100 protein-coding genes, 2 tRNA genes and 1 riboswitch (2 of these 103 cut by a window edge) are annotated in these 115,343 nt (G+C 61.2%); of the genes, 28 read left to right on the forward strand and 74 right to left on the reverse strand.

Features of this window, described 5'->3' with window-relative positions; all coding sequences use genetic code 11:
• Nucleotides 1–501 carry the start of a fused isobutyryl-CoA mutase/GTPase IcmF gene (gene icmF / locus AADV58_RS00280; protein WP_341743746.1) on the reverse strand. The gene continues 2,763 nt to the left of window position 1, outside the view, so only the first 501 of its 3,264 coding nucleotides appear in the window; its start codon is at nucleotides 499–501; the stop codon falls past the left edge of the window.
• 195 nt (nucleotides 502–696) lie between these two features.
• Here icmF and AADV58_RS00285 point away from each other — a divergent pair, with 195 nt between their 5' ends.
• The 3 genes from AADV58_RS00285 to AADV58_RS00295 all read left to right on the forward strand — a co-directional run bounded on the left by AADV58_RS00285 (nucleotide 697) and on the right by AADV58_RS00295 (nucleotide 5,339).
• Entirely contained in the window at nucleotides 697–1,713 is a 1,017-nt protein-coding gene (locus AADV58_RS00285) for an AraC family transcriptional regulator (protein ID WP_088177945.1), read from the forward strand.
• A gap of 90 nt (nucleotides 1,714–1,803) precedes the next feature.
• Complete coding sequence (locus AADV58_RS00290) at nucleotides 1,804–2,649, forward strand: phosphate/phosphite/phosphonate ABC transporter substrate-binding protein (protein ID WP_081700084.1); 846 nt, start codon at nucleotides 1,804–1,806, stop codon at nucleotides 2,647–2,649.
• Between the two features lie 5 nt (nucleotides 2,650–2,654).
• Complete coding sequence (locus tag AADV58_RS00295) at nucleotides 2,655–5,339, forward strand: response regulator (RefSeq protein ID WP_281981370.1); 2,685 nt, start codon at nucleotides 2,655–2,657, stop codon at nucleotides 5,337–5,339.
• Between the two features lie 55 nt (nucleotides 5,340–5,394).
• Here the strand turns inward: AADV58_RS00295 and AADV58_RS00300 are convergent, their stop codons facing one another.
• From AADV58_RS00300 to gpmI, 6 genes are all read right to left on the reverse strand, one after another.
• Complete coding sequence (locus tag AADV58_RS00300; RefSeq protein WP_341743747.1) at nucleotides 5,395–8,139, reverse strand: hybrid sensor histidine kinase/response regulator; 2,745 nt, start codon at nucleotides 8,137–8,139, stop codon at nucleotides 5,395–5,397.
• Between the two features lie 46 nt (nucleotides 8,140–8,185).
• Nucleotides 8,186–8,848: a hypothetical protein gene (locus AADV58_RS00305; protein ID WP_341743748.1), complete on the reverse strand. Its 663-nt coding sequence runs from the start codon at nucleotides 8,846–8,848 to the stop codon at nucleotides 8,186–8,188.
• Nucleotides 8,849–8,859: 11 nt separating this feature from the next.
• On the reverse strand, nucleotides 8,860–10,488 hold the full coding sequence (locus tag AADV58_RS00310; protein ID WP_341743749.1) for a methyl-accepting chemotaxis protein: 1,629 nt from the start codon (nucleotides 10,486–10,488) through the stop codon (nucleotides 8,860–8,862).
• 106 nt (nucleotides 10,489–10,594) lie between these two features.
• A complete protein-coding gene (locus AADV58_RS00315) occupies nucleotides 10,595–11,218 on the reverse strand; it encodes a response regulator (protein WP_028994131.1) in 624 nt (207 codons plus the stop codon).
• Nucleotides 11,218–12,690 carry a PAS domain-containing sensor histidine kinase gene (locus AADV58_RS00320; RefSeq protein ID WP_051295252.1) on the reverse strand — a complete coding sequence of 491 codons (1,473 nt, stop codon included), beginning with the start codon at nucleotides 12,688–12,690 and terminating at the stop codon, nucleotides 11,218–11,220. Before AADV58_RS00320 ends, AADV58_RS00315 begins: the two co-directional genes overlap by 1 nt.
• Before the next feature lie 18 nt (nucleotides 12,691–12,708).
• Nucleotides 12,709–14,349, reverse strand: a complete 1,641-nt coding sequence (gene gpmI / locus AADV58_RS00325) for a 2,3-bisphosphoglycerate-independent phosphoglycerate mutase (protein WP_341743750.1) — start codon at nucleotides 14,347–14,349, stop codon at nucleotides 12,709–12,711.
• Nucleotides 14,350–14,505: 156 nt separating this feature from the next.
• On the opposite strand from gpmI, the gene AADV58_RS00330 reads away from it, so the two are divergent.
• The 5 genes from AADV58_RS00330 to AADV58_RS00350 are packed head-to-tail and all read left to right on the forward strand — an operon-like array spanning nucleotide 14,506 to nucleotide 23,521.
• Nucleotides 14,506–17,463 carry an EAL domain-containing protein gene (locus tag AADV58_RS00330; RefSeq protein WP_424243821.1) on the forward strand — a complete coding sequence of 986 codons (2,958 nt, stop codon included), beginning with the start codon at nucleotides 14,506–14,508 and terminating at the stop codon, nucleotides 17,461–17,463.
• Nucleotides 17,460–19,658, forward strand: coding sequence for a PAS domain-containing protein (locus AADV58_RS00335; protein ID WP_341743752.1), 2,199 nt, complete (start codon nucleotides 17,460–17,462; stop codon nucleotides 19,656–19,658). The genes AADV58_RS00330 and AADV58_RS00335 overlap by 4 nt, the downstream gene beginning before the upstream one ends.
• Entirely contained in the window at nucleotides 19,655–20,971 is a 1,317-nt protein-coding gene (locus AADV58_RS00340) for an HD domain-containing phosphohydrolase (protein ID WP_341743753.1), read from the forward strand. The genes AADV58_RS00335 and AADV58_RS00340 overlap by 4 nt, the downstream gene beginning before the upstream one ends.
• Nucleotides 20,968–21,522, forward strand: coding sequence for a response regulator (locus AADV58_RS00345; protein WP_028994128.1), 555 nt, complete (start codon nucleotides 20,968–20,970; stop codon nucleotides 21,520–21,522). Before AADV58_RS00340 ends, AADV58_RS00345 begins: the two co-directional genes overlap by 4 nt.
• 25 nt (nucleotides 21,523–21,547) lie before the next feature.
• Complete coding sequence (locus tag AADV58_RS00350; RefSeq protein WP_341743754.1) at nucleotides 21,548–23,521, forward strand: bacteriohemerythrin; 1,974 nt, start codon at nucleotides 21,548–21,550, stop codon at nucleotides 23,519–23,521.
• On the opposite strand, the gene AADV58_RS00355 is transcribed toward AADV58_RS00350, so the two are convergent.
• The 4 genes from AADV58_RS00355 to AADV58_RS00370 all read right to left on the reverse strand — a co-directional run bounded on the left by AADV58_RS00355 (nucleotide 23,518) and on the right by AADV58_RS00370 (nucleotide 29,602).
• Entirely contained in the window at nucleotides 23,518–24,594 is a 1,077-nt protein-coding gene (locus tag AADV58_RS00355) for a sensor domain-containing diguanylate cyclase (RefSeq protein ID WP_341743755.1), read from the reverse strand. The genes AADV58_RS00350 and AADV58_RS00355 overlap by 4 nt on opposite strands.
• A 120-nt stretch (nucleotides 24,595–24,714) precedes the next feature.
• Nucleotides 24,715–26,130 (reverse strand): xanthine/uracil/vitamin C permease, encoded by a 1,416-nt coding sequence (locus tag AADV58_RS00360; protein WP_341743756.1) that lies wholly within the window; start codon nucleotides 26,128–26,130, stop codon nucleotides 24,715–24,717.
• A 47-nt stretch (nucleotides 26,131–26,177) separates the two neighbouring features.
• Nucleotides 26,178–27,815 (reverse strand): electron transfer flavoprotein-ubiquinone oxidoreductase, encoded by a 1,638-nt coding sequence (locus tag AADV58_RS00365; RefSeq protein WP_341743757.1) that lies wholly within the window; start codon nucleotides 27,813–27,815, stop codon nucleotides 26,178–26,180.
• 8 nt (nucleotides 27,816–27,823) lie between these two features.
• Nucleotides 27,824–29,602 carry an acyl-CoA dehydrogenase C-terminal domain-containing protein gene (locus tag AADV58_RS00370; protein WP_341743758.1) on the reverse strand — a complete coding sequence of 593 codons (1,779 nt, stop codon included), beginning with the start codon at nucleotides 29,600–29,602 and terminating at the stop codon, nucleotides 27,824–27,826.
• A gap of 279 nt (nucleotides 29,603–29,881) precedes the next feature.
• Here AADV58_RS00370 and AADV58_RS00375 point away from each other — a divergent pair, with 279 nt between their 5' ends.
• Nucleotides 29,882–31,903: a PAS-domain containing protein gene (locus AADV58_RS00375; RefSeq protein WP_341743759.1), complete on the forward strand. Its 2,022-nt coding sequence runs from the start codon at nucleotides 29,882–29,884 to the stop codon at nucleotides 31,901–31,903.
• Nucleotides 31,900–32,643, forward strand: coding sequence for a response regulator transcription factor (locus AADV58_RS00380; protein WP_341743760.1), 744 nt, complete (start codon nucleotides 31,900–31,902; stop codon nucleotides 32,641–32,643). The genes AADV58_RS00375 and AADV58_RS00380 overlap by 4 nt, the downstream gene beginning before the upstream one ends.
• A gap of 4 nt (nucleotides 32,644–32,647) precedes the next feature.
• Here AADV58_RS00380 and fusA read toward each other — a convergent pair whose 3' ends face one another.
• The 13 genes from fusA to AADV58_RS00445 form a co-directional block, all read right to left on the reverse strand.
• A complete protein-coding gene (gene fusA, locus AADV58_RS00385; protein WP_341743761.1) occupies nucleotides 32,648–34,699 on the reverse strand; it encodes an elongation factor G in 2,052 nt (683 codons plus the stop codon).
• Nucleotides 34,700–34,733: 34 nt separating this feature from the next.
• Nucleotides 34,734–35,060 (reverse strand): hypothetical protein, encoded by a 327-nt coding sequence (locus AADV58_RS00390; protein WP_028994122.1) that lies wholly within the window; start codon nucleotides 35,058–35,060, stop codon nucleotides 34,734–34,736.
• On the reverse strand, nucleotides 35,060–36,418 hold the full coding sequence (gene glmU, locus AADV58_RS00395) for a bifunctional UDP-N-acetylglucosamine diphosphorylase/glucosamine-1-phosphate N-acetyltransferase GlmU (RefSeq protein ID WP_341743762.1): 1,359 nt from the start codon (nucleotides 36,416–36,418) through the stop codon (nucleotides 35,060–35,062). Before glmU ends, AADV58_RS00390 begins: the two co-directional genes overlap by 1 nt.
• A 28-nt stretch (nucleotides 36,419–36,446) precedes the next feature.
• Entirely contained in the window at nucleotides 36,447–37,181 is a 735-nt protein-coding gene (locus AADV58_RS00400) for a YEATS-associated helix-containing protein (protein WP_341743763.1), read from the reverse strand.
• 93 nt (nucleotides 37,182–37,274) lie between these two features.
• Complete coding sequence (locus AADV58_RS00405) at nucleotides 37,275–38,744, reverse strand: glutamate synthase subunit beta (RefSeq protein WP_341743764.1); 1,470 nt, start codon at nucleotides 38,742–38,744, stop codon at nucleotides 37,275–37,277.
• A complete protein-coding gene (gene gltB / locus AADV58_RS00410; protein WP_341743765.1) occupies nucleotides 38,744–43,381 on the reverse strand; it encodes a glutamate synthase large subunit in 4,638 nt (1,545 codons plus the stop codon). Before gltB ends, AADV58_RS00405 begins: the two co-directional genes overlap by 1 nt.
• A gap of 183 nt (nucleotides 43,382–43,564) precedes the next feature.
• The gene (gene aroB / locus AADV58_RS00415; protein WP_341744562.1) at nucleotides 43,565–44,647 is read right to left on the reverse strand and encodes a 3-dehydroquinate synthase; all 1,083 of its coding nucleotides are present in this window, start codon (nucleotides 44,645–44,647) and stop codon (nucleotides 43,565–43,567) included.
• A complete protein-coding gene (locus AADV58_RS00420; RefSeq protein WP_028994116.1) occupies nucleotides 44,647–45,177 on the reverse strand; it encodes a shikimate kinase in 531 nt (176 codons plus the stop codon). Before AADV58_RS00420 ends, aroB begins: the two co-directional genes overlap by 1 nt.
• A gap of 79 nt (nucleotides 45,178–45,256) precedes the next feature.
• Nucleotides 45,257–47,419: a type IV pilus secretin PilQ gene (gene pilQ, locus AADV58_RS00425; protein WP_341743766.1), complete on the reverse strand. Its 2,163-nt coding sequence runs from the start codon at nucleotides 47,417–47,419 to the stop codon at nucleotides 45,257–45,259.
• Nucleotides 47,416–47,928 (reverse strand): pilus assembly protein PilP, encoded by a 513-nt coding sequence (locus AADV58_RS00430; RefSeq protein WP_081700081.1) that lies wholly within the window; start codon nucleotides 47,926–47,928, stop codon nucleotides 47,416–47,418. Before AADV58_RS00430 ends, pilQ begins: the two co-directional genes overlap by 4 nt.
• Before the next feature lie 29 nt (nucleotides 47,929–47,957).
• A complete protein-coding gene (locus tag AADV58_RS00435) occupies nucleotides 47,958–48,632 on the reverse strand; it encodes a type 4a pilus biogenesis protein PilO (RefSeq protein ID WP_043420661.1) in 675 nt (224 codons plus the stop codon).
• Nucleotides 48,629–49,192: a PilN domain-containing protein gene (locus tag AADV58_RS00440; protein ID WP_028994112.1), complete on the reverse strand. Its 564-nt coding sequence runs from the start codon at nucleotides 49,190–49,192 to the stop codon at nucleotides 48,629–48,631. Before AADV58_RS00440 ends, AADV58_RS00435 begins: the two co-directional genes overlap by 4 nt.
• Nucleotides 49,189–50,274, reverse strand: coding sequence for a pilus assembly protein PilM (locus tag AADV58_RS00445; RefSeq protein WP_081700080.1), 1,086 nt, complete (start codon nucleotides 50,272–50,274; stop codon nucleotides 49,189–49,191). Before AADV58_RS00445 ends, AADV58_RS00440 begins: the two co-directional genes overlap by 4 nt.
• Before the next feature lie 159 nt (nucleotides 50,275–50,433).
• On the opposite strand from AADV58_RS00445, the gene AADV58_RS00450 reads away from it, so the two are divergent.
• Nucleotides 50,434–52,770, forward strand: a complete 2,337-nt coding sequence (locus tag AADV58_RS00450; RefSeq protein ID WP_341743767.1) for a penicillin-binding protein 1A — start codon at nucleotides 50,434–50,436, stop codon at nucleotides 52,768–52,770.
• On the opposite strand, the gene cyaY is transcribed toward AADV58_RS00450, so the two are convergent.
• The gene (cyaY, locus tag AADV58_RS00455; RefSeq protein WP_341743768.1) at nucleotides 52,771–53,088 is read right to left on the reverse strand and encodes an iron donor protein CyaY; all 318 of its coding nucleotides are present in this window, start codon (nucleotides 53,086–53,088) and stop codon (nucleotides 52,771–52,773) included.
• A gap of 41 nt (nucleotides 53,089–53,129) precedes the next feature.
• Here cyaY and lptM point away from each other — a divergent pair, with 41 nt between their 5' ends.
• From lptM to AADV58_RS00470, 3 genes are all read left to right on the forward strand, one after another.
• Nucleotides 53,130–53,258 carry an LPS translocon maturation chaperone LptM gene (gene lptM, locus AADV58_RS00460; protein ID WP_081700079.1) on the forward strand — a complete coding sequence of 43 codons (129 nt, stop codon included), beginning with the start codon at nucleotides 53,130–53,132 and terminating at the stop codon, nucleotides 53,256–53,258.
• Entirely contained in the window at nucleotides 53,255–54,514 is a 1,260-nt protein-coding gene (gene lysA, locus AADV58_RS00465) for a diaminopimelate decarboxylase (RefSeq protein WP_341743769.1), read from the forward strand. The genes lptM and lysA overlap by 4 nt, the downstream gene beginning before the upstream one ends.
• A 162-nt stretch (nucleotides 54,515–54,676) precedes the next feature.
• Nucleotides 54,677–55,048 (forward strand): RNA-binding S4 domain-containing protein, encoded by a 372-nt coding sequence (locus tag AADV58_RS00470; RefSeq protein WP_341743770.1) that lies wholly within the window; start codon nucleotides 54,677–54,679, stop codon nucleotides 55,046–55,048.
• On the opposite strand, the gene AADV58_RS00475 is transcribed toward AADV58_RS00470, so the two are convergent.
• The 11 genes from AADV58_RS00475 to AADV58_RS00525 form a co-directional block, all read right to left on the reverse strand.
• A complete protein-coding gene (locus AADV58_RS00475; RefSeq protein WP_424243855.1) occupies nucleotides 55,045–55,917 on the reverse strand; it encodes an AEC family transporter in 873 nt (290 codons plus the stop codon). The genes AADV58_RS00470 and AADV58_RS00475 overlap by 4 nt on opposite strands.
• Before the next feature lie 87 nt (nucleotides 55,918–56,004).
• Entirely contained in the window at nucleotides 56,005–57,333 is a 1,329-nt protein-coding gene (gene hslU / locus AADV58_RS00480; RefSeq protein ID WP_341744563.1) for an ATP-dependent protease ATPase subunit HslU, read from the reverse strand.
• A gap of 11 nt (nucleotides 57,334–57,344) precedes the next feature.
• Nucleotides 57,345–57,881, reverse strand: a complete 537-nt coding sequence (hslV, locus tag AADV58_RS00485) for an ATP-dependent protease subunit HslV (protein ID WP_028994104.1) — start codon at nucleotides 57,879–57,881, stop codon at nucleotides 57,345–57,347.
• An 11-nt stretch (nucleotides 57,882–57,892) separates the two neighbouring features.
• On the reverse strand, nucleotides 57,893–59,167 hold the full coding sequence (locus AADV58_RS00490; RefSeq protein WP_051295248.1) for an STAS domain-containing protein: 1,275 nt from the start codon (nucleotides 59,165–59,167) through the stop codon (nucleotides 57,893–57,895).
• A gap of 85 nt (nucleotides 59,168–59,252) precedes the next feature.
• Complete coding sequence (locus tag AADV58_RS00495; RefSeq protein WP_028994103.1) at nucleotides 59,253–60,446, reverse strand: class I SAM-dependent rRNA methyltransferase; 1,194 nt, start codon at nucleotides 60,444–60,446, stop codon at nucleotides 59,253–59,255.
• A 76-nt stretch (nucleotides 60,447–60,522) separates the two neighbouring features.
• A complete protein-coding gene (locus tag AADV58_RS00500) occupies nucleotides 60,523–60,675 on the reverse strand; it encodes a hypothetical protein (protein WP_169720478.1) in 153 nt (50 codons plus the stop codon).
• A 114-nt stretch (nucleotides 60,676–60,789) separates the two neighbouring features.
• Nucleotides 60,790–61,683 (reverse strand): tyrosine recombinase XerC, encoded by an 894-nt coding sequence (xerC, locus tag AADV58_RS00505; RefSeq protein WP_028994102.1) that lies wholly within the window; start codon nucleotides 61,681–61,683, stop codon nucleotides 60,790–60,792.
• Complete coding sequence (locus tag AADV58_RS00510) at nucleotides 61,680–62,351, reverse strand: DUF484 family protein (RefSeq protein WP_281983227.1); 672 nt, start codon at nucleotides 62,349–62,351, stop codon at nucleotides 61,680–61,682. The genes xerC and AADV58_RS00510 overlap by 4 nt, the downstream gene beginning before the upstream one ends.
• A complete protein-coding gene (dapF, locus tag AADV58_RS00515; RefSeq protein WP_341743772.1) occupies nucleotides 62,348–63,178 on the reverse strand; it encodes a diaminopimelate epimerase in 831 nt (276 codons plus the stop codon). Before dapF ends, AADV58_RS00510 begins: the two co-directional genes overlap by 4 nt.
• A gap of 60 nt (nucleotides 63,179–63,238) precedes the next feature.
• Complete coding sequence (locus tag AADV58_RS00520; protein ID WP_028994099.1) at nucleotides 63,239–63,742, reverse strand: GNAT family N-acetyltransferase; 504 nt, start codon at nucleotides 63,740–63,742, stop codon at nucleotides 63,239–63,241.
• 85 nt (nucleotides 63,743–63,827) lie between these two features.
• Nucleotides 63,828–64,667: a lysophospholipid acyltransferase family protein gene (locus tag AADV58_RS00525; RefSeq protein ID WP_341743773.1), complete on the reverse strand. Its 840-nt coding sequence runs from the start codon at nucleotides 64,665–64,667 to the stop codon at nucleotides 63,828–63,830.
• A gap of 159 nt (nucleotides 64,668–64,826) precedes the next feature.
• Here AADV58_RS00525 and metK point away from each other — a divergent pair, with 159 nt between their 5' ends.
• The 8 genes from metK (at nucleotide 64,827) to AADV58_RS00565 (ending at nucleotide 71,611) form a co-directional block, all read left to right on the forward strand.
• A complete protein-coding gene (metK, locus tag AADV58_RS00530; protein WP_341743774.1) occupies nucleotides 64,827–65,990 on the forward strand; it encodes a methionine adenosyltransferase in 1,164 nt (387 codons plus the stop codon).
• Between the two features lie 63 nt (nucleotides 65,991–66,053).
• The gene (locus AADV58_RS00535; RefSeq protein ID WP_341743775.1) at nucleotides 66,054–67,259 is read left to right on the forward strand and encodes an HD-GYP domain-containing protein; all 1,206 of its coding nucleotides are present in this window, start codon (nucleotides 66,054–66,056) and stop codon (nucleotides 67,257–67,259) included.
• Between the two features lie 20 nt (nucleotides 67,260–67,279).
• A riboswitch (S-adenosyl-L-homocysteine riboswitch) is annotated at nucleotides 67,280–67,344 on the forward strand.
• Nucleotides 67,345–67,417: 73 nt separating this feature from the next.
• The gene (ahcY, locus tag AADV58_RS00540) at nucleotides 67,418–68,818 is read left to right on the forward strand and encodes an adenosylhomocysteinase (protein WP_341743776.1); all 1,401 of its coding nucleotides are present in this window, start codon (nucleotides 67,418–67,420) and stop codon (nucleotides 68,816–68,818) included.
• Between the two features lie 30 nt (nucleotides 68,819–68,848).
• On the forward strand, nucleotides 68,849–69,676 hold the full coding sequence (locus AADV58_RS00545; RefSeq protein WP_341743777.1) for a TlyA family RNA methyltransferase: 828 nt from the start codon (nucleotides 68,849–68,851) through the stop codon (nucleotides 69,674–69,676).
• Nucleotides 69,673–70,497 carry a methylenetetrahydrofolate reductase [NAD(P)H] gene (metF, locus tag AADV58_RS00550; RefSeq protein WP_341743778.1) on the forward strand — a complete coding sequence of 275 codons (825 nt, stop codon included), beginning with the start codon at nucleotides 69,673–69,675 and terminating at the stop codon, nucleotides 70,495–70,497. Before AADV58_RS00545 ends, metF begins: the two co-directional genes overlap by 4 nt.
• A gap of 39 nt (nucleotides 70,498–70,536) precedes the next feature.
• On the forward strand, nucleotides 70,537–71,373 hold the full coding sequence (locus tag AADV58_RS00555; protein WP_341743779.1) for an HDOD domain-containing protein: 837 nt from the start codon (nucleotides 70,537–70,539) through the stop codon (nucleotides 71,371–71,373).
• 71 nt (nucleotides 71,374–71,444) lie between these two features.
• Nucleotides 71,445–71,520: transfer RNA gene (locus AADV58_RS00560), tRNA-Lys, on the forward strand.
• Between the two features lie 15 nt (nucleotides 71,521–71,535).
• A tRNA-Lys gene (locus tag AADV58_RS00565) sits at nucleotides 71,536–71,611 on the forward strand.
• A gap of 93 nt (nucleotides 71,612–71,704) precedes the next feature.
• Here AADV58_RS00565 and AADV58_RS00570 read toward each other — a convergent pair.
• The 3 genes from AADV58_RS00570 to rng form a co-directional block, all read right to left on the reverse strand.
• The gene (locus tag AADV58_RS00570; RefSeq protein WP_341743780.1) at nucleotides 71,705–72,133 is read right to left on the reverse strand and encodes a ProQ/FINO family protein; all 429 of its coding nucleotides are present in this window, start codon (nucleotides 72,131–72,133) and stop codon (nucleotides 71,705–71,707) included.
• Nucleotides 72,134–72,203: 70 nt separating this feature from the next.
• Nucleotides 72,204–73,079: a dienelactone hydrolase family protein gene (locus tag AADV58_RS00575; RefSeq protein ID WP_028994090.1), complete on the reverse strand. Its 876-nt coding sequence runs from the start codon at nucleotides 73,077–73,079 to the stop codon at nucleotides 72,204–72,206.
• Nucleotides 73,080–73,100: 21 nt separating this feature from the next.
• The gene (rng, locus tag AADV58_RS00580) at nucleotides 73,101–74,552 is read right to left on the reverse strand and encodes a ribonuclease G (protein WP_028994089.1); all 1,452 of its coding nucleotides are present in this window, start codon (nucleotides 74,550–74,552) and stop codon (nucleotides 73,101–73,103) included.
• Nucleotides 74,553–74,588: 36 nt separating this feature from the next.
• Here rng and yegQ point away from each other — a divergent pair, with 36 nt between their 5' ends.
• Both yegQ and AADV58_RS00590 read left to right on the forward strand, forming a co-directional pair.
• Nucleotides 74,589–75,881 (forward strand): tRNA 5-hydroxyuridine modification protein YegQ, encoded by a 1,293-nt coding sequence (yegQ, locus tag AADV58_RS00585; RefSeq protein WP_028994088.1) that lies wholly within the window; start codon nucleotides 74,589–74,591, stop codon nucleotides 75,879–75,881.
• A 41-nt stretch (nucleotides 75,882–75,922) separates the two neighbouring features.
• Nucleotides 75,923–76,996 carry an acyltransferase family protein gene (locus tag AADV58_RS00590; RefSeq protein WP_051295247.1) on the forward strand — a complete coding sequence of 358 codons (1,074 nt, stop codon included), beginning with the start codon at nucleotides 75,923–75,925 and terminating at the stop codon, nucleotides 76,994–76,996.
• Here the strand turns inward: AADV58_RS00590 and AADV58_RS00595 are convergent.
• A complete protein-coding gene (locus tag AADV58_RS00595; RefSeq protein WP_028994087.1) occupies nucleotides 76,944–78,902 on the reverse strand; it encodes an acetoacetate--CoA ligase in 1,959 nt (652 codons plus the stop codon). The genes AADV58_RS00590 and AADV58_RS00595 overlap by 53 nt on opposite strands.
• A gap of 221 nt (nucleotides 78,903–79,123) precedes the next feature.
• Here AADV58_RS00595 and AADV58_RS00600 point away from each other — a divergent pair, with 221 nt between their 5' ends.
• Entirely contained in the window at nucleotides 79,124–80,746 is a 1,623-nt protein-coding gene (locus AADV58_RS00600) for a methyl-accepting chemotaxis protein (protein ID WP_028994086.1), read from the forward strand.
• Nucleotides 80,747–80,872: 126 nt separating this feature from the next.
• Complete coding sequence (locus AADV58_RS00605; protein ID WP_028994085.1) at nucleotides 80,873–81,646, forward strand: enoyl-CoA hydratase; 774 nt, start codon at nucleotides 80,873–80,875, stop codon at nucleotides 81,644–81,646.
• Nucleotides 81,647–81,655: 9 nt separating this feature from the next.
• On the opposite strand, the gene AADV58_RS00610 is transcribed toward AADV58_RS00605, so the two are convergent.
• Genes AADV58_RS00610 through AADV58_RS00650 form a run of 9 tightly spaced genes read right to left on the reverse strand, consistent with a single transcriptional unit; the run spans nucleotide 81,656 to nucleotide 87,270 of the window.
• Entirely contained in the window at nucleotides 81,656–82,240 is a 585-nt protein-coding gene (locus tag AADV58_RS00610; protein WP_028994084.1) for a Maf family protein, read from the reverse strand.
• Nucleotides 82,240–82,710, reverse strand: a complete 471-nt coding sequence (gene rlmH / locus AADV58_RS00615) for a 23S rRNA (pseudouridine(1915)-N(3))-methyltransferase RlmH (protein ID WP_028994083.1) — start codon at nucleotides 82,708–82,710, stop codon at nucleotides 82,240–82,242. Before rlmH ends, AADV58_RS00610 begins: the two co-directional genes overlap by 1 nt.
• Nucleotides 82,707–83,072: a ribosome silencing factor gene (gene rsfS / locus AADV58_RS00620; protein WP_028994082.1), complete on the reverse strand. Its 366-nt coding sequence runs from the start codon at nucleotides 83,070–83,072 to the stop codon at nucleotides 82,707–82,709. The genes rlmH and rsfS overlap by 4 nt, the downstream gene beginning before the upstream one ends.
• Nucleotides 83,072–83,725 carry a nicotinate-nucleotide adenylyltransferase gene (nadD, locus tag AADV58_RS00625; RefSeq protein ID WP_341743781.1) on the reverse strand — a complete coding sequence of 218 codons (654 nt, stop codon included), beginning with the start codon at nucleotides 83,723–83,725 and terminating at the stop codon, nucleotides 83,072–83,074. The genes rsfS and nadD overlap by 1 nt, the downstream gene beginning before the upstream one ends.
• Complete coding sequence (locus tag AADV58_RS00630; RefSeq protein ID WP_281984959.1) at nucleotides 83,718–84,491, reverse strand: BPSS1780 family membrane protein; 774 nt, start codon at nucleotides 84,489–84,491, stop codon at nucleotides 83,718–83,720. Before AADV58_RS00630 ends, nadD begins: the two co-directional genes overlap by 8 nt.
• 3 nt (nucleotides 84,492–84,494) lie before the next feature.
• The gene (locus tag AADV58_RS00635) at nucleotides 84,495–85,241 is read right to left on the reverse strand and encodes a BPSS1780 family membrane protein (RefSeq protein ID WP_341743782.1); all 747 of its coding nucleotides are present in this window, start codon (nucleotides 85,239–85,241) and stop codon (nucleotides 84,495–84,497) included.
• A gap of 9 nt (nucleotides 85,242–85,250) precedes the next feature.
• On the reverse strand, nucleotides 85,251–86,177 hold the full coding sequence (locus tag AADV58_RS00640; protein WP_341743783.1) for a homoserine kinase: 927 nt from the start codon (nucleotides 86,175–86,177) through the stop codon (nucleotides 85,251–85,253).
• A 3-nt stretch (nucleotides 86,178–86,180) separates the two neighbouring features.
• Entirely contained in the window at nucleotides 86,181–86,510 is a 330-nt protein-coding gene (locus tag AADV58_RS00645) for a DUF2782 domain-containing protein (protein WP_281984965.1), read from the reverse strand.
• A 31-nt stretch (nucleotides 86,511–86,541) separates the two neighbouring features.
• Nucleotides 86,542–87,270 carry a TIGR00730 family Rossman fold protein gene (locus tag AADV58_RS00650; RefSeq protein ID WP_424243856.1) on the reverse strand — a complete coding sequence of 243 codons (729 nt, stop codon included), beginning with the start codon at nucleotides 87,268–87,270 and terminating at the stop codon, nucleotides 86,542–86,544.
• Nucleotides 87,271–87,274: 4 nt separating this feature from the next.
• Here AADV58_RS00650 and polA point away from each other — a divergent pair, with 4 nt between their 5' ends.
• The gene (gene polA / locus AADV58_RS00655; RefSeq protein ID WP_341743784.1) at nucleotides 87,275–89,974 is read left to right on the forward strand and encodes a DNA polymerase I; all 2,700 of its coding nucleotides are present in this window, start codon (nucleotides 87,275–87,277) and stop codon (nucleotides 89,972–89,974) included.
• 252 nt (nucleotides 89,975–90,226) lie between these two features.
• Nucleotides 90,227–92,119 carry an acyltransferase family protein gene (locus AADV58_RS00660; RefSeq protein ID WP_341743785.1) on the forward strand — a complete coding sequence of 631 codons (1,893 nt, stop codon included), beginning with the start codon at nucleotides 90,227–90,229 and terminating at the stop codon, nucleotides 92,117–92,119.
• A gap of 4 nt (nucleotides 92,120–92,123) precedes the next feature.
• Here AADV58_RS00660 and AADV58_RS00665 read toward each other — a convergent pair whose 3' ends face one another.
• From AADV58_RS00665 to AADV58_RS00785, 25 genes are all read right to left on the reverse strand, one after another.
• Nucleotides 92,124–92,726 carry a class I SAM-dependent methyltransferase gene (locus AADV58_RS00665; protein WP_341743786.1) on the reverse strand — a complete coding sequence of 201 codons (603 nt, stop codon included), beginning with the start codon at nucleotides 92,724–92,726 and terminating at the stop codon, nucleotides 92,124–92,126.
• Nucleotides 92,727–92,817: 91 nt separating this feature from the next.
• Nucleotides 92,818–94,158, reverse strand: a complete 1,341-nt coding sequence (locus AADV58_RS00670; RefSeq protein WP_341743787.1) for a hypothetical protein — start codon at nucleotides 94,156–94,158, stop codon at nucleotides 92,818–92,820.
• Nucleotides 94,159–94,499: 341 nt separating this feature from the next.
• A complete protein-coding gene (rffA, locus tag AADV58_RS00675; protein ID WP_341743788.1) occupies nucleotides 94,500–95,636 on the reverse strand; it encodes a dTDP-4-amino-4,6-dideoxygalactose transaminase in 1,137 nt (378 codons plus the stop codon).
• Nucleotides 95,636–96,520, reverse strand: coding sequence for a glucose-1-phosphate thymidylyltransferase RfbA (gene rfbA / locus AADV58_RS00680; protein WP_424243822.1), 885 nt, complete (start codon nucleotides 96,518–96,520; stop codon nucleotides 95,636–95,638). The genes rffA and rfbA overlap by 1 nt, the downstream gene beginning before the upstream one ends.
• Before the next feature lie 5 nt (nucleotides 96,521–96,525).
• On the reverse strand, nucleotides 96,526–97,356 hold the full coding sequence (locus AADV58_RS00685) for a class I SAM-dependent methyltransferase (protein WP_341743790.1): 831 nt from the start codon (nucleotides 97,354–97,356) through the stop codon (nucleotides 96,526–96,528).
• 48 nt (nucleotides 97,357–97,404) lie between these two features.
• Nucleotides 97,405–97,812: a GtrA family protein gene (locus AADV58_RS00690; RefSeq protein WP_341743791.1), complete on the reverse strand. Its 408-nt coding sequence runs from the start codon at nucleotides 97,810–97,812 to the stop codon at nucleotides 97,405–97,407.
• A 4-nt stretch (nucleotides 97,813–97,816) separates the two neighbouring features.
• Complete coding sequence (locus tag AADV58_RS00695) at nucleotides 97,817–99,373, reverse strand: AMP-binding protein (protein WP_341743792.1); 1,557 nt, start codon at nucleotides 99,371–99,373, stop codon at nucleotides 97,817–97,819.
• A gap of 14 nt (nucleotides 99,374–99,387) precedes the next feature.
• Nucleotides 99,388–100,173 carry a GNAT family N-acetyltransferase gene (locus AADV58_RS00700; protein ID WP_341743793.1) on the reverse strand — a complete coding sequence of 262 codons (786 nt, stop codon included), beginning with the start codon at nucleotides 100,171–100,173 and terminating at the stop codon, nucleotides 99,388–99,390.
• 1 nt (nucleotide 100,174) lies between these two features.
• Nucleotides 100,175–100,915: an SDR family NAD(P)-dependent oxidoreductase gene (locus tag AADV58_RS00705; protein WP_341743794.1), complete on the reverse strand. Its 741-nt coding sequence runs from the start codon at nucleotides 100,913–100,915 to the stop codon at nucleotides 100,175–100,177.
• A complete protein-coding gene (locus AADV58_RS00710; protein WP_341743795.1) occupies nucleotides 100,905–101,144 on the reverse strand; it encodes an acyl carrier protein in 240 nt (79 codons plus the stop codon). The genes AADV58_RS00705 and AADV58_RS00710 overlap by 11 nt, the downstream gene beginning before the upstream one ends.
• Nucleotide 101,145: 1 nt before the next feature.
• Nucleotides 101,146–101,817, reverse strand: a complete 672-nt coding sequence (locus AADV58_RS00715) for an acetyltransferase (RefSeq protein WP_341743796.1) — start codon at nucleotides 101,815–101,817, stop codon at nucleotides 101,146–101,148.
• A complete protein-coding gene (locus AADV58_RS00720; protein WP_341743797.1) occupies nucleotides 101,814–102,770 on the reverse strand; it encodes a hypothetical protein in 957 nt (318 codons plus the stop codon). Before AADV58_RS00720 ends, AADV58_RS00715 begins: the two co-directional genes overlap by 4 nt.
• Before the next feature lie 7 nt (nucleotides 102,771–102,777).
• Nucleotides 102,778–103,755 (reverse strand): methyltransferase domain-containing protein, encoded by a 978-nt coding sequence (locus tag AADV58_RS00725; protein ID WP_341743798.1) that lies wholly within the window; start codon nucleotides 103,753–103,755, stop codon nucleotides 102,778–102,780.
• Nucleotides 103,752–104,456: a class I SAM-dependent methyltransferase gene (locus AADV58_RS00730; protein WP_341743799.1), complete on the reverse strand. Its 705-nt coding sequence runs from the start codon at nucleotides 104,454–104,456 to the stop codon at nucleotides 103,752–103,754. Before AADV58_RS00730 ends, AADV58_RS00725 begins: the two co-directional genes overlap by 4 nt.
• A complete protein-coding gene (locus AADV58_RS00735; RefSeq protein WP_341743800.1) occupies nucleotides 104,431–105,366 on the reverse strand; it encodes a glycosyltransferase family 2 protein in 936 nt (311 codons plus the stop codon). Before AADV58_RS00735 ends, AADV58_RS00730 begins: the two co-directional genes overlap by 26 nt.
• Nucleotides 105,363–106,055 carry a WbqC family protein gene (locus AADV58_RS00740; RefSeq protein ID WP_341743801.1) on the reverse strand — a complete coding sequence of 231 codons (693 nt, stop codon included), beginning with the start codon at nucleotides 106,053–106,055 and terminating at the stop codon, nucleotides 105,363–105,365. Before AADV58_RS00740 ends, AADV58_RS00735 begins: the two co-directional genes overlap by 4 nt.
• Nucleotides 106,052–106,648 carry a hypothetical protein gene (locus AADV58_RS00745; protein WP_341743802.1) on the reverse strand — a complete coding sequence of 199 codons (597 nt, stop codon included), beginning with the start codon at nucleotides 106,646–106,648 and terminating at the stop codon, nucleotides 106,052–106,054. Before AADV58_RS00745 ends, AADV58_RS00740 begins: the two co-directional genes overlap by 4 nt.
• Before the next feature lie 125 nt (nucleotides 106,649–106,773).
• On the reverse strand, nucleotides 106,774–107,766 hold the full coding sequence (locus AADV58_RS00750; protein ID WP_341743803.1) for a glycosyltransferase family 9 protein: 993 nt from the start codon (nucleotides 107,764–107,766) through the stop codon (nucleotides 106,774–106,776).
• A 15-nt stretch (nucleotides 107,767–107,781) separates the two neighbouring features.
• Nucleotides 107,782–108,738, reverse strand: a complete 957-nt coding sequence (locus AADV58_RS00755; protein WP_341743804.1) for a glycosyltransferase family protein — start codon at nucleotides 108,736–108,738, stop codon at nucleotides 107,782–107,784.
• Entirely contained in the window at nucleotides 108,735–109,889 is a 1,155-nt protein-coding gene (locus AADV58_RS00760) for a glycosyltransferase family 4 protein (RefSeq protein ID WP_281982450.1), read from the reverse strand. Before AADV58_RS00760 ends, AADV58_RS00755 begins: the two co-directional genes overlap by 4 nt.
• A complete protein-coding gene (locus AADV58_RS00765) occupies nucleotides 109,886–110,854 on the reverse strand; it encodes a glycosyltransferase (protein WP_028994066.1) in 969 nt (322 codons plus the stop codon). Before AADV58_RS00765 ends, AADV58_RS00760 begins: the two co-directional genes overlap by 4 nt.
• A complete protein-coding gene (locus AADV58_RS00770) occupies nucleotides 110,855–111,496 on the reverse strand; it encodes an FkbM family methyltransferase (RefSeq protein WP_051295242.1) in 642 nt (213 codons plus the stop codon).
• A gap of 109 nt (nucleotides 111,497–111,605) precedes the next feature.
• Nucleotides 111,606–113,444 (reverse strand): asparagine synthase (glutamine-hydrolyzing), encoded by a 1,839-nt coding sequence (gene asnB / locus AADV58_RS00775; protein WP_028994065.1) that lies wholly within the window; start codon nucleotides 113,442–113,444, stop codon nucleotides 111,606–111,608.
• The gene (locus AADV58_RS00780) at nucleotides 113,444–114,520 is read right to left on the reverse strand and encodes a glycosyltransferase (RefSeq protein WP_341743805.1); all 1,077 of its coding nucleotides are present in this window, start codon (nucleotides 114,518–114,520) and stop codon (nucleotides 113,444–113,446) included. The genes asnB and AADV58_RS00780 overlap by 1 nt, the downstream gene beginning before the upstream one ends.
• A 1-nt stretch (nucleotide 114,521) precedes the next feature.
• Nucleotides 114,522–115,343: the 3' portion of a glycosyltransferase family 9 protein gene (locus AADV58_RS00785; RefSeq protein WP_051295240.1), read on the reverse strand. It continues 207 nt past the right edge of the window; 822 of the gene's 1,029 nt are visible here — the last part of the coding sequence; the start codon falls outside the window, past its right edge; it ends in the stop codon at nucleotides 114,522–114,524.

Raw genomic sequence — 115,343 nt, forward strand, 5'->3', positions numbered from 1 at the left:
CCCGGCCAGCACCTGTTCGGCGCCCGGCACGCCCTGCTCGGCGACATCGTAGTCGGATTGTTCGACAACTTCGTTGATCATCCCCTGCAGGCCCATCTGCACACCGTCTTCCGGCGCGTAGATGCGGGTCACGCCGTAGGCGTGCAGTTCCTTGATCTCGGACGGCACGATGACGCCGCCGCCACCGCCGAAGACCTTGATGTGCTCGCCACCGTTGGCCTTGAGCAGGTCGATCATGTACTTGAAGAACTCGACGTGGCCACCCTGGTAAGAGGTGATGCAGATGCCCTGCGCGTCTTCCTGCAGCGCCGCATTGACGATCTCCTGCACCGAGCGGTTGTGGCCGAGGTGGATGACTTCGGAGCCGGTCGACTGCAGGATGCGGCGCATGATGTTGATCGACGCGTCGTGACCGTCGAACAGCGAGGCGGCGGTGACGAAACGGACCTTGTTCTTCGGCTTGTAGGGGACGAGCTTCTTGGCGACGGATAGATCGGTCATGACATCAACCTCGACAGTGCAGATGGAAAGGCGTCCATCTTAGGCCGCTTTGGCCATCGCACCATTGTGGGGATTGACGTCTATCGTGCAAATTCCGCCAAGATGTTAGTCTATGTTTCAGACCACTCGAAATCGGCCACGATGCTGCATCGCAACAATCCCACCCCCACCAATCGCAGACAAGCCTCTGTTGCAATGGGCTTTGTTACCGGCATGCTGGCTGGCCTGGCGCGACGCGGCATCGACCCTACTCCGCTCCTGCTCGCCACAGACATCGATATTGCAGACACCGCCAGCCGCATTCCGGTCGAGCGCTACGCCGCCCTGTACAACCGGATCAATCACGAATTCGACGACGAAGGCTTCGGCCTCTTTTCCCAGCCAATGCGTTGCGGCAGTTTTGAATTCCTCTGCCGCGCCTGCCTGACTGCACCAACGCTGGCCGACGCGCTGCAACGGGCCAGCCGCTTCCTGCACATCGTCCTGCCCGATCTCGCCGTGTCCGTACGACGCACGCACGGCCAGGCCGAACTGGTCATCGCCGAGACGCGACGGCTGGCCGAGGCCGGCGACGACCCCGGCCGGGTCTTCGCCTTCGAGTGGCTGCTGCGCCTGCTGCACGGCCTGGCATGCTGGCTGGCCGGGCGCGGCCTGGCGCTCGACCACGTGATCTTCCCTTATCGCCGGCCGACGCACGCCGCCGACTACGCGCTGATCTTCACCGAGGACTCGCGCTTTGCACCGACCCTGCCGGGCGGCAAGGGTAGCCTGATCGCCAGCTTCAACGCCAATCTGCTGGAGCTGCCATTACGTCGCGACGAGGCGGCGCTCAACGCCTTCCTCGACGGCGCGCCGGGCAAGATCACCACGCTCTACCGGCGCGACCGGGAAATGGTCATCCGCGTGCGCGACCTGCTGCGTGCCGCCATGCCGACGCCGCTGGCACTCGATGATGTCGCCGCCCGGCTGCACCTGTCGCCGCGAACGGTGCACCGCCGCCTGGAGGAAGAAGGTTCAAGTTTCCGCAGCATCAAGGACGCGCTGCGGCGCGACATGGCGCTGGCCCGGCTGGTCAAGACCCGCGACCCGGTCGCCCGCATCGCTGCTGATCTCGGCTATAACGACACATCGGCTTTCTATCGCGCCTGTGTTGAATGGACCGGCATGGCACCGGCACATTACCGGCGACGCTGGGCAAGCCGCCAGGACTAAGCAGCAACACTGTCTCGGGAAGTTGCCGCCACCGGCCTTCTGGGCGACAATTCAAGCGCTGCATTCCCGCAGCCGCTTCAGGGATATTCCATGACCCTCCCGTCTCGACTTGCCGGCCTCCTGCGCATTGCCGTTCTGTCTTGCCTGGGTATGATCAACGCCGTCAACGCTGGCGAATTGCCCCCGCTGAAACTGGGCATCATGCCCTTCAACAGCCCGCTGGCCCTGATCAAGACGCACCAGCCGCTGACCGCTCACCTCGAACGCAGCCTTGGCCGCAAGGTCGTCGTATTCACCTCAACGGACTATTTCACGCACATCAACCAATTGCTGGCTGGCGACTTCGATCTGGCGATCACCGGCCCGCACTTCGGCGCCATGGCGGCCAATCGTGACATGCAGTTGCTGTTCCGCTACGCGATCGAGCTGCAACCGGTTTTCGTGGTTCGCGGCGATGGCCCGATCATCAGTGCAGAAGCGCTGCGCGGCAAGACCATCGCCTTGTCGAGCCGGCTGTCGATCTCTTCAATCGGCGGCATCAAGTGGCTGCAGGACAAGGGTTTCGTCCTCAACCGCGACTTCCGGATTGTCGAGTTCAGTTCTCACGGCGCCGCCGTCGCCGCCGTCATCGCCGGCACGGCCGACGCGGCAATCACCACGCACACCCCGCTGCGCCAGATTCCGGAGGACCTCCGGGCGCGTACCCGGCTGCTGGATACCGACATCCACGTCCCGCACGTCATGACCCTGGCGCACCGACGCCTGGGCAGCGCCAACCTTGAGCGCGTCCGGCGCGCCTTCGCTACTTTTCCCGAAACGCCCGAAGGCAAGGCCTTCTTCATCGAAACCGGCTACAAGGCATACATCCCGGTCTCGCAAAGCGATCTCGACAGTTTGCAGGAATTCATCGAACCGACCCGGCAGATGATGAGGTAACCCGCTTGCAGCTTCCAGCCTTCACCCGCAGTTTGCGTTTCCGCTTGCTCCTGGCCGCGCTCGCCATCGAGTTGCTGGTACTCGGCGTCTTGATCGCCAACGGCCTGCGCCTGATCGACGAGCGCCTCAATACGCAGACGCTTCGCCATCAGGAAGCCATTCAGCAGGCCTACCGCGTCGCGGTGGTCGTCCCGCTGGCCAGCCGCGATTACGCGACGCTGCGCGACATTCTCGACGGCTGGCAGCAGAACGAAGACATCGACTATCTGGTGTTGACCGACCCTGAAGGACACCGCCTGGCCAGCAGCCGCTGGCCGGAAAGCGAAGCCTTGCCAACGCCTGGGCGACAGGGCAGCGACCTGATTCACGCCCGCTTCCCCATCGAAATCTATGGCCAGCATTACGGCGACCTGCAATACGGGCTGTCATTGAAATTCCTCAACGAGGCCCGTCGCGAACTCGTCTGGCAAGGCACGCTGATCGCCATCGTCGGCATCCTGCTGACGACGATGGTGCTGGCCGCGGCCGGCTACTGGCTGACCCGTCACCTGTCCATGCTGGCTGCCGCCAGCAGCCGCATCGCCGCCGGTGACTACCGGGCGCCACTGCCGACCACGGTCACCGACGAAATCGGCGAACTGAGTCAGAACTTCGCAGTCATGGCCAGTGCCGTCGAAACCCGGATCGAGGAACTGGCCGCCCATCTGACCCGCCAGCAATCGATACTCGAAGCTCTGGGCGAAGGCGTTTTCGGGCTCGACGAGGCGCATCGCTGCATCTTCGTCAATCCGGCGGCCTGCGAACTGCTCGGCTACAGCGCCGAGGAAATCCTCAACGCCGACACCCACGCGCTGTTCCACCATCACCACGCCGACGGCAGCGTCTATCCGGCCCACGACTGCCCGGTGCACAAGACCGTCACCGACGGCTTGCTGCGCAGCGGCAACGACTGGTTCTGGCGCAAGGATGGCAGCGGTTTTCCGGTCATCCTGACGGTCAACCCCTTGTGGCGCGACGGCCGCCATTGCGGCTCGGTGGTTGCCTTCCGCGACATCACCGACATCGACAACGCCCACGCCGCGCTGCGTGACAGCAACGCCCGCCTGGCCAGCTTCATCGATGCCCTGCCCGATGTCGTCGTGATCAAGGACGGCAACAACCGCTGGCAGCAGATCAACCATGCCGCCGAGGATCTCCTGGCCCTGCACGGCTTCCCCTGGCTGGGCAAAACCAACCGCGAACTGGCGCACGAACGTCCGGCCTTCCGCAAATTCCATGAGCAGGCGGCGAATACCGACGAGGAAGCCTGGGGCGCCGGCGACATTTCCTGCAGCATCGAATACCTGAATGCGGACAATCAACCGCAGCGCATCTGCGAAGTCCGCAAGTTCCCGCTCATGGCCAGGGATGGCAGCCGCCTGGCGCTGATGGTCATCGCCCGCGACATTACCGAAAGCCGGCGCACCGAAGCCGAACTGGCGCACTACCGGCAGCACCTGGAAGAACTGGTGGCGCGCCGTACCGAAGAACTGGAAATCGCCAAGGAAGCCGCGGAGAGTGCGAATGTCGCGAAAAGCGTGTTCCTGGCCAACATGAGCCACGAAATCCGCACTCCGCTCAACGCCATCACCGGCATGGCCCATCTCATCCGTCGCGCCGGCCTGACCGACGAGCAACGGGAACGTCTCGACAAACTGGAGTCGGCCAGCACCCACCTGCTCAACATCATCAACGCCGTACTCGACCTGTCCAAGATCGAGGCCGGAAAATTCACCCTGGAGAGTACCTCGGTGAATGTCGCCGCCCTGTTCGGCAACATTGTCTCGATGCTGCAACCGAAGGCAGAAGGCAAGGACATCCGCCTGATCGTCAATGTGCCGGCACTGCCTGATACCTTGATCGGCGACCCGATCCGTCTGCAGCAGGCGCTGCTCAACTACGGTGCCAACGCCCTGAAATTTACCGAGCATGGCCGCATCAAGCTGTCGGCTGAGGTCCTCGAGGACACCGGTGATTCCCTCTTGTTGCGCTTCACCGTGGAAGACAGTGGCATCGGCATCGAGCCCGAAGCCCTGGCGCGCCTGTTCTCGGCCTTCGAACAAGCCGACAATTCGACCACCCGCAAATACGGCGGCACCGGCCTCGGTCTGGCGATCACCCGCAAACTGGCCGAGCTGATGGGCGGCCAGGTTGGCGCCGACAGCATCCCCGGCCAGGGCAGCACTTTCTGGTTCACTGCCCGCCTGAAACGCGGCCAGGCCGCCGGTGAAGAGCGCTTGCACGAACTCACGGCAATACCCCCGCAATATCTACGCAACCGGAACATCCGCCTGTTGCTGGCCGAGGACGAACCGATCAACCGGGAAATCACGCAGATGCTGCTCGACGAAATCGGCCTGCAGGTCGACTGCGCCGAAGACGGCCAGAAGGCACTGCAAATGGCGTCAGCAACCGCCTACGACCTGATCCTGATGGACATGCAGATGCCGCACATGGACGGCCTGGAAGCCACCCGCCGCATTCGCGAACTCCCGGACTACGCCGACACCCCCATCCTGGCCATGACCGCCAATGCCTTCGTCGAGGACAAAGCCCGCTGCTTCGAGGCCGGCATGAACGACTTCATCGCCAAGCCGGTCAAGCCGGAAGTGCTGTTCGCCATGCTCGACAAGTGGTTAGCCCGGGAATAACCAGCACCGGGAGAAATCCAAGGCAATCAACCGCCCCCGTTTCCGGATAATCGGATTACCTGAGAGCCGCTCTCAGTGCATCTATCAGTCGAGTCAGACGCTCGGCCAGTAGCGCCAGATCAATTTCGGCCCGTGCCCGATCACCTTGCTTGAGACTGGTATCCAGCAGGGTCGCCAACAGGAAAATCGGTACGGCCCCGACATTCCCTGCCGCGCCCTTGAGCCGGTGGGCCACTCTTTCGGCAGCATCGAGCTGCTTCTGGCCGATCAAGCGCGTCAGTTCTTGCGCATCGTTGCAATGCGCCTCGACAAAGACCTCCAGCAGACGCCGATAGAAAGCCACCTTGCCGCGAGCCAGCCTGAGACCCGCAGCCAGTTCGAGATCGGGTATCTCTGCCAGACGGGTCGTCAGTGCTTCCTCCTCGCCGGATACCTGAACCTCGCCCCGGCCATCCCCTGTTTCGCTTTTCTGAACGACCGGCAACCACTTGCACAGCTTGGCGTATAGCTGCTCCGGATCGACCGGCTTCGCAATGTGATCGTTCATGCCCGCCAGGACAGTTGCCTGCCGATCCTCTTCAAAGGCATTGGCCGTCATGGCAACGATCGGAATATCCTGCCACCCCGGCAAAGCGCGAATGGCACGGCAGGCATCCAGGCCATCCATATTGGGCATCTGGATATCCATCAAGACCAGGTGATAGTGCTGCCGACGCGCGAATTCAAGCGCTTCGGCACCGTCGCCGACGACATCAACCGACAGCTTGACCGCACGCAGCAATTCAAAGGCGATTTCCTGATTCACCGGATGATCTTCTGCCAGCAGCACCCGGGCCTGTTCGCCACGGGCTCGCAATTGATGCGCCGCATCGTCCGCGCCATCGATCTGCGCCAGGATCGCTTGTCCGCGCTTCAGGCGGGCGGTAAACCAGAAGGTGCTGCCCTGGCCGGGGATGCTGTCGGCGCCGGCCTCGCCCCCCATCATCTCGGCCAGCCGTCGGGTAATCGCCAAGCCCAGGCCGGTACCGCCGTACTGCCTGGTGGTCGAGTTGTCAGCCTGGGAAAACGGCTGGAACAATCCGGCGAGCTTCTCTGCGGCAATACCGGGTCCGCTATCGGTGACCGAGAAGCGAACCAGCAGATCATCCTCGCGCTCTTCAAGCAGTTTGGCGGCCAGGGTGATATGACCTCGTTCGGTAAACTTCAGAGCGTTGCCGGCGAAGTTGAGCAAGCACTGGCGAAGACGCATGACGTCCCCACACAACCAGAGCGGTACGGCATCCGGATCGACATGAAACGCCAGTCCTTTCGCGCGAGCCGCATCCGAGAGCATGGAATGGACGTGGTCGAGCACTGCGGAAAGCGGAAAATTTCCTTGCTCGAGTTGCAATTTTCCGGCCTCGATTTTCGAGATGTCCAGAATGCTGTTGATGATCGACAGGAGGTGCTTGCCGGCAATGCTGACCTTGTCGAGCCGCTCGATCTGCACTGGCGACGCCTCTCCACGCAGCAGGTGAACGAGCCCCAGGATGACGTTCAGCGGCGTCCGGATTTCATGTGACATGTTGGCCAGAAAAGCCCCCTTTGAGCGACTCGCGGCCTCTGCCGTGGCCCTGGCTTCGACAAGTTCGGCAGTTCGGCTTTCAACGACCGCTTCGAGTTGATCGCGGTGGCTTGCGATCTCGGTGTTGGACTGGCGCAGTTGCGCCCTGGCCTCCTCAACCTGGCTGATCAGGCTGTTGAAGGTGGCGGTCAATTTCTGGACTTCATAGCTGCTGCCTGCTTCCGGGAAATCGATGTAGGTCAGCTGGCTGGGCTCCAGCGTGGCAATTCGCTCGGTCAGCCGGGTCAGGCCGTTGGTAATGCTTCGCCCCAGCCACCAGATGCCGCCGATGCCAAGCAGCAACGCCAACCCCATCCCCAGCAGATAGAAAAGCCTGAACCGGCTCACCGGTTCGTAAGCCTCGGCTGCCGGCAGGTTGGCACCGACGATCCAGTCATTGACTGTCAAGCGCTGGAACGACGAGATGGCGTGCAGGCCCCTGCTGGTGACGGTCTCACCGCTTCCTTCCCAACCCTCCAGGGCTTGGTCGTACAAGCGGTTGGCGCCGGGCGGTACATCCTGCTTCATGATCCTGGACGAGTCAGGATGAAGAATCATGGTCCTGTCCTGGGCATACAGGAAGAAGTAGCCGGTATGCCCATACCTGGCTCGAACCAGGTCCATGAAGAGGCTCCCATCGGCCAGCAGGTCGATCGCGCCCCCCAGGATCGCCACCAAGCGTTGACGTTCGTCGAATATCGGCGCCGTCAGCATGACCGTCGGGTGACCATGCTTGCTCGAGGCGTACGGCTTGGAAATATAGGGTTTGCCGGTTTCCAGCGTCCGCAGGTAATACTCACGGAAAGATGCATCGAAACCGCGACGCCCCGGCAAATGCGGATTTTCCACCAGCAAGCGGCCGTCGGGCCTGAAGATGAACAAGCCGTTATTGAAGAAACTGCTCACGCCGGCACGGTTGTCCAGCCATACCTGGGCGGCATCCGGATCACGCAGCACCTTATGGGGCAAGACCTGAGCCACGCTAATCAGGGCGCGGTGGGCAGAGAGCAGTTTGTCATCCAGCGCGCGGGCCACGTGGGTCAGGCTGGTAAACTGCTGAGCCATGGCCTGTTCACGAATCTGCTGCTTGAAGTAGATATAGGTGACCGTGGCGGTGATGGCCAGAACCAGCAGCAGAAACAGGGCAACGCCCACAATCAGGCGTTGCTTGATCGAGTTCGGATTGTGCCTAAGCATGCGCCAGCCTTGGTCTCGACGTAGCGACGCTATTTTCCGCAAAAGCTCAACGGGCGCAAAGCATGGCTTTGAATTGACCTTCCAACGAGATCGCTCGCCCGGAAAGCACCCGTTGGCGCTCTCGATAGCGGCTCATGATCTCCTGCCGGGTAAGCAAAGGCGGTTTCACGGCGTTTGCGCCCGGCCCCGCGCTGTAAAGCGGAGTCTGCCCGCCCTTGCGATTGCGCCGCCAGGCCGAAATATGAACGCGCCCCTGCTTCATCAGCACATCCATGTAGCCACCGTTCTTGATGGTATTGGTCGACAGGCCGGCCAGCTCGGCAATATCCCGGTAACCAAGGTTGGCCGAGCCTTCAAGTGCGGCAACGATTCTTGCCATCCCCACCGAATCGCGATCCCTGGTTTGAAATTTTGGCCGCGGACAATCCGGACCAGCCCCCAGTGCGTAGATCGGCGTGGTGAATCCATTGTGGTTCTTTGCCCACCCCTCTACCCGAATCAAGCCCATGGCCTTCATTTTTTTCAGATACCCCCCACCCTCCAGGGTTTTCGCCGCGACAAAGGCATGCTGCGAGATTTCCTTTGCCGACAACGGGCTTCTGGATTGCAGGAGCGCCAGGATCCTGCGCATCGCCGGAGAGAGCGAATGCTCGGCAACGGGAACAAGCTGCGGACGCGCTGTTTGCGCGAGAGCGGTCAATGAAGGCATGGCGCCAAGACTCAGACGCGGAACCGGGAAACAGCCGACTGCAACTGTCGGGCGGTGGTATCCAGTGTTTCCGCCGCCTTCGACGTCTCATGGGCAATGGCGCTGGCTTCCTCGGCCTGGGTGGCGATCTGCTCAATCCTGACGGCAACGTCATTGGAAGCGGTTGACTGCTCGCGCAGCCCGCTATCGACATCGCGGATGACTTCAGCCACCTGTTGCGCCAGGTCGCGCAACTGCGCAATCGAATCCCCCGCCTGTCCGGCAAGCTTGACGCTGCTGTCGGCCAGTTCCACCCCGTGACTGACACCGCCGACAACCTGCCCGGTCGATTGCTGGATTGCCTTGACCATGGCGCTGATCTCGCCGGTTGACACGGAGGTCCGCTCAGCCAGCTTGCGCACTTCGTCAGCAACAACCGCAAACCCACGTCCGCTTTCACCGGCCCGCGCCGCCTCGATCGCGGCATTGAGCGCCAGCAGATTGGTCTGGTCGGCAATGTCGCGAATGACCAGAACAATGCTCGATATCTTCTCCGACTCGCTCTTGAGCTCCTCGATCTGGGTCGCTGCATCGCGCACCACCGAGGAAACCTGGTTGATGCTGGAAACCAGCCGGTGAATGGCATCGTGCCCCTGTCCGGCCTGATTGTCGGAAGCCGCGGCAAGACGCGCCGCTTCCCCGGTACTGTCGGACACATGGTTGATCGATACGGTCAGCTCCTCGACATTGGCGGCAATCGCCGATGCTGCGGAACTCTGGATCGACGACGACTCATCGATCATTTCAACCGAGTGCTTGAGCGAACCGGAAGCTTCGAGCACCTTGGCGGCGCCCTGCAGCGATTCGCTGATGGTCTGGCGCAGGGATTCCTGCATGTGGCTGACCGCCTGCAGCAATTTGCCGATCTCGTCGGCACCGCCCACCGGCACCCGCTCGGTCAGATTGCCCCCGGCAATACGCTCGGTAGCCTCGACCGCCACATTGAGCTGGGTCGTCATGCGCTGTGCGATAAGATAAGCGACCAGCAAGGCCATCAGGGAGCCGAAGATCAGCCCGGCAAATGCTGCATTTCGCCCCGTATCAAGCTCATTGCGCGCCTGATCGATATAGCCCTTGGTGTCCTCGCGCCGGAGTTCGGCAAGCTCGCCAACCCGGTCACGCAACTGGTTGGCGGTGCTGACCCACTCGGTCCGGCGCAGTTCCTGGGCGCCGGCTTCGTCGCCACCGGCAGCCAGCGCAATGGCCTTCTCCACACTGGCCTTGTAGGCATCGGCCGCCTTGAGTGCGGCCTGGAAGACCTGGCGCTCGCGCTCGCTGGACAGCAACTTCTCGTAATCGGCGAAAGCCGTCCGCATCGTACCGTCGAGTTTCTCCAGGTCCTTCGCCATCCTGGCTTTTGCCTCAGCCGATCCCGGCAACATGTACTCCAGACTGCGCACACGGTAACGCAGACGCAGCTCACTGATATCGGCCGCGAGTTTCAATGCCGGAACTTCCTTTTCGGCAATCACATCGACATCGTCATGGACCAGATGCAATTCATACACGGCGAAAATGATCGCGGCAATGAGGACACCGCCACTGAGGGCAAAATTGACCATCAGTTTCATGCGGATTGACAGATTATCGAACCAATTCATGGATCCTCCCGGCTTGGCGAATGACAAACATGGCCCGACTCTATAAGTAATCGGGAAAAGGGACTATCCCCATTTCCGGGTAGAAGCCCCTGCCGGGAAGGGGTTTTCAGCCCTTGAGCAGACCCTCGCGCAGCGCGTATTGGGTCAGTTCGGCAATTGAACCAAGCCCCAGCTTGGCCTTGATGTTCTTGCGGTGGGTCTCGACTGTCCCGGTCGATATGCCCAGAAACCCGGCAATCTCAGCGGCCCGCATGCCGCTGGCGACACAACGCAGGACGGATATTTCGCGCGCCGTCAGCGGCGAGCTCCCGCAAGCGGCATTCGGCTTCAGCGCCCGGCAGGCATCGGCACATAGATAAGTACTACCGGCCATGACGGCCCGGATGGCGGCCAGCAGATCTTCCCCGCCTGCCGATTTGACGACGTAAGCACCGGCGCCTGCCTGCAGCATTGCCTCGATGAAAAATCGTTCCGCATAACCTGACAAGGCAACGATCTTCAGGCTGGGCATCAACTGCAGCAACTGGCCGGCAAGATCGACCCCGCCGAGGTCAGGCAAACCGACATCGAGCACCGCAACATCCGGTCGCTGGGTGTCGACCAGCACCAGCGCCTCTGCCGCATTGGCCGCCCCCCCGACAATCACGATGTCGGAAACACGCTGCAATTCAAGCTGCAGGGCTTCACGAAATATCCGGTGATCGTCGATCAAACCGATCCGTATAGGCATCACCCCTCCCCACTCAAGGGCATGCGTAGCGTGATCCGGCTTCCCTGGCCAGGCTGACTCTCAATCTCGAAACTTCCGCCCATATAGACCATGCGCTCCCGGATGCTGGCCAGCCCGAAGCCCGCGCTGGATGAGTCATTCTGAAAACCACGCCCGCTGTCCTCGATGACGAACACAACTTCCGATACGCTTTCGACAACCCCGACATGAGCCTGCCCGGTGACGGCGTGACGCGCCACATTGATCAGCAATTCGCGAATGCAGCGAAACAGCATCGATGCCTGCACCGGCTCAAGCCGAGTGCATGTTGCATTCCCAGACGAGACCTGAACCTCCAGTCCATACGCATCCCCCATTTCCGTGGCCAGCCAGTACAGTGCCGGCAGCAGCCCGAGCTGATCGAGCACCGGAGGAGATAGCTGGCTGGTCAGCGATCGGACCCGGGAACTGGCATCATCCAGAAAGATATCCAGCTGCCGGCATAAGGTCAGTGCCTCGCCTTCCTGGCAATGGCTGGTCAGCGCATCGAATTTCAATCTCACGACATGCAGCAACTGCCCGAGATCATCGTGCAGGTCGCGAGCAATTTCCCGTCGCTCCCTTTCTTCCGCAAGCGCCATTTCGACCGCCAGGCGTCGCAAGGCCTGAGTCCGCTCGACAACACGCTGCTCAAGCTGCTCATTGGCCTCCAGCAAGGCCAGCTTGGCTTGTCTGCGTGCGGTGACGTCACGCCCGACTGACTGCACTTCCAGCAATTTCCCGTCGGTATCGAAAAATCCGCGATTGATGAACTGCATCCAATGCAGCGTCCCGTCCCCCGCATACACCCGGTTTTCGATCGTCACCACGGGATTGTCAGGCGACAACTCTGCGAGCTTCGCATTGATCAGCGGCAGATCGTCCGGATGGGCAACCGGATGCCAGCACTGGCCAAGCAGTTCGCTCAATTCCTTGCCAAAAAACCGGCAGTACACATCGTTGGCGTAAAGAAAAACGCCATCGGCCCGCAGACGCGAAATAGCGTCGGTCTGCGCTTCGAGCACCGCCCGGTAGCGCTCTTCACTCTCGCGCAGTTTCTGCTCGACCTCCTTGACGTCCGACATGTCTGTCACCAGGACAAAAAAACCACGCACCTCGCTGCCCAGGCAATCCGGCACGTAGTGTGTCAGCGCATGACGTGGCGGACCACCGTGCGGTCTTGGGATGAGCCGCTCGAAAACCTGTGCTTCCCCGCGAAGGACCGCTTCGATACGCGGCCGGTTGCTCTGGTAAAGCGCCTCGCCGATCACTTCGCTGATGTGCTTTCCTGGCAAGGTTTGCGGATCAATGTCGAACCATTCCCGATAAGCGTGGTTGCCGAAACGGTTGCGCAGTTCCTTATCCCAACAGCCGATCAGGGCCGGCATGTTGTCGATAATGATCTGCAATTCATGCTCGCGTTCATGCAGGGTCCGAGCCAGTAAGGTATCCACGAGAACGTCCGCGATCGGCTAAATCGTGACCAACAAGCTCTCGTCCCAGGCCGGATGCCGGTCGTAGCCAAGCAAGGCGGCGACCGTCGCCGCAATGTTCGACAGGCCGGCAGTTTCCGTCTGACGCAGGGCCAGCCGGCCACCGCTGGCGGCGTCGAACAGGATCAGCGGCACTGGATTGAGCGTATGCGCGGTCTTGGCCTTGAACGAGCCATCCGGGTTTTGCGCCGGCTGCCTGGTTTTCTTGTCGAGTTCGAACATTTCGTCGGCGTTGCCGTGATCGGCGGTGATCAGCGCCACGCCGCCGGCTGCCTCGACCGCTTTCAGCAAACGCCCGAGCGCCAGGTCGACGGCTTCCACGGCCATCGTCGCCGCGCGGAAATTACCGGTATGGCCGACCATGTCGCCGTTAGCGAAATTGCAGCGGAGCACCCGGTACTGGCCGGACTGGATCGCCGCGATCATGGCGTCGGCGATTTCGGCCGCCTTCATCCACGGCCGCTGCTCGAAGGGCACGACATCGCTCGGAACTTCCTGCCAGGTTTCGCCGGCGAACTTGCCGGAACGGTTGCCGTTCCAGAAATAGGTGACATGGCCGAACTTCTGCGTTTCGGAACAGGCGAACTGCGCCAGGCCCAGCTTGCTGAACCACTCACCAGAGGTGTCCTTGATCGCCGGCGGCGCTACTAGAAAACGCTTGGGCAACTGCAGGTCACCGTCGTACTGGAGCATGCCGGCGTAAGTCACCTGCGGGTAGCGGATGCGGTCGAACTTGTCGAAATCCGCCTCGACGAAGGCGCGGGTGATCTCAATCGCGCGGTCGCCACGGAAGTTGAAGAAGACGACGGAGTCGCCGTCCTCGATGGTGCCGATCGGCTGCCCGTCGTCGGCGATGACGAATTCGGGCAAGTCTTGATCGATGGTGCCGGGATGGCTTGCCCGCAGGCCGTTCACCGCCGCCGTTGCATTCGGGAACTGCCGCCCTTCGCCCAGAACATGCGTCTTCCAACCTTTCTCGACCATCGCCCAGTTGGCGTCGTAGCGGTCCATCGTGATGTACTGGCGCCCGCCACCGGAGGCGATGCGGGCGTCGAACCCTCCGGTCGATTGCTCGGCCAGGAAGGCTTCGAAGGGTACAACGTAGTCGAGCGCGCTGGTTTCCGGCACGTCACGGCCATCGAGCAGGGCGTGGATGCGCACGCTGGCAACGCCTTCCGCCTTGGCGCGCAGAACCATGGCCTTCAGATGATCGATGTGGCTATGCACATTGCCGTCGGAAAATAGCCCGATGAAGTGGATCACCCCACGCCCGGCCTTGGCGCCGGCAACGATCTGCTGCCAGGCCTCGCCGGCCCAGATGCCGCCGTCGGCAATCGCATTGGCGACCAACGCCGCCCCCTGGGCATAGACCTGACCGGCACCGATGGCATTGTGGCCGACTTCGGAATTGCCCATGTCGTCGTCGGACGGCATGCCGACTGCCGTCCCATGAGCCCGCAAGCGGATATTCGGACAGGTCGCGAAGAGCCGCTCCAGGTTTGGTTTTCGGGCAGCGGCAATGGCACTGCCCGCATCATTGGCCGGCAAACCGTAGCCATCCATGACGATCACGACGACGGGACCGGCAACGCCGGGAAAAGCAGCGAGTTTTTGCAGCATGAAAGTTTCCTGCGGAAAATTGATCCGACGAACTGGCAAGGCCGTCAGACGCTTGCTCATGACACGTAAAAGTTGCACATTTTAACCTTGACAGCTTGCCTTGACCGAGACAGATGAAATAAGTAACAATAATAACAAAATCACAAGGATGCACCAATGGCAGAACGAGATTCCCTGACAAGCAGGACAGCCCGCCCGGTGGTTTTGGCAGTCGATGATCTACCATCGAATCTCGCGGTGGCCTCGGCCATGCTGGAAGAACTGGATGTGGACATCCGCCTCGCCGAGAACGGCCGAACTGCGCTGCAGTACGCGGAACTCGCTCCGCAACCCGACCTCATCCTGCTCGACGTGATGATGCCCGGCATGGATGGTCACGAGGTTCTGGCGCGCCTGCGTAGCAATCCGGCCACCCGGCACATCCCGGTGATCTTTGTCACCGCCCTCGACAGCCCCGGCGACGAACATTCCGGATTGCTCGAAGGTGCCGTCGACTACATCGCCAAGCCACTGCTGGCCCCGGTATTCCGGGGCCGCGTGCGCAACCATCTGGAACTCAAGCTGGCCAGGGATCAACTGGCGCGCCAGAACATCTCGCTGGAGCAGGAAATTTCCCGGCGCCTGCTGGAGAACCAGCAACTGGCCACCCGCCTGCAACTGACCTTGTCAGCCACCGGCCTGGGCATCTGGGAGTTTCATCGCGACAGCGAACGCATGGTGTGGAATCCCGACCTTTGCCGAATGCTCGGCCTGACCGAATCGCCGGGGACGCTGAACGCCAGCCTGGCTTATTTGCATCCGGAAGATCGCCCCCGCATCGAACACGCCATCCGGAATCCGCCACCGCCCGGCAGCGAAATATCCGTCGAGGAATTCCGTTTGCGCCATGCCGACGGGCACTGGCTGTGGGTCGAGGGACGCGGTCAGTCCCTGCGCCTCGACGAAGGCGGCGACTCGCTGCTCAGCGCTGGCACGATCACCGACATCAGCCGGCGCAAGCAGATCGAGAGCGAACGCCAGCTCACCTCTGTCGTATTCACGGGAATCAGCGACGGGATCTGCATCACTGACCCGGAGGCCCGCATTCTCACCGTCAACAAAGCTTTCGTTCAGGTCACCGGCTACAGCGCCGAGGAGGCCATCGGCCAGACGCCGGCACTGCTCAAGTCAGGCGTACATGGCCAGGCTTTTTACCAGGGTTTGTGGGACAACCTCCATCACGAAGATAGCTGGCAGGGTGAAATCACCAACCGACGCAAGAATGGCGAACTGGTCACCGAGTGGCTGCACATCTCCGCCGTCCGTGACAGCAATGGCAAGCTGACGCATTACGTTGGCCTGTTCAGCGACTTGTCCGAACGGCGCGAAGCCGCCGAACGCATCCAGTACCTGTCGAGCTACGACCCCTTGACCGATCTGCCCAACCGCAATCTGCTGAGCGACCGCCTGGCCCAGGCGCTGATCAACGCTGACCGGTTTGAGCGCCAGACGGCAGCGATCCTGCTCGACCTCGACCATTTCCGCCTGGTCAACGAAAGCTACGGCCCCCCGATCGGCGACGCCCTGCTGCAGGAAGTCGCTCGCCGTCTGCAAGGCCTGCTGCGTGAAGGCGACACCCTGGGCCGCCGCTCCGGTGCCGAATTCGGTTTCGTCATGGCCAACCTCAGCCACGAGCGTGACGCCATCGACTTGGCTCAACGCCTGCTCGACGCCATCGCCGAACCTTTCACCGTAGATGATCAGACGCTGTTGCTCACGGCCAGCATCGGCATCAGCCTGGCGCCGCGGGATGGCAACGCTGCCGACGACCTGTTCAAAACAGCCGATATCGCCCTGTCCCGCGCGAAGCAGGCTGGACGCAACACCTTCCGCTTCTATGCGCCGGAAATGGATGCCGACGCAGCCCGCCGACTCGGCCTGGAAAGCGCCCTGCGCGGCGCGCTCAAGAACAATGAACTGGCGGTTCACTACCAGCCCCAGGTCAGCCTGGAAAGCGGCCGGGTGATCGGCATGGAGGCTCTGCTGCGCTGGCAGAACCCGGCTTTCGGCAAGGTCTCCCCGGGCGAGTTCATCCCCCTTGCCGAAGATAACGGGATGATCATTCCAATCGGCGAGTGGGTACTGTCAACGGCCTGTGCACAAGCGCGCCGCTGGCTCGACCTGGGCCTGACCATGCCCCTGCGCCTGGCAGTGAACCTGTCGGCACGTCAGTTCCGCCAATCCGACCTGGACCGGACTGTCGCCCGGGCACTGGCCGAAAGCGGTCTGCCCGCCGACTTGCTCGAACTGGAAATTACCGAAAGCGCCTTCATCGACGACGCAGAAGATGCCATTTCCATGTGCCGCAAGCTCAAGCAGCTTGGGGTCAAACTCTCGCTCGACGACTTCGGCACGGGCTATTCCTCGCTCTCCTACGTTTCGCGTTTTCCCTTCGACAAGATCAAGATTGACCAGAGCTTTGTTGAAGACATCATCGAGAACCCGGTAAACGCTGCCATCGCCACGGCCGCCATCGTCATGGCCCGCAGCCTGAATCTGGCGATACTTGCCGAGGGCGTCGAGACCGAAGCCCAGGCGCGTTTCCTGCGCGGCCGGCGCTGCGACGCGATCCAGGGCTTCCTGTTCAGCCCGGCCCTGCCGGCTGCCGAATTCGAACAACTGCTCGCCGGACGGACCAGCCTGCCGATCGCCGACATCCCGTCGAGCGGCAAGCAGACACTGCTCATCGTCGATGACGAACCGAACATCCTCAACGCCCTGTCGCGTCTGTTGCGCCGAGAAGGTTTCCATATCCTGACCGCAACCTCGCCGCTCGACGCCTTCGAACATCTGGCCAAACAACCGGTCCAGGTGATCCTGTCCGACCAGCGCATGCCCGACATGTCCGGCACCGAGTTCCTGGCTCGGGTTCGCCAGCTTTATCCGGAAACCATCCGCATCGTCCTTACCGGCTACACCGATGTCGACTCGATCACCGGTGCCATCAACCGGGGCGCCATCTACAAGTTCCTGACCAAACCCTGGGACGACGACCAGCTACGTGAGGAGATCCGGGAGGCCTTCCGGCTGGCCAAGGACAAGCAGCGTGACAGCCATGATGGAGAAACCCCTTGACCCTGACCGAGCCCGGTACTGAGTCCCCCCTGATCTGGCTGCTGCTTGCCCTGATCGGCCTGCTCGCCCTGATCTTGCCTGGCTTGTTGCAGAACCGCCTGCAACGCGAAAAGCGTCAATTCCGTGCTTTCTTCGAGCAAGCCATGGTCGGCATGGCGCGCTCGACCATCGACCGTCGCTGGATCGAGGTCAATCCAGCGCTCTGCAGGATACTCGGCTACTCTCAGGACTTCCTGACCCAGTGCGACTGGATAACGCTGACCCATCCCGAGGATCGCGAACACAACCTGCAGTTGTTGAACGCCGCACTGGCTGGCGAACGGGACGAAATATTGCTGGAAAAACGCTTCCTCCGCCCTGATGGCAGCATCGTCTTCGTCAACCTGGCAGCCCGGGCCGTCCGTCTGAACAACGGCCAGGTCGATTATTTTACCGTGGTCATCGAAGACATCACCCAGCGCCAGCTTGCCGAAAGGCAGTTTGCCAACCAGGTCAATCGTTCGCTGGCATTGATCGAGCTCCCGCAGCAAGCAGAAACGCTGAACGAAGAGGAGTTCATGCTGCAAGCGCTGGAACGCGCGGAATCGCTTACCGCCAGTCAGATCGCCCTGTTGCATGTTGTCAACGACGGCGGAAACCAGATCCTTTTGAAAGCGTGCTCCCGCAAGACACCGGAAAGCTATCGCAGCAATCCTGCCGGCCCCTGGAACGACGTTGCGAGCACTGCAAGTCCGCTGCTGATCAATGCATTTGCTGATGAGGAGTTACCCACACTCCATCGCCTGGTCAGCGTACCCGTAATCGAGAACCAGCATGTCCGGATGATCTTCAGCGTCGCCAACCGCCGCGAGGATTACGACCACTATGATGTCGAGACAGTCCAGCTACTGGCCAACGAAACCTGGCGCATCGTCCGCCGCCAGCGTGCTGACCGCGACCTGCGGCTGGCCATGCAGGTCGTCAACGCCAGCCCGGTGGTCTGTTTCCGCTGGGCGGCCAGCAACGGCTGGCCGGTGGTTTTCGTTTCGGAGAATGTCAGCCAGTGGGGCTACACGCCGCAACAACTACAATCCAACCAGCCCGCCTTTGCCAGCATCGTGCACCCCGACGACCTGACCCGGGTCGGCGACGAGGTCATGCGCCATACAGCAGCCGGGGCCAGCGGTTACGAACAGGAATACCGCCTGATCACCGCCGACAACCGGGTGATCTGGGTGGTCGACCGGACCAAGGTGACCCGCGACGCGCACGGACTGCCGGTTTTCTACGACGGGGTGCTGACCGACATCACCGAGCGCAAGGAACAGCAGCTCCTGATCGCCGATAACCTGGCCCGCCAGCAGCAACTGAACAAGCGTCTGGAAGAAGCCAACAACCAGTTGCTGCAATCGGAAAAAATGGCTTCGATCGGCCAGCTGGCCGCGGGCATTGCCCACGAGCTGAACAATCCGATCGGCTTCGTTCATTCCAACCTGGGCACACTGAGCGGCTATGTCGACGACCTGATGACCATCCTCGACGCCTACGCCGACGCGGCGGCGCGCCAGGGAGAAAACTGTCCCAACCTGAAAGCCATCGAGCAATTGCGCGAGGAGCGCGACTTCGACTTCCTCCGCGATGACATCTTCAAGTTGCTCGCCGAGTCTAAGGACGGCCTGGGCCGGGTGCGCAAGATCGTGCAGGACCTGAAGACATTTGCCCGCGTCGGCGAGCAGGAGTGGCAGGAGGCCGACCTGCACCAGGGACTCGATTCGACGCTGAACATCGTCTGGAACGAACTCAAGTACAAATGCCAGGTAGTCAAGGAATACAGCGAGCTTCCGCCGGTGTTCTGCCTGATCTCGCAACTCAACCAGGTGTTCATGAACCTGCTGGTCAATGCCGGGCACGCCATCGAGCAGAAGGGAACGATCACCATCCGTACCCGCCGAGTGGACGCGGACAAGGTATGCATCGAGATCGCCGACACCGGCAAGGGCATTCCGCCGGAGAACCTGCGCCGCATCTTCGAACCCTTCTTCACCACCAAGCCGGTCGGCCAGGGTACCGGCCTCGGCCTGTCGGTGTCCTATAACATCGTCCAGCGCCATCAGGGCCAGCTCACCGTAGACAGCGAACCCGGCCGCGGCACGACCTTCCGCATCACCCTGCCCATCCACCCCGACACCAGCGCCGCCCAGGAGAAAACATCATGAGCGAGACCAGCGACGCGCCCACCCTGCTGCTCGTCGACGACGAAGCCAGCATCCTGTCCGCCCTGCGCCGGCTGTTCCGTCCGCAGGGCTATCGCATCCTGACAGCCGAAAGCGGTGCCGCCGGCCTGGAAATTCTCGAACGCGAAACGGTCGATCTGATCATTTCCGACATGCGCATGCCGGAAATGGACGGCGCCACCTTCCTCAAGCAGGTCAGGCAGCGCTGGCCGCAGATCATGCGCATCCTGCTTACCGGTTACGCCGACATCAGTTCGACCGTGGCCGCGATCAACGAAGGCGAAATCTACCGCTACATCGCCAAGCCCTGGGACGACAGCGAGATCCAGACCGTCGTCCGCGAAGCCCTGGCGCGCCAGCGCCTGGAGTCCGAGAACCGCCGGCTGACCGCGCTGACGCAGGCGCAAAACGAGGAACTGAAAACCCTTAATGCCAGCCTGGAACAGAAGGTCGCCGACCGCACGGCGGAATTGCGCCAGGCTCTGACCTTCGTCGAACAGGCACACGGCGAACTGAAGAAATCCTTCATGACCAGCGTCCAGGTCTTTGCCGGCCTGATCGAACTACGCAGCGGCCCGGCCGGCAAGCAACTGGCCGGGCACGGTCGACGCGTCGCCGAAAATGCCCGCAAGCTGGCCAAGCGCCTCGACCTGGGCGAAGCCGAGGTTCAGAACATCATGCTCGCCGGCCTGCTGCACGATATCGGCAAGCTCGGCCTGCCCGACGACCTGCTCGGCAAGCCCTACAACCTGCTCGGCGCCGAACAGCGCACGCTGGTGATGAAGCACCCGATCATCGGCCAGAACATCCTGCTCGGCATCGAGCGTTTCCGCGATGCCGCACTGATCGTCCGTCATCATCACGAATGCTACGACGGCAGCGGCTACCCGGACCGCCTGGCTGGCATCGCCATCCCCCAGGGGGCGCGGCTGCTGGCGGTGGCCAACGATTACGATTCGCTGCAGGTCGGCACGCTGGTGCAACGCCCGCTGAAACCCACCGAAGCGCTCGATTTTCTGGTCGAGAACCGGGGCAAGCGCTACGACCCGGCGGCCGTCGATGCCTTTGTGCCAATGATTGCCGAAACGCTGAAGACCGGGCCGGTCGAAATCCCTTTACGCACCATGCACCTGAAACCCGGCATGGTCGTCAGCCGCGACCTGATGCATCGCGATGGCTACCTGCTGCTGGCCACCGGCAGCGTCCTCAAGGCCGAAATCATCGCCCAGCTGGAACGCATGGAACAGGTCGAACAACACCACCTCACGGTTTACATTCGCCAGGAAGAAAAATGAGCCGCATCCTGATCGTCGACGACGAAATCTCCATCCTGAAAGCCCTGCAGCGCCTGCTCCGGGTCGCCCCCTGCGTTTATGGCAACAAGCAGTTCTCGCTCGAAGTCGTGGCCTGCGAATTTCCCAGCGAAGCGCTGAAGCACGCGCGGCAGGGCGAGTTCGACCTGTTCATCAGCGACTACCGGATGCCGGAAATGGACGGCATCGAGTTCCTCAAGCAGGCGCGTGCCCTCCAGCCCGACGCCGCCCGCCTGATCCTGTCCGGCTACGCCGACCTGAATGCCCTGGTTCGCGCGGTCAACGAAGTCGGCATCGAGCGTTTCATCGGCAAACCGTGGAACGATTACGAGCTGATGTCGGCGATCGCCCAGGCCCTGGCCCATCGCGAACTGCTGCTGGAGAACCGCCAGCTGGCCGACCTGGTGCGCGTGGAAATGGGCGACAAGACCGCCGAACAGATCGAAGCCGAACGCCTGGAAAGGCTGGAACCGGGGATCACGCGCGTCAATTGGGGACCGGACGGATCGGTCGTCCTTGACGACGACAACTGAAGCACGCAGCGCCACGAGGAAAACCATGGACGCCTTTGTCTGGGACCAACGCTACATGACCGGTGAAGCACAGGTCGACGGCGAGCATCAGGAACTGGTGCGCATCATCAATGCGCTGATCGACCTGCAGTCGAAATATGCTTCGCCTGACGCAGTCGCCCAGGTCCTCGACCAACTGGTGAATTACGCCGTCGTGCACTTTGCCCACGAAGAAGCCCTGATGGCCGAAAGCCACTGCGATCCGCGCTTCGTCGAACGTCACGTCGCCGTCCATCGCAGTTTTGCCGAACAGGTCGTACGCCTGCGCGATTCTTCCGCCGATGGCAGCGATCTTGAGTACCTGCTGAATTTCCTGACCAGCTGGCTGGCCCAGCACATCCTCGGCATGGACAAGGCCATGGTCCGCCAGATCGAGTTGATCCGTGGCGGCAACAGCCCGCAGGCGGCCTACGACGCGGCGGCGAAAATCACCACCGACCCGGCGACGTCGAGCATGCTCGATGCGATGGCCTCGCTCTACCGCATCATCAGCGCCCGCAACGACGCTTTGAGCGAACTCAACCGCGGCCTCGAAGCCAAAGTCGCCGAACGCACCGAAGCCCTCAAGGAGAGCAACCGGCGCCTGCTCGAATCCGAACACCGGCGCTCGACCGAAACCCGGCGCAATCTGGAACTGTTCCTGTCGCAGATCATCGACGGCGATCCGGTACCGACCCTGGTGATCGACGCCTCGCACCGCATCACCCACTGGAACAAGGCCTGCGCCAACATCAGCGGCCTGCCGGCGGAACGCATGGTCGGCACCTGGGATCAATGGATGGCGTTCTATCCTGCGGCACGACCGATCATGGCCGACCTGATCGTCGATGGTAGCCTCGAGGAACGGTTCAACACTTATTATCACAACCTCTTCCGGCGCTCGAAAACCATTGAGGATGCCTTCGAGGCAGAAAGCTTCTTCCCCAACCTCGGCGAGAACGGGCGCTGGCTGTTCTTCACCGCCGCCCCGATCCGTGACGGCGAAGGCCGCATCATCGGTGCCATCGAGACCCTGCAGGATGTCACTGACCGCCATCTGGCTGAGGATGAACTGCTGAAATACCAGGAACAGCTGGAAGCCCAGGTCGAAGCCCGGACCCACGAACTGGCCAACGCCAACCGCCAGCTTGAGCACGAACACGCGGAACTGACCGCCCTGCTCGGCAAGATCGACGAAGCCCAGCAACAACTGCTGCAATCGGAAAAAATGGCGGCCATCGGCCAGTTGGCGGCAGGGGTCGCCCACGAAATCAACAATCCGATCGGCTTCGTCAATTCCAACCTCGGCTCGCTGAAAAGTTATACCGGCAACCTGCTGCGCCTGGTCGACGCCTACGAGAACGGCGAGGCGCAGGCCATCGCTGTCGCCCGTCAGGCGGCCGATCTGGAGTTCCTGCGCGAGGATCTGCCATCACTGCTGGCCGAATCGCAGGAAGGCCTCGACCGGGTCACCCGCATCGTTCAGGATCTCAAGGACTTCTCCCGCGTCGACCAGGCCGAACACCAGCGGGCCGACCTCAATGCAGCGATGAACAGCACGCTGAACGTGGTCCGCAACGAACTCAAGTACAAGGCCGACGTCATCGTCGAACTCGGCGACATCCCGGAAATCGACTGCGTGCCGGCGCAACTGAACCAGGTCTTCATGAACCTGCTGGTCAATGCCGCCCAGGCCATCCCCGAGCGCGGCAAGATTTTCGTGCGTTCAGGCGTCGAGCGCGATCACGTCTGGTTCGAGATCGAGGACACGGGTTGCGGCATGTCGGCGGAAACCCGGCAACGCATCTTCGAGCCCTTCTTCACGACCAAACCAGTCGGTAAAGGCACCGGCCTCGGCCTGTCGATTTCCTACGACATCATCGTCAAGCGCCACCATGGACGCCTGGATGTGCATAGCGAACCGGGCAATGGCACGACCTTCCGTATCTGGCTGCCAATCGTCCAGTCGGCAGAAACCTAGAACAGTTCGGTCTCGCCGTAGCTGGGGCTGGCGAAGGTACCGCGTTCGACCAGTTCGTGGAAGTCGTAGATGCGGTTGCGGCCGTCCTGCTTGGCCTGGTAGAGGCTGCGGTCAGCCCGGCTGAGCACTTCCACCGGCAGGACTTCGGGATCGACTTCGGCATAGCCGATGCTGACCGTCATCGATTCGATACGCGGGAAGACATGGGCTTCGATCGCCAGGCGGACGCGTTCGAAGACATTGCGGGCAATGGCCTCGTTCTCGGCCGAGATGATGGCGACGAATTCCTCGCCCCCGTAACGGTAAAGCAGGTCCGAGGAACGGAAAGTGGCCTGCATCAGCCGCGTAGCCAGCAACAGGATTTCGTCGCCGACCATGTGGCCGAACGTATCGTTGATGCGTTTGAAGTGATCGACGTCGATGACCGCCAGCCAGAACTTGCCGGACAACTGGCTGCGCCTTCCGTCAGCACGTTCATGGAAGCTGTCCGGTCGTGCCATCGCCGACCAGATGCGCTCGAAATTGTTTTCCAGCGCCTGGCGATTGAGCAGACCGGTCAGGCGGTCACGCTGGCTGACGTCGAGCAGTGCGTAATAATTCGAGAACACTTCGAGAACGCCTCGTATGGTCGCATCCTCATTGGGCGAAGCTTCATGATCGCGCTTGAAAACGAAGTAACCCAGCACTTCATCACCACCAAGCAGAGGATAGGCGGTCAGCATGTCACCGGCGAAGGATCTCGTGCAGGGTTTACCAAGCAGGCGAACATTCTCCATCAAGGCAAGGATCTCGGGCTGCACATCGGAAACCTGGGCGATTTCCTCGATACGCTCCACCATACGGGCCACGCCGTCGGCCTCGACGACCTTGGAACGATGATAGTGGATCACCCGCGCCAGCAACTGCCCATCGTCCAGGCGGTAGAGCGAGGTATCAAGCACGCCAAGCAAAGGACCGAGCGTGCGCAGCAGGCTTTGCTCGAGCAACTCGGTATCGCGGATCGAGGTCATCATGCCCAGCTTGCCGAGCAAACCCGGCACCCGGAACTGATTGGCGTTGGTCAACATACGCATGAGCTTGCTTTTTTTTGGCGAACGGCCTGACATCATACAAAAAAAACGGGGCCTATGGCCCCGTGAAAGGAAAGAGACTCAAGTCGATTGCTGTTCTCCCTGGTCTCTTGCGCAGAGTTCCTATTTCTGGGCGACGCCGTGGCTGTCGCCGGCTTCGATATCAGAGGTATTGTCGCCAAGGATGGACAAGTCCTCCTTGGCCCGCTGCGCCGCGTTCGGGCGCTCGATCAGCCAGTACAGGACGAGGCCGATCACCACGGCGTAGACCGTCGCCTTCGGATCGGGCATCGCCAGCGTTACCGCGACAATGCCGGCAACGCCGCGTTCGGTGGAGTTCTTCAGTTCCTCCATGCCGACCATGATGCAAATGTAGGCGGTCAGCACCAGGGTCAGCGACAAGGCAATCGGTAGCACTGGTTTGAAGATGCTGACCAGCGGCAGGATGAAGATGGCGATCAGGCCGGTGATCCAGAAAGTCCCGCCACCGCTGTAGATTGAATCCATCGCCTTGCGCCCCAGCGCATAGCGCTCGGCCACCGTGGCATGCGCCGCCGTCCACAACGGGCCGGCCAGGCCGGGCCAGGGCGCGAGCAAGGCGTGCAGGCCGTTGCGCAGGGCGGTCACCAGGTGAACACGGGTAACGTCGAGTTCGATCTTCTCGTCCTCGCGCAGGTGATCGACGCGCTTGCACAGCGTGAAACCGACCAGGATGTCGCCGAAGGCAATGACGTAGGCGATGATCGCGGTTGGAATTGCCAGCAGGAACATGTCAATGCTCGGCATGCCGACATTGAAGACGAGGAAGTTCATCATCAGCCCGAAGTCCGGCTGGGTGATTCCCCACTGAACTTCCGGCAGCGGGTACTCACTCACCGCCCAGCCAACCAGCATGGCGAGAATCATCCCGGGAATCATGCCGAAGTTGGAAATCGCCTTGGCCAGCTTGCTGCTTTCGACCACATGCTTGAACGACAGCGAGAACAGGATGTAAGCGGAGACGATGCAACCGATCAGCAGCGAGATCGGCGTGCTGTCGATACGCCCGCCGGCCTTCAGCTCACCCATCATGGCGGCGATACCGGCGCCGATGATGATGCCCGACTTGAGCGAATTGGGAATCACCTTGACCAGTTTGTTGCCCAGCCCGGTCAGCCCCAGGAAGAGGAAGATGACGAAGACTTCGACCTGCAGCGCAAACATCGCCTTGACCGCTTCCGGCCCCGGCTCGAAGCCCTGCAGATAGAGCAGCACGACGGGAATCGCCGGCGTGATCCAGCCCGGCACCAGCGGCACCCCCATCAGCGCCGGCAGCAGGTAGCCGATGCCGGCGATGACGCAGAAGGCCAGCGCTGCCTCGTAAGGCATGCCGAGATACTTCATCAGTAGCGGAATCATTGCCAGGCTGACCACGAACATGATCAGGCCCTGGATCATTTCCGGGAATTCCCAGCGGTAATGGATGAACGGTAGCCGGATCTTGAACGGACCCAGCGGCCAATAGGGGTGTTCTGCCCCGTGCTCGCGTTGCATTGCCATGCTGTTCTCCTGAGTGTTTTATGTTTTTTTTGCTGCGGGTGCTGCACTTACATGTTCGGATAATTCGGCCCGCCGCCGCCTTCCGGCACCGTCCATACGATGTTCTGAGTCGGATCCTTGATGTCGCAGGTCTTGCAGTGCAGACAGTTCTGCGCGTTGATCTGCAGTCGCGGCGCGCCTTCGTCTTCACCAAGGATTTCGTAGACGCCGGCCGGGCAGTAACGCGTTTCCGGCGCACCGTACTTGGCGTAATTGACCGACAGCGCCACGGCGTCATCCTTCAGGCGCAGATGGCTCTGCTGGTTTTCCTCGTGATTGGTCGCCGACAGGAAGACCGACGACAGACGGTCGAAAGTCAGCTTGCCGTCCGGCTTCGGATAATCGATCCTGGCGTAATCCGTCTTGCTGCCCAGCTGGCTGTGATCGTCGTGATGGGCGAAGGTCCACGGCGCCTTGCCACGGAACAGGAAGGTATCGAGCGCACCATAGGCCAGGCCGCCCCACAGGCCCCACTTGAACGCCGGGCGGATGTTGCGCACGCGATGGAGTTCGTCCGACAACCAGCTCTGCCTGACCTGCGTGCTGTAGCCGGTCGCTTCCATGCCCCAGTCTTCGCGCGCCAGCAGCTCCAGCACGCTGTCGGCAGCCAGGATCGCCGACTGCATGGCCATGTGCGTCCCCTTGATCTTGGGCACATTGAGGAAGCCGGCGGTGTCGCCGACCAGCAGGCCACCGGGGAAAGTCAGCTTGGGCAGCGACTGGAAACCACCTTCGGACAGCGCCCGGGCGCCGTAGGAAATGCGCCGGCCGCCTTCGAAGAAACCGCGGATCGAGGGATGCGTCTTGTAACGCTGGAATTCCTCGTACGGCGACAACCAGGGGTTCTGGTAGTCGAGACCAACGACGAAACCGACGGCGACCAGATTGTCTTCCAGATGATAGAGGAAGGAGCCGCCGTAGGTGTCGTTGGTCAGCGGCCAGCCGACCGAATGCACGATCAGCCCCGGCTGGTGCTTGGCCGGGTCGATTTCCCACAGTTCCTTGATGCCGATGCCGTAGGTCTGCGGGTCGGCGCCGTCGCGCAGATTGAAGCGCTCGAACAGCTCGCGGGTCAGCGAGCCACGGCAGCCTTCGGCAAAAATGGTCTGGCGGGCGATCAGCTCCATGCCCGGCTGGAAGTTGTGGCCAGGCTGGCCGTCCTTGCCGATGCCGAGGTCGCCGGTGGCGACGCCCTTGACCGAACCGTCTTCGTGATAGAGCACTTCGGCGGCGGCGAAGCCGGGATAGATTTCGACACCAAGCGCTTCCGCCTGCTCGCCCAGCCAGCGGCAGAAATTGCCCAGGCTGACGATGTAGTTACCGTGGTTGGCCATCTGCGGCGGCGTCGGCAGCTTGAACGAACCGCCTTCGGTGAGGAACAGGAAACGATCCTCGCCGGCCGGCGTGTTCAGCGGCGCACCGCGTTCCTGCCAGTCCGGGAACAGTTCGGCCAGCGCCCGGGTCTCGATGACGGCACCGGACAGGATATGGGCGCCGATTTCCGAGCCCTTCTCGAGCAGGCACACCGATACCTCGCGACCGGCGGCGGCCGCCTGCTGTTTGAGGCGGATCGCCGCCGACAGCCCCGAAGGGCCGCCGCCAACGATCACGACATCGTATTCCATCGTATCGCGATCGCTACGCATGATGGCCCTCAGAACAGGTCTTCGGCCAGGCCGAGTGCGGAGGCCGCACCGCCCATGACTTCGGCGGCGTAGGCGGCAGCAAACGGCAGCTGGTGGGCGGCGAAGTAATCGGCCGTCGCCAGCTTGGCGCGATAGAAGGGATCGGCGTCGCCGGCCGCGATACGGGCCGCGGCGACCCCGGCCGACTTGGCCATCAGCCAGCCGCCGGTAACGATGCCGGTCAGCTTGAGGAAGGGCACCGAACCGGCATGCACGGCCTGCGGCTGCTCGGCATAGGTGGCGAGAATCCAGTCGGTGGCGCTGTTCAGCGCGGCGGCAGCGGCCTTGAGATTGGCGCCGATGCCGGCCAGTTCGCCGTTCGCAGCCAGTTCGTCGGCAGTCGCGTTGATTTCGGCGAGCATGGCCTTCATGCCGGCACCCGGCACTTTTTCACGGGCCAGCTTGCGGCCGACCAGGTCGTTGGCCTGAATTGCCGTCGTGCCTTCGTAGATGGTGGTGATGCGCGAATCGCGGTAGTACTGCGCAGCCCCCGTTTCCTCGACGAAGCCGACACCGCCGAAGACCTGCAGTGCGGTCGACGACAGCTCGACGCCCTGCTCGGTGCTCCAGCCCTTGACCACCGGCGTCAGCAGGTCGATGCGCGCCTGCGCAGCGGCATCGCCGGCGTGCGCCTTGTCGATCTGGGCGGCGGCGTAATAGGCCAGCGTGCGCATGGCTTCGGTACGGGCCTTGCATTCCATGAGCAGACGACGAACGTCCGGATGGTGCAGGATGGGCTTTTTCTCGCCCGACTTGTCGCCGATGATGGCGCCCTGGATGCGCTCCTTGGCGTACCACAGCGCGTGCTGGTAGGCGCGCTCGGCGATGCCGACGCCTTCCAGACCGACGTTGACGCGGGCGTGGTTCATCATCGTGAACATGTAGCCGACGCCCTTGTTCTCTTCGCCGATCAGGTAGCCGACGGCGCCTTCCGTGTCGCCGTAGGACATCACTGCCGTCGGGCTGCCGTGGATGCCGAGCTTGTGTTCGAGCGAAGCGCAGATCAGGTCATTGCGGGCGCCGAGCGAACCGTCGTCATTGACCAGGAACTTCGGCACCAGGAACAGCGAGATACCCTTCAGTCCCGGCGGCGCGTCCGGCAGACGGGCGAGCACCAGGTGAATGATGTTTTCGGCGACATCGTGTTCGCCCCAGGTGATGAATATCTTGGTGCCGGTCACCAGATAGGTGCCGTCGTCGAGCTTCCTGGCCTTGGTGCTGATCGCCGCGAGGTCGGAGCCGGCGTTCGGCTCGGTCAGGTTCATGGTGCCGGTCCAGGTGCCTTCGACCATCTTCGGCAGATACTTCTGCTTGAGTTCGTCGGACGCGTGGTGGGCAATCGCCTCGATGGCGCCGCCGGTCAGCATCGGACACAGGGCGAAGGCCATGTTGGCCGACTTCCACATTTCGTTGACCGCCAGGGTCACCGCTGCCGGCAAGCCCTGGCCGCCGAATTCGGGGGCGAACGGCATGGCGTTCCAGCCGGTTTCGCAGAACAGTTGATAGGCGTCCTTGAAGCCCGGCGAGGTGGTGACCACTCCGTCCTTGACCACGGCGCCCTGATTGTCGCCATTGCGATTGATCGGGTCGAGCACACCGGAAGCGAACTTGGCGGCTTCATCGAGAATCGATTCGACCAGGTCGACCGAGCATTCCTCGTTGCCGGGCAGGGCGCAGATCTCCTCCAGACCGGCGATATCCTTGAGCACGAACTGCATGTCACGCAGCGGGGCAATGTAATTACTCATTCACAGCTTCCTTTCAGGGTAGACGGCACCCGTGGCGAACAGGCGCCCGGCAGCCCGCAAACGCGGACCTGGCTACGACATCGGCTGAAAAGGATGGCCGGACCTGACGGCCCGGCCCATCTCCTCTCGTTACTTGCTTGGAGTGCTGTTCTCCTTTTACGCAAGTCTTATTTTTTGGTGGCAGAAGCATCGCAGAACACTCTTGCGCAAGTATTGGCGCAATGTAACGAATCATTGCAGACTCCGCCAATGATTGCGCCATGTTCTAGAATCTCCGCGATGCCATCGACCGACCCGCCCGCCGAACTCTCCCGCTGCCAGGACATGCTGCAGGCCGGTCTCGACCTGCTCGACCAGGGCATCAGCGTCTTCGACGCCCAGTTGCGGCTGGTCGCGTGGAACCGTCCCTTCCTCGACCTGCTCGAATTTCCCACCGACCTGGCCCGGGTCGGCACGCCCTTCGCCGACTTCATCCGCTACAACATCGAGCGTGGCGAATACGATCCCGGCGATGCCGAAGCGCTGCTGGGCGAGCGCCTGGCCGCTGCCGGCGCCTTCGCCGCCCATGTCAGCGAACGCCGGCGCCCCAACGGCCGGCTGCTGTTACTGCGCGGCGAACCGCTGCCGCACGGCGGTTTCGTCACGCTCTACAGCGACGTCACCGAGCAGCGCTACCTCGAACACCTGAGCGAACACCAGAACCTGCAGCTCGACGAGAAGGTTCGCCGACGCACCGCCCAACTCGAAAACGCCAACGCCAACCTGCGCCGTGCCAATGCCGAGAAAGAGCAGATCGCTGCCGCCCTCGGGCGCAGCGAGGCGCGCCTGCGCCTGATCAACGACACCATCCCGATCCTGATCGGCTACGTCGACCACAACGAGATCTACCAGTACGCCAACAAAGGCTATTCGGACTGGTACGGTCTGCCGGAAGGCCAGGTCACCGGGCGCTCGGTGATCGAGGTGACCGGCCCGGAAGTCTATGCCCAGGTCGGCGATTACGTGCGCCGGGCGCTGGCCGGCCAGCAGGTCAGTTACGAGTACCACATGCAGCGCCAGGGACAGCAGGTCTTCGCCCACAGCACCCTGGTCCCGGAGCGCAGCGCGCAGGGCGAAACCCTGGGCTTCTTCGTTTTCTCGCACGAGATCACCGAACAGAAACGCATGCAGGCGGCGCTGCTGCAGGCGCAGAAGATGGAAGCCATCGGCCAGCTCACCGGCGGCCTGGCCCACGACTTCAACAACCTGCTGACGGTCATCATCGGCAACCTCGCCGCCCTCAGCGACCAGCGCCCGAACGACCCGGCTGTGGCCGACTTTGTCGATCCGGCGCTGCAATCGGCACGCCGCGGCGCCCAATTGATCAAGCGCCTGCTCAGTTTCTCCCGGCAGCAACCGCCGGAACCGCAGGCGGTGGCGATCAGCCGCCTGGTCGACGACCTCGGCCGGCTGATCCGTCGTTCCTTGCCGGAAAACATCGACATCGCCATCCGCTGCGACGATCCCGGACTTCATGCGCGGGTCGATCCGGCGCAACTGGAAAGCGCCCTGCTCAATTTCGCCGTCAATGCCCGCGACGCGATGCCCGACGGCGGCCGGCTGGAAATTGCCGCTCGCGCCGTCAGGCTGGCAACCGACGCCGCCGGCTACGACTGCCCGCCCGGCGACTACGTGCTGATCGAAGTCAGCGATAGCGGCTGCGGCATGGACAGCGACACGCTGGCGCACGCCTGCGAACCCTTCTTCACCACCAAGCGCCTCGGCCTCGGCAGCGGCCTCGGCCTGTCGATGGCCGCCGGCTTCATCCGCCAGTCGGGCGGTGGCATGCGCCTGTCGAGCACGCCCGGCCATGGCACGCAGGTCAGCGTCGTCCTGCCGGCTACCGCGGCGCCGCTTGCCACTCCTTTACCGGACGACCCCGGTCTGCCGGAAGCCAGCGGCGAGTTGGTCCTGCTCGTCGAGGACGATCCGAACGTCCGTCAGGTCGTTCGTCAGCAGTTGATCGACCTTGGCCACCCGGTCATCGAGGCCGAGAATGCCGACCAGGCGCTGGCCATGGTCGGACAGATTCCCGACATCGGCATTGTCGTCAGCGACATCCTGATGCCCGGCAGTTGCAACGGTCGGCAAATGGCCGAACAGATAAAAAGAGATCACCCGCAGATGCGCATCGTGCTGATGAGCGGCTATGCCGACGAGGAAGGGCCGCGCCAGGAGCAGCAGCCCATCCTGGCCAAGCCCTTCGTCCGCCAGGAACTGGCGGAAGCCCTGCGCCACAGCGGCAACAAGGAGAGACAATGAAGGACAGTGTGAAGGACAACGACGGCGGCAAACTGATAGCCATCGTCGAGGACGACCCGGATGTCGCCCGCATCATCGAACAGGTGCTCGCCGATTTCGGCTTCCGCACCGCCTGGTGCCGCAGCGGCGGCGATCTGCTGCGGCGCCTGCGCAACCTGTCGCCGGTGTTGTGCATCATCGACCTCGGCCTGCCCGACATGGATGGCATCGAGGCCATGCAGCGCGTCCGCGCGCAGACCACTTGCGGGATCATGATCCTGACCGGCCGGGCCCACGTCAGCGACCGGGTGATGGGGCTGGAACTGGGTGCCGACGACTACATGCTCAAGCCCTTCGAACCGCGCGAACTGGTGGCCCGGGTGCGCAGCATCCTGCGCCGCCGGGAAACGGTCAGCGACACCCCGCCCAGCCAGATCGCCTGCTTCGGCAACTGGCGCTTCAATCTCGGCAACAACACGCTGAGCGGCCAGGATGGCGAGGAGCACGTACTGAGCAACGCCGAAGCCGAGTTGCTCCGGGTGTTCGTCAATCACCCCAACCGCATCCTGCAGCGGGAGAAGCTGATGGGTACGCGCGACGTCAGTCCGAGCGACCGCGCCATCGACGTGCGCATCTCGCGACTGCGGCGCAAGCTAGAACCGCACACCGACAGCCCGTCGTTCATCAAGACCGTCTACGGCGCCGGCTATCTGTTCCTGGCCGCCGTCAGCTGGGCCGATAGCGGCCCAGCTGACGCCTGAGGACTTACTCGTCCTCGTCGTGCAACTGGAAGCGGCTGGCCAGTTGCTGCTGCAACTGCGGCGGCACCGGCGCGTAACGCAGGAAGTCGATGCTGTAGCTCCCCTGGCCGCCGGTCAGCGACTTCAGCCGTGACTGGTAATCGTTGAGTTCGGCCAGCGGCACTTCGCCGGTGATCAGCGCCAGTCCGCGCCCCCGGCTTTCGGTACCGGTGACGTGGCCACGGCGGCCGGAAAGATCGCCCGAGAGATCGCCGATATTGGCCTCCGGGACGACGATCTCGATACTGACGATGGGCTCCATGACAATAGGCCGGGCGTTGCGGATGGCCTCGATCACCGCCTTACGGCCGGCGATGGTGAAGGCGACTTCCTTGCCGTCAACGGCGTGGGTCTTGCCATCGAACACGGTGACTTTGAGGTCCTCGACCGGGTAACCGGCGACGACGCCGCCGGCCAGCGCCTGACGCACGCCCTTCTCGACCGCCGGCATGAAGACGCCGGGAATCACCCCGCCCTTGACCGCGTCGACGAACTCGAAGCCCTCGCCGCGCCCCTTGGGCTCGATGCGCAGATGCACTTCGCCAAACTGCCCGGCGCCGCCGGACTGCTTCTTGTGCCGGTGCATCGCCTCGCCCGGCGCGGTGATCGTCTCCCGGTAGGGAATGCTTGGCGGCCGGGTGTCGACTTCCAGCTTGTACTGCCCGGCCATGCGCGCCAGCTTGGCCTTGAGGTGAATCTCGCCGAGGCCGCGAATCACCGTCTCGTTGTTGGTCGGATGCCGCTCGACGACGAAGGTTGGATCCTCCATCGCCAGCTTGCCGAGGATTTCGAACAATCGCTGCTCGTCGCCCTTCTTCCGGGTCTCGACGGCCAGACCGGCCATCGGCCGGGGAAAGGCCAGCGGCGTCAGGTGAATGTGATCCTCGTCGTGCGAATCGTGCAGCACGCAATCGAAGACGATGTCGTCGACCTTGGCCAGCGCACCGATGTCGCCGGGCTGCAGGCTATCGACCTCGACGCAGTCCTTGCCCTGCAAACGATAGAGATGGGCCACCCGGAAGGCCCGTTTGCCGTCGCCGGCAAACAACTGCATATCCTTGCGCAGCGTGCCCTGATGCACGCGAAAAACGCCGATCTTGCCCATGTAGGGATCGGCAATGACCTTGAACACATGGGCCAGCACATGCTTTTCCGGGTCCGGCACGGCGGCGAAGGCCTCGACTTCACCGCCGGGTTCGCCGCGATGGAACAGCGGCGGATTGCCTTCGGCCGGGCTCGGCGCCAGGCTGGCCAGTACGTGCAGCAGTTCCTTGACACCGGCACCGGTTTTCGCCGAGGTGAACAGCACCGGAATCAGATGCCCCTCGCGCAGGGCCTTCTCGAACGGCGCGTGCAGTTCGGCACCGGCCGGGTCGGCGCCATCTTCGAGATAACGCGCCAGCAAATCTTCGTCTTCCTCGACGATCTGGTCGATCAACTCGCGGTGGGCAGCAGCGACCGAAGCAAAATCGGCATCGCCGGCGTCGTGTTCGAGCACTTCGACGACATCGGCACCGCCATGGGCGGGCAGATCGAGCAGCATGCACTCACGGCCAAAACGTTCGCGGATATCAGCAAGCAGGGCCGGCAGATCGACGTTATCGGCGTCGATCTTGTTGATGACGATCATCCGGCACAGCTTGCGCTCTGCAGCGAGCTGCATCATCCGCTCGCTCATGACTTCGATGCCGGCCTGGGCGTTGATCACCAGCACCACGGTATCGACCGCCGCCAGGGCGGCGATGGCCTGACCGGAGAAGTCCGGGTAGCCCGGCGTATCGATGGCATGGATGCGACAGCCTTCATGCTCGAACGAAAAGACTGCGCTGTTCAGGGAATGCCCGGCTTCCTTCTCCTGGGCGTCGTGATCGCAGACAGTATTGCCCTTGTCGACGCTGCCACGCGCCGGAATGGCGCCGGCGGCATGCAACAGGGCTTCGGCCAGGCTGGTCTTGCCGGCCGAACCGTGCCCGACCAGGGCAATGCTGCGTAGGGAATCGGGTGTGTAGCTGGACATCTTCTTCTCCCTGAACAAATTGTCAAACGAAGGCTCAGTAGCGCATCTTGGCTGCCTCAGCCATCTCCGCCACCAGTCGTTCCGCAAAATAAGGGCCGTAGCCAAGAATCAGGAGCGCCGCCAGCGCCAGCAGGACAAGCGCACCGATCAACTGGTAACGCGCCCGGCGGAATTCCTCACCCCGGGTCCACGCGAACCACAAGGGCCCGGCCACCGGCAGCAGGATCACCGGCACTGCAAAGCGCCAGCCGAAATTCAGCGCCGCCGGCAGGGTATTGATGTAGCCGACCAGCAGCAACGCCGCACCGCAGGCCAGCAGCAGCGACGAGACCATGGCAAAGGTCATGAACCAGACATCCATTACTTCTTCTCCTTGACCGGGCGTTGCCAGCCACTCAGGGTGATCTGCTTGGCCCGCGATACGGTCAGCGCATCGGCCGGTGCATCCTTGGTCAACGTCGTTCCGGCGCCCAGCGTTGCCCCGCGACCCACCGTCACCGGCGCCACCAGCTGGGTGTCCGAACCGATGAAGACATCGTCTTCAATGATGGTCTTGAACTTGTTGGCGCCGTCGTAGTTGCAGGTGATCGTGCCGGCACCGACATTGACCCGCTGACCGATCTCGGCGTCGCCGATGTAGGCCAGGTGATTGGCCTTGGACTGGGCGCCGATGCGGCTCTTTTTCACTTCGACGAAATTGCCGATATGGACTTCCGGCCCCAGTTCGGTTCCCGGGCGCAAGCGGGCGTAAGGCCCGAGGATGCCGTCCGGACCAATCACCGCGTCTTCGAAGTGGCAGAAGGCGGCGATCCGCGTTCCGGCACCGACACGCACATTCTTGAGCACACAGTAGGGACCGACCTCGACCGCATCGCCCAACTCAACCGCCCCCTCGAAAACGCAACCGACGTCGATGGCCACGTCGCGACCGTGGGTCAGCGTGCCGCGCACATCGATGCGTGCCGGATCGGCCAGACGGACCCCGGCGACCAGCAGGCGGTCGGCGATGTTGCGCTGATGCTGGCGCTCCAGTTCGGCCAGCTGGACCTTGCTGTTGACCCCGAGCACCTCCCATTCCCCCGCCGGCTGCGCGGTACTGACCGGCAAGCCCTCGGCAACGGCCAGGGCAACGATGTCGGTCAGGTAGTACTCGCCCTGGGCGTTGTCGTTCTTCAGGGCACCCAGCCAGTCGGCCAGCCGCGCCGTCGGCATCGCCATGATGCCGGTATTGACCTCGGCAATGGCCTTCTGCGCGAGCGTCGCATCCTTTTCTTCGACGATGCTGCACACCCGGCCAGCCGCATCGCGGACGATGCGACCGTAACCGGTCGGATTGGCCAGGTTGACCGTCAGGATAGCCAGGCCGTCACCGGCGGCATGCAGCAGATGCTTCAGGGTTTCCGGCGTGGTCAGTGGCACATCGCCATAGAGCACCAGTGTCTGTCCGGCACCGCCGAGTTGCGGCAGCGCCTGAGCCAGCGCGTGGCCGGTCCCCAGTTGCTGCGCCTGTTCGGCCCAGCCAATGTCCGGTGCCGCCACACTGGCCTGCACCACATCGCCGCCATGGCCACGTACGACGACCAGTTTTTCCGGAGACAACGTACGCGCCGTGTCGATGACGTGGGCGAGCAAGGGCTTGCCGGCGACGGGATGCAGGACCTTGGGCAGGTTCGAGTGCATGCGCTTGCCCTGGCCGGCAGCGAGAATGACGATATTCATGAAACCGCTCTGCTATTCGAGATTGTTTTCAGGCGCTCTTGCGCTCACCCTGAGTACCCAACAGTTCATCCAGTACGGCCTTGCCGCGCTGCGAGACAAACCAGTGCAGGACGTTCTTGTCGTTGATCCGGGTCTCGATCACGCCGAGCGATTTCATCACGGTCAGACGCTGGCTGACGAATTCGCGCGGCAAGCCGGTACGATCGCAGACGCCGGCCAGATTGCCATAAACGAAACTTTCTTCAGCCAGTGCGCGGAGGATTTCGACATCGTTGTACGACAAGACTTCGCGCGGATCGACCTCCTTGGCCTTGGGCACTTCCGGCTCGGGCTTGGCAGCCGGCACGAGCAGGGCCTCATCGCGTTTCTGGCGCAACTGGCCGACATCGCGGCGGACCTGCTCCATCTGGCCGAGCAGGCGATGCGCCAGATTCTCGAACAGGCGTCGAGAAGCGACCACATAAATCAGACAGAAGCCGGCGAAGACATAGAAATCGACCGGCTTGGTCCGCGCCCCTTCGAGCAGGGTGCTGGAAATCATGTTCAGGAAAAGTGGAACGGTGAGCGCCGCCACCATGCCGAACACCGGATACTTGATCCAGTCCTTGCCGCCCGACTCCGCTTGACGCTCGGCCAGGAAATAATTCGCCGCACCGCCCAGAATACCGGCCAGGATCATGATCCCCAGAATCAGCAGCATGTGACCGTCAAGGCCACCCGCCGGCATGGTCATCTGGAATGCAGTTTGTAGATTATTGTTCATGTTGCCCCCTTTGGAACGATTCCACATTTTCACATAAACAAAAACCCCGCGGGTCGAAACCGGCGGGGTTTTGCCATAGTGTCACGGAAATAATCAGCGCGGCAGCGCGGACGTTCCCATCAGGAAGGCATCGACTTCGCGAGCGGCCTGACGACCTTCGCGGATTGCCCAGACCACCAGCGATTGACCGCGACGCACATCGCCGGCAGCGTAAACGCCGTCGACATTGGTGCGGTAGCAGCCCTCGCCATCGGTCGTTGCCTTGGCGTTGCCACGGCCATCCTTGTCCACGCCGAAAGCTTCCAGCAGGCTGCCAACCGGATTGACGAAACCCATGGCGAGGAAGGCGGCGTCGCACGGCAGTTCGAACTCCGAACCGGCGACTTCGCTCATCTTGCCGTCCTTCCATTCGACGCGCACGGCCTTGAGGGCCTTGACGTTGCCCTGGCCGTCTTCGACGAAGGCCTTGGTGGCAACGGCGAATTCGCGGATGGTTTCGCCTTCCTTGTGCGACGACGAGGTACGCATCTTCAGCGGCCAGTACGGCCAGACCAGCGGCTTGTCTTCCTGCTCCGGCGGGGCCGGCATCAGTTCAAACTGGGTCACCGAGGCGGCGCCGTGACGATAGCTGGTGCCGACACAGTCGGAGCCGGTATCGCCGCCGCCGATGACGACGACGTGCTTGCCCTTGACGTTGATCGGATTCTTGATGCCCTGCTGGACTTCCTTGTTCTGCGGAATCAGGAATTCCAGCGCAGCGTAAACGCCCTTGAACTCACGGCCCGGCACCGGCAGATCGCGCGGCACTTCGGAACCGGCGGCCAGGATCACCGCGTCGAAATCCTTCTTCAGCTGGGCGGCGGAAACCGTCTCGGTGGCATCGTTGTTGATGCCAGCCGGGATGGCCTTGTCGCCGACAATGACCTTGGTCCGGAAGACCACGCCTTCGGCTTCCATCTGCGCGACGCGACGGTCGATCACCGACTTGTTCAACTTGAAGTCGGGGATGCCGAAGCCGAGCAGACCACCGATCCGGCTCGATTTCTCGAACACGGTCACGTCGTGGCCGACGCGCGCCAGTTGCTGGGCCGCGGCCATGCCGGCCGGGCCGGAGCCGACGATGGCGACCTTCTTGCCGGTCTTGGCCTTGGGCGGTTGCGGCACAACCCAGCCCATTTCCCAGCCCTTGTCGATGATGAAGTGCTCGATCGACTTGATGCCCACCGGCGCCGCGTTGATGCCCAGCGTACAGGCAGCTTCGCAGGGGGCCGGACAGATGCGGCCGGTGAAGTCGGGGAAGTTGTTGGTCGAATGCAGCACGTCCAGCGCCTGCTTCCAGTTGCCGCGATAAACCAGATCATTCCAGTCCGGAATGATGTTGTTCACCGGGCAGCCGTTGTTGCAGAACGGAATGCCGCAATCCATGCAGCGCGCACCCTGGGTCTTGGCGTTATCGTCAGACAGGGTCTGGACGAACTCCTTGTAGTGGGTCAGGCGCTTTTCAACCGGTTCGTAGCCCTCTTCCAGGCGCTCGAACTCCATGAAACCCGTCGGCTTGCCCATTATGCGGCCTCCTTGCGTGCTGCGGCGGCCATCTCGGTGAGGGCGCGCTTGTATTCATGCGGATAGACTTTGACGAACTTCTCGCGGCTGGCTTCCCAGTCGGCGAGCAGGCGCTTGGCGGTAGCACTGCCGGTGTACTCGGCGTGACGGGTGATCAGCTCCTTGAGCTGGACTTCGTCGGCCTGGTCGCGGTGCAGCGGTTCGCCGGCAACATGACGGGCTGCCGGAACCACCTTCTCCAGCGCCACCTGAGCCAGGTTGCAACGGTGCTTGAAGCTGCCGTCCTCATCGAGCACGTAGGCAATGCCGCCCGACATGCCGGCAGCGAAGTTGCGCCCGGTCATGCCGAGCACGACGACGGTACCGCCGGTCATGTATTCGCAACCGTGATCGCCAACCCCTTCAACAACCGCCGTGCCGCCGGAATTGCGCACGCAGAAGCGTTCGCCACCGACACCAGCAAAGAAGGACTCACCTTCGGTCGCGCCGTACATGACGGTGTTGCCGACAATGATGTTGTGCTGCGTGTCGCCGCGGAAATCCGGGCTCGGCTTGATGATGATGCGACCGCCCGACAGGCCCTTACCAACGTAGTCGTTGCCTTCGCCGGTCAGTTCCAGCGTCACGCCACGCGCCAGGAAGGCGCCGAAAGCCTGGCCGGCGGTGCCGGTCAGCTTGACGTGGATGGTGTCGTCCGGCAGGCCGGCGTTGCCGTAGCGCTTGGCGACCTCGCCCGAGAGCATGGTGCCGCAGGTACGGTTGACGTTGATGATGCTCGTCTCGATCTGGACCTTCTGGCCTTTTTCGAGCGCCTTCTTGGCTTGTTCGATCAGCTTGTGGTCGAGCGCCTTGTCGAGGCCGTGATCCTGGCCTTCGGTATGGCGGCGCGGCACGTCGGCCGGCACCTTGGGCTGATGGAAGACCTTGGTGAAATCCAGGCCCTTGGCCTTCCAGTGCTCGATCCCGGCGCGCATGTCGAGCAGGTCGACCCGGCCGACCAGGTCATCGAACTTGCGGATGCCGAGCATGGCCATGATCTCGCGCACTTCCTCGGCAACGAAGAAGAAGTAGTTCACGACGTGTTCCGGCTGACCGGAGAAGCGCTTGCGCAGTTCCGGATCCTGGGTGGCGACGCCGACCGGGCAGGTGTTCAGATGGCACTTGCGCATCATGATGCAGCCTTCGACGACCAGCGGCGCGGTGGCGAAGCCGAATTCGTCGGCACCGAGCAGCGCGCCGATGGCGACGTCGCGGCCGGTCTTCATCTGACCGTCGACCTGCAGGCGGATACGCGAACGCAGGCGGTTCAGCACCAGCGTCTGCTGGGTTTCGGACAGACCGAGTTCCCACGGCGTACCGGCGTGCTTGATCGACGACACCGGCGAAGCACCCGTACCACCGTCGAAGCCGGCGATCACGATGTGGTCGGCCTTGGCCTTGGCGACACCGGCGGCAACCGTGCCGACGCCGACTTCGGAGACCAGCTTGACCGAGATCGAGGCCTGCGAATTGGCATTCTTCAGGTCATGGATCAGCTGAGCCAGGTCTTCGATCGAGTAGATGTCGTGGTGCGGCGGCGGCGAGATCAGGGTCACGCCCGGCACCGAGTGACGCAGCTTGCCGATGTACTCGGACACCTTGGTGCCCGGCAACTGACCACCTTCACCGGGCTTGGCGCCCTGGGCCATCTTGATCTGGATCTGGTCGGCATTGACCAGGTATTCGGTGGTGACACCGAAACGGCCGGAAGCCACCTGCTTGATCGCCGAGCGCAGCGAATCGCCTTCCTTGAACACGTAATCGCGTTCGATGCGCGAGGCACCGACGATTTCCGACAGGGTCTGACCGGCCTTCAGCGGCAGGAAGCGCTTAGCGTCCTCACCACCTTCACCGGTGTTCGACTTGCCGCCGATGCGGTTCATGGCAATCGCCAGCGTGGTGTGCGCTTCGGTCGAGATCGAGCCGAGCGACATGGCGCCGGTGGCGAAACGCTTGACGATTTCCTTGGCCGATTCGACTTCCTCGAGCGGAATGGCTTCGCCCTGCGGCTTGAACTCGAACAGGCCGCGCAGCGTCAGGTGACGCTTGGTCTGGTCGTTGATCAGCTTGGCGTATTCCTTGTACGTTTCGTACTTGCCGGAACGGGTCGAATGTTGCAGCTTGGCGATCGAATCCGGCGTCCACATGTGCTCTTCGCCACGAATGCGGAAGGCGTACTCGCCGCCGGCGTCGAGCATGTTGGCCAGCACCGGGTCGGCGGAGAAGGCTTCGTCGTGCAGGCGGATGGCTTCCTCGGCCACTTCGAACAGGCCGATACCCTCGATGTTCGACGGGGTGCCGGTGAAGTACTTGTCGACCAGGTCCTTCTTCAGGCCGATGGCCTCGAAGATCTGGGCGCCGGTGTAGGACATGTAGGTCGAGATGCCCATCTTGGACATGACCTTGCACAGGCCCTTGCCGACTGCCTTGATGAAGTTCTTGACGTACTTGTCGGCCTTCTCGGCATCGCCCTTGGCCATGCCGCTGATGGTTTCCAGCGCCAGGTAGGGGTGCACGGCTTCGGCACCGAAACCGCCGAGCAGGGCGAAGTGGTGCACTTCGCGTGCCGAACCGGTTTCGACGACCAGGCCGGTGCTGGTGCGCAGGCCCTGCTTGACCAAGTGCTGGTGGATGGCCGAGGTGGCCAGCAGCGCCGGGATGGCGACGTGTTCGGCATCGACCTTGCGGTCGGAGACGATCAGGATGTTGGCACCGGAACGGACGGCATCTTCAGCATCCGCTGCCAGCGAGGCGAGACGGGCTTCGATGCCTTCCTTGCCCCAGGCCACCGGGTAGCAGATGTCGAGTTCGAACGAGCGGAACTTGTTCGAGGTGTATTTTTCGATGTTGCGCAGCTTTTCGATGTCGGTGCAGGTCAGCACCGGCTGCGAGACCTCGAGGCGGATCGGCGGATTGACGTCGACGGTATTGAGCAGGTTCGGCTTCGGCCCGATGAAGGACACCAGCGACATGACCAGTTCCTCGCGGATCGGGTCGATCGGCGGGTTGGTCACCTGGGCGAACAACTGCTTGAAGTAGGCGTACAGCGTCTTGTTCTTCTTCGACAGCACCGGCAGCGCCGAGTCGGTACCCATCGAGCCGGTCGGCTCTTCGCCGTTGGTCGCCATCGGCTCAAGGATGACCTTGGTGTCTTCCTGGGTGTAGCCGAAGGCCTGCTGGCGATCGAGCAGCGACGCCGGCGGCGTGGCGCAGGTTTCGTCGGCGGCCGGCACTTCGTCGAGCTTGATGCGAATTTTCTCGATCCACTCGCGATACGGACGGGCGTTGGCCAGCGAATCCTTGAGTTCCTTGTCGTCGATGATGCGGCCCTGCTCCATGTCGATCAGGAACATCTTGCCCGGCTGCAGGCGCCACTTCTTGACGATCTTCTTCTCGGGAATCGGCAGCACGCCGGATTCCGAGGCCATGACCACGAAGTCGTCGTCGGTGACCAAGTAACGCGCCGGACGCAGGCCGTTACGGTCGAGCGTCGCGCCGATCTGGCGACCGTCGGTGAAGGCCACGGCAGCGGGACCGTCCCACGGCTCCATCATGGCGGCATGGTATTCGTAGAAGGCACGACGGCTCTCGTCCATCAGCGCGTGCTTTTCCCAGGCTTCCGGGATCATCAGCATGACCGCCTGGGCCAGCGAATAGCCGCCACCCATGACCAGCAGTTCGAGCGCGTTGTCGAATGCAGCCGAGTCGGACTGACCGGGGTAATGCAGCGGCCACACCTTCTTCAGGTCGTCGCCGAGGATGGGCGAGGAAATCGCCTGCTCACGCGCCTTGAACCAGTTGACGTTGCCGCGCACGGTGTTGATTTCGCCGTTGTGGGCGATGTAGCGGAACGGATGCGCCAGATCCCAGGTCGGGAAGGTATTGGTCGAGAAGCGCTGGTGCACCAGGGCCAGCGCCGAAACAGTGCGCTTGTCCTGGAGGTCGAGGTAATACTCACCGACTTGATCGGCCAGCAGCAACCCCTTGTAGTTGACGGTGCGCGCCGAGAACGACGGCACGTAGAATTCCTGGCCGTGCTTGAGGTGCAGCGACTTGATCGCGTTGGCGGCGCGACGGCGGATGATGTACAGCTTGCGCTCGAAGGCATCGGTGACGAAGACGTCCGGACCGCGACCGACGAAGACCTGGCGGATCACCGGCTCGGTGGCCTTGACCGTCGGCGACATCGGCATTTCGGCATTGACCGGCACGTCGCGCCAGCCCAGCAGACGCTGGCCTTCGGCAGCGATCGAACGCTCGATCTCTTCCATGCAGGCGTGGCGCGATGCGGCCTCCTGCGGCAGGAAGACCATACCGACACCGTACTCGCCGGCCGGCGGCAGATCCACGCCCTGAGCCGCCATTTCTTCGCGGTAGAACAGGTCCGGAATCTGGATCAACAGACCGGCGCCGTCACCCTGCAGGGGATCGGCACCGACAGCACCGCGATGATCGATATTTTTCAGGATCAGCAGACCCTGCTCGATGATCGCATGGCTCTTCTGGCCCTTGACATGGGCAACGAAGCCCACGCCACAGGCGTCGTGCTCGTTGGCGGGGTCGTAGAGACCCTGCCGCTCAGGTACAGCCGATTCCATCACACGCATTCCTTCAACTAAGCTGGCCGTGACCTTGGCCAATCATGAAAAAGCCGGACGACGCCATACCGTCCGAAGATGCACAAAAATACAGGCAACCGTCGATTGTAGCGGATCAAGGCCTTCTAATTCAAGCAACTGGCCCGCACCAATGCCGTGCCCGCACGGCCGGGCAAACACCAATCAGGTGCCGGCCTTCCGGATGGCCTCGGCAATCTGTTCGTCGCTCGCCACATCGGACAAAACCGCCCGTCCGATCTCCTGCAACAGAACCAGACGCAAGCGTCCGTCCTGCACCTTCTTGTCGTGCCGCATCAACTCGAGATAACGCGCCACCCCCAGGGGCGGCGCGACAACCGGCAAGCCAGCCCGGGAGAATAGTTCCCTGACCCGGCGCACATCCGCCGGCACCAGCCACCCGAGTATTTGCGACAATTCACATGCAACCATCGTGCCCGCAGCCACCGCCTCGCCGTGCAACCAGGTGCCGTAACCGAGCCCGGTCTCGATTGCGTGACCAAAGGTATGCCCCAGATTCAACAACGCCCGCTCGCCACTCTCGCGCTCATCGCACGCCACCACTTCTGCCTTGTTGGCACAGGAACGCTCGACCGCATGAATCAAGGCCGCCTGATCACGCGCCAGCACGCGCTCGATATTGGCCTCCAGCCAGACCAGGAATTCCGGATCGCGGATCAGACCGTACTTGATGACCTCGGCCAGACCCGCCTTCAATTCCCGGTCCGGGAGGGTATCGAGCGTTGCAATGTCAGCCAGCACGAGGCGAGGCTGATAGAAGGCGCCGATCATGTTTTTTCCGAGCGGATGATTGATTGCCGTTTTCCCACCGACCGATGAATCCACCTGCGACAACAAGGTCGTCGGCACCTGGATGAACGGCATGCCGCGTTGATAGCAGGCGGCAGCAAAGCCCCCCATGTCGCCGATGACACCGCCACCCAGCGCAATCAACGGGGTACTTCTTTCGCAATGCGTACCCAGCAAGGCATCGAATATCAGATTCAGGGTTTCCCAGTTCTTGAACGACTCACCATCCGGCAGAATCACCGTCTGAACGACCACACCGCCCTGACGCAAAGTCTTGCTCAGGCGCTCAAGATAGAGCGGCGCCACGGTTTCATTGGTAACAACCACAGCCTTCTTTGCCTTGATCGCAGGCAGCAGCAGATCAGCACGATCAAGCAAGCCTGGGCCAATGTGAATCGGATAGCTGCGCTCAGCCAGCGACACCTCAAGCGTGCGCATCAGGTTTTCGAACATAGGCGACCAAACTCCCTCAATAAATGCTGCACCACCCCGGCGGCCACCAGTTGTCCGCCCTCGACCACCAGACTCGCCGTTTCACGGTACAACGGGTCCCTTTCCGCGTGCAGTGCCTCCAGGCGCGCCAGCGGATCCTCAACCTGCAACAAGGGCCGATTGCGGTCATTTCGCGTGCGTTGATACAGCATCAAGGGCGGCACGTTCAGGTACACCACCCAGCCACTTTCGCGCAGGCAACGGCGATTCTCCGCCGACAATACCGCCCCGCCCCCCGTCGCCATCACGATGTTCGACATCGTCGACAGTTCCGCGATGGTTTGCTGCTCCCGCTTGCGAAAACCATCCTCCCCCTCGATCTCGAAGATGGTGGGGATGGGCACACCGGTACGCGCCACGATTTCGTGGTCGGAATCGTAGAAATTTCTCTCCAGGCGCTTTGCCAACTGGCGCCCGATCGTCGTTTTGCCGGCCCCCATCAGGCCGACCAGATAGATGTTGGTTTGCGTGTTCACGCCGCGATTCTAGCCGACTCGGGCCAATGAACAAAAAAGGCCGGCAAAGCCGGCCTTTTCCCTCTACGCCTGCCAGAAATCAATCCAGACGAAGCTTCTCAGAAATGATGCGCGGCGTGATAAAAATCAGCAGTTCGCGACGATTCCCGAAATCGTTCTTGAACTTGAACAACCAGCCAAAGAAGGGAACATCACCGAGCAGCGGCACTTTTTCAACCTTGGACTGGTTATTGGTGATGAACACACCACCGACAACCACCGTACCGCCGTTCTCGACAACCACATTAGTCTCGACAATGGAGCTTTTAATCGGCGGATTACCCAGCACAGCACGCGTCCAGTCGGCCTCTTCCTTCTTGATTAACAGCGCCATCTTGACGGTCCCCTCAGGCGTAATCTGCGGCGTTGCCTCAAGCGAGAGCTTGGCCGGCTTGAAACTGACCGTCTGTGTAACCACCCCCCCGCTGTTGGAGGTGGTCACGTAGGGAATCTCGGTACCGTCTTCAATCTTGGCGCGCACGTTGTTAGCTGTAATCACACGCGGACTGGAGATCAGCTTGCCCAAGCCGTCAGCCTGAAGTGCAGCAATCTCCATGTTGAGAATTCTCGTTGCACCGGAATTGAACAAAGAGAAAGCCATTGTGCCACCAGTCGATTTGAATGACGGCAGATTGACCCCCCCCATTGGAGTCTGAGTTATCGTTGGCTCTGTCGAGGTGATCTTTGTGACACCATCGGTTGTCGTCGAGCTATAGGTTCCAGGCCTGACACTCCCGCCCACAAAATTAATTCCTGTATTTGTGATGCTGCTCGTCTTCGAATTGATCAAATTCAACTTCGCACCAATCGACTTGTTGAAATCATCGCTGGCCTCAACGATACGCGCTTCAATGAGCACCTGACGTGCGCCGACATCAATCGTCCTGATGAATGTCCGAATTTCATCCAGCTTGGTGGCAATGTCGTTGACGAACAGGATATTCGATTGCGGATCCGCGACCGCATTACCCCGCTTGCTGAGGATACGCTGCGTTGAGGTCGCCCCACCCTGATCCGAGGAAGTATCTCCTGCCAACAATTTGGCCACATCGACAGCGCGCTGGTAATTCAATACAAACTGTTCCATCTGCAAGGGCTCGAGTTCACTGATTTGCTGGCGCGATTCGAACTCGAGCTTCTCGCGTGTGGCAATCTCATCACGCGGCGCAATCATGACGATGTTGCCGTTTTTGCGCATGTCCAGCCCTTTTTGCTGGAAGATGATATCGATAACCTGATCCGCCGGAACATCCTTGAGAACCAGGGTCGTCGTCCCGGTGACGGTCTCGCTGATCACTGCATTCAGACCCAACTCCTCGGCCATCAGACGCAGCAGAGCCCGAACGTCACCGTTCTGATAATTGATGCTGACGCGTGGTCCCTGATAACCGATCTTGCTTCCCTGAACCAGCTTGTTCGGATCTTCGACGATCTTCTTGACCTCGATCACGAACTGGTTATCGGTTTGATAGGCATTGTGTTCCCACAAACCCTTTGGCGAAATGGTCATGCGCACGTTCTCGCCGATGCTGCGCGTTTCGACACCGACAACAGGTGTCGCAAAATCGGTGACGTCGAGCTTGCGACGCAAGTGATCTGGCAAGCTCGTCTTCATGAAATCAACAATCAGGTTAGGTCCCTGTTTGCGAATATCAATTCCGGTGCCGGCATCACTCAGGTCGACCAGCACCCGCCCTTCACCATCGCGTCCGCGGCGGAACATGACATCACGAACGGCATGACGGGCGCCAACGACACTTTCCTCGGCAAACCGGACCGTTCGCTCGGCAACCGTATCACTGAGACGCTCAATCGGCGAAAGGGTCACATAAAGGGATTTGCCGTCGATACGCGTACGGTAATTCATGTTGCGCACAAGGTTGAGCACCAAGCGCGTACGGTCCGCCACCTGAACGACATTGACGCTGCGTAAATCGCCCTCATTCAGCACCTGCGTGGTTTTTCCCAAGGCGTTTGCCGTAGACGGAAAGTCGAAAGCAATACGTGCCGGATTGGCCACAGCAAACCCGGCCGGAGGCGTCGCCAGTGCTTCGCGCAGATCGATTTTCACCGCCGTCTCATTGCCTTGTTGGGCAACATTGACCGCCTCGATCGCATTTGCTGCCGGCTTTTCCGCCCGGACCGGAGAGGCCGCCACAAGGCAGGTCGCCGCAATCGCCACTGCGTAGTTGAACAATTTCATTTACCGCTCCCCTCCGTGGTCTGCAGGTACAGCGAACTCTGGCGTTCGCTCCACTCCCCGGCAGAATCCTGAATCAATTCCCGCAATTTCAGTTCGTTCTCGGCAATTTCGGTCACCATGCCGAAATCCAGCCCCAAATAGTCGCCGACCTTCACCTGCCTGACGCTATCCTCATACTTGATCACCGCGATCGGACGGTTGTTGATGATCATGTGACCGATCATCGTCAGCGATTCCAGAGGGTACTTTTCCAGTACGCTATTGCGCTGTTCCCTGGCCTCGAAATCCGGCTGATACTGCCCTCCCTTGCCAGCCCCCTGGCGGAATTTCGAATCTGGCTCGATCTTGCTGGCCGTAAATGGCGCCACCAGGTCATTCACTTCGTAAGGTACGGGCTCGTAGGGTGTCACTTCCGGGATCGGAGTCACCCGACCACGCAGGTCACGGGTATTTTCGTCCATCCACTGCCGCAAATCCTCGTGATCGCCGCCAGAGCAGGCTACAAGCATTACACATACTGATACCAGAAGCGGAAGTCTCACTTTCCACCTCCCTTTTCCGGACGTTTCTGCTGGGCAACTTCACTCTCATCAAGGTAGCGGAACGTCTTCACCGTCGCGTCCAGCGTCAAATCGCCACCCTTCAGCGGCATGACCGATATGCCGTTCAGCGTCACGATACGCGGCAACTTGGCAATGTCTGCAGCAAACGCGCCAATATCGTGATACGAACCATTGATTTTCACCGTCACCGGCAATTCGGCGTAGAAATCCTTGGCCACCTCGCTCCCCGGCCGGAATAGTTCAAATTGCAGCCCACGCCCGAGACCTGCCTGGTTGACTTCAATCAACAAAGCCTCGACTTCGGATTTGTTCGGCAGCTGTTTCAGCAAGGCACCGAAGGAGCGATCAATTTCTGCGAGTTGCTGGGTGTAAAGATCCAGATTGATTGCCTGTCGCTTTTTCAGCAGAAACTGATCCTTGAGCGCAAGCTCCTCGCTCTCCCGGCTTTCCAGAGTAGTCAGCTGATCGTTCCAGACGAACCACCAACCCGCCAACAACAATGCAAAAAACAAGCCGACCAGTATCGTGACCTTGGGAACCAAAGGCCAAGCACCCGGATCGTTGGGATTCAGATGGCGAAAATCATCCAGGACCGCCTGGAAATCAACCTGGCGCAGTTTTTCGGGCAAGGCAAGCGACTTGGATTTCATTGCTGTTTCTCCTCGACCGCCGCACGGCTCAAGGTGAAGTCCATGCCAAATTCGTTAACCCGGCGCCCATTGAGTACCACCGCTTTGGTTTCGATCAAACGCGGGTTCTCCATCCAAGAGGAGCCTTCGATGTTGCGCATCAACGCGGAAACCCGGGCATTCGACTGGGCATAACCAGTGACATTGACATTGACCCCTTCCTGCTTCAGGGACTTCAGATAGACCCCCTCGGGCACCTGGCGCACCAATTCGCTGAGCAAATGCACGGTTTCCCCGCGATCACGCTGCAGATCCTCAATGACCTGCTTACGCGCCAGCAAGGCCTGGGTTTGTTCGCGAAGCCGCTTGATCTGCTCCAGCTGCTTGTCCAGCAGAGCGATTTCCTGCTTCAGGAAGTCATTCTTTCTGCCCTGCGCTTCGATTTGGGCATCGATCAAGGAATAGATGGCAAAAATCGCGACGATTGCCAGGACGCTGATCAGACCGGCAAGGACATAGAACTGTTCGCGCCTTGCCTTACGCGCCTCTTCCCGATGCGGTAACAGGTTGATGCGTATCATGCTGGATCAAACCTCCGCAACGCCAGGCCACACGCAACCATCAACGAAGACGAATCGGCGAGCAGACTGCGCGCCCTGACCCGATCCGACAGAAGCATGTTGGCAAAAGGATTGGCAATCAGCGTATTGAATTGCGTACGCGTGGCCACGACCTCGTCAATACCCGGAATGACGGCACAACCACCGGCCAGGACGACATGATCCACCTGATTGAACTGGGTCGAAGTGAAGAAGAACTGCAGCGCCCGCGACACTTCCAGCGCCAGGTTTTCCATGAAGGGATTCAACAATTCTGCTTCATAGCCTTCAGGCAGATTTCCCGAACGCTTTGCCGCTTCGGCATCTTCGAGGGACATGCCGTAATGGCGCGAAATATCCAGCGTCAGCTGACTTCCGCCGAAGGCCTGCTCGCGGGCATAGACCTGCACCCCGTTACGCATGACCGTCAGATTCATCAGGTTTGCGCCGGCATCGATCAGGGCCACGACCTGATTCCGCCCACCTTCCGGCAACTGCCGCTCGATCAACTCAAAAGCAGCCAAAGTTGCGTAAGACTCGACATCGACCACTACCGCCTTCAGGCCGGCCGCTTCCGCAACCGCCACCCGGTCCTCGACACGTTCCTTCTTGGAAGCCGCGATCAGGACCTCGACCTCGTCCGGCACAGCCGGCGCCGGACCAAGCACCTGATAGTCGAGATTGACGTCATCGATGGAAAAAGGAATGTATTGATTCGCCTCGGTCTCGACCTGCACCTCGAGGTCCTCTTCCCGCAAACCGGCCGGAACAATGATTTTCTTGGTGATGACCGCAGAGGCAGGCAGCGCCAGGGCCACATTGCGCGTCGAGGTTCCCAGACGTTTCCAGGCTCGCTTGACGACATCGACCACAGCCTCAAGATTGGCAATATTGCCATCCGATACCGCGTCTTTGGGCAACACCTCAATGGCGTAGCGCTCAACGCGATACCCTTCCTTTCCGTTGGCGGTCAGTTCAACCAGCTTGACAGCCGACGAACTGATATCGAGCCCGAGCAAAGGGCGCGCCTTCGGATTCAGCAAAGCGGAGATATCGAAGCCCACCACACCCCCAGAAAAGTCCTTACAGATTACGATCTTAGAAGAAGAACCAATAATTCACTTCAGATGCTAGCAACAAGCCCTCACAGTGTAAAGCACTTTTATACCCGGTGAATTGCCACAGCGTATAATGCCAACACCGTCGCCACACCGCCTGTGCCAATGCCTCCCCTGCTTCGACTGCTCACTTATCCTCTCCTTGCCATCACCGGACTCATCGCCATCGCAGTGGCAGTTGCCGCCATCATTATCGCGCTGGCCTACCCGAACCTGCCCTCTCTTGAGGTACTGACAGACTATCGGCCGAAAGTCCCCTTGCGGGTTTACACAGCAGACGGCCATCTGATCGGCGAGTTCGGTGAAGAACGTCGCGCCGTCGTGACCATCGGCGATGTGCCGGAGATAATGAAACAAGCCATTCTGGCTGCTGAAGACGATAGATTCTATCAGCACATCGGCATCGATTATACCGGCATCATTCGTGCAGCAAGCTCAAATCTGCTGAGCGGAGGAAAAAAGCAGGGGGCATCGACGATCACGCAACAGGTTGCCAGGAATTTTTTCCTGACCACCGAAAAGACCTACACCCGGAAACTCTATGAAGCCCTGCTGTCCTTGAAAATTGAGAGCAATCTCAGCAAGGATCAGATTCTCGAGTTGTACATCAATCAGATTTTCCTGGGCCAACGCGCCTATGGATTCGGCGCAGCAGCGCAAATTTATTTCGGCAAACCACTCCAGAGCATCTCGATCGCCGAAGCGGCCATGCTGGCCGGTTTGCCCAAGGCGCCCTCGGCATACAACCCGATCGTCAATCCCAGACGCGCCAGAATCCGCCAGGAATATGTCCTGCGGCGGATGCTCGAACTCTCCTACATCACCGAGGCGCAACATGCGCTCGCCCTCAAGGAACCCCTGATCATCAAGCGCGAGCTCTCCGAATACGCCGTCAATGCCGAATTCGTCGCCGAAATGGCTCGCCAGATCGCTGCCGAGCGTTTTCCAGAAGATGTATACACCCGTGGCATGAAGGTCTACACGACATTGATCCGGGACGAACAGGAGGCCGCTTACCGTGCGCTGCGCGAAGGTGTGCTCGCCTACGACAGGCGCAACGGCTACCGGGGTGCCGAAGCCCATGTGGACATGACCAACATCACCTCCGAGCACGACGAAGGCATCGACGTCCTGCTGCAGGACATCAACGACGCCGGCGATCTCCGTCCAGCACTGGTTCTGAAAGCCGACGCTGGCAGCATCCGCGCCTACGTCAAAGGCGGCGAAACGATCACACTGAACGGTGAGTCGATCAAGTTTGCGGCACGCATGCTCGACGACAAGGCGCCCCCCAAAAAGCGCATCATGCGCGGCGCCATCGTCCGGGTAATCAAGGACGCCAAGGGGCACTGGCAGATCAGCCAGTTGCCGGAAGTCGAGTCCGCGTTTGTCGCGATCGAGCCGGGCGACGGTGCCATCCGCGCCCTGGTCGGCGGCTTCGACTTCAACCGCAACAAGTTCAACCACGTCACCCAGGCTTGGCGCCAACCCGGCTCCAGCTTCAAGCCCTTCATCTACTCTGCCGCACTGGAAAAAGGCTTTCACCCGGGCAGCATGATCGAGGACGAACCGATCATGATCTCGGCGGGAGAAACCGGCTCGCAGGCCTGGGCGCCGAAAAACTACGATGGCAAGTACGAAGGACCGATGACCATGCGCGCCGCCCTGGCCAAATCGAAGAACATGGTCTCGATACGCCTGCTGCAGGCGATCAGCCCTCAATACGCGCAGGATTACGTCACCCGTTTTGGCTTCGACGCTGACAAGCACCCGCCTTATCTCACCATGGCCCTCGGCGCCGGATCGGTTACCCCCTGGCAGATGGTTTCCGGCTATGCAGTATTCGCCAACGGCGGCTATCGCGTGACGCCTTACGTCGTGCGCGAAATCCGTGACGAGAAGGATCAGGTCGTTGCCATGGCCAGCCCACTGCAGGCTGGCGACGAATCGATTCGCGCCATCGACGCGCGCAATGCCTACCTGACCGACTCGATGATGCGCGATGTCACCATCTACGGCACCGCTGCCCGCGCGTCGACCCAACTGAAACGACGCGATCTCGCCGGCAAGACCGGCACCACCAACGAGTACGTCGATGCCTGGTTCTGCGGTTACCAGATGACCGTTGCCGGCTGCGCCTGGGTCGGCTTCGACCAGCCGAAAAAGCTCGGCAACCGTGAAACCGGCGGCGTCGCCGCGCTGCCGATCTGGATCGGCTACATGAACACCGCCCTGCGCAAGGTTCCGGAGCAACTCCCCATGATGCCTGGCGGACTGAGTGCACTGACCAATGAGGCTGGCGCAGCCACGAGCCACGTCTACACCGAAAATCTGCCGGGAGAAAATGCGACCCAGCCGCAAAGCCCTGCGGGAGCCCCACCAGCCGCACCAGCCCCCGACGGCCGACCGGCCGAATTGCGTCAACTCATGGGCAACAACTGACTACCCAAGCACGACTGACTCGCCAGCCTGCTGGCTGGCGAGCACAGACAAGCGCGCCATCAACTCGACGCCATCACGGGTATCGCACCAGGCCTGCCCGTTCCAGCGAAAATGAAAACCACCACTGCGCGCGGCAACCCAGATTTCCCGGGCCACCGCATGTCGATTGACGATGATCTTGCTGCCGTCGGCAAACTCGATCTCCAGCACCCCGCCGCTCGCCAGCTCAAAATCGATATCGGCCGAACTTACTTCCAGCGCAGCCTCGATTCTGCTCATGGCCTGCTCGGCCCGGACATTGAATTCGCTGTCATCCATGGTGTGCTAACATCCTCAACTTCGCCGACCGCGCCCCAAACATGTCCAGAATCGCTGCCGTACTGATCATCCTGAGCCTTGCCGCCTGCGGCATGAAGGGCCCGCTCGAATTACCGCCCAAGGGCGGCGCGGCAGATGGTAGCACGGCTCAACGCAGCCCCGCCCGATGACCCACTTTGCCCTCAAGAACGGCGTCCTGCACGCCGAATCCGTCGCTCTGCCGACCATCGCCGAACAATTCGGCACGCCGGCCTACGTTTACTCCCGTGCCGCCCTGAGCGAATCGCTGAAGGAGTTTCACGACGTCCTCGGCGCCCATCCGGCCGGTGCCGACGCGCTCGTCTGCTACGCCGTCAAGGCCAACTCCAACCTCGCCATCCTCAACCTGTTCGCCCGTCTCGGCGCTGGTTTCGACATCGTTTCCGGCGGTGAGTTGCAGCGCGTGCTGGCGGCCGGCGCCGATCCGCAGAAGGTCGTCTTCTCCGGCGTCGGCAAGACGGCGGCGGAAATGAAGCTGGCGCTTGAAGCCGGCATCTTCTGCTTCAACATCGAATCGATCCCGGAAATCGAGCGCCTCAACGAGGTCGCCGGCCAGCTCGGCAAGACGGCGCCGGTCAGCCTGCGCGTCAATCCGAACGTCGATCCGAAGACCCATCCCTACATTTCGACCGGCCTCAAGGAAGCCAAGTTCGGCGTCGCCTACGACGACGCGCTGGCGCTCTACCGCCGTGCCGCCGCGCTACCGAACATCGCGGTGGCCGGCATCGACTGCCACATCGGCTCGCAACTCCTCGATCCATCGCCATTCGCCGAAGCGCTCGATCGCATCCTGGCGCTGATCGACCAGCTCGCGGCCGAAGGCATTCAGGTCCATCACATCGACCTCGGCGGCGGCCTCGGCATCAAGTACCGCGCCGACCAGGTGCAGCCTACCGTCGCTTCCTACTTGAATCCTCTGCTCGACAAGCTGCAGAACCGCGGCCTCAAGGTCGTGCTCGAACCGGGCCGCCGCCTGGTCGGCAACGCCGGCCTGCTGCTCACCCGCGTCGAATTCCTCAAGGAAGGCGAGGCCAAGAACTTCGCCATCATCGATGCGGCAATGAACGACCTTATGCGCCCGGCACTGTACGAAGCCTGGCACGACATCGACCCGGTCGTGCCGCGCGCCGGTGCCACGCGCGACTACGACGTCGTCGGCCCGGTCTGCGAAACCGGCGATTTCCTCGGCCAGGCACGGCCGCTGAATATCGAGCCGGGCGACCTGCTCGCCGTGATGTCGGCCGGCGCCTACGGCATGGCCATGGCCTCGAACTACAACACGCGGCCACGCGCCGTTGAAGTCATGGTCGATGGCGACCAGGTCCACGTCATCCGCCAGCGCGAGACCGTCGAACAGCTCTACGCCGGCGAATCCGTCCTGCCGTAGTGGCCTGCTTCGTGACTGGCGAAACACAATGAACGCGATGAATTTGTGTTCCTGGCTAGGCGCGAACCGCAGCGATAGCCATCGCTATCGCGAGGATGAGCAACAACGCCAGGGACGCAAAGGCGAGCTTTCATCTTTCGCCAGTTGCGAAGCAGGCCACTGATGAGCTGCGTCCGTATCGACAAGTGGCTGTGGGCCGCGCGTTTCTTCAAGACGCGCAGCCTGGCCACCGATGCGGTCGGCGGCGGCAAGATCAAGCTGAACGGTGCGCCGACCAAACCGGCGCGCGAGGTCAAGGTCGGTGACCGGCTCGACATCAGCAACAGCGAAACCCGCTGGCAGGTCACCATTCTCGGCCTGTCCGAAAAGCGCGGCCCGGCAGCGGAAGCGCGCCTGCTCTACGAGGAAACGCCGGAGAGTATCGCCGCGCGCGAAGCCGAGCAGATGCGGCGCAAATTCACCCACGAACCCGCCGCCGAGATCCACGGCCGGCCAACCAAACGCGACCGGCGGCAGATGGATCGTCTGGGCTAAAGCACCAGCGCCAGGGCCAGCGGCAGGAAGATCAGCGCAGCCAGGTTACCGACCAGCACGATCGACGCCACCCGCTGTGGCTCCTGCTGGTAACGCTCGGCGAACAGGAAATTGAGCACGGCCGGCGGCAAGGCACCGAACACCAGCAGCATCGCTGCATCACGCCCTTCCAGGCCAAGCAACTGAATCACCCCGTAGGCGATGACCATGCCGGCCAGCGGCCGCAGCAGCGCGCTGCCGACCGACAGTTTCCACTCACCAAAGGAAACATCGGTCATCCGGACACCGAGCGAGAACAGCAACAGCGGCACCGAGACGTCGCCGAGCATCTTGATGGCGATGACCAGTGGCTGCCAGACGGGAATCTTCAGAATTGCCACGGCCAAGCCGGCAATGGCGGCAAAAACCACCGGGATGCGCCAGAGCATCAGGATGCGCGTCTTCGGGTCGAGCAACTTGGCGCCGAAGGAGAAATGCAGGGTATTCTCGACCATGAACAGGATCACCGCCGCCGGCAGTGCCGCTTCGCCCCAGGCGAGGACAGCCAGCGGCAGGCCGATGTTGCCGGAGTTGTTGAACATCATCGGCGGCGCCAGCGTCTTCGCCTGGACACCGCACAAGCGGGCAATCGGCCAGGCAAGCAGGCCGCAGACGGCAAGCACGATGAAGCCGCCAAGTGCCAGCGGCGCATAAGCGGCGAGATCGAAGGACTTGCCGGCCATCGCCGCGAACACCAGCGCCGGCACGAAAACGTCCATGTTCAGCCGGTTGGCCACGGCCATTTCCGGCTTGTGCTTGCGGCCGTAGAAATAGCCGGCGGCGACGATGCCGAAAATCGGAAAGAGGATCGCCAGCAGGCGGAAGGTCAGGCTGCTTTCGTCCACGATTCGGTCTCGGCAAGGAATGGGAAGCCGATTGTGCGGGCAAGGCAGCCGCCCGCCAATCGGGGATAGTCCTTAGAGGACGTAACGCGACAGATCCTCGTCAGCCGCCACTTCGCCAAGTTTTTCATTGACGTAGGCGGCATCGACCGAGATCCTGTCGAGGCCGATCCTGCCGGCCTCGAAAGACACCTCTTCCAGCAGTTTTTCCATCACCGTATGCAGGCGACGGGCGCCGATGTTCTCGGTTTTCTCGTTCACCTGGAATGCGATTTCGGCCATGCGCCGGATCCCGTCCGCGCCAAATTCGACACTGACGCCTTCGGTTGCCAGCAACGCCTGGTACTGCTTGGTCAGACAGGCATCGGTCTGGGTCAGGATGCACTCGAAATCGGCAACCGACAGCGAATCGAGCTCGACGCGGATCGGGAAACGGCCCTGCAGCTCAGGAATCAGGTCGGACGGCTTGGACAGGTGGAAGGCACCGGAGGCGATGAACAGGATATGGTCGGTCTTGATCATGCCGTACTTGGTCGACACCGTCGTCCCCTCGACCAGTGGCAGCAAGTCGCGCTGCACACCCTGACGCGATACGTCGGCCCCCTGCGTGTCTGAGCGGCTGGCCACCTTGTCGATCTCGTCGATGAAGACGATGCCGTTCTGCTCGACCGCCTTGACCGCCGCCAGCTTGATTTCCTCGTCGTTGACCAGCTTTGCGGCTTCCTCTTCGGTCAGCAGCTTGAACGCCTCGCTGATCTTCAGCTTGCGCGATTTCTTCTTGCCGCCGCCCATGTTCTGGAACATGCCCTGAATCTGCTGGGTCAGTTCCTCCATGCCCGGCGGTGCGAAAATCTCAGCCTGCATCGCCGGCGCGGCGAGCTCGATGTCGATCTCCTTGTCGTCGAGTTCGCCCTCGCGCAACTTCTTGCGGAATTTCTGACGCGTCGCATTATCGCTGTTCGCCGCCGAGTCCTCGGCATAGAAGCCGGGGCTGCGGGCCGGCGGCAGCAAGGCGTCGAGGATGCGCTCCTCGGCGGCATCCTCGGCTCGACCGCGGTTGGCTTTCATGGCCCGTTCGCGGTGCCCCTTGATCGCCATGTCGACCAGATCGCGGATGATCGTCTCGACATCCCGGCCGACGTAGCCGACCTCGGTAAATTTGGTCGCCTCGACCTTGATGAAAGGCGCATCGGCCAGGCGTGCCAGGCGACGAGCGATCTCGGTCTTGCCGACACCGGTCGGGCCGATCATCAGGATGTTCTTCGGCGTGATTTCCTGGCGCAGCGGCTCGGCCACCTGGGCGCGCCGCCAGCGGTTGCGCAAGGCGATGGCCACCGCCTTCTTGGCCGCATTCTGGCCGACGATGTGCTTGTCGAGTTCGGAGACGATCTCCTTCGGGGTCATCGTGGCGCCACTCATTCCAGCGTCTCCAGCGTGAAGTTGCGATTGGTGTAGATACACAGGTCGCCGGCAATTTCCAGCGACTTGGTGACGATCTCCAGCGGGCTCAGTTCGGTGTTTTCCAGCAGCGCCCGCGCCGCGCTCTGCGCGTAGGCGCCACCGGAACCGATGGCGACGATGCCGTATTCGGGCTCGAGCACGTCCCCGTTGCCGGTGATGACCAGCGACGATTCGCGGTCGGCCACCGACAACATCGCTTCCAGGCGACGCAGTGCACGGTCGGTGCGCCAGTCCTTGGCCAGCTCGACCGCCGAACGCACCAGATGCCCCTGATGCTTTTCCAGCTTGGCCTCGAAACGCTCGAACAGCGTGAAGGCATCGGCGGTGCCGCCGGCAAAACCGGCGAGGATCTTGCCCTGATACAAGCGGCGAACCTTTTTCGCCGTACCCTTGATGACGATATTGCCCAGCGTCACCTGACCGTCGCCGCCCATCGTGACGACATTGCCCCGGCGCACCGACAGGATCGTCGTGCCGTGATATTGCTCCATGGAAAACCCTTTTAAGACTTGGGAACGATGATGCGCGCCTGCTTGTTCAGGCCGACCACGGCCATCAACTCGGCAACCAGATGGTTCGGGCTGCGGATGATGATTTCCTTGCCCGCCGCCTTGAACGGCGCCAGGCGGTTGACCAGTTGCCCGGCGGAAAAGAAATCGACGCGGCGCACACAGGAAAAATCGATGACCGGCTGATCGCTGCTTTCCAGCAGCGGGAGCATGTCCTCGAACCGCTCGCTTTTCAGGTCACCACTCAGGTAATGAATCTCGGCGCCGCGGGCGGCTTCCGCCGCCACCGGTTTGCTCTTGCCGGCAACCCGCTGCGGCTCCCAGGAGGGCGGCGACAACTCGAAAGTCACCGCATAATCGACCGCGCGCTCTTCAAAATGCTCCTGCGTCCCGTGGCGTTGCAGCAATTCGAGCAACAGGCGCCAGGACGGCTCATGTGCCGCGTCGCCAACCTTCAGCCGTTCGTCCAGTCGCTTGATCAAGGCATCAGCGCCAGTCAGGGCCAAGGCCTTGCCGCGTCGCCGCGCGTCGATCAGCGCCTCGGCCAGCATGCCGGCCACCAGATCGTCACAGCCAGCCAGCCGGCTGAAATCCAGGCGTAATTCCCCGGCCTGCGCGAGCAACTGGGTCAGTTGCTGGACCTGGCGACAATCGTCGGCGGTCAGCACCCCCTGCAGCGCAAAGGCCTGCCCATTTTCAGTTGGGACTGACTGCAGGCATTGCTCCGCCCGCCAAGCCGGCGGCGACAATTCAAAACGTTCGGCAAACTCCAGCCCGTAACGATCGAAAGCCGCGCGATCGCCAAGAATCTGCAGCAGATCGAAGAGCAAACGCCACAGGCGGATTCCCTCGTCGCCGGGATAGGTGCGCAAGAGACTTTCGAGGATGCTGCGCGCGGCGCTGTCCTGACCATTGGCGAACAACACGGCAACCTGCTCGACATCGGACTGCAGCGGATCGACGTCGTGTTCGACATCGATTGCCATGACGCTGGACTCGGTGAAATCGCTGTCGAAATCATCGATTGCCATGGCGACATCGATCTTGCGTTGCGGTACGGCAGCAGCAACCGGCTTGGCCGGTGCGGCCTTGGCCGCAGCCGGCGCCGGCTTATCAACGCTGAATTCCAGATCTGGCAAGGGTGCCAGCGAGACAGGGGCTTCTTCAACCGGCGGTTTCAGCTTCATTTCCGGCAAAGACGCGCGCGGGCGTGCCGCCGTCCGTTCCGGCATTTTTTGCGGCTGCTTCTTGAAGAAGGAAAAAACCATGACCACTCCACACGCTGAGTGTCTGTTTTAGCACGCACCGCCCATTTATGGCAACGGCAGCGGCTAGGAAAATGTCATCACACTTTCAATCGACCTGGACCAGCAAGCCCTTTAGATACTCACCCTCGGGAAAGTTCAACGCCACCGGATGATCGGCCGCGCCGGCCAGCCGGCGGACGATGCGCGCATCACGGCCGGCGTCGTGGGCAGCGCCGGCGACGATCTTCTGGAATAGTTCTAGGCCGATGCCGCCGGAACAGGAGTAAGTCATCAGCATGCCACCCGGGCGCAACAGGCGACAGCCGAGGACGTTGATGTCCTTGTAGGCGCGGGCGGCACGTTCGGCATGGGCCGCCGACGGGGCGAACTTGGGCGGATCGAGGACGATCAGGTCGAACTTGCGGCCGGCCTGACGGAAATCGCGCAAGGCCTGGAAGACATCCGCCTCCTGCCATTCGGCACGCTCGGCCGGCAATTGCGGATTGAGCGCCAGGTTGGCGCGGGCCTGCGCCAGCGCCGGGCCGGACGAATCGATCGACAGCACGCTCGCGGCGCCGCCGGCCAGCGCCTGCAGCGAGAAGCCGCCGGTGTAGCAGAAGCAGTTGAGGATGTCCTTGCCGGCCGCCAGCTCACCGAGCAGGCGGCGGTTCTCGCGCTGATCGAGGTAGAAGCCGGTCTTGTGCCCAGCGGCGATATCGACCGCCAGGCGCACGCCGTTCTCCATGATCGCCAGCGGCGCCGTCGGCGCCTCGCCGTGCAGCCAGCCGGTGGTCGGTTCCAGCCCTTCAAGGGCGCGCACTTCGGAATCCGAGCGTTCGTAGACGCGGGCGCAGCCGGTGGACTTGACCAGGCCGGCGACGATGGCCTTGCGCCATTTGTCGGCGCCGGCCGAGGTGAGCTGGACGACGACGGTATCGCCGTAGCGATCGGCGATGACGCCGGGCAGACCGTCCGATTCGGCATGAATCAGACGCACACCATCCTGGCCGCGCAACTCCGGCAGCGCATCGCGGCGGGCGACGGCGGCGGCAATGCGGCGCTTGAAGAAGGCGTCGTCGACCGGCTCGTCGGCATCGAAGGTCCAGAAACGGGCGCGGATCTGCGACTGCGGACTGTAGGCGGCGCGCCCGAGCGGCCGCAGGTTGTCGGCCAGCACCTCAACGGTGTCGCCGGGACGGGCACGCCCTTCAAGGCGGCCGACCGAACCGGCAAACAACCATGGGTGGCGCTGCTTCATCGCCGACCGTTCCTTGCCGGGCATCAGGATCAACTGGGCCATATCACTTTCTCGACCGGTAAATGCAAGAAGCCCCGGTTACCTTGCGATAACCGGGGCCGGAAATGCTTGATGCGGCTTAGTTGCCCAGCGGCTTGCGGTTGCGCTGATGGCACTCGACGGCGTACATGGTCTTGAACGTCGTCTTGCCGTCGCCCTTGAACAGGCGCTTGACGGACTTGGAAACACAGCGGCGTTCCAGGATGTTGCGGCGGGTACGGTTGATGGCCATGGATGACTCCGGATTTCGGCGAAATTTTGAAAGACGCGCATTATGCCGGGTTGACGCGCCGATGGTCAATTACCACTTGATTTTTTGGCCGTTTTCGCCGCCGGCCATCACGCTTCAACGTTTCGCGCGCGGGTGCGCCTTGTCGTAAACGCTGGCCAGGTGCTGGAAGTCGAGATGGGTATAGACCTGGGTCGAGGCGATGCTGGCATGGCCGAGCATTTCCTGGACCGCGCGCAGGTCGCCCGAGGACTGCAGCACGTGCGAGGCGAATGAATGCCGCAGCATGTGCGGATGGACGTGCTGCGGCAAACCCAGCCGGAGTGCGCGTTGCGCCAGACGCAGTTCGACCGAGCGCGGACTGATGCGCCGGCCGCGCCGATTGATGAACAAGGCCGGCTCATCGTCCACCGCCAGTTCGTCACGGACCGCCGCCCAAGCCACCAGGGCTCGCCGCGCCTGGGCGCCGACGGGAATCAGACGCGGCTTGCTGCGCTTGCCGAGAACGCGGACTTCACCTTCATGCAGAATGCCGTCGAGCGCGTCGCGGTCGAGACCGACCAGCTCGGCCAGACGCAGGCCAGACGAATAGAGCAACTCGAACATCGCCGCGTCGCGGGCTTCCAGCCGGCTGTCGCCGTCGTCGGCAGGTTCGAGCAGGCGCGCCGCCTCGTCGACCGACAGCGCCTTGGGCAAGCGGCGCGGCGACTTCGGCGCACGCATGCCGTCGCAGGGATTGACCTTGACCAGTCCGCGCTCGCCGAGCCAGGCGAAGAAGCCGCGCCAGGCCGACAGCAGCCGCGCCAGCGAACGCCCGGACAAGCCTTTGGCATGCAGGCTGGCGACAAAACGGCGGATGTGATGGACGAGCAACCGGTCAAGCGGCAGCCCTTCGGCGGCGGTCAGCAGTTGCGCCAGGTCACGCCGGTAATTGGCAACGGTGTGCGGCGACAACCGACGCTGCTCGGCGAGTTCGTCGAGATACGCAGCGACGGCCTCGGCCGGGGTCACAGCGTGCTCTTGGTCACCCGCGCCAGCGCCGCCGAAACCATCTCGCCGATGCGCTCGAGGTAGAGCGTGCCCATGTCGGCGTAGAAGCGCTGGTTTTCCTCGCTGCCGAGGGCGACCATGCCGATGGTGCCGCCGCCATTACGCAGTGCGATCAGCGCCTGCGAGCGGATATGCGAGGCGGCCTCGCCAAACCACGAGGCGGTGCCGAATCCAGCGGTCGATCCACAGTAGGGACGCGCCAACGTCTCGGCGAACACCTGGAGTTCCTCGCTGACCGCAGCAAATTCCGGCAGATCCTCGATGCCGGCCGGTTTGTCCCACAGACGCAGGGCCACGTGTGGCACCGAAAAATCGTCACGCAGGTGGAAATTGAGCAGATGGATCACCGCCTGGAAGGTTTCGGCCGCGATCAGGCCGACCGCCAGACGATGGACCTTTTCGGAAATCCTGTCATTTTCCTCGCCGAAGGCGATCAGTTCGGCCAGCTTGCTCTCGCTGGCCCGGTTCTTCTCGCGCAGGGTCAGCATCTGCCGCTCGGCCAGCGAAACCGCCCGGCCACCGTGCGGATGCGGCACGAAGATCTGCGCCATCAAGTCGGCGTACTGTTCGAAGAAGCCGGGGTTGTTCTTCAGGTAGTCGGCAATTTCGTCGGGAAACATGGCGCTCATAATTCGATTTCTCCGGAGAAGACAGTCACGGCCGGGCCGGTCATCATGACCGGACGGCCTTCGCCGCCCCAGGCAATATTCAGGTCGCCACCGCGCGTCGTCACACGCACCGGGGACTCCAGCAGGCCGCGCCGGATGCCGGCCACCACAGCCGCACAGGCACCGGTGCCGCAAGCCAGGGTTTCGCCGGCACCGCGCTCATAGACCCGCAAGCGGATCGCATGTGGGTCGACGATCTGCATGAAACCGGCGTTGACCCGCTGCGGAAAACGTTCGTGCGACTCGATCAGCGGCCCATGCTCGCCGACCGGCGCCTGATCGACGCAATCGACGACCTGCACGGCATGCGGATTGCCCATCGAGACGACGCTGATTTCCAGCGTCTCGTCGGCCACGTCGAGATTGTAGATAACGACATCGTCGTCGTGCAGGAAGGGAATTTCCTGCGGCGAGAAACGCGGCACGCCCATGTCCACGGTGACGTTGCCGTCGCCTTCGAGACGCGGCGAGATGACGCCGCGCATGGTCTCGACACGAATCTCGCGCTTGTCGGTCAGCCCTTGCTCATGCACGAAACGGACGAAACAGCGGGCGCCGTTGCCGCACTGCTCGACCTCGCCACCGTCGGCGTTAAAGATGCGGTAACGGAAATCGACACCCGCCTGAGTCGGCTGTTCAACCACCAGAATCTGGTCGCAACCGACCCCGAAATGCCGGTCGCCGAGGTAGCGCAACTGCTCCAGGGTCAGGGAAAACTGTTGACGCACGCCGTCGAGAACAACGAAGTCGTTGCCCAGACCGTGCATCTTGGAAAATTTGAGCTTCACGAATCGCTCCGCCGTTGAGTTGAAAAAAGAATAGCAGAGACAGTAAGTTATCTCAAATTCCTAAAGTTTTTTCTCCATCACGAAGTCATCCATGACGTAACCATGGCCGATATCGTCAACGGTCGAGGTACGCACGACGAAACCGTACTTCATGTAGGAGTTGATCGCCTTCTCGTTGCGCTTGTTGACCTGCAGGATCACGCAGGGATGCCCCTGCTTGCGGGCCAGTTCGGCGACATGCTCGATCAATTGCCCCCCGACACCGCGACGCTGGACATCGGGATGGATATAGAGCTTGTCGAGCTTGAACTCGCCCTTGCTCAGTTCGCTGAAGGCAAAGCCGACGCGCCGGCCATCGTGAAAGGCCTGGAACAGCCATTTGTGCAGGTCTTCCAGATCATCATAAAGACGTTCGTGCCCGTAACGCTGCTCGAGCATGAAGTCGATCTGCTCCTGGGTGATGATCCCCGGATAGGTTGCCTGCCAGATTTCGCGGGCCAGTGCGGCAATCGCCGGAACATCCGGCGGGGTGACGGGGCGTATTTCGATATTGAGGCTGCTCATGGTGATAAACCCTTGTTCTCCGTTTGGTCCGGAATTTTTCAAACCCCTGCCGCCCGGCCCTGGCTGACAGACGTCATATCATAGCTCAAGCCGGCGGCGGCTCAGCCCCGCGCGGCTGCTTGTAGCGGTTGTAACCCCACAGGTACTGGGCCGGGCACTGGCGAATCAGCGTCTCGATCTCGTGATTGATCTGCTGCGCCCGCGCAACGGTATCGCCGGTCAGTGGCTGCGTCGGCAACTGGAAATGGATGCGGTAACCGCGCCCGCCCGGCAAGCGCTCGCCCCAGGTCATCAGGGCCGCGGCGCCGGTCTCGGTCAGGCGGGCAGCCAAGGTCATGGTGTAGGCCGGACGACCGAAGAAATCGAGCCACACGCCCTCGCCGGTCTTCGGCGCCTGATCGGGCAGCATGCCGACCATCTGTCCTTTCTTCAGCGCCTTGATCAGCGCCCGGACGCCGGACAGGTCGGCCGGCGCCAGATGCAGTTGAGCCCGCTTGCGCCCCATCAGGATCAGCTCCTGGGCGGCGGCGGATTTCGGCGGCCGGTAAAGCACGGTGATGTCGCCGAACGAAGACAGGTATTGCGCGGTGATTTCGAAGCAACCGAGATGCGGCGTCAGGAAAACGACACCTTTACCGGCCGCCAGGGCGGCTTCAAGATGCCCCCGACCGACCACGTTCACCACCTGCGCATTGGCTTCGTCGAGCGTGCGCATCCAGATGCGCGACAACTCCAGCATCTGCTTGCCGGCCTCGGCCGCCGCCGGCAGGTTCAGCGCCGGGTCGATGCCGGCCTGCGCCATGTTGCCGCGCAGGTTGCGCCGATAGGTCGGCGACAACAGATAGGTCAGGCGCCCGAGCCAGCCACCCAGCCGGTGAATCGCGGACAGCGGCAGATGCGACAGCAGACGGAACAGGAAAACCATGAGACCCCGGGGGTTGAAAGAAATCAGCAAAGGCCTATCATTATGGGATCGCCGAGTTAAACAGACAACTTGCGGGGCGATTCACAAATACTGCTAAAGCGTCGCCAGCTCGTGGTCCGAAGCAGGTAACGCCGGATCAAAGGACCACTGGAGCTTTCCATGAGCGATTACCTGTTCACCTCGGAGTCCGTTGGCGAAGGCCATCCGGACAAGGTCGCCGACCAGATTTCCGACGCCATCCTCGACGCCATCCTGGCGCAGGACAAGCATTCCCGCGTTGCCGCCGAAACCCTGTGCAACACCGGCCTGGTTGTGCTGGCCGGTGAAATCACCACCAACGCCAACGTCGATTACATCCAGATCGCCCGCGACACGATCAAGCGCATCGGCTACGACAACACCGACTACGGCATCGACTACAAGGGTTGTGCCGTGCTCGTCGCCTACGACAAGCAGAGCCCGGACATCGCCCAGGGCGTCAATGCTGCCTACGACGACAACCTCGGCCAGGGTGCCGGCGACCAGGGCCTGATGTTCGGCTACGCCTGCGACGAAACGCCGTCGCTGATGCCGCTGCCGATCTACCTGTCGCACCGCCTGGTCGAGCGCCAGGCCATGCTGCGCAAGGACGGCCGCCTGCCGTGGGCACGCCCGGACGCCAAGTCCCAGGTCACCATCCGCTACGTCGATGGCAAGCCGCACTCGATCGACACCGTCGTGCTGTCCACCCAGCATTCGCCGGACATCAGCCTGGAAGACCTGCGCGAAGCGACCATCGAGCAGATCATCAAGCCGGTGCTGCCGAAGGAGCTGATCAAGGGCGACATCAAGTTCCTGGTCAATCCGACTGGCCGCTTCGTCGTCGGCGGCCCGCAGGGCGACTGCGGCCTGACCGGCCGCAAGATCATCGTCGACACCTACGGCGGGGCCGCACCGCACGGCGGCGGCGCCTTCTCCGGCAAGGACCCGTCCAAGGTCGACCGCTCGGCCGCCTACGCCACCCGCTACGTCGCCAAGAACATCGTCGCCGCCGGCCTGGCCAGCAAGTGCCTGGTGCAGGTTTCGTACGCCATCGGCGTCGCCGAGCCGACCTCGATCATGGTCGAGACCTACGGCACCGGCAAGGTCAGCAACGAAACGCTGACCGCCCTGGTCCGCAAGCACTTCGACCTGCGCCCGAAGGGCATCGTCAACATGCTCGACCTGCTGCGCCCGATCTACCAGAAGACCGCCGCCTACGGCCACTTCGGCCGCGACGAGCCGGAATTCTCGTGGGAAGCCACCGACCGCGCCAATTTGCTGAAAAGCGACGCCGGCCTGTAATCGGCAACAACAGCAAGACAAAAGGGGCTTCGGCCCCTTTTATTTTTGCTAGTATTGCCACATATGCTGAAAAAAATCCCGGTCGAGCATCTACGTCTCGGCATGCACCTTCAGGCCTTCTGTGGCGACTGGCTGGAACACCCGTTCTGGCGGACCCGCTTCGTCCTCAAGGATGCGCAGGACCTGGTCCTGATCAGGGAAAGCAGCATCCGCGAAGTGTGGATCGACATCAACAAGGGCATCGATGTCGAAGCGGACCGCACCCGCAGCGAGGATGAATTCGAGACCATCGAGGAAATTCCCCCGCCGCCCCCCGTCGTTCAGCCCAAGGCCGCCTTTGCCGACGAAGTAAAACGTGCCTCGCGCATCGTCGCCAAAGGCCGTGAAGCCGTGGTCTCGATGTTCCAGGAAGCGCGCATGGGCAAGGCCATCGAAGCCGAAGCCGCAGCGCCGCTGGTCGAGGAAATTTCCAATTCGATGCTGCGCAACCCTGGTGCGCTGGTCAGCATCGCCCGCCTGAAGACGGCGGACGACTACACCTACCTGCATTCCGTCGCCGTCTGCGCCTTGATGATCGCGCTGGCCCGCCAGCTCGGACTCGACGAGCAACAAACGCGCGAAGCCGGCATGGCCGGTCTGCTGCACGATCTGGGCAAGGCGATGATGCCGAGCGCCGTGCTCAACAAACCCGGCAAGCTGACCGACGCCGAATTCGCCGTGGTCAAGACCCACCCGGAAGAAGGCCACAAACTTCTGCTGGCCGGCAACGGCGCCAGCGAAATCGCCCGCGACGTCTGCCTGCACCACCATGAAAAATTCGACGGCAGCGGCTATCCGGCCGGCCTGTCCGGCGAGGCGATCAGTCTTTACGCGCGCATGGGCGCGGTCTGCGACGTGTACGACGCAATCACCTCCAACCGCCCGTACAAGGCCGGCTGGGACCCTGCCGAATCGATCCGGCGGATGGCCGAATGGAAGGGGCATTTCGATCCGGCCATCTTCCAGGCCTTCGTCAAGAGCCTGGGCATCTACCCGGTCGGTTCGCTGGTCCGGCTCGAATCCGGCAAGCTCGGCGTGGTCGTCGAACAGAATGGGCAATCGCTGCTCAAACCGCGGCTCAAGGTATTTTTCTCGACCCGCTCGCAAAGCTACCTGAAGCCGGAAACCATCGATCTGGCGCGCAGCGCCGAAAAGATCGCCGGCCGGGAAGATGCCGAAAAATGGGGAATCAAGGATGTGGACCGCTACTGGGCTGCCGAAACAGTCTGAAAACGGTTTATAATCCGCCACCTACCGAGGAGCGCTGCAAGAGACCCTATCTCTCAGGCTCGGTTCAAAACTGCGCTCACTGTCCAACCCTGCCGGGCGCAGGGGGTTCGGTGAGTTGAACACCGCCCCTCCCCGTCACAGTTATTCAGGAGCTTACTGTGGCCAATACCCAAGACTACGTCATTGCCGACATCAACCTTGCCGACTGGGGTCGCAAGGAAATCCGCATCGCCGAAGGCGAAATGCCGGGCCTGATGGCCATTCGCGAAGAATTCGCCAAGACCCAGCCGCTCAAGGGCGCACGCATCACCGGTTCGCTGCACATGACCATCCAGACCGCCGTGCTGATCGAGACGCTGACCGCGCTCGGCGCCGAAGTCCGCTGGGCCTCGTGCAACATCTTCTCGACCCAGGATCACGCCGCCGCCGCCATCGCTGCCGCCGGCATCCCGGTCTTCGCCGTCAAGGGCGAAACCCTGGTCGATTACTGGGACTACACCCACCGCATCTTCGAATGGGCCGACGGCGGTTACTCGAACATGATCCTCGACGACGGCGGCGATGCCACCCTGCTGCTGCACCTGGGCGCTAAGGCCGAGAAGGACATTTCCGTCCTGGCCAAGCCGGGCTCCGAAGAAGAGACCATCCTCTTCGCCGCCATCAAGGCCAAGCTGGCCACCGACCCCACCTGGTATTCCGTGCGCCTAGCCCAGATCAAGGGCGTGACCGAAGAAACCACCACCGGCGTCCATCGCCTGTACCAGATGCACCAACGTGGCGACCTCAAGTTCCCGGCCATCAACGTCAACGACTCGGTCACCAAGTCCAAGTTCGACAACCTCTACGGCTGCCGCGAATCGCTGGTCGATGGCATCAAGCGCGCCACCGACGTCATGGTCGCCGGCAAAATCGCCGTGATCTGCGGCTACGGCGACGTGGGCAAGGGTTCGGCGCAAGCCATGCGCGCCCTGTCGGCACAAGTCTGGGTCACCGAAATCGACCCGATCTGCGCGCTGCAGGCCGCCATGGAAGGCTACCGCGTGGTGACCATGGAATACGCCGCCGACAAGGCCGACATCTTCGTCACCACGACCGGCAACTTCCACGTCATCACCCATGACCACATGGCCGCGATGAAGAACAACGCCATCGTCTGCAACATCGGCCACTTCGACAACGAAATCGACGTCGCCTCGCTGGAAAAGTACCAGTGGGAAGAGATCAAGCCGCAAGTCGACCACGTGATCTTCCCGGACGGCAAGCGCATCATCCTGCTCGCCAAGGGTCGCCTGGTGAACCTCGGTTGCGGTACCGGCCATCCGTCCTACGTGATGTCCTCGTCGTTCGCCAACCAGACCATCGCCCAGATCGAGCTGTTCACCAAGACCGCCGACTACCCGGTCGGTGTCTATACGCTGCCCAAGCACCTCGACGAAAAGGTCGCCCGCCTGCAGCTGAAGACGCTCAACGTGCAGCTGTCGACGCTGACGCAGCAACAGGCCGACTACATCGGCGTGCCGGTGGAAGGCCCGTACAAGGCCGACCACTACCGCTACTGATCGTCCGCAGCTGCCACCGAGACCGCCCCGATGAGCATGAACTCCTTCCATGCCCGCCAGGGCGGTCGGCAACGTGACGAGAAACCGGTCAAGACGCCGGTCGACCGTCACGGCCTGCTGCGCGCCGACGCCCTGCTGGTCCAGCGCGGACTGGCAGCGTCGCGCACGCAGGCGCAGCGGCTGATCGGCGAAGGCCGGGTACTCGCCGACGGCAAGGCGATCGCCAAGCCATCGCTGGAACTGCCGGCCGACGCCGTCCTCACCGTTGTCGAAGACGAAAGCGACCGCTACGTCTCGCGCGGCGGCCTCAAGCTGGCCGGCGCCCTGGCGCACACCGGTATCGCTGTCGCCGGCAGGACCTGCCTCGATGTCGGGCAATCCACCGGCGGCTTCACCGACTGCCTGCTGCAGGCCGGCGCCACGCAAGTGGTCGGCGTCGATGTCGGTCACGGACAACTGCACGGCAAGCTGAAAAACGACGGGCGCGTCAGCGCACTCGAAGGCATCAACTGCCGCGCCCTGAGCGCCGCCGATCTCGGCGACGCCATGCCGACCGGCGGTTTCGACCTGATCGTCGGCGACGTCTCGTTCATCTCGATGACCCTGGTGCTGCCGCAACTACCGGCGCTGCTCGCCGCCGACGGCGACCTGCTGCTGCTCATCAAGCCGCAGTTCGAAGTCGGCCCGCACAACATCGGCAAGGGCGGCATCGTGCGCGACCCGACGCTGTACCGCGAAGTCGAAGGACGCTTTCTTGATCTGGCCCGGCAACTCGACCTGACCGCAAAAGCCTGGCTCGACAGCCCCATCACCGGCGGCGACGGCAACCGCGAATTCTTTATCTGGCTGAAAAAATGAACACCAATATCTCGATCGAATTCTTCCCGCCGCAGACGCCCGAAGGCGTGGAAAAACTGCGCGCCACCCGGGCCGAACTGGCCAAGCTGAAACCCGAGTTCTTCTCGGTCACCTACGGCGCCGGTGGCTCGACCCGCGAGCGCACCTTCGCCATCGTCCGCGAAATCGCCAGCGAAGGCTTCGACGCTGCGCCGCACCTGTCGTGCATCGGCTCGACGCGCGAATCGATCCGCGAAATCCTGGCCGAATTCAAGGCGACCGGCGTCCACCGCATCGTCGCCCTGCGCGGCGACCTGCCGTCGGGCATGGCCGAGACCGGCGAATTCCGCTACGCCAACGAACTGGTCGAATTCATCCGCGCCGAAACCGGCAGCCACTTCAGCATCGAAGTCGCCGCCTACCCGGAATGGCACCCGCAGGCGCGCAGCCCGAAGGACGACCTCGAGGCCTTCGCGCGCAAGGTCAAGGCCGGCGCCAACTCGGCGATCACCCAGTATTTCTACAACGCCGACGCCTACTTTCATTTCGTCGACGAAGCGCGCGCACTCGGCGTCGACATCCCGATCGTGCCCGGCATCATGCCCATCGTCGGCTTCACCAAACTGGCCCGCTTCTCGGACGCCTGCGGCGCCGACTTGCCGCGCTGGATGCGCAAGAAATTCGAGAGCTTCGGCGACGACAGTGACTCGATCCGTGCTTTCGGCCTCGATCTGGTCACCGAGCTGTGCGAACGCCTGCTCAAGGGCGGCGCCCCGGGTCTGCACTTCTACAGCATGAACCAGTCGGCGCTGACCAGCGAAATCTGCCGTCGCCTGAGCTGAGCAGCACACAGAACGCGGGGCGCAGGGTAAGATTTGCCGATGGATCGCAAACTCGCCCTGCAGGAACTCGCCGACCAAGCCGGTAACGGCGAACTCGTCTTCCCCACCGGGGTCGACGTCTCGCTCAAGTTGCTGCAGCAACTGGACGACCCCGATTGCCACGTCGACCAGGCGGTGCAACTGGTCAAAGGCTCCCCGCTGCTGGCGGCCCGCATCGTCGCGGTCGCCAACAGTGCCGCCTACAGCCGTTCCGGGCAGGCGGTCACCGATCTGCGCACGGCCATTTCGCGGATCGGACTGCGCACCACCCGCACCCTGACCATGGCCATCACCACCCAGCAGATGGCCGGCCAGTCGGCATCGCCGGAAATCGCCAAGCTGACCCGGCAACTGTGGGAGCACACCGCCCACGTCGCCGCCCTGGCGCAGACCATCGCCCGCCGGATCACGCACCAGGACCCGGAAACCGCGTTCTTCGCCGGCATCGTTCATGAAATCGCCGGTTTCTACCTGATCTCCCGGGCCGCCGGGAATCCGGGCCTACTGTCGGGCGACCCGGCCGACTGGACCGAGGAAAGCGAGCCACGCATCGCCCGCGCCATCCTCACCCGCATCGGCACCCCTCAAGCCGTCACCGATTCGCTGGATAACCTCTGGGAAGGCCTGCTCTCGCTGCCGCCGGTGACCCTCGGCGACACCCTGCTGCTGGCCAACGAACTGGCCCCGGTCGCCTCCCCTCTGTACCAGGACCAGCCCCCCCGCGCCCCCGACATGGCGCCGGTCATCGACGCCCTGGTCGACGACGCGATGCTCAGCAGCATCCTCGAAGAATCGGCCAGCGAAGTCGCCTCGCTGGTCGACGCCCTGCGCTTCTAATGCGTTAATTTTCCATCCTGCGTTGACGCCGGCCGGCTGCTTGCCTATAATGCGCGCTTCCCGTGTGGGCCGGGTCGGTAGCTCAGTCGGTAGAGCAGCGGACTTTTAATCCGTTGGTCGCGAGTTCGAATCTCGCCCGACCCACCAAAGTGGAAAAATTCTGGGTCGTTAGCTCAGTTGGTAGAGCAGCGGACTCTTAATCCGTAGGTCGAGTGTTCGAATCACTCACGACCCACCAGAATTCGAAGGCCTGTACTCCAGTACAGGCCTTTTTCATTTGCCCAAAATAAAGCCAGTCCACAGACTGGCTTTTTGTTTTCCGCGGCCGGTCTTACTTGCGACCGAACTTCTCCGTCAGCTGCTGCAGCTTCTGCTGTTTGAGCGCCTCGGCCTTGTTGGCGGCTTCGACGGCCTTGCGCTGTTCGGCCTGCTTCTTGAAGCGTTCCTTGAGCAGTTCGGCGGCGTGCTGGCGGTTTTCGTCGGTGACTTCACCGGCCTGGCTGCCGTCGAGATTCAGGCGGTGGCTGGCCTTTTCCATTTCGCGCAGGTAGCGCGTTGCCATGGTGTGGCTGCGCATCGCCAGGCGGATGGATTTCTTGCTCAGTTCCGGCAGCGCGGCGAACAACTGCTTGTCGATACCGATGGCCAGCGGGCTGTAATTGCGGAAGACATCGAAGCGGGTTTGCAGGTCCTTGAGCAGGACGCGGATGTCGGTCGACTTCTCGGTAGCGGCGGGGGTGGCGGATTCGGCAGAGGTCATGATGTTGGCGGACTGAATCGAGGCGCGAAGGTTAGCACGGAATGCCCCTTCGCGCCCGCAGAAATGGCGTTCAGACGCCGTTCTGACGGAACCAGGCGAGCATCCGGCGCCAGCCGTCCTCGGCTTCTTCCTTGCGGTAGCTCGGTCGGTAATCGGCGTGGAAGGCATGCGGTGCGTTGTCGTAGAGAACGATCTCCGAGGCCTTGGCGGCCGGGCTGCCGTTTTTCAGGGCCGCTTCCATGGCGTCGACGGTTTCGATCGGGATGCCGGTGTCGACACCGCCGTAGAGGCCGAGCACCGGGGCCTTGAGTTCGCCGACCAGATCGGTCGGATGACGCGGGGTGAATTCGTTGACCGTGCCGACCAAGCGGCCGTACCACGCCACCCCGGCCTTGACGCCGGGATTATGGGCGCTGTACAGCCAGGTGATGCGGCCACCCCAGCAGAAACCGGTGATCGCCAGGCGAGCGGTATCGGCGCCCTGCTTTGCCGCCCAGGCGACGCTGGCGTCGAGATCCTTCATGACCAGTGCGTCCGGCGTGCGGCCGCTGATCTTCTCGATGATTTCGGCGACGCTCTCGATCTTGCGCGGGTCGCCCTGGCGGGCAAACAGTTCCGGAGCAATGACGAAATAGCCGAGTTTGGCCAGGCGACGGGCGGTGTCGCGGATGTATTCATGGACGCCGAAGATTTCCGAGATCAGCAGCACCACCGGCGGCTTGGCCAGACCGGCCGGTGCGGCGCGGTAGGCGACCATCTCGCCGTCGTGCACCGGCACCTTGACCTCGCCTTCGATGAGGCCGGCGGCGTCGGTGTGGATCGCCGTCTGCGCGGCGACCGGCAGCGTCGCCAGGGCGAAACCGGCGCCCAGGCTGGTGACCAGGAAGCTGCGGCGGTTGAAATGTTGCGGGGGTACCAGGCTGTCGAATTCTGCCTTGTTGTCCATGTTTGTCTCCTCGGTGGGTGTTTACATCAGAACGATGTCGTACTGCTCCGGTGAATAACTGGGTTCGGACTGCAGGGAAACCGATTTGCCGATGAAGTCGGAGAGCATCGCCAGCGCCTGCGACTCTTCGTCGAGGAACAGGTCGACCACCGCCGGGCCGGCCAGGATGCGGTACTCGCGGGCGTTGAACTGGCGCGCCTCGCGCAGCAGTTCGCGGAGGATTTCGTAGGCCACGGTACGCGCCGTCTTGACCTCGCCGCGACCGTCGCAGGTCGGGCAGGGTTCGCACAGCACGTGCGCCAGCGATTCGCGGGTGCGCTTGCGGGTCATCTCGACCAGCCCCAACTGGGTAAAGCCATTGACCGTCAGCCGCGTATGGTCGCGCGACAGCGCCTTGTTGAACTCTTCCAGCACCGCCTTCTTGTGCTCCTCGTTCTCCATGTCGATGAAATCGACAATGATGATGCCGCCAAGGTTCCGCAGACGCAGCTGGCGGGCGATGGTGACCGCCGCCTCGAGGTTGGTCTTGAAGATGGTGTCGTCGAAATTGCGCACGCCGACGAAACCGCCGGTGTTGACGTCGATGGTGGTCATCGCTTCGGTCTGGTCGATGATCAGGTAACCGCCAGACTTCAGGTCGACGCGACGGGCCAGCGCCTTCTGGATTTCGTCCTCGACGCCGTGCAGGTCGAACAGCGGCCGCAGGCCGGTGTAATGCTCGAGCATGGACTCGACCGCCGGCGTGTATTCCTGGGCGAAAGCGCTGAGTTTCTGAAAATTTTCCCGCGAGTCGATGACGATGCGTGAGGTTTCCGGATTGACGAAATCGCGCAGCACGCGCTGACCGAGCGACAACTCCTGGTAGAGCAGGCTGGGCGGGGCGCTGGTCCGCGCCTTGTCGCGGATGTCGGCCCAGGTCTTGCGCAAATAGGCGATGTCGGTGGCGAACTCGGCGTCGCTGGCGTTTTCGGCCATGGTCCGGACGATGAAGCCACCCGGCTCGTCGGCCGGCACCAGACGGGTGATCTTCTCGCGCAGCATCTCGCGCTCGGCTTCGGCCTCGATGCGCTGCGAGATGCCGATATGCTTCTCCTGCGGCAGGTGCACCAGCATGCGACCGGCGATGGAAATCTGCGTGGACAGGCGGGCGCCCTTGGTCCCGATCGGGTCCTTGACGACCTGGACGACGATGCTCTGGCCTTCCGCGAGGATTTTCTCGATCGGCCGTTCCTGCGCCGTTTCGCGCGGCTGCCAGATGTCGGCGACGTGGAGGAAGGCGGTACGTTCCAGCCCGACATCGACGAAGGCCGACTGCATGCCGGGCAGGATGCGGACGATGCGTCCGAGATAGACGTTGCCGACCAGACCGCGGCTGGCGGTGCGCTCGATGTGCAACTCCTGGACAACCCCTTGTTGCATGACGGCAACGCGAGTCTCCTGCGGCGTGAAATTGATCAGGATTTCTTCGGACATAGTCTCTACAATTCTCGGTTTTTGCTGGATTCTACTATGCGCAAGGCGCCCGAACTCCTCGCCCCTGCCGGTTCGCTCGACATGATGCGAACCGCCTTCGCCTTCGGCGCCGACGCCATCTACGCCGGCCAGCCGCGCTACAGCCTGCGCGTGCGCAACAACGAGTTCGGCGACCTGGAAAAACTCGGCGGCGCGATTGCCGAGGCACACGCCGCCGGCAAGCATTTTTTCGTCGTCAGCAACATCTTCCCGCACAACGCCAAGCTCAAGACCTACCTCGACGACATGGCGCCGGTCGTCGCACTCAAGCCGGACGCGCTGATCATGTCCGACCCCGGCCTGATCGACATGGTGCGCACGCAATGGCCGGAACAGGTGATCCACCTGTCGGTGCAGTCGAACACCGTGAACTGGGCAGCGGTGCGCTTCTGGCAGAAGGTGGGCGTCAGCCGCGTCATCCTGTCGCGCGAACTGTCGCTCGACGAAGTCGCCGAAATCCGCCAGCAATGCCCGGACATCGAGCTTGAAGTCTTCGTCCATGGTGCGCTGTGCATCGCCTACTCCGGCCGTTGCCTGCTGTCCGGCTACTTCAACCACCGCGACCCGAACCAGGGTACCTGCACCAATTCCTGCCGCTGGGACTACAAGGTGTCGACGTCCGACGGCGCCCCCCTGCCCCCCGGCCAGCCGGTCAACTTCTACAGCAGCCCGGAGCAGGAAATCCTGCTCGAAGAACGCCAGCGCCCCGGCGAACTGATGCCGATCGAGGAAGACGAGCACGGCACCTACATCATGAACTCGAAGGACCTGCGCGCCATCGAGCACGTGCACCGACTGACCGAAATCGGCGTCGATTCGCTGAAGATCGAGGGCCGCACCAAGAGCCCCTACTACGTCGCCCGCACCTGCCAGGCCTACCGCCAGGCCATCGACGACGCCGTCGCCGGCCGCCCGTTCGACCCGCGCCTGCTCGGCGAGCTGGAAAACCTGGCCAGCCGCGGCTACACCGACGGCTTCTACCAGCGCCACCACGACGCCGACTACCAGAACTACCTGCGCGGCCATTCCGAATCGGACAAGAGCCAGTACGTCGGCGACGCCGTCGCCTTCGACGCGGCGCGCGGCCTGATGCAGATCGAGGTCAAGAATCGCTTCGCGCTCGGCGACCGCATCGAATGCGTGCATCCGCAGGGCAACCTGAACGCCACCATCGGCCGCATGGAAAACGCCGACGGTCAGCCGGTCAGCGTCGCACCGGGCAGCGGCCACCGGGTATGGATTGATTTGCCCGAGCGGTACACCGATTCCTTCGTCGCGCGTTACTTCTGAATCGCCAGTAATCCGCGCGCCTATCGGGCGCGTATGCCGCCATGGCCAACGCCGCCCGCATGCCGCTGATCGACGCCCTCAAGGGCGTCGCTTCGCAGATCATCCTGCTTCACCACCTCGCGCTCTACGGGCCGCTGTCGCTGGCCGTCGCCGCCGCGTTTCCGGATCTCGCCGAGTGGCTGGTCGACTACGGGCGGATGGCCGTGCAGGTTTTCCTCGTCATCGGCGGTTTTCTGGCCGCCCGCAGCCTGTCGCCGACCGGCGGCGCGCTGGCCGACAATCCGCTACCGCTGATCGGGCGACGCTACCTGCGCCTGGTGTTGCCCTTCGTCGCGGCGATCAGCCTCGCCGTTGCCACCTCGGTACTGGCCGACCTGTGGCTCGACGACCCGGCGATTCCCGAACTCGCCACCCCGGGCCAGTGGCTGGCGCATGCGCTGCTGCTGCATGGTGTGCTCGGCAGCGAATCCCTGTCGGCCGGCGTCTGGTACGTCGCCATCGACTTCCAGTTGTTCGCCCTGCTGGCCTTGCTGCTCTGGCTGGGCCGCACGGCGACCCTTGCCTGGCTGGCGGCATTCGGCCTGGCCACCGTCTCGCTGTTCTGGTTCAACCGCGACAGCAGCCTCGACAACTGGGCGATCTACTTCTTCGGTGCCTACGGGCTGGGCGCCGCTGCCTGGTGGGCGTCGACGCGCCGTGGCACGCTAGGCTGGCTGCTGCTCGCAGCCGCCGTCGCCGCGACTGCGCTGCTCGTCGATTTCCGCCCGCGCATCGCGATTGCCCTGGCTACCGCCATGCTGCTCGGCTTTGTCCGGTTGTCGGGCTGGCGCGAGCAGTGGCCGGGTAGCCGGATCACCGACTTCCTCGGGCGCATTTCCTACTCGGTCTTCCTGATCCATTTCCCGGTACTGCTGCTGATCAACGCCCTGTTCGCCGCCCACCCGGCCGATGACCCGGCGGCGGTTGCCTGGTGGATGCTGTTCACCTGGGTCAGCTGCCTTTACGCCGGCCTCGTCTTCCATCGCTGGATCGAGCTACCGGCGGGAAAATGGCGCCTGCCGGCTAGTCGGCGAGTTCGGGGCGGGCGCGGAAGCAATCCAGCGCTTCCGGATTAGCCAGCGCCTCGACGTTCTTCACCGGCCGCTCGTGCACCACGTTGCGCACGGCCAGTTCGACGATCTTGCCCGACTTGGTACGCGGAATGTCGGCCACCTGGACGACCTTGGCCGGTACGTGCCGCGGCGTCGTGTTGGCGCGGATCTGCTGCTTGATGCGCGCCACCAGCGCCGTATCAAGCACCGCTCCCTCGGCCAGTTTGACGAAGAGCACGACGCGCACGTCGTCGTTGCGCCCCGGCGGCCAGTCCTGGCCGATCACCAGCGATTCCAGCACTTCCGGCAACTGCTCGACCTGGCGGTAGATCTCGGCCGTGCCGATGCGCACCCCGCCCGGATTGAGCGTCGCGTCCGAACGGCCGTAGATGATCATGCCGTCGTGCGCGGTCAGCTCGGAAAAGTCGCCGTGGCACCAGACATTGTCGAAGCGTTCGAAATAGGCCGCGCGATATTTGCTGCCGTCGGCATCGTTCCAGAAACCGACCGGCATCACCGGGAACGGACGGACGCAGACCAGTTCGCCCTTCTCGCCGCGCACCGGCCGGCCTTCCTCGTCGAACACCTCGACCGCCATGCCCAGCCCGCGACACTGGATTTCGCCGCGATAGACCGGCAACACCGGGTTGCCGAGGACGAAGCAGGAAATGATGTCGGTGCCGCCGGAAATCGACGCCAGCAGCAGGTCGGCCTTGACCTCGCGGTAGACCCAGTCGAAACCTTCCGGAGACAACGGGCTGCCGGTCGAGAACATGGCGCGCAAGGCGGCCAGGTCATGTGTCTTGCCCGGCGTCAGCCCGGCCTTGGCGGCAGCGTCGATGAACTTGGCCGAAGTGCCGAAGTGGGTCATGCGCTCGGCCTCGGCGTAGTCGAACAGCACCGTGCTACCGGCGGCAAACGGCGAGCCGTCATAGAGCAGCAGCGTGGCGCCGGCAGCAAGGCCGGAAACCAGCCAGTTCCACATCATCCAGCCGCAGGTGGTGAAGTAGAACAGGCGGTCACCCGAACGCACGTCGCTGTGCAGCACATGCTCCTTGAGGTGCTGCAGCAGCACGCCGCCGTGGCAATGGACGATGCACTTGGGCACACCGGTGGTGCCGCTGGAGAACATGATGAACAGCGGATGATCGAAAGCAACGCGGCGGAAGGCCGGCGCCGCGTCGGCATCGGTCACCGCTAGCGCCGACCAGTTCACGGCATTGGCAATGCCGCCGATTTCCGGTGCCTCGGCCAGGTAGGGCACGACCACGGTTTTCAGCAGCGACGGCATCTGCGCCACCACATCGGCATTCTTGGCCAGGCAGTCGACCGGCTTGCCGTTGTACCAGTAGCCATCGACACAGACCAGCACCTTGGGTTCGATCTGGCCGAAACGGTCGAGCACGCCCTGGACGCCGAAATCCGGCGAGGCCGAGGACCAGATCGCGCCCAGTGCCGTCGTCGCCAGCATGGCGACCAGCGTCTCCGGCAGGTTGGGCAGGTAACCGGCGACGCGGTCGCCTTCGCCGACCCCGGCATCGACCAGGAAGCGCTGGAAGCGCGCGACTTCGCGCCGCAGTTCGCGCCGACTCATGCGCCGCTTGACCTTGTCCTCGCCCCAGAACACCAGCGCCTCACCGTCATCGTCGTGGCGCAACAGGTTCTCGGCGTAGTTCAGGCGGGCCTGCGGGAACCAGCGCGCACCGGGCATCCTGCCGCCGTCTTCGAGCACGGTCTCGCCGCGCTCGCCGATGGCGCCACAGAAGCGCCAGACCTGCGGCCAGAATTCCTCGGGCCGGTCGACCGACCATTGCCACAGATCGGCGTAGCGCCCGTAACCGGTCGCCTGCATGAATTGCGCCATGCGCGTATCGCCAACGGTGGCGGGATTCGGGGACCACAGCGGGGTGGTATCGATGGCGTAGCTCATCTTGTCTCCTGTTTTTTTCGTTGATGCGAAAGATAACAGGAGTCGGCGGCAACAGATTGTCGCCGACCGGACATTGGTCAGGCCGGCACGTACATTAGCGAATCAGCGTATGCCGAAAGTCATAGAAATTGCTTCTATCCCCCTAGGGTTTTGCCTAGAATGGCGAGTGGAAAATTTTCCGCAAATGAGAACCATCATCAAACCGATAAAGGGGATCGGGAATGAAGATCAACTCGCCGGTGACGAACGTTGAACAAGCCTTCCCGGATGGGAAGTACATCGTTTCGCGCACCGACCTGAAAGGCATCATCACTTACGCCGACGACACCTTCGTCAAGCTCAGCGGCTTCGCGCGCGAGGAGCTGATCGGCACCAGCCACAACATCGTGCGCCATCCCAGCATGCCGCCGGCGGCATTCGCCTGGGCCTGGGAAACGATCAAGGCCGACCGGCCGTGGCGCGGCATGGTCAAGAACCGCTGCAAGAACGGCGACTACTACTGGGTCGATGCGCTGATCGTGCCGGTGCTCAAGGACAACCGCAAGATCGGCTACATGTCGGTACGGACCAAACCCACCCGGCAGCAAATCAGCGATGCCGAAGCGCTGTACGGCAAGCTTGCCGCCGGTCAGGCAAAGACACCGAAAGCGTCGGCCTGGGCGCACATCCCGCTGAAAACCAAACTGAGCGCCCTGGTCATCGGCATGATCGTCGTCCAGGTGCTCGGCGCGGGCCTGCAGGCTTTCACCGGCGAACTCGGGCTGAGCGCCGGCATGACCAATTGGCTGGCCAGCCTGTTCAGCCTGCTTGGCATCGGCGCCGGTGTTGCGCTGATGCTGCTCCAGGGCAGCCTGATGACCATCATTGGCCGGATCACTGGTCGCCTGAGGAACATCGCGCAGGGCGACCTGACCGACGAGATTCCCTTGCACCGGGTCGATGAACTCGGTCGCCTGAACGACGCCCTGGTGACAATGCAGACCCACCTGAAATCGATGATGGCGGAAATTGCCGAGGCCAGCACGGCAGTGACCGGCGACGCCGAATCGCTGACCCGGGAAATCGACGAGACACGCCGCTCGACCGCCGCCCAGTCGGCCGCCGCCAGCAGCATTGCCGCAGCCGTAGAGCAACTGGTGACCTCGGTCAACGAGATCGCCGACAACGCCCAGCAGGCTTCGGGCGCTGTCCTCACCTCGCACGAACTACTGGCCGCTGCCTCGCAACGCATGGAACAGAGCCAGCAGGCGTCGGACAACGTGGTCACCACCGTCCGTTCGGCCGGCAGCACGATGGACGAACTGTTCCAATCGATCTCGGCCATCGAACGGGTCAGCCAGGTCATCCGCGAGATTGCCGACCAGACCAACCTGCTGGCGCTCAATGCCGCCATCGAGGCCGCCCGAGCCGGCGAAGCCGGCCGTGGTTTCGCCGTGGTTGCCGACGAGGTCCGCAAACTGGCCGAGAATTCGAGCAAGCAGACCGGTGAAATCGCCGCCAGCATCCGCCGCATCCAGAGCAGCACGCAGTCCGCCATCGCGACCATGAGCGACGCCGCCGACCATGTCGGCAACGCCAATGCCGCCGCCGGCTCGGCCCGTGAAGGACTCGACGCGGTTGCCACCCAGGGCGGCAAGGTGCAGGAACTGGCCGGCCACATTGCCCAAGGCACCCGGCAGCAATCCGCCGCCGGCAACGAGATCGCCATCCGGATGGAGGACATCGTCAGCGGCGTCAACCAGACCTCGCGCACCATTCAGGAAGTCGGCGCGCGCAGCGAGGACATGAAGCAAACCGCCAGCCGCCTGCGCGAACTGATCGGCTACTTCCGCTTCATCCGCTGAACGACGCAATCCAGGCAGGGAACGCCGGCCGCCACTAGGCCGGCGCGACCGCTATCGCTAATATGTCGGCTCCGCCGTGCGACTGCCGTACGTGCGGACACAACGATAACGAACCTGGAGAACAGCATGAGCAACGTCGTCCTCAACGAAGTCCACGGCAAGGTGGGCCTGATCCGCATCAACCGCCCGGAAGCGATGAATGCGCTGAACAACGAAGTCGTCGACGGCATCGCCGCCGCCATCGACGCCTTCGAAGCCGACGAGAACATCGGCTGCATCGTCCTCACCGGCAACGAAAAGGCCTTCGCCGCCGGCGCCGACATCGGCTTCATGAAGGACTTCGACTACATGCACGCCTATAAAACGGACTTCATCACCCGCAACTGGGAGCGTATCAAGACGACCCGGAAACCGGTGATCGCCGCCGTTTCGGGCTTCGCGCTGGGCGGTGGCTGCGAGATGGCGATGATGTGCGACATGATCTTCGCCGCCGATACGGCCAAGTTCGGCCAGCCGGAAATCCGCCTTGGCACGCTGCCCGGCGCTGGCGGCACGCAGCGCCTGCCGCGCGCCGTCGGCAAGGCCAAGGCGATGGACCTGTGCCTGACTGCGCGCATGATGGACGCCGCCGAAGCCGAAAAGGCCGGCCTGGTCGCCCGCGTGATTCCGGCCGAGCAACTGCTGGACGAAACGCTGAAGGCCGCCACGACCATCGCCGGCTATTCGCTGCCGGTGATCATGATGATCAAGGAATCGGTCAACCGCGCCTTCGAGTCCTCGCTCAACGAAGGCCTGCTGTTCGAACGCCGCGTCTTCCACTCGGCTTTCGCGCTCGAAGACCAGAAGGAAGGCATGGCCGCCTTCGTCGAGAAGCGCAAGCCGGCGTTCAAGAACCGCTGAGTTCCGCGCTCAGAAACGCCAGCCGAACGCTTTGAGCAGCTCGCCGGTCTCGCACACCGGCAAGCCCATGATGCCGGTGTAACTGCCGGCAATATGGGCGACAAACAAGCCGGCCCGGCCCTGGATGCCGTAGGCGCCGGCCTTGTCCATCGGTTCGCCGGAAAGCACGTAATGCCGGATTTCTTCGTCATCGATGGCACGGAAGCGGACTTCGCTGATCGACTGCACGTAGGCACAGCGCTGCTCGTCGCACACCGCCACCCCGGTGATGACGCGATGGACCTGGCCGGACAGGCGTTGCAGGATGGCCTGCGCGTCGGCGGCATCGACCGGCTTGCCGATGATCTCGCCGTTGAATTCAAGGGTGGTGTCGGCTGACAGCACCGGATGCGCGATCAGCCGGCGCTCGTGGATGATCTGCAGGCCCTGCGCCGCCTTGGCTCGGGTCACCCGTTCGACGTAGGCAGCCGGCGCTTCGCCGGCCAGCGGCGTTTCGTCGACTTCGACTTCGCCGATCAGGGTTTCGAAATCGACGCCGATCTGATGCAGCAATTCGCGGCGGCGCGGGCTGCGTGAGGCGAGGTAGATGCGCATCATCCTTCCCGGTGATAAGGGTGGTTCTTCAAGACGCTGACTGCCCGGTACAACTGTTCGCACAACAGCAGGCGCGCCATGCCGTGCGGCAGGGTCAGGCTGGACAGGCGGATCTTCTCGGCGGCGCGCTGCTTGAGCGCCTCGTCGATGCCGTCGGCTCCGCCGATCAGCAGCACGACGTCGCGCCCGTCCTGCATCCAGGCCTCAAGGCGTCGGGACAGCTTGAGCGTGGTCAGGTCGTCGCCCTTCTCGTCGAGCACGACCAACCGGCACGACGACGGCAAGGCCTCGTCAATGCGCGACTTCTCGGCCGCCAGCAACTGTTCGCGGGTTTTCGAGCCGCGCGGCTCGGGCTTGATCTCGATCACGCTGGCCGCGGCTTCGCGCGGCATGCGCTTGAGGTACTCGGCGCAGCCGTCGTCGACCCAGGCCGGCTGACGATGGCCGACGGCGACGACGAGCAGCTTCATTCGCCGGTGGCCTGCTCCGCCAGCTTGCGGCGCTGGGCCGGGGTGGCCTGCCAGAGTTCTTCGAGGTTGTAGTAAGCGCGGACGGTCGGTTGCATGACGTGCACGACCAGGTCACCGATATCGACCAGCACCCATTCGCCCCCATCTTCCCCTTCGGTCGAGATGATTTCCCCGCCGGCTTCCTTGACCTTCTCGACCACATTGTTGGCCAGTGCCTTGACCTGCCGGTTGGAATCGCCGGTGGCGATCACGACCCGGTCGAACATCGAGGTCAGCTTGGTGGTGTTGATGACTTCGATATCCTTGCCCTTGATATCTTCAAGGGCGGAAACGACGATTTTTTGCAGCTTGCGTATGTCCATCAGGGGTTTCTGTAAAGGGAATGGGACGAAATATAGTCGAGAACGCTATCCGGCAGCAAATAACGCGCCGACAGATCGTTGGCCAGCAGCTTGCGGATCTGGGTTGCCGAAATCGCCAGCTGGGTCATGGCAAACGTGACGATTGCCCCACCCGGTGAGGCTTTGAGCGCGCCGACGTCGAGCATGCGCCGGCGGGAAAATTGCGCCGATAATGCTTTTGGCAAGCTCGCCGCTTCGACCGGAAAACCCGGGCGATGCGATACCGCGACATGCGCCAGGTCGAAAATTTCGGTCCACCGGTGCCAGCTCGCCAGCCCGGCGAAGGCATCGGCACCGACCAGCAGGACCAGCGACTGCTGCGCGCCCAGTTCCCCACGCAGGCGTTCCAGTGTCTGCACGGTATAGCTCGGCGCCTGACTCTCAACCTCGGCCGGGTCGACCGAGAAACGCGGATTGTCTTGCGTCGCCGTCCGCACCATGGCCAGGCGCTGGGCGGCGGTCACCTGCGGCGTATCGCGATGCGGTGGATTGCCGGCCGGAATCCACCGCACGCCACCCAACCCGAGATGGGCCATCGACTCTTCGGCCAGCCGCAGATGCCCGTAATGGACCGGGTCGAACGTGCCGCCGAAAATCCCGAGCGGGTCAGACAATTTCGGAAATGCCGAAGATGTCGCGATAGCCGACATAGAAACTGGCAAATACGGTCGGCGCCACGACCAGGCCCATGGTCACCATCACCACCAGCGTGGCAAAGCCCTGCAGCGCCGGCAGGGCGATCAGCAACAGGCCGAGGATGAGGCCGGGCAGGACCACGGCAACCAGCATCAAACCAACGGCGTAAACCAGGAAGGGCCGCCAGTTCATCACGCAGGCGACAAAACTGAAGAACAACGCCTTGCCCAGCGGCTGCCGATGCCAGGCCGCCAGCACCGGCGCAAACCACCAGGCCATCAGCACCGGCACCATGAAAATCGCCACCAGCATCGCCGACAGCGTGAAATCCGCTTCTTCGAGCAAAGCCCGTTCGGCCCGGCTGCTGGCCAGCATGTAGCGCAGCAGGTCGCCGCCGTCGGCAATCGTCGACAACCCCAGCACCGCCAACGTCGCCACCAGGTAAAGGACGCCGAGGGCGATCAGCGTGCGCACGTTGTCGCGAAAACCGCTGAACAAGGTCTGGATGTTGGCCGACTGGCCGCGTTCGATGTTACGCGCCGCCTGCATCAACCCCACCGACAGGCCGGGAATGACCGCCGAAGCTGCCAGCGCGCCGATGAAGGGAAACAGGTTGAGAAAGACGACGACGAACCAGTAGCTGATGACCAGGATCGACAGCACGGGCGGATTACGCCGGTAGATGGCGAAACCGCCGCTAACCCATTGCCAGCCGGCACGTGCCGGCAGATTCACTGCGCGCATCGCTCAGGCTCCCGTGAAGATATCGCGATACGACGCGTAGACGGCCGCCGAGAAGATCGGCAGCAACAACAGGAGGCCCAGGCCGACCGGCAGCATGGCGAAGAACCCGGCAACCATCAGGAAGATGCCGAAAATGATCATCGGCAGCCAGTTCCTGGCGCCGGCCGCAAAACTGGCCTTCATCGCCGCCAGCGGTTGCATGCCGTGGAAGTACACCAGGGCCGGCGCGAACCAGGTGGCCATGATGACCGGCACCGACAACAGCAGCACCAGCAGGACGGCCAACAGGAAGCCGCCGAAGGCAATGCCGATGCCGCCGACCCGCCCGGTGATGGCACCGCCGAGCATGCCGCCGCCGATCAGCAGGAAAGCCAGCAGGGCAATGCCGAACACACCGATGGCGAAGAACACGCCGACCATCACCAGTTGCCCTGCGTGCTGGCGGAAACCGGCAAACAACTCGCCGATCTGCGGTTCGCCTTCGTTGGCGACGGTCCGGCAGATCTGCAGCATGCCGGCACCGAACAGCGGTACCAGCAGGTGGGCGGCGACCTGTCCAAAGATGGGAACGATGGAAATGGCCATCAGGATGACCAGCAACAACACGCTGCTGCCCAGCCAGATGCCGGGATGGGCGATGAACATGGCCCAGCCCTGGGCCAGCCAGTCGAAGCAGGCGCCGGCATCGACCTCGCGGCTTTCGCCGTCGAAGGCTGCGGGGGCCATCGGGAATTGTGGAGTTTCACTCATGCGCGGATGCTAGCCGGGGAGCGCCTCAGGGGCAAGGCGGAATTTTTCCAGCAGACGGCGGAAATCACCGGGATCCTTGACCGTGACCACTTCGCCGGCCCGCGGCATGTGCCGCGCTTCCAGGCGCAGCAACCAGAAACGCAGGGCCGCCGCCCGCCGCACCGCCGGCCAGGCGGCGCGCTCGTCGGCGGTCAATGGGCGGACGCCGGTGTACCCGTCAACCAAAGCCGCCAGCCGTCCGTCATCCGGGCACCAGTCGTTGGCAACGACAGCCAGATCGAACAGCCAGGCGTCGATCCCGGCAAAGTAGAAATCGAGCAGGCCGCCAAGACGCGCGTCGTCCTGCCACAGCACGTTATCGCGAAACAGGTCGGCGTGGATCACGCCCTGCGGCAACGACGACCCGTCCTGACCGGCCTGGAAGGCCAGTTCGTCGGCCAGCAAGGCGGCCTCATCGGCCGGCAGCAGCGGCAGCAGGCGCTCACCGACCGTCTGCCGCCAGGCGGCGCCGCAAGGATTGGCCGGCGCCTCGCTCAGACCGGCCGCGGCCAGGTGCAGGCGGGCCAGCGTCGTACCAACCACCCGGCAATGTTCGGCGCCGGGGTCGTCGACCGATTCTCCGGGCAGGCAGCTGAGCAGGGCCGACGGCTTGCCGCACAGCGGGCGCCACAAGCGACCGGCGGCATCGACGGCCGGACGTGGACAGGGCAGACCGGCATCGGCCAGGTGCGCCTGCAGGCGCAGGTAGAAATCGAGCGCAGCCGGGTCCGTGGCCTCGAACAGGGTCAGCACGAAACGGCCGCCGTCGGTGGTCACGAAGTAGTTGGAGTTCTGCATGCCGGCGGCGATGCCGGCGTGATCAAGCAGTGCGCCCAGCTCCAGCGGCGCCAGCCAGGCGGCGAGTTCGGCGCGCCCGACCGTGGTGTAGACGGACAAGGCTTACCAGCTGTGAATGACCCACATCGGCGGGCGTACCGGATTGGGATTGACGTCGCTTTCCAGCATCACCCCGTCGCCCTGACGGTCGACCAGGTAATAGGGTTTGCCGACGGCCGGCGTGACCCGGACCATGTACAGCTTGCCGTTGATGCGGAATTCCTCGCGGGTTTCCTTGGCATTGCGGACGATGGTCACCTGCGGTTCAAGCGCCGCATCGAACGGCTCCATTTCCGGCGGAGGCGGCGGCACGGCGGGCAGGGGCTGCAGATCGCCCTGCTGGCCCCAGGCGGGCAGCGCGGCAAGCAGCAAGATCGGTAAGAGACGGCGCATGATGTTTCCTTTCGGGTTCGCTGCCATTTTATTACAGGTTGAGCATCATCTCCCGCTCGTTCGGTAGCGGGCTGAATGGCCGCGCTTCGTAATGCTTGAAGATGGCCTCGACCACCTTCTCCGGCTCGTCGATGATCTGGATCAGGTGCATGTCTTCGGGATCGATCATCTTCTCGCGCACCAGGGTGTCCTTGAACCAGTCGACCAGGCCCTTCCAGAAATCGGAACAGACCAGGATGATCGGCATCTTGCGCGCCTTGCCGGTCTGGATGAGGGTCAACGCTTCCATCAATTCATCGAGCGTGCCGAAGCCCCCGGGCATCACGACATAGGCGCTGGCGAAGCGGACGAACATGTACTTTCGCGCGAAGAAGTGGCGGAAGGTCTGCGAGATGTCCTGATAGGGATTGCTCGACTGCTCATGCGGCAGTTGGATATTCAGACCGACCGACGGCGACTTGCCGAAGTAGGCACCCTTGTTGGCCGCTTCCATGATGCCGGGGCCGCCGCCGGAAATCACCGAGAAGCCGGAATCGGACAGCAAACGCGCAACCCGCTCGGTCAATTCGTAATAGGGGGCGCCTTCCTTGACCCGGGCCGAACCGAAGATCGTCACCGCCGGCCTGATCGCCGCCAGGCGGTCGGTGGCTTCGACGAACTCTGACATAATGCCGAAAATCCGCCAGGATTCGCGGGCTGTCGCGCTTTTCAACAGTGCCTCGGTCTCGATGCCCATCACCAGTTTTTCGTTTTCGGTCATTGCCATGCCTCTCTTGTTGTTGGTGGACGGTTCGTCCTATCTGTACCGCGCCTATCACGCCCTGCCCGACCTGCGGAATCCGGCCGGCGAGCCGACTGGCGCGCTGTACGGGGTTTTGAACATGCTACGTCGTCTGGAAAGCGACCACAAGGCGGACTACAAGGCCGTGGTCTTCGACGCCAAGGGCAAGACCTTCCGCGACGACTGGTATCCCGAGTACAAGGCGCACCGCCCACCGATGCCCGACGACCTGCGCGCCCAGATCGAGCCGATCCACGCCGCCATCGCCGCCGCCGGCTGGCCGGTGCTGTGCGTCGACGGCGTCGAGGCCGACGACGTGATCGGCACGCTGGCGACGAAAGCTGCCGCCGACAGCATCGACACGCTGATTTCCACCGGCGACAAGGACCTGACCCAGCTCGTCGGCCCGCATGTCCGCTGGTACAACACGATGAGCGAGGAAATGCTCGACGCGGCCGGGGTCGAAGCCAAGTTCGGCGTGCCGCCGGAAAAGATCGTCGATTACCTGGCGCTGGTCGGCGATACCGTCGACGGCGTTCCCGGCGTTGCCAAATGCGGGCCGAAAACCGCCGTCAAATGGCTGACGCAATATGGCTCGCTCGACGAAATCGTCGCCAACGCCGACAAGATTTTCGGCGTGGTCGGCCAGAACCTGCGCGACCACCTCGATTTCCTGCCGCTCGGCAAGAAGCTCGTCACCGTCGTCTGCGACCTGCCCGATTTGCCGGCACCGACGGCCTTGACCGCCACGGCCCGCGACCGCGACACCTTGCGCGAGCTGTACACGCGCTACAACTTCCGCACCTGGTCGCGTGAACTCGACAGCGACGCGCCGCCGGCCAGCGAAGAAGCTGCCGCGCCGCCCGCTGCGCCGAGCGAAGTCCGCTACGAAACCGTGTTCACCTGGGCGGCTTTCGACAGTTGGCTGCAAAAGATCGAAACCGCGCCGTTGACCGCGCTCGACACCGAAACCACCAGCCTCGACAGCTTCGCCGCACGCATCGTCGGCATCTCGCTGTCGGTCACGCCCGGCGAGGCCTGCTACCTCCCGCTTGCCCACAACGGCCCCGGCGTCGCCGAACAGTTGCCGCGCGACGAAGTGCTGGCGAAACTGAAACCCTGGCTGGAAAACGCCGGCCGCCGGAAAGTGCTGCAGAACGCCAAGTACGACCAGCACGTCTTCGCCAACCATGGCATCGCGCTGGCCGGCATCGCCCACGACACGATGCTGCAGAGCTACGTGATCGAATCCGACAAAGGCCACGACCTCGGCCAGCTGTGCAGCCGCCACCTCGGCCTCGAGACGATCGCCTACGAGGACCTTTGCGGCAAGGGCGCCAAGCAGATCGGCTTCGACCAGGTCGACATCGAGCGCGCCGCCACCTACGCCGCCGAGGACGCCGACGTGACGCTGCGCGTCCATGACGTGCTACACCCGCAATTCGCCAACGAACCCGGTCTATCGCGCATCTATCACGAGATCGAACTGCCGGCCCGCCAGGTGATCTGGCAGATGGAGCGCACCGGCATCCTGATCGACGGCGACACGCTGGCCCGTCAGAGCCACGAAATCGGCCAGAAGATCATGGCGCTGGAAAGCCAGGCTTACGAACTCGCCGGCCAGCCGTTCAACCTGGCATCGCCGAAGCAGCTGGGCGAAATCCTGTTCGGCAAGCTGGGCCTGCCGGTGAAGAAGAAGACCGCGTCCGGCGGCCCGTCGACCGACGAGGAAGTGCTGTCCGAACTGGCACTCGACTATCCGTTGCCCAAACTCTTGCTCGAACACCGCTCGCTGTCGAAACTGAAAGGCACCTACACCGACAAGCTGCCGCGCATGATCAACCCGGACACCGGCCGCGTGCATACGCATTTCTCGCAGGCCTCGGTGGTCACCGGCCGGCTCGCGTCCAGCGAACCCAATCTGCAGAATATCCCGGTGCGCACCGACGAAGGCCGCAAGATCCGCACCGCCTTCATTGCGCCGCAAGGCAGCAGCATCGTCTCGGCCGACTATTCGCAGATCGAACTGCGCATCATGGCGCATCTTTCAGGCGACGCCCGCCTGCTCGACGCCTTCGCCCACGGCGAGGACGTGCACCGCGCCACTGCCGCCGAGATCTTCGGCGTCACGCCGCTGGAAGTCGGCCCCGATCAACGCCGCGTCGCCAAGAGCATCAACTTCGGCCTGATCTACGGCATGAGCGCCTTCGGCCTCGCCCGCCAGTTGGGCCTCGAACGCAGCGCCGCGCAGACCTACATCGACCGCTACTTCGCCCGTTACCCCGGCGTCGCCCGCTACATGGAAGAAGCGCGGGCAACGGTGCGCGAGCACGGCTACGTCGAAACCGTCTTCGGCCGCCGCCTGTGGCTGCCAGAAATCCGCTCAAGCAACGGCAACCGCCGTCAGGCAGCGGAGCGCGCGGCGATCAACGCGCCGATGCAGGGCACCGCCGCCGACCTGATCAAGCTCGCCATGATCGCCGTCCAGGGCTGGCTGGAACAGACCGCCCGCCAGTCGAAACTGGTCCTGCAGGTGCACGACGAACTGGTGCTCGAAGTGCCGGACGCCGAGCTGATGGAAATCCGCTCGCAGCTACCGCGCCTGATGACTCAGGTCGCGCAACTAAAGGTGCCGCTGGTGGTTGAGGTCGGGGTCGGGCCGAACTGGGAAGCAGCGCATTGATTTCAAGCACTAACTTTTAGAAACCTTTGTCATTTGCATGAGACAACTTGGCGCTGACAGAGCCGTTTTCCTGGTCGTCGATAAGTATTCGATTCAAAAAACGAGACCAATCACCAATTTGTAGCAGCACAGAGCGATATGCTCAAGTTGTCCCACCTGCGAACGCACCCGTGTATGCCAACATACGGCATTTTATGCAAAATGTAGCGTAGTATTTCATAGTTAATTTTCAAATTATTTAACATAGTAAAATTGCACGAACAGTCCAATTATCGGAAAGACATTGATGGCCTGCGCGCCGTAGCTGTCATTTCTGTCGTTATTTTTCACGCTTTCCCTAGTGCTATACAGGGAGGGTTTATTGGCGTTGATATTTTCTTTGTCATATCCGGATTCCTTATAACCGGCATCCTGTTAGACAGTCTGAACAATGCAAAGTTTGATTTATTAGATTTTTACAGAAGGCGCATTAGACGAATTTTCCCAGCACTCACTTTGGTGTTTGCTATAACATTGCTTGTCGGCGCCCTAGTCCTCTTACCTAGCGAATTCGCGTTACTTGGAAAACATGTAGCCAGAGGATCAATATTCACTTCGAATTTTGTATTGCTAAATGAAAGCGGATACTTTGACACGCTGGCTGAATCAAAACCTTTGCTCCATCTTTGGTCACTGGCAATAGAAGAACAGTTTTATATTGCTTGGCCGATTCTTCTCTATTTGGCACACAAAGCCAGATTGCGCATTATCTATGTGACATTAGCACTCCTAGTTCTTTCGTTCGCCTTTGGTTTGTGGCAGATCAATGACAATGCTGCAAAGGCGTATTTCTTGCCGCACTCCAGGTTCTGGGAGCTTTTAGTAGGAGCTTCTCTTGCGGCGGCAGCAAGAGAAAACCTGAACTCGGGCTTCATGCCCAGCAGCAAAATACAGGACTGTTTGAGCCTTGCTGGCCTGTGTTTTATTGTTACGGGGTTGTTTTTCATTTCTTCCTCCAGCAAATTTCCCGGCTGGATTGCCCTGCTGCCGACGCTGGGGACCGCATTCCTTATAGCTAGTGGCCAACACGCGATTGTTAATCGAAGTATTCTGTCCAATAAATTTGCAGTCCACATCGGACTCATCAGCTTTCCGTTGTATCTCTGGCACTGGCCATTGCTGTCCTTCTTACGGATTGGCTTTGGAGAGACACCTAGTACCGCCTACCGCATGGGAGCTGTCGTATTGGCAGTACTTTTGTCTTTTCTCACCTATAATTTTGTAGAAAAGAAAATCCGCCCATTAAGAGGCAGTATCTCAGCAACAGTTTTGTTGATCACCATCTTAACATTTGGTTTTTTAGGCAAATGGATTAGCCATGAAAAGGGTTTTCCATCACGACAAGTCGATGGACAAATCGCCCTTTCCGGCGAATTGAATCACGATGCTTTTTTTGAGTATTTTGCGAAGAACTATCACCCAATACCCAATGAAAAACTATGTGCTGATGCGCTAAAAGGAAACGACCATTTGCGCTGCTACAGATCAAAATCCGATGAAAAGATTTCCATGGCCATCATTGGCGACAGCCATGGCGAGCACATTTTCCCTGCCATTGCAAAGAAGTTTAACGAGGAAAATGTTGCCTATTTTGTTAGGGATGGCACACCGCTCTATGACAGCCCAAGTTTTGAACCGATCTTTGAAGCGGCCGCATCAAACGAGGCAATAGAAACTATTGTCTTGGCCACGTATTGGAATTTCAGAATCAAGCAGCTTGGAAGCGTCGACACTTTCTTTGAAAAATTACTCATAACCGTCAAGCGCCTTCAAAACAGCGGCAAAAAAGTTATTGTTATTTACGGCCTGCCAGATTTCGAATTCGACCCGACAATCTGCAAGCATTCTCGCCCTTTCTTCAACACATCCACCTGCTCTGAATCAGCCAATCGGAATTTGCAAAACACAAATAATATTCAAGACGCACTTAGTGATTTACAAAAAAAACTTCAGCAGCCTGTTGTTTTGTTCAATTTGCACAACTATTTCTGCGACGACCATCTCTGCAAGATGGAATCTTCCGGACAACTATTGTTCCGAGACAGAAACCATCTAACCATAGAAGGATCATTGTTTATCGGAGAACAACTATCCGCAGGTCAATAACGAGCTATTTGATCGCTTCGATATTCAAACTGATCGGATACGCGCGATCCCCCACCTTGAACAGCCGCCTCGACCAGTCATTTACATCGTGTCCGACACCTCCATCGTCGGGCTGCCAAATCCTGACGCTGGTAAAACCCGCCGCCAGCAGCAAATCAGTCAGATAGTCCTGATTGAATATCACTCGGTGAAAGTTGTACGCGTATTCCTGCCCACCCATCAACGCATTGATGATGACATCCACACGCTTTCCTGTCTCTTCGTAAATATGCAATATCTTGTCGAAGTCAGGAACCGAGAGGCATAGCCTACCGTCCTTCTTGATCACTCTCCCCCACTCCTTAAGCACATCGGGAACATCCAGGTGACTGAAGTGCTCCAGAACATGACAGGCATAAACCAGATCAACACTGGCATCTGCGAAGGCATTCAAGCGATCGACTTCTTGAATTTTGTGGACGTGGCGACGCAGTATCGCATCAACATTTATGAAACCCGGATGATCGATTTTGCCGCAACCTAAATGTAACCTCTTCTCCCCATTGGGTAGCGCCGGAATTTTTGGCCCCCAAAATATCCGCAAAATACGTCCCAACAATAACCGCACTGATTGCTCCTTTGATATTAACGACTAGCCACAAAGCACGTTAGATTGCTTCGGTCAAACATACAAACCCAAAAAAATGGAGCACCATGGATCAGTCGCCAGTTTTATAAAGAAAGATCCCTTTTCCCTCTTGATTCTGGATGATGAACAACTCGCCAGCCCGGGTAAATTCGGTAATCAATTCTGTCCGGTCCAGCTTTCCTTGCCAGTACGTTGAGGAGTACTGATCTTCAAGGCAGATCGGATGCGTTCTGAAACTATCGACGAAAACCTTGTAACCGCGAAACTCGTCGCACAGCCTGCTGGACAAACAAACCTGCTCTAAAGGATTCAGGTCATAGCGACCGATCAGATCACCGTACTTAAGCCCCTTGCAAGACAAGCCTTCGCCCGACGCAGCCCAGGTCACCACGGCTCGCCCCTCCTTCAAGATATCCTTGGTCAAGTGGTAGCTGAACAACGCGACGAAGAATATCGACAGAAACCTGACCAGAAGACCAGCTTTCCTCACCTGCTCCCGATCCAGTCTATATGGCACCGGGCGCAGGAATTCAAAATAACAGAACGCCACGATCAGGAGGACCGTCGGCTGGGCAACATAGCGGAAAGGCATTTTTTCCATAGAAAGCGAAAAAATGAAATACGCCCCCGTCACTGCCAGGTAAAGCAGCAAGGGCCGCAGCATCTCCCGCCCATGACGGACTGCGATCAGCATGCCGACAAAAATGAACAGGTACACCACCAGGACATTTTTTCCGAACAGCAACCTGATCCGGTTTTTCAGTGCGATAGCCTCTCGTGTATCCCCCTGCAGGAAAGTGTTCAGACCGTCCGCCGGAAATCCCGCCAGCCCATAAACCAGCAACAGCACAAGACACATGCTGAGCAGTGAGATAAACAACACCTTCAGGAAGCCAGCACGACCGGCAAAGAGAATGAACAAACCGATCACCGCCGAAAACACGACGTAGCGCGGCGACACGAAAGGCAAGAGAAACAACAGGAAAATGCAGAGAAAAAGCAGCCAGTCGCCGCTCTCCAGCACCCGCTTGTCAAAACATGCAAGCAGGTACAGAACCAGCAGTGAAATCAGCGTGGCCAGCATCTCCGGCCGGATGTCCAGCAACCGGTTGTACAACAGCAGATAAAAAACCACGAGGCCGATAAGCGGATAAAAGAAGCCACCCCGGTCAAATATTTTGAAAATCAGGAATACGCTGATCACGCAAGCCAGAATCTTCAGCGCCAAGGCGCCGTAAAGACCCGCACCACCAACCACCATGCCGAAGATCGCCGGAGCGACCGGAAACGGATAGGCGGCATAAGGCGTGGCGCCAAAATGCAACATGCTCCAAGCATTATGCAGAAAGAAGGCATCGTCGGCATTCAGGGGCTTGGCCACATAGAGAATGCCGACAAGCAGAGCCAGCAAGCTAAAGGCAGTGACAACCAATCTATCAAAGTGCAAAATCACTAATTCCTCTCAAGTCCTCCGAAGAATACCGGACGAATGCTTCACGATGAATCACTGCGGCTTTCGTAGAGGCTCCGTAGCTTAGGTGCAGGAGTGTTCAACCTGCGCGATGAGCTGCAAATGATAGCGTTCCTCAGCCTTAGCAGATGCCTTTATTCGCCCGCGGAGATCACCCTCCGCGCAGACAAGCTTCCTCATCTGCAAAGTTGATTCCGTCAAGTAGCCCCAAAAAAGAAAAGCACAGAGGCTTGCAAAGGTAGCTACCGACCGAATTTGCGAGATTCCTGGGCTCAGCAAGATCAGGCGAGAACATTTCGCAACACATCAACGACACGCCCCTGTTGCTCAACCGACAAACCAACCCAAAGAGGCAGGCGCACCAGTCGCTCAGACTGCTTGACAGTTACCTCAAGGTCGCCATCTGCCCGGCCATAGCGCTGCCCACCCGGGGATAAGTGCAGGGGTACGTAGTGGAACACTGAGTAGATGTCATTTTTCTTTAACTCGGAGAGTACCTTCTGTCGATCAATCCCTGAGGCTAGCAATACGTAGTACATGTGGGCATTGTGTTGGCAGTCCGTCGGCACGATAGGGCGGCGTAGCTTTCCCTCCTGCTCAAACGGCGCCAGCAATTCATGGTAACGCTGCCAAATTGCCAAGCGCTGGCTCGTGATACGTTCAGCCTCCTCAAGCTGAGCCCAGAGGAATGCTGCGATCAGTTCCCCTGGCAGGAAAGAAGACCCCGCCTCCTGCCAAGTGTATTTGTCCACTTCACCCCGGAAAAAGCGGCTGCGGTCGGTGCCTTTTTCGCGGATGATCTCGGCGCGTCTCGCCAGAGCAGGATCATTGACCAGCAGCGCCCCGCCTTCACCCGAGATAACATTTTTGGTTTCGTGAAAACTATAAGCACCCAAATCACCAATACTGCCCAGCATCCGCCCTTTGTAAGAAGCCATCACACCCTGCGCGGCATCCTCAACAACCTTCAAACCGTGTCGATTCGCAAGCGTCATGATCGCGTCCATCTCACATGCAACGCCCGCATAGTGAACCGGAACAATGGCCCGCGTGCGAGGTGTGATAGCCGCCTCAATCAAGCGCTCATCCAGATTTAAAGTGTCTTCCCGGATATCCACAAACACGGGTATCCCGCCCCGTAGCACAAAAGCATTGGCTGTGGAAACAAAGGTGTAGGAAGGCATGATGACCTCATCACCTGACTTGATGTCGAGCAGTAATGCGGCCATCTCGAGCGCGGCCGTACATGAATGCGTCAATAAAGCCTTGTCGCAGCCACTTTTACGCTCCAGCCATTCATGGCACTGTTTGGTAAAAGGGCCGTCTCCAGCCAGCATGTTGCCGAACTTGGCTTCTGCAATGTAATAGAGCTCTTTGCCAGTCATGAACGGGCGATTGAATGGAACTCGTTCTGTCATTACTTTTCACCTTTCAGCCGGTGCCACTCATCGGCAACACTGCACAAATATTCGCTGTACTCACATGTCGGCATCTTTTGGATAAGGTCTTCAAACTGTTCAATTCCCAGGAAACCTCTGACCAAAGCTGCTTCTTCCGGGCAGCCAATCTTCACGCCTTGTCGGCACTCGATGGCTTCAATGTAAGCCGATGCCTCGTGCAAGGCGTTGATAGTACCCACATCGAGCCAGGCAAAGCCCCGGCTCAAACGTCGGACCTGCAGCTTGTCGCGTCTGAGATATTCCAGATTAACATCCGTAATTTCCAACTCGGCCCACGCAGAAGGTTTCACTGCTCTTGCAATCTCCACCACATCATTGTCGTAGATGTAGACACCAGGGACGGCGTAGCTACTTTTCGGCTCGCGAGGCTTTTCTTCAATGGATACTGCATTGCCATTCCGATCAAACTCCACCACGCCATAGCACTGGGGATCCTTAACGCGGCAGGCAAAAATCGTGGCCCCACCATCAAAACTGGAAACCACTCGGGGAAAGTCATCGCCGCCGAAAAAAATGTTGTCGCCGAGCATCAGCGTCACATTATCCGAACCGATAAAATCAGCCGCAATCAAAAAAGCCTGAGCAATACCATCCGGCAGAGGTTGCGCACGATACTCAATTGAAATACCCCATTGCAGCCCATCACCAAGCAGCCTCTGGTACCGGGGCAAATCGTCAGGCGTCGAAATAAGGCAATACTCCCTCACCCCTGAGGCCATCAGCACAGTCAAGGGATAGTAGATCATTGGCTTGTCAAAAACAGCCAGTAACTGCTTACTGGATACTTGGGTAAGTGGGCAGAGACGTGAACCGGCACCGCAAGCGAGGATTATTGCTTTCATAGTCACTACATGGACTGTTTTTTGGCCACGACCAGTCTCGACCCCCCCAAAGAAAAATTGACCCCCCATTTGATGAGACGATGCTCAATTAGCATGACGGCTTCGAGCATCCTGTTAACGCTAGGATTGAGTGTTAGCTCATCACCACCACACTTTGCATCGGGACGCCGAGTAGCCAGGCGGGAAGCAATCATCAAAGGTAGTAACAAAGAGACAAAGGACGTGCTTCGGATAATGCTAAAACCAGCAGCCTCAATTTTTCTATGCAGTTCTTTCGCGCTGTAACGCCGCTTGTGACAAGCTGCTTCATCAACATAGCTCCAGAGCCACTGATGCTGCGGCACGGTGATCAAGCAGCAACCCCCAGGTTTTATAGCACGGTGGAAGTTCTGCAGCGCAGATTCATCTTCCAGTATGTGCTCGATGACATCAAAAGCTGCTACCACGTCGAATTCTGCTTCGTAGGGAAGTTTGCGTGCGTCCATCTGGAACAGTTCTACACCTGGCAGGCGCTTCGCAGCAAAGGCCAGTCCAGCGGTATAGATCTCGCTGCCAGCCATACGCGCATTTGGGAAGGCCTGGACAATACCTGAAAGCACGAAACCGGTGCCACAACCAACTTCTAGCAGCGAATGGAAGCCGGGAAAGTACTTGCGCAGCGCCCACAGAATAATCGTGTTGCGGGCGCGGAACCAGAAGTTGCCCGCTTCCACACGCGCCAGACCTTCGAAACTCTCCTGAGGAAATCCATCGTTATTATTTGCCAGTTCGGGGGACCAAGCTAAGAAGCCGTCAATACTCGCCGGCGTGAATCCGCACATGGGGCAGCCGTTCATGGCTTGAATGTTTTTTGTAGCGCAGGAAGGACAAACGATCATAAATGCTCAGAACGACTGATGACGTTGAGGAAAAACGAAATAGCGGAATAGGATATAGAGAATCCCAGCCACCGCGACGATGGCCACTGCCTGCACTATTTGGTGCGGATACCCCAGCCGGTCCGAAAATAAATAAAGAAAGCTAATGTTGGCACCATAGCCGATTAGATGTGCGATGGTATAGCGTGCAATGCCATGCGAGGTGCGCCCGATGTAGGCAAACGAATACTTGGCATGCCCGAAATAGGCAGTCACCGCGCCGATGGGGTACATCAGCGTCACCGCCATCTTGGGATCAAGCCAGAGCCAGGTAACTAGGAGGTAGATCAGGTAGCCCAGCAGGTTGTTGAGAACACCGACCACCCCATAGCGGACCACCTGGGCCAGCGTCGCGGTCAACGTGCTATAGGCCATCGCCTCACTGATCCAGCAGGGCGCGCAAATACTGCCGGTCGACCTTGCCGTTGGCGTTCTTTGGCAGTTTAGGCATCAGGATTAGCCGGGCGGGCAGCATATAGTCGGGCACCAGTTTCGCAAGTGCCTGCAGTAGGGTCTTGTCGTCCACCTCAGAAGTGCAGGCGACATAGGCCACCAGCTTCCCATAGGCGGCCTGGGTGCGCTGGTAGACCACGGCGGCCTGGTCTACTTGGGGTAGCCTTACCAGGGCGTTCTCGATTTCCTCGAGTTCGATGCGGTAGCCCATGTGTTTAATCTGGTTGTCCTTGCGGCCGACGAAGTGGAGCCTGCCGCCCACCTCTTTTACCAGATCGCCGGTGCGGTACATTCGCTTCATGAAACGGTTGGGATCAGTGATGGTGTGGAAGGCTGCGTCCGAACGTTCCAGGTCGTTGAAATAACCGGCCGCCACATTGGGTCCGATCAGGCAAAGCTCGCCCTCCGTCGCATCGTGATTGTTTTCGTCGAGGATGCGGTGGTCAAAGTTGGGGTTGAGATAACCCAGCGGGGGCAGCCCATCGATATCCTGAAAATCGTCCGAGCCCAGCGTGTAGGCGCTGCAGATGCAGGTGCATTCGGTGGGGCCGTAAACGTTCACGAGCTTGGCTTGGCAAGAGAAGCGGTCGTAAAGCTTCTTCAATTCCACCTTGGGGTAACCCTCGCCGCCGAAAACAATCGCGCGCAGATGCTTCAGAACACCTGGCGCAAAGGCCTTCATGGCCATGAGGTACATGAGCGCCGAGGGCACCGAGAACCAGATGGTACTGGCCCGATCACTCACGTACGCTACCAGCTCGTAGGGTTTCGCAAGCAGGCTGCGGTGAATTGGGCTCAGGGAGGCGCCGCAGAAAAGACCGACGTAGAAATCGAACACCGAGTTATCGAAATACATCGGACTCAGGTTGGCGAAGTTGTCCTGATCGGTGATGCCGAAGCGCTCACGCCCCCAGGCAATGAGGTGCAACACGTTCTGGTGCGTCACCGCCACCCCTTTGGGCACGCCAGTGGAACCCGATGTGAACATTATGTAGGCGATGGTCGCGCCATCCACCAGGCGCGAGCACTGGCGCTGAAGTTCCCGGTCAACCTCGCTGACCCTGGGCAGTGAGGAAAAATCAAGCAGCAGCAGTTCACAACCTTGGGCTTTTGCCAGTTCCGTCATGTCGGCCTGATAGGCGGAGTCGTCGTAGAACAGCAGTGAGGGGGCGCTGACCTGCAGGATGCGGCTGGTGCGCGCGATCGGCGAAGCCACGTCGATGTTGACGTAGGCTACGCCCAAGCGGATCGCGGCCAGCATAAGGGCGTAGGAGAGTGCTTGCTTGTCATGACCGATGGCGATTACGTCGCCGCGTCTCAGGCCCTTTGCCATCAGCAGCACAGCCAGAGAATCGATCCAGCCACCGAGTTGACCGTAGGTGTAGTCACTGCTTGCATATCGAAGTGCTGGTCTTGCGGCATGGGCCGCCAGCACCTCGTCGAACAGGTGTGCCAAATTGTAGTGGTGCAAGGTTAGGGACATGCTTGCTCGATCCTTTATCGGCTGATGGTGAAGAAGGGATAGGGATCGCCCAGAGGTATAAAGCCGATCGATCGGCACAAAGCCACGGAAGGGGTGTTGTTAGTAAAACAGTCCCATAGCGGTAACACATTCTGCGCGAGACAACGCTGATTAAATGAGTGGACGACAGCCTTAGCCAGGCCGAGCTGCCGGTAGGCGGGGAGCGTCAACACGTCAATCTCGGCCCTACCGCCCGCCACTGCAGCGGCGTAGCACAGGGCGGCCGGCTGCCCCGCCACAAAGGCCAATACCGCGTTCGAATACCGCGCAAAATCGTTGGACGTGCGCCAGAACCGGCCCACCACACCGAAGTTGTCCTCGATCAGGTTTACATGGGTCGCGTCAGCGTACACCAAGGCCAAACCCTTCACTGGTGGCTCCTTTGCAAGGGCGGTGGTTCCCGTGTGGATGGTATCCAACTCGAAGTGCTGGCGCCACGAACGCAAGCCATCGTATTCGCTGGCCTGCAGGAAGCTAGGGCAGTGGGGGGTATAGAGCCGTACCTTGGTAGAAGAGAACGTCCTGTCAATCAACAGGTAATGCTGCAAGGCACGCTCGAACTCGGGCACTGGCCTTCCGAAAACCTGCGCAAAACCAAAGGCGTGCTCGACGTAGACCTGGCTCGGATTTTTCTCGCGATCCGCTAGGATCACTCCGTCCTGCTCACCGCCCAGCACCGCCGCAATCAGCGGGAAGTATGTATCGTGATCAAGGTAGAGCGCATGCGCAGCGGGATGTTGTGAGGGTGGGAGACGCACCATGTCAGATCGTCAGGCCACCATTAACGTCAAGCACCGTGCCGTTGATGAAGTCGTTTTCGACCAGCGCGATCACAGCCTGTGCCACCTCGTCGGCCTGGCCCAGTCGGCGCAGCGGCGTGTTGGTCTGAATGTGCTTGAGCACCGTCTCGTTCAATGCGTGGTGTGTAGAGTCGGTGCCAATGAAGCCCGGTGCCACTGCGTTGGTGCGGATGCCCCAGCGACCCAGTTCTTTTGACCAGGTCACGGTCATTGCATTGACCCCCGCCTTGGCTGCCGAATAGGCCGTCTGGCCTTCGTTGCCACAGGCGCTGATGGAACTGATATTGACGATAGCGCCCTTGATGCGGCGCTTGACCATGTGCTCCACCACGGCGGCAGTGACGATGAACACCGAGTCTAGGTTGACCGTGAGCGAGGCACGAAAGCGATCGTAATCGTGCATGATGCCCGATGGGTTCATGATGTTGACAAAAGGTTCGCTGAAAATCACACCCGCGTTGTTGACTAGGATATCCAAGCGACCATGGCGATCCACGATGCCGGCAACTTCCGTCTTGACCTGCTCCTGATCGGTGACGTCCATGAACACCCCTTCCAGGCCCTGCTGCAGAGTGGCGAGTGCCTCGGCGTTGCGGTCTGCCACCAACACGGTGGCACCTTCGTCAGCCAGCCGACAGGCAATCGCTAGCCCGAGACCTTGCGCCCCACCAGTCACGAGCGCGACGGCACTCTTAATTTCCAAGATCGACTCCCTTTTCCTTGAGAACGGCCATGATCTCGGCAACCGAAGTCATGCGCAGGATGTCGGGAATGTCCAGTGCGATGCCGTACTCCCTCTCCAGTGACATCACTAGGTCCATCTGCTTGAGGGAATCCCAGGTACCCACCTCGGACTTCTGCAGGTCGGGTTGAATGTCGGTGACGCGCAGTCCAAAGACCTCCGCGAGAAGTTCTGCGAGTTTTTTATTCATTTCAAATTCCAAAGTGCTTTACGTAATCTTCCGACGAGTAGCGGAAGGGTTCGGCCGAGCGCGCCAGATGAACCGATTCGGGTTTGGTGTCGCGCGAAATCAGGGCGCTAGCACCAACGATGTTGAATTCCCCCACCGTCACGGCATTGACCACAGTACTATTTACTCCCAGAAAGGTGTTACGCAACACCTTGGCTTGTCCGGAAACCACAGTTCCCGCGGCCACCCAGCAATGGTCGTCGACGCTGCTGTGGTGCGCCAGCGTTACATTGCTCCAAATCATGGTGTTGACACCCACCCGCGCGTGCGGCTCGATGACTGCGCCTGGCAGTACAACGCTGCCTTCACCCACGGGCTGATCGGTGTAGACCCGGGCATCGGGGTGTATGTATGTCTCGATACCGTAGCCCATTGCCCTAAGGCGGCCGAACATGGTTTCCCGGCTGCGGTTCAGGTCACTGTAGCCCATGGCCATAATGACACGATGGGTGTCGGGTGAGAAAGCGCTAATAGCCTCAGATAAGCCCACCGTTCGGTAGCCGCCCACGCCGCCCTGCGCCACAAACTCGTCGTCGACGGTAATGCCGGCAACCTCATACCGAGCATCCCGCCGCAGGTAGGCGGACAGGATCTCGGCGGTGATGGCGTTGCCCGCCAGCAGAATCTTTTTCATAACGTTTCCTCCATCACGGCCAGACCAAAACCGGTCTTACCATAACCATTGCCGTTGTAGAGCATGTATATCCGGCCCCGGTGTTCGAACACGCATGGGTAGCAGATCATCTCGCTGTCCCAGCCGGTGGATGAGACGTCGATGCCTGCGAGAGGGTCGTTTCGCTCCCATTGCCGACCATCTGCCGATGAGGCAAAACCGATGCGGTAGGTGTCGATGGTCTGGGTTGCGCGGTGCGCGTACCACATGAAATACGTGTCTTCCCGATAGATTACGCTGGGCCGGCCGAAGGCGTACTCGTATTCGTCTGCAAACGGCAGACACATTCCAGGGTGGCAAATCCAGTCAACGCCATTATGCGAATGAGCGTAGTGGATGCCGTAGTGATGTTTCCAGCCTTGCGCGGTCTTTTCCCAGCGGATACCGGAGTTGTACCAAGTCTGCCAGAGGTCGCCCGAGACGTGAAACGCAGTAGCCGCCGCGAATAGCGGGTTGTTCTTGTCGCGGCCGAGCACAGGACCCGGGAACTCGCGTGTGAGCGTGAACTCGCCTTCGTCCAACTTTGCGCGTCCTGTGTCGCAAATCCACAGGCCTTCTGGGAGGTTCTGCCAGCCCACATAATAAAGATAAATGGTGCCACTGTGCTTGACGAAGCACACACTGATAACGCCGTCGCAGTCGAAGTGGCAGGGATCACCCGGCCACAGGGCCAGCTTCGGCGTGCCCAACAGTTCCACGCGGCCATCGGACACGATGGCGTTGGAAAGGAAGATGTGAGAGCGCTGGCGCTCGTCACGGCGTGTGAATGCGACCACGTAGAGATCGCCTTCGATTTGGATCGCGCAAGGATGCGATCCGTGCGAGAACCCATCGCTACCAGGCTCGAAAAGCAGACCCTTCTTACGCCAGGGAAACGGCTGCTTGCGGGTGATAAAGAAATTGAGCGGAGTCATGTAGAAATCAGTCCTTGTCCAGCGACGCGCGAAGTGCTGATTCGAGAAAGGCCACACGGCTCATCCCTCGTCGTTCCGCTTCTTCATAGATGCGATCGCGTAAGGCAGGGTCTACACCTTCCAAGCGGCCAAAGTAGCGGCTTCGGATCGTGCCACCGCGCTTGCCCAAATGAGGTACGTCGATGTTGACAGGCAGTGGCTCGGTACTGGCCTGGAACTCGATAACGTAGAAGCAGTTGCATAGTTCCCAACTCAGCTTCACGTCCCGTGCTGTAGCCGGCAAGGCCGCCAGCGGCGCGCTACAGGCATATAGGGAGTTGTTATTGATCAGCATACGCCCCAATTCGGTATTCACCAGCCAGGGCGCCAAGCCCTCGTCACCAATGACGACTTTCCCACCCTCTTTGACTACGCGGTTCATCTCAGAAATACCCATGGCAATATCAGGGAACAGGTTGATGCCACCAAAGTGGTAGGCCGCGTCGAAGAAACCATCGGCGAAAGGCAGGTTTGTTGCGTCGCTTATCGAGAAGTGAAGTCCTACGCCCGAGGCAGCCAGTTCCGTCCTGTAGCGGGACACACCGGCCAGCAGCATTTCCTTGGCGATGTCCTGTGCATAGATGTCACCCCTGCCCGAAAGCGCACGCACTAGGTAAGGCAGGTCGTTGCCCGCACCCGCACCGGTGATCAGCACGCGCTGGCCCTTCTTCAGGCCCATGCGGGCGATGAGGCGCTCGCGCAGGCCTTCTTCGTCGGTCTGGAAGGTATTGAATACCCATCGCAACGCGTTGTCATGAACCTCGGCGGCATTCTCCTGCGAATACTCGTTAGCACCCTCTGGCTCGCAAGCGAACACAGGCACATCCGTGCCGGGGGCGTACGGAATAAAGTGACCGTTGGGGCACGTCAGGCCATCGGAACCCTGTGTCAGAGGGGCACGAGTACACGTGGGTTCGGTGCAACAGTAGTAGGAATGATTGGTCATGAACCCTCTCGTTTCTGACAAACAACCCAAAACAGGCGTTCGGAGACCCCGAAGAAATCGTTGTCTGCAAAGCCGAAGGAAAAATGTTCAAACCAAGGTGAGAGATAGGCTTCGATCTCGTCCTTGCTAGTGAATGCGTGAAGGCGATAGCCATCACGGTTGCCATAGGGATCGGCTTGAATGCGTAGCGAGCCGTCTTCCAAGGTAATAGCGTCTTTGAAGATATAGGATTCCCGGCTGGCCACCGACGCCACCAACCATGCCCCGGGCTTCATCACCCGGGCATACTCCTTCATGTTATCGGCGAAAGTTTCTCCTTCGTCGCAGTAGTAGCAGCAGTGGCATGCGAGCAGGTAGTCAAAATAGTCATTCTCGTACGGCATTTTGCTGTTACGGCCCACGCGCAGGTCGGCCTGGTGGCCCAATTTTTCCAGCCGCTCTCCAGTCTGAGACACGATGCCCTCAGTAATTTCAATTCCGCTCACCGCGTAACCCTGGTCGCAGAGGAACACCGTGTTGCGGCCATCACCAAAAGCAATGTCGAGCACACGATCGTCAGCCACTGGCTTGCGAAAGTTCAATTTCGGATACTTCGCCAGGAATGTACGTACGACAAATTCGGTGGGATAGACCCTGAGACCGTTGCGCTGTGCGTAAAACCGCTCGTAGCTGTGGTCAATGGGGGGAGGTGAATTGGCCATGGATTGCCCTCACGATAAAAGTTGGTCGCTGCTTGGTCTCGGAAAAGACCTTGGAAAGATAGATGCCGATAACACCAATGAACGATATGACCATACCCCCGAGCAGCCAGATAGAAACCATCACCGAAGTCCATCCATCCATGGGGGTACCCAACACCAGCTTATGAAAAACAAGGTAACCCGCATAGAGTAGGGCAAGCGCGAAGATGATCATTCCGATGTGGAATATCAGTCTAAGTGGCGCTTCGCTGAACGAGGTGATGGCGTTGGTGGCCTGCCCAATCTTCTTTGTCAGGTTGTAGGTCGTGGAACTGTGCGCAAGTTTTTTCACTGGTAGCGCGCATTGTTTGAAGCCTGCGATAACCCATAGGCACGAAATCACCATTTCGCGCTCGCGGAACTGCAGCAGCGCGTCCACATACCGCCGCGACATCAACCGAGCAGTGACGATATTTCTCGGATGGTCGATATTGGCCAAGTAGTTAAACACGGAGTAGTAGATTTCGCCGCTCCAGCGTTCGAACCAATTGCCTTTACGGACTTCCTGCACACCGTAAACCACGTCCGCAGTCTCGGCTGTCATTGCCGAGGAGAAGTCCAACAGCCATTCAGGGCTCTCTTCCAGATCACTATCGATAAGGAAGATTCGTTCGCCCCGCGCTTGGGTGAGACCTGCAAGCATCGCCTTGTGATGCCCGAAGTTACGGGACAAATCAACTACAACAACGTGTGAATCCTGTTCGGTGAGTCTGATAGCCAGATCCAGGCTGTTGTCTGGTGATCCATCATTCACAAGCACAATTTCATAATCGTCTCCAACCATCCGCCTTGCGCTAGCACTCGCACGCTCATGAAACTCGTTGATATAAGGAGCAGACTGGTAGAGGGTTGCGACTATTGAAAGCTTCATGTCACATACCTCATGTAGCGAGGCGTGTCTTTGCCACAGTTAAATAAAAGATCGAGGATTGTAACACCGTGGGTGAACTCGCCCCAAAGCTGCGGGTACGGGGGGTATCCGGCGTAGTCGAACCATGTCAGCTTAATACCCAGTTCCGAAAATACCTTCTTGTCAACATAGTTCTTGGCTGCCGGCCCTGAGATGTACTCAGTGCCGCCAGCTTGCACACACAGATCAGCAAGTCGCTCCGTCTTACCATCAAGCAACGTGTAGTCCCATGAGCTGGTGATGACCGTTTTTATTGCCAAATAATTGCAGATGGCTTCAATAAAACGACGATTCAGTTGCGAAATATGAGAGAAATTTTGTTCAAGGTAGAGTGGCTCCAACCATGAAGAGATTTCTGGAAAATGGGGAGCACGACGATAGTTCTGTACCAAAGCTTTCCAATGTGCAGCAGCCCAGTCGCTGCCGTCAATCTCGGTCTCTCTGATCTTTTGGTAGTACTTACCTTTGACCAACACGGGAACCGTGAGCCACTGAACCCCTTGGGACGTTTTGATTTGGTTTCGATTTCGCCAGTCGCGGCGCGTGTACTGCATATCGTCATAAAGAATGAATTCATCGACAGCTGCAATCATGTCGAAGTAGCCCTTCCAAGGGATATAATTGGATTGGACGATTGCGACTTTTTTCATTGCTCTGCCTCTCTAAGTAGCTTTTGGCAATTCATTAGCGTCTTGTGTTGCTCAAGGCGGTTTGTAAAGGTATCGAGAATGACGATCCGGTCAGCCTCCCGCGCCATCTGTCGCTTGCCATTTCCACAACTTGCGTAAACTGCTGGAAAAATCAACACCAAACTTAGCATTAGCTCTGTTGGAATACTGCGCGGGTCATTACAATCAAATAAAAACCAAGCTGCCAAAATTTCCTCAAACGATGCACAGGCTAGAACCACTTCAGCGAATTCTAGACTTCCTGGATAAGCGCAAATAGTCCAAGCTTGCCCTTTGTCTTCAGCACCGAGGGCACACAGTACCCTAGGAGACTGACCAGACAAATCAAAAAGCAGCCTACTTGGTTCTACTCCAGCCTTCTCCACAACGGACATAGCAGGGACAATATATGCAAAATTACCCTCCGAGAACATCAGCGCTGACTTTTGAAGGCCATTTTCGCGGTTGGATACGTTGAGTCTCAAGGCTTGCGACTGGCGGTAAGGTTGTTCAAAGCCTGTTCGTATCAACGTGGCAGTACCAACCTTCTCACCAATAGAGTCCGTAGCGACCATGTGATACTCATGTATTCATGCGTATTCGAAGCGTAGATTACCTGACACCTCTCTTTTACAAATTTTAGTACCTGCAGGGAAGCTGGATTTCCGGCAATAGGCGGTATCGAGCGCCACCATGGCGCTTACCTGCAATTCGCTCCCTGAACCTCTTCCCAGCGCTGGAGGATGCTTTCAACCGTTAGATCCTCGACATCTCTGCTTTCCGCCTGGGCAATCCGATGCGGGTTGCCCCAGGGACCCCACCTTGCCGGATCGGAGTCGCCGAACAGGCAGACCATGGGCTTGCCCAGCGCAGCGGCGAGGTGCATCGCGCCGCCATCGGCGCATAGTACGCCATCGCACAGACTCAAGCCGGCAATGAGTTGTCTGAGATGCCCGGTCGGCAGCGGGACTACCGGGGCCCCATGGGTTGCGGCGATGATCTCGGCGGCTTTGTAGTCATCACCCGGATGTTTCGGATCGTCGCTGGTGCCGGGCGCCCAGAACAGCAGACAAACAGTTCCTTCCGGCTCCGTCACCGCGCGAATGAAGGCTGCGAAGCGATCGGCGGGCCAACGCTGGGAGGGCTTGCGAGCACTTACGTGGACCCCGATCAGGCGGGTCGGGGCGAAGCCGAGCCGGGCGCTGCACTGTTCGCGGAAAGCCTGCTGCAAAGCGGGATCGGGAACGACCAGCGGCGCTGGCGTCTCGTACCGCAAGCCCATGCGCGGCAGCAGGTGGCAGCATTGCTCGACCTCGTGAGCACCGCCTTGCCGGTCCTGATCGTCCCGGATCAACACCCGCTTGGCGGCGATCATGCGGGCAAAGCGCAACGAACTTGCCGCAGCGCCTCCTGGCAGCAAAACCCAGTCAAAACGTTCCCGGCGCAGGGCCAGAATGGTTTTCAGGCGTTGCCAGTAGATTCCCAACGTGCCTTCGCCGGGGCCGCGATGCTTGGCTTTCTGATAGGAGTAAACCCGGTCCAGATCGGGATTTCCAGCCAGCACTTCGGCATTGTAATGGGTCACCAGCGCCTGCAAGCTGGCGTTGGGCAACTGCCGGCGCAGGGCGCGGATCAGGGGCGTGGTACAGACCAGATCGCCAATGTTGTCGCGGCGAATGACAAGAATCTTCATGGCTTGGTGCGACCTTCAGCTTGTTTGCCTGGCGGCACGGCAGGCATGAGCAGCATTGATCAGGTTTTGCGCCCGGTGCTCGTAAGTGTGGCAGGCCATGACCTTCTCGTGTGCCGCTTCGGCAATGGCCCGTGTCTGAGCGAAATTGGCCAGCCAGTGCTGGATCTGCCGGATGCAGTCGTCCATCCCTTCGTAGTCCGCCCACTCCCGCGCCAGATCGAAATCGTTGGCGGCATGGCGGCGCCGGTCAGTCAGCAGGAATCCTCCGCGTGCCGGCACGCCATAACAGCGCTCCGGCAGTCCCCAACTCATTTCGCCGCCGTGATCGCAGGACGAGCGGAAACTCAGGTTGATGCGCGAGCGCTGGATGACCCGGATCTGTTCCTCCTCGCTGATACCCGACGAATGCTTGATGTAGTGCCGAATGCCGAGCGCATCAAGGCGCTCGCGCAGGGCGGCAAAAAAATGCTGCCGCTCGGCATGCTCCTTGTAGCGCACGCCGTCCATGTTGCCGAGAAAGGAAACATCGTATTCGTAGAACCCCGGATCCCGCATTTCGGCCAGGGTGTGGCCGTGCAGGTTGAAATTTCGCACCCAGACGGCATTCGGACTGTAGATTTTGGTGGGTGCGAAGTTCCAGGTTGGCTGCATCGTATGGCTGGCATAGATGTCGAGCAAGTTCAGGCAACGGAACAGCAGGATGCGCCGCTTGCGGATACCCATATGCCATGGCGCATCGCGATCCAGGCCGATCAGCGGAATCCCTGCCCGGCGTAACTGGCGTTTGAACGACAGCGCCCGCCAAGGCTGGCGGATCGCTTCATAAAGGTTGACCACCGCCAGTTCGATATCGTCGGCACCCGCCGGCAGATGCCAGGCATTCTTGATCACTTCGTAGCCAAGATTGGCGAATGCCTCCTCAAGCGGCTCAAAACCCTTGCGGTAGTTGATGATGACTTTTTTTCCGCTCACCCTGGGACTCCTTTGTTATTGACCGCCGTACACAGCCGACCGACCCGTTGCGCGAAGGCTTCCGCCGAAAACCTGGCCAGGTGATCCCGGGCGGCTTCCGGATCGATCCGGAAAGCTTGCCGTTCCAGGCGGGTAATCAGTGCGTCGAAACTGGCCCCGCCATCGTGGCGAGGATCCTCGAAAAACAGTCCGCTCACCCCGGCGCACACGGTCTCTGTGAACGGGCTGGCATCGACGGCCAGCACCGGCGTACCGCAGGCCTGAGCTTCGATCACATTCAAGCCCAGCGCTTCCTTCTCCGGCAAACCGGTCAGCAAATAATCGATCTGTCGGTAAACGGCAGCCACATCCGGCTGTTGCCCCCAGAAACGGACCTGCCGTCGGCAAGGACGCAGGGCAGCATCCAGATCGCGCACCGAGGCGTAGCCGCCGGCCCCGAAGATTTCCAGATGGACGTCCGGATGCCTTGCCAACACAGGCGCCAACAGACTGAACAACAGGGGGAACTGCTTGATCGGGGTCAGTCGCGAAACGATGCCCAGCGTGATGCCCGGCTTTTTCCGATAAGCCTCGGCCCGGGCAAAACTGGCTGCAAGCGGCGCCAGCCAGCTCAGCAGACGGTCCCTGCCCTTGCGCATATCCCAGTCGTAGCGCGAGCGGCGGACAACCCCCGATGCCGCATCGCCGGCTGGCCGTGGCGCCAGATCGGCAATACCGAGCAGCGGCTCGGGATGGACCTGCGATATCCCGGCTGCCTGCAGACTGGCAATGACGTGGGCCGACACGGCAATCACGTAGTCGTGACCGGCAATGCGGCGCGGGTCACGACCATAGAGGGGCATGTGGGCGATGCACGACAACAGGCGCCGGGGATGACGCAAGACCTCCAGCGCAGGCAGATCCAGCGGCGTCTGGCAGACGACCCAGGGCGCCTCGCATGCCTGCAGTGAGGTCAGCATTTCCGCAGCCCCGGCCACCGGAACGATGTCGACGCCGGGCGGCAGTTCGCTCGTCCAGCGCGTATTGTCGCGCAGCACGTACAAGGTCGTCGGCACCCCCTGAGCCAGCAACGCCCGGGTAAAAAAGACGGTATAGATCTCCCCGCCGCCCCAGCCGGGCTGCAGATTGATCTGGATGCAGCGCCGGATCATCTCCGGAATAATCCCTGCAGCCAGTTCCGGGCAATCCGCCGACGCTGCGAAAACAGGGTGGCGCTGCGCCACAGTGTCGAATACAAGCCCAGTTCACGGCACTGGCGGTGAACCTGGCGGCGAATTTCCGGATCGGCAATTTTCCGCAGTTTGTGAAACACCGACAGACCGCCGTCGACCAGCTGCCAGCGGATCAGACCGGCAAGTTCGGCATCCTCGCCAAGCCCGTCGGCCATTTCGGCCAGGCCGAGGGCGTTGCGGATCGAACTGTCGATGATGGTCGCAAACCGCGCATCGGATGCAGCCTGGGAATACCGGCGAATACGCTGGCGATAGAAATAGCCCTGGGCCGGATCATAGGCGACCCGCCGAGCAAGCAGGAAAGCCTGCGTCGTCCACAAAACGTCCTCATGAATGCGCCCCGGGATGAAACGCATCCCGTGCATTTCGATGAACTCGCGGCGGTAGAGATGCATCCACACCATGTGCAGGAAGGTGCGCTCGGCCAGACGCTTGCGCAGCACCTCGCGTCCGTGCATCACCTCGGTAGACAATGCATCCTGATAGATCGGCTGATCCTCGCGCCGGCCTTCGAAGTGGAAAATGGCGTTGCCATGCGCCATGTCCAGATCCTGGCTGATCGCCAGTTCGAGCAAGCGGCGATAGTACGACGGTTCGATCCAGTCGTCCGAATCGACAAACGCCACATACTGGCCGCTCGCCTTGTCGAGCCCCGTGTTCCGTGCCGCGGACAGGCCGGCATTCGGCTGCCGGATGACGGTCAGCGCCCCGGGATGCGCTTCCTGGTAGCTTGCCAGTATCGCTGGGCATTCGTCGGTTGCCCCGTCGTCGACGACAATGATCTCGACACCGTCCAGATCCTGCGCAAGCAGGGAGTCGAGACACTGCGCCAGGTATGGTGCGACGTTATAGACCGGAACGATCAAACTCAGCGTGACAGCCACTTAGATGACTCCCGTGCCGGTCCGGTACAAGTAGAAGACGAATTTGCGCATGTTGCCGACTTCCAGACTGAACCCCCGGGCGAACAACCAGGCCAGTATTTCGCAAACCTTGTCGTTACCCAGGACATGCGGATGGACCTCGATGCAGATTTTAGTGATCGAGGAGAGATCGATGTCCTTGAAGAACTCGTACTCCCCGCCCTCGATATCGACGATCAGAAAGCTGGGGCGAATGCGGGCGAGTTCAGCATTCAGGTCAATCTGCGGAATCTGTATGGGCTGCGCATCGGCTGAGCCCTTGATCAGCGAAGATGCCCAGTAGTCGGTCTCCAGCCAGAACGTACGTTCGCTTTCGCCGCTACCGAGCAGGACGTTGTATACGTGCGGCGACACGCCGTTCCGCTCATGCACGCTGCGAATGATGGGGATCAGCTGGGGATTCGCCTCATACGCATGCACATTGCCGTTGCCGACGACTTTGGCGCACATCGCCGACAGAAAACCGATCCCCGCGCCGACCTCGAAGACGACATCCGACGGCGAAAGATATTTCTGTACGAGTCCGGCTTCCTTGGCTTCATAGCCACCAAAAAATATGTCCTTGCGGATCGGCGGCGTGATCACCGGCAAGTTCAGCGGCAAATCGACGCCGAAATTCGATGCCCAGTCAGGGCGCAGAAATCGCCATTGAATTTTCCGCCACCGTCGCTCCGTCCGTCCACCTGCTTTGAAAAGCATATCCACCCCCCAGTTAATTGATCGATATATCCTTGTTCTCGAGCCACACCAGCAACACGAGCAAGGTATACACCAGTCGCGACGATACATGTCTATCGTCAACCTGCTGCCAGAGCGCGGCCAGGGCCTTCCCGGAGAGGAAGGGGTAAGCCTGTGCCCCGGCAAAGCAGGCATCACCCACTTCACGCCAGCTTCCCTTGAACAATTGCCTGAGCGGCACGGAAAAGCCGTGTTTCGGGCGGTCCCACACACAACTCGGCAAGCGCTGCCGGGCAAGCCCGGTGAGCAGCGACTTCAGACCGCCGCGCAAATGCACGCTGGCCGGCACGGCCAGCGCAAAATCCAGCACTGGCTGGCCCAACAAAGGTACGCGCACTTCAAGCCCGTGCGCCATGCTCGCCCGGTCGGTCTTGGCCAGACAGTTTTCCGACAGATAGGTCCACAGATCGGCGCGCATCAATGCCGTACTATCCATCACCCCTCCCTGAGCATCGATCAGGCGCAACCAGGCGTCCAGCGTATTTTCTATCCGCGCGGCGGGCAGGATGGCAGGATCAAGATAGTGCGCCATCCGCTTGCGACCGACCCAGGGCCCCAGTTCGACACGACGGTAGTGCAGCAGCTCCCGTCCGCTCAGGCTGCGTCGCAGCAGGGCGGATGGCAGCAGACCGGCATCGACTGCGGCACGTAGCGGTCGCTGCCAGAAACGCGCTGGGTGCCGGCTTTCCGTATCCGTGAACCGCGGGTAACCACCGAACAGCTCGTCGCCGCCATCGCCGCTGATGGCAACTGTCACATGTTGACGGGTCAAACCAGCCAGCGCATGCGTCATGACATAGGCGGGGTCGGCCAGCGGCTGGTCGAGATCGCGAATGGCTGCAACGAACCGGTCAGCATCGATCGACGGGGCTTCAAGGACGTGATGCCGACAGCCGAAGCGCTCGGCAACCTGCGCCGCATGCATGCTTTCGTCAAAACCCTGATCGGCGAATTTCAGGCTGAAGGTCTCCACCGGCTGCCGACTTGATTCCGCCAGATAGGAGACCAGCAGACTGGAATCGATCCCGCCGGAAAGAAAGGCGCCGATCGGTACGTCGGCGACTTGCTGACGCGCCATGCTGGTTCGCAGCACCCGCTCCAACTCTGGCAACAGCGCTTCCTCGGGCATGATCAGCGCCGATTCCCGCGGGATCGTCCACCACTGTCGGCAGACTGCCGTTGCCTCGCCAGCCCGGTAACGCATGCAGGCACCTGGCGGCAATTGCCTGACATCGCGCAGGAAGGTCTGCGGCGCCAGCGGTGTCTGGAATGCCAGGTAATCGCGCAACGCTTCGGGATCAAGCCGGCGCGGGAAACCGGTCAAGGTGAAGAACGGCGCCAGCGTCGAGGCAAAGACCAGTTCTCCCTGGTCGATGCCGTACATGAAAGGTTTGATGCCGAGCGCGTCGCGGGCCGCGAACAATTCGCCCGTCCGGGCATCCCAGATGGCGAAGGCAAACATGCCGTCGAGCTTTTCGAGCAATGCTTCGCCCCAGGCGCGGAATCCGAGAAGCAGTACTTCGGTATCGGAATGGTCGGTCCGGAATGATTCGCCATTCGACTGCAATTCGCGGCGCAAATCGGGGGCATTGTAGATTTCCCCGTTGAAGACGATGGTGTAGCGCCCATCCGCCGTCTGCATCGGCTGCTGGCCGCCGGCCAGATCGATCACCGCCAGCCGCGTATGGGCGAACAGCGCTTCGCCCATGGCGAGCACGGTCTGGGCATCCGGCCCTCGGCTGGCAATGCTGGACAGGGCCTGTCCGGCCTGCGCATGCCAACGTTTCCCGACCATGCCGAGAATGCCGCACATCAGCCTGTGCTCCCATTTGCCCGGGCTATCGCCTCGTATGCCTCGGCCGTACGCTCGACGCTGTAGGCCGACAGGTCCAACGCCGCCAGCGACGGCGGAGAGGCAAGAAATGCCTGCATGCGCTGGGCCAGCGACACTGCGTCGCCGCACGGAACCAAGGCCGACGGCAAGGCCGTGCCGAGGATTTCCCGGGGGCCGGAAGGACAATCCGTGGCAACGACAGGCGTACCGCAGATCAGCGACTCGATCAGGACATTGGGCAAACCCTCGTGGTCGGAACACAGCACCAGCAAGCGCGCGCCCGCCATCCACGGGTAGGGATTGGCTTGGAATCCGGCGACCCGGACCCGCGCCGACAAGCCGCGGGCCTCGATCATCGCCTGCAGTGCTGGCTCCGCTGCCGTGAGCAGGACCAGATCCAGGTCCTGCGGCATGGCGAGCCAGGCATCAAGCAGGAGATCGTGGCGCTTCTGCGGCGAAAAACGGCCAACGTGCAGGACGTAATCCCGCGTCGGCAAGTTTGGCAAAGGCTCGGCAGCCTGACGACGGATCGCGGCAAGATCGAAAGGATTCGGAATCGTCACCACCTGCGAAGGCAAACCGAGGTTTTCCCGTAGATCGTCTGCCACTCCGCCGGATACGGCAATCAAGGGACGCCCACCGTAAAGCGAGCGATAGCGCTGCAAGCGCCGCGCCGCCTTGCCTGGCGAAGCGGCCCGCAACTTCCCGACCTCCGCCGACAGGGTATTGGCAACCCGGCACCAGTGATTCGGCCCACCGCTCAGCGCGGCGACTTCATCGGCAAACGGCAAGGTGGACACCAGCAGGTCGGGCATCTGCCGACACAGCGCACGGCGCAGACGCCAGGCTGACCAGCGCTTGCCCAACCAGCCTCGATGTAGTTTTTCGGCAAGTACATGGACGGTGACCCGGGGATCCGGGGCATAGCTTGTCCGACGCTCCAGCAGGAAGAGCGTCACCTGATGGCCACGTTCGACCAGCGCCGCCGCCGTTTTCAGGATGGCCTTCTCGGCCCCGCCGCCGGCCAGATTGGGCAGGATGAAGGCAAAATACATGTCAGCGCGCCCGCAGCCCGGCCAAGGCCGGTTCAAGCTTCGTCCACACACTGTCCACGGTCAATCCGGCCATCGGCGCCTCCGGGCCGACCTGGCCGGCCAGCGGGTGATCGACGGCAGCCAGGGCCGGGTGCTGCAGTGGCTGCAACAGATGGGCCGGCGAGGAAGGATGGTAGAACGACATCATCGGTCGGCCGAGAGCGCCCATGATGTGCGTGGGACCGGTATCGACGCCAATGTAGTAGTCGAGGCGGCTCATCAGCGCCGCCGTCTGGCGCAGGCTCAGCGTACCGGCCAGATGCGTCGCCGCCGTGCCCAGCTGCGCAGCCAGGGACATGGTCCGCTCGCGCTCCAGCGGGCCGCCGAATATCAGGAAATGCGCTTGCGGGTAGGCCGCCTGTATCCGCCTGGCCAGGTCCAGGAAATTCTCGACCGGCCAATCGCGATAGCCCTTGGTCGGAAAACTGGCGATCTGCAGGCCGATCAGGGGGAAGGCAGCCAACAAGCCACGTTCGCTCAGGGTAGCGTGCGCCCATTCGGCTTCCGCTTCGGTGACCACGTAGGCCAGGCGCTCGTCGTGGATCGGGAGACCCAGATCGGCGACCAGGGCATGCTGCATATACACCGCATGCCGGGATTTCGGTGCCGGTTCACTGGCGGCATGGAGCAAGCGGCCATTCAGACCGGCATCCTGCTGGCGCATGGCCACCACCCTGCGGGCTACGCGCAGCGCGTAGCGAACCAGTGCCTGGTCATAGCCAAAAACAAAGGCAAGATCGTAGGGCTTGCCAGGCAACCAGCCCTGCCAGAGTGCGGTTTTCTT

It is taken from the genome of Azonexus hydrophilus (genome assembly GCF_038368255.1).
GTDB lineage: Bacteria > Pseudomonadota > Gammaproteobacteria > Burkholderiales > Rhodocyclaceae > Azonexus > Azonexus hydrophilus.

Coding starts and splice junctions, on each gene's coding strand:
- AADV58_RS00285 (WP_088177945.1), top strand. CDS start 697: ATGGGCTTTGTTACCGGCATGCTGGCTGGCCTGGCGCGACGCGGCATC.
- AADV58_RS00290 (WP_081700084.1), top strand. CDS start 1,804: ATGACCCTCCCGTCTCGACTTGCCGGCCTCCTGCGCATTGCCGTTCTG.
- AADV58_RS00300 (WP_341743747.1), bottom strand. CDS start 8,139: ATGCTTAGGCACAATCCGAACTCGATCAAGCAACGCCTGATTGTGGGC.
- AADV58_RS00305 (WP_341743748.1), bottom strand. CDS start 8,848: ATGCCTTCATTGACCGCTCTCGCGCAAACAGCGCGTCCGCAGCTTGTT.
- AADV58_RS00310 (WP_341743749.1), bottom strand. CDS start 10,488: ATGAATTGGTTCGATAATCTGTCAATCCGCATGAAACTGATGGTCAAT.
- AADV58_RS00315 (WP_028994131.1), bottom strand. CDS start 11,218: ATGCCTATACGGATCGGTTTGATCGACGATCACCGGATATTTCGTGAA.
- gpmI (WP_341743750.1), bottom strand. CDS start 14,349: ATGCTGCAAAAACTCGCTGCTTTTCCCGGCGTTGCCGGTCCCGTCGTC.
- AADV58_RS00330 (WP_424243821.1), top strand. CDS start 14,506: ATGGCAGAACGAGATTCCCTGACAAGCAGGACAGCCCGCCCGGTGGTT.
- AADV58_RS00340 (WP_341743753.1), top strand. CDS start 19,655: ATGAGCGAGACCAGCGACGCGCCCACCCTGCTGCTCGTCGACGACGAA.
- AADV58_RS00345 (WP_028994128.1), top strand. CDS start 20,968: ATGAGCCGCATCCTGATCGTCGACGACGAAATCTCCATCCTGAAAGCC.
- AADV58_RS00350 (WP_341743754.1), top strand. CDS start 21,548: ATGGACGCCTTTGTCTGGGACCAACGCTACATGACCGGTGAAGCACAG.
- AADV58_RS00355 (WP_341743755.1), bottom strand. CDS start 24,594: ATGCGTATGTTGACCAACGCCAATCAGTTCCGGGTGCCGGGTTTGCTC.
- AADV58_RS00360 (WP_341743756.1), bottom strand. CDS start 26,130: ATGGCAATGCAACGCGAGCACGGGGCAGAACACCCCTATTGGCCGCTG.
- AADV58_RS00365 (WP_341743757.1), bottom strand. CDS start 27,815: ATGCGTAGCGATCGCGATACGATGGAATACGATGTCGTGATCGTTGGC.
- AADV58_RS00370 (WP_341743758.1), bottom strand. CDS start 29,602: ATGAGTAATTACATTGCCCCGCTGCGTGACATGCAGTTCGTGCTCAAG.
- AADV58_RS00375 (WP_341743759.1), top strand. CDS start 29,882: ATGCCATCGACCGACCCGCCCGCCGAACTCTCCCGCTGCCAGGACATG.
- AADV58_RS00380 (WP_341743760.1), top strand. CDS start 31,900: ATGAAGGACAGTGTGAAGGACAACGACGGCGGCAAACTGATAGCCATC.
- fusA (WP_341743761.1), bottom strand. CDS start 34,699: ATGTCCAGCTACACACCCGATTCCCTACGCAGCATTGCCCTGGTCGGG.
- AADV58_RS00390 (WP_028994122.1), bottom strand. CDS start 35,060: ATGGATGTCTGGTTCATGACCTTTGCCATGGTCTCGTCGCTGCTGCTG.
- glmU (WP_341743762.1), bottom strand. CDS start 36,418: ATGAATATCGTCATTCTCGCTGCCGGCCAGGGCAAGCGCATGCACTCG.
- AADV58_RS00400 (WP_341743763.1), bottom strand. CDS start 37,181: ATGAACAATAATCTACAAACTGCATTCCAGATGACCATGCCGGCGGGT.
- AADV58_RS00405 (WP_341743764.1), bottom strand. CDS start 38,744: ATGGGCAAGCCGACGGGTTTCATGGAGTTCGAGCGCCTGGAAGAGGGC.
- gltB (WP_341743765.1), bottom strand. CDS start 43,381: ATGGAATCGGCTGTACCTGAGCGGCAGGGTCTCTACGACCCCGCCAAC.
- aroB (WP_341744562.1), bottom strand. CDS start 44,647: ATGCGCACGCTTGAGGTGTCGCTGGCTGAGCGCAGCTATCCGATTCAC.
- pilQ (WP_341743766.1), bottom strand. CDS start 47,419: ATGAAATTGTTCAACTACGCAGTGGCGATTGCGGCGACCTGCCTTGTG.
- AADV58_RS00430 (WP_081700081.1), bottom strand. CDS start 47,928: ATGCTTGTAGCCTGCTCTGGCGGCGATCACGAGGATTTGCGGCAGTGG.
- AADV58_RS00435 (WP_043420661.1), bottom strand. CDS start 48,632: ATGAAATCCAAGTCGCTTGCCTTGCCCGAAAAACTGCGCCAGGTTGAT.
- AADV58_RS00440 (WP_028994112.1), bottom strand. CDS start 49,192: ATGATACGCATCAACCTGTTACCGCATCGGGAAGAGGCGCGTAAGGCA.
- AADV58_RS00450 (WP_341743767.1), top strand. CDS start 50,434: ATGCCTCCCCTGCTTCGACTGCTCACTTATCCTCTCCTTGCCATCACC.
- cyaY (WP_341743768.1), bottom strand. CDS start 53,088: ATGGATGACAGCGAATTCAATGTCCGGGCCGAGCAGGCCATGAGCAGA.
- lptM (WP_081700079.1), top strand. CDS start 53,130: ATGTCCAGAATCGCTGCCGTACTGATCATCCTGAGCCTTGCCGCCTGC.
- lysA (WP_341743769.1), top strand. CDS start 53,255: ATGACCCACTTTGCCCTCAAGAACGGCGTCCTGCACGCCGAATCCGTC.
- AADV58_RS00470 (WP_341743770.1), top strand. CDS start 54,677: ATGAGCTGCGTCCGTATCGACAAGTGGCTGTGGGCCGCGCGTTTCTTC.
- hslU (WP_341744563.1), bottom strand. CDS start 57,333: ATGACCCCGAAGGAGATCGTCTCCGAACTCGACAAGCACATCGTCGGC.
- hslV (WP_028994104.1), bottom strand. CDS start 57,881: ATGGAGCAATATCACGGCACGACGATCCTGTCGGTGCGCCGGGGCAAT.
- AADV58_RS00490 (WP_051295248.1), bottom strand. CDS start 59,167: ATGGTTTTTTCCTTCTTCAAGAAGCAGCCGCAAAAAATGCCGGAACGG.
- AADV58_RS00495 (WP_028994103.1), bottom strand. CDS start 60,446: ATGGCCCAGTTGATCCTGATGCCCGGCAAGGAACGGTCGGCGATGAAG.
- AADV58_RS00500 (WP_169720478.1), bottom strand. CDS start 60,675: ATGGCCATCAACCGTACCCGCCGCAACATCCTGGAACGCCGCTGTGTT.
- AADV58_RS00510 (WP_281983227.1), bottom strand. CDS start 62,351: ATGAGCGCCATGTTTCCCGACGAAATTGCCGACTACCTGAAGAACAAC.
- AADV58_RS00520 (WP_028994099.1), bottom strand. CDS start 63,742: ATGAGCAGCCTCAATATCGAAATACGCCCCGTCACCCCGCCGGATGTT.
- AADV58_RS00525 (WP_341743773.1), bottom strand. CDS start 64,667: ATGGTTTTCCTGTTCCGTCTGCTGTCGCATCTGCCGCTGTCCGCGATT.
- metK (WP_341743774.1), top strand. CDS start 64,827: ATGAGCGATTACCTGTTCACCTCGGAGTCCGTTGGCGAAGGCCATCCG.
- AADV58_RS00535 (WP_341743775.1), top strand. CDS start 66,054: ATGCTGAAAAAAATCCCGGTCGAGCATCTACGTCTCGGCATGCACCTT.
- AADV58_RS00545 (WP_341743777.1), top strand. CDS start 68,849: ATGAGCATGAACTCCTTCCATGCCCGCCAGGGCGGTCGGCAACGTGAC.
- metF (WP_341743778.1), top strand. CDS start 69,673: ATGAACACCAATATCTCGATCGAATTCTTCCCGCCGCAGACGCCCGAA.
- AADV58_RS00555 (WP_341743779.1), top strand. CDS start 70,537: ATGGATCGCAAACTCGCCCTGCAGGAACTCGCCGACCAAGCCGGTAAC.
- AADV58_RS00570 (WP_341743780.1), bottom strand. CDS start 72,133: ATGACCTCTGCCGAATCCGCCACCCCCGCCGCTACCGAGAAGTCGACC.
- AADV58_RS00575 (WP_028994090.1), bottom strand. CDS start 73,079: ATGGACAACAAGGCAGAATTCGACAGCCTGGTACCCCCGCAACATTTC.
- rng (WP_028994089.1), bottom strand. CDS start 74,552: ATGTCCGAAGAAATCCTGATCAATTTCACGCCGCAGGAGACTCGCGTT.
- yegQ (WP_028994088.1), top strand. CDS start 74,589: ATGCGCAAGGCGCCCGAACTCCTCGCCCCTGCCGGTTCGCTCGACATG.
- AADV58_RS00590 (WP_051295247.1), top strand. CDS start 75,923: ATGGCCAACGCCGCCCGCATGCCGCTGATCGACGCCCTCAAGGGCGTC.
- AADV58_RS00595 (WP_028994087.1), bottom strand. CDS start 78,902: ATGAGCTACGCCATCGATACCACCCCGCTGTGGTCCCCGAATCCCGCC.
- AADV58_RS00600 (WP_028994086.1), top strand. CDS start 79,124: ATGAAGATCAACTCGCCGGTGACGAACGTTGAACAAGCCTTCCCGGAT.
- AADV58_RS00605 (WP_028994085.1), top strand. CDS start 80,873: ATGAGCAACGTCGTCCTCAACGAAGTCCACGGCAAGGTGGGCCTGATC.
- AADV58_RS00610 (WP_028994084.1), bottom strand. CDS start 82,240: ATGCGCATCTACCTCGCCTCACGCAGCCCGCGCCGCCGCGAATTGCTG.
- rlmH (WP_028994083.1), bottom strand. CDS start 82,710: ATGAAGCTGCTCGTCGTCGCCGTCGGCCATCGTCAGCCGGCCTGGGTC.
- rsfS (WP_028994082.1), bottom strand. CDS start 83,072: ATGGACATACGCAAGCTGCAAAAAATCGTCGTTTCCGCCCTTGAAGAT.
- AADV58_RS00630 (WP_281984959.1), bottom strand. CDS start 84,491: ATGCGCGCAGTGAATCTGCCGGCACGTGCCGGCTGGCAATGGGTTAGC.
- AADV58_RS00635 (WP_341743782.1), bottom strand. CDS start 85,241: ATGAGTGAAACTCCACAATTCCCGATGGCCCCCGCAGCCTTCGACGGC.
- AADV58_RS00645 (WP_281984965.1), bottom strand. CDS start 86,510: ATGCGCCGTCTCTTACCGATCTTGCTGCTTGCCGCGCTGCCCGCCTGG.
- AADV58_RS00650 (WP_424243856.1), bottom strand. CDS start 87,270: ATGACCGAAAACGAAAAACTGGTGATGGGCATCGAGACCGAGGCACTG.
- polA (WP_341743784.1), top strand. CDS start 87,275: ATGCCTCTCTTGTTGTTGGTGGACGGTTCGTCCTATCTGTACCGCGCC.
- rffA (WP_341743788.1), bottom strand. CDS start 95,636: ATGACAGAACGAGTTCCATTCAATCGCCCGTTCATGACTGGCAAAGAG.
- rfbA (WP_424243822.1), bottom strand. CDS start 96,520: ATGAAAGCAATAATCCTCGCTTGCGGTGCCGGTTCACGTCTCTGCCCA.
- AADV58_RS00685 (WP_341743790.1), bottom strand. CDS start 97,356: ATGAACGGCTGCCCCATGTGCGGATTCACGCCGGCGAGTATTGACGGC.
- AADV58_RS00690 (WP_341743791.1), bottom strand. CDS start 97,812: ATGGCCTATAGCACGTTGACCGCGACGCTGGCCCAGGTGGTCCGCTAT.
- AADV58_RS00695 (WP_341743792.1), bottom strand. CDS start 99,373: ATGTCCCTAACCTTGCACCACTACAATTTGGCACACCTGTTCGACGAG.
- AADV58_RS00700 (WP_341743793.1), bottom strand. CDS start 100,173: ATGGTGCGTCTCCCACCCTCACAACATCCCGCTGCGCATGCGCTCTAC.
- AADV58_RS00710 (WP_341743795.1), bottom strand. CDS start 101,144: ATGAATAAAAAACTCGCAGAACTTCTCGCGGAGGTCTTTGGACTGCGC.
- AADV58_RS00715 (WP_341743796.1), bottom strand. CDS start 101,817: ATGAAAAAGATTCTGCTGGCGGGCAACGCCATCACCGCCGAGATCCTG.
- AADV58_RS00720 (WP_341743797.1), bottom strand. CDS start 102,770: ATGACTCCGCTCAATTTCTTTATCACCCGCAAGCAGCCGTTTCCCTGG.
- AADV58_RS00725 (WP_341743798.1), bottom strand. CDS start 103,755: ATGACCAATCATTCCTACTACTGTTGCACCGAACCCACGTGTACTCGT.
- AADV58_RS00730 (WP_341743799.1), bottom strand. CDS start 104,456: ATGGCCAATTCACCTCCCCCCATTGACCACAGCTACGAGCGGTTTTAC.
- AADV58_RS00735 (WP_341743800.1), bottom strand. CDS start 105,366: ATGAAGCTTTCAATAGTCGCAACCCTCTACCAGTCTGCTCCTTATATC.
- AADV58_RS00740 (WP_341743801.1), bottom strand. CDS start 106,055: ATGAAAAAAGTCGCAATCGTCCAATCCAATTATATCCCTTGGAAGGGC.
- AADV58_RS00745 (WP_341743802.1), bottom strand. CDS start 106,648: ATGGTCGCTACGGACTCTATTGGTGAGAAGGTTGGTACTGCCACGTTG.
- AADV58_RS00750 (WP_341743803.1), bottom strand. CDS start 107,766: ATGAAGATTCTTGTCATTCGCCGCGACAACATTGGCGATCTGGTCTGT.
- AADV58_RS00760 (WP_281982450.1), bottom strand. CDS start 109,889: ATGATCCGGCGCTGCATCCAGATCAATCTGCAGCCCGGCTGGGGCGGC.
- asnB (WP_028994065.1), bottom strand. CDS start 113,444: ATGTGCGGCATTCTCGGCATGGTCGGGAAACGTTGGCATGCGCAGGCC.
- AADV58_RS00780 (WP_341743805.1), bottom strand. CDS start 114,520: ATGTATTTTGCCTTCATCCTGCCCAATCTGGCCGGCGGCGGGGCCGAG.